Origin of the sequence: Thermomonas beijingensis, from assembly GCF_020034655.1 — a bacterium.
GTDB classification, from domain to species: domain Bacteria; phylum Pseudomonadota; class Gammaproteobacteria; order Xanthomonadales; family Xanthomonadaceae; genus Thermomonas; species Thermomonas beijingensis.
Genome location: NZ_JAIQDJ010000001.1, coordinates 1030234 through 1142325 on the forward strand (window position 1 = coordinate 1030234; position 112092 = coordinate 1142325).

Below are 112092 nucleotides of genomic sequence, written 5' to 3' on the forward strand. Positions count from 1 at the left end.
GTGGCTGAGCGGGTGAGTGCGGCCAATGTTGAACGCATGCTGGAGGGTGTCGATGTAGTGCTGGATGGCGGCGACAATTTTCCGGTGCGCTACCTGCTGAACGATGCCTGCGTGCAGTTGCGCAAGCCGCTGGTGTATGGCGCGGTGCATCGCTTCGAAGGTCAGCTCAGCGTGTTCGATGCTGGCCGCCAACGCGGCCTTGCACCGTGCTACCGCTGTTTGTTTCCAGAGCCACCGCCAGCAGAGGCGGCGCCCAATTGCGCCGAGGCCGGCGTGCTGGGCGTGCTGCCGGGCGTGATTGGCATCCTGCAAGCCACCGAAGTACTCAAACTGCTGCTGGGTCTCGGAGAATCTCTGGCCGGGCGCATCCTGCAATTTGATGCGCTGGGGATGCGGTTTCGCGAATTTATCGTGACCGCTGACCCGCAGTGTCCGGTTTGCGCGCCGGATCGCGCTTTCCTTGGGTATGTGGATGAAGCGGCCGTGTGTGCCGCCGGGGATGCAAGGGGATGATGGCCAAGGCATGGATGCATGCGCTGCTGGGTGCGTGCTTGTTGTTGGTGTCGGGCGGTGTGTTGGCGGCGGATCTTTGTCCGCAGTTGAGCCAACGCCAAGGGGATACCCAGGTGGCTACCCGCATTATTGCGATTGCTTGTGACGAATACTTGCGCTGGAACCGGCCGTTTATTGATAGCGATGGAAAACTGGCCAATCTGCCGGCATACGAGGCAGAGAGTAATGGGCTGAAGGATGGCGGCGCGCCGTGGCGGCGCGTCGCGTTCTACTGGCAATCCAGTGGCCTGTTGCAGGCAATGGCATTCAAAGCCGGGGCCAGCGATTGCACTTATGCCGCGATGAGTTTGAGCTACCAAGGCTTGGGGTGTCGCGGCTTCGTGATCGACAATCCGTGGTCGGCGGCATTCATCAGTTGGGTGATGCAGCGTGCCGGTGTGCCCGGGTTTCATGATTCGCCCAGTCACTTCGACTATGTGCGTGCCGCACGTAAAGATGCCGCCAGCCCGTATCGATTCGTCGCCCCCACCAGCGCCGAAGTACAAGCCGGAGACCTGCTTTGTTTTGTGCGCAGCAAGGCGCTCTATGGTTATGACGGGCTAGTCAAACGCATCGACGCGGGTGATGGCGGCTTGCCAATGCATTGCGACATCATTGTCGCCATCGACGCCGGCAAGGTGTATGCCATTGGCGGCAATGTTCAGCAGGCGGTGACGCTGCGCATTCTGCCCGTGGATGCCCAAGGCCGGTTGAGCGGGCTGTTGATGCGCAGCGCCGATGACAGTCCGTGTGCGCCCGACAGCGCGGCAAGTTGTAATTTCAACCGGCAGGATTGGGCGGTGTTGCTTGCCTTGAAATCGCAGGACGAACTGGCACGCATAGGGTCGGTGCTGCCGCCTGGCAGCCAGTACAACCCGCCAGTGCCGGAGACCTGTTGCGTCAATTGCGTACTGGGATCGGGCGTACCGCGTTGCCCAACACCGGGCCAGCCGCTACTGAAGCCTGCAACTCCGGATGAGCCGTTGCCCGGCGGGGGGTGACGGGGCCTCAGCTTGCCGCAGGTGGCTTGCTGCTGCGCAATCGTGGCTTCGCGCGCGGGTCAATCTGCACGCCCATGATGGTATTGCAGTGGATGCAGCTGTAGCTCAGGCACCTCGCCTTGCTGGTGCCGTCGACCATGCCGACGATGTGTTCCACATTGACGTGCAATACGCGCTTGCCGCATTTCGGGCATTCGCCCTGAAGGATTGCCATGCTGCCCCTCGCCAGATGGTGTGGTGCCCGTGTCCTGATCAACGCCTATGAACCATGAAGCCGGCCAAACCAGAGAGGGTTGCGGTCAACTTCGTCAAGGCGAACATCCCTGTGCTGCATAACCTACACCCGTTCGCGTTCCGCGTCGCCTGCCAGCTAGGCGATAATAGCTGCTTCCTGCCCACCAGATTTCTGCATGACCGCCAAGATTCTCGATGGAAAGCGCATCGCCGACACCCTGCTGTTGACCCTGAAGGCGCAGGTGGATGCACGGCTGGCGGCTGGCAAAACACGGCCCGGTCTTGCGGTGGTATTGGTCGGCAGCGACCCGGCCAGTCAAAGCTATGTGCGCAATAAAAAGCGTGCGGCCGAAAAAGTGGGCATCCGTGCGTTCGATTACGACCTGCCGGCTGGCACCAGCGAGGCCCAGCTGCTGGCGCTGATCGATGAACTCAATGCCAATCCGGACGTACACGGCATCCTGATTCAGCTGCCACTGCCCGGTATCAGTGATGCCAGCGCATTGATCGAACGCATTCACCCAGACAAGGATGTGGACGGTTTCCACCCCGAGAATGTGGGCCATCTGGCGCTGCGCCAGTTTGGTTTGCGCCCGTGCACGCCACGCGGCATCACCACGCTATTGGCATGGACCGACAAGCCGGTGCGCGGCCAAAGCGCGACGATTGTGGGCGTGTCCAACCACGTGGGTCGGCCGATGGGGCAGGAATTGCTGATTGCCGGTTGCACCGTCACCAGCTGCCACAAATTCACCCCGATGGACGTGCTCAAACGCCATGTGGGTGAAGCCGACATTCTGGTGGTTGCCGCCGGCAAGCCGGGCTTGATTCCTGGTGAATGGGTCAAGCAAGGCGCGGTGGTGATTGATGTGGGCATCAACCGCCTAGAGGATGGCCGGCTGGTCGGCGATGTGGGCTTTGACGAAGCGGCCCAACGTGCCAGTTGGATTACCCCGGTGCCTGGCGGAGTGGGGCCGATGACCGTGGCCACGTTGATGCAAAACACGCTGGAAGCGGCGGAATTGGCGGACGGCAGTCTGTAAACGCGCTACAATGGCGCGCTTCCCCACTTCCTAATGGGTCTGCCGATGCTCCGCATCCTGGCTGAAGCACTGACGTACGACGACGTTTCCCTGGTTCCCGCGCATTCCACCATCCTGCCCAAGGATGTCTCTCTGGAAACGCGCCTGACCCGCAACCTGCGCATCCGCCTGCCACTGGCTTCTGCCGCGATGGATACCGTCAGCGAGGCGCGCCTTGCGGTGGCGATGGCACAGCTGGGTGGCATTTCGATCATCCACAAGAACATGACCGCGCAGGCGCAGGCACAGCAAGTGGCGTGGGTCAAGAATTTTGAGGCCGGTGTCATCCGCGACCCGTTCACGGTGGGGCCGGATGCGACCATTGGCGAGGTGCTCAAACTCACCCGCGCACGCAACATTTCCGGTGTGCCGGTGGTGGATGACTCTGGCCACTTGGTGGGCATCGTCACCGGTCGCGACATGCGCTTTGAGAAGAAGCTGGATGATCCGATCCGCCACATCATGACCAAGAAGGAAAAACTGGTCACGGTGAAGGAAGGTGCCAGCGACGACGAAGTGATGGGCCTACTGCACAAGCACCGCATTGAAAAAGTACTGGTGGTCAACGACGAGTTCGCATTGCGCGGGCTGATTACGGTCAAAGACATCCAGAAAAAATCCGACAATCCCAATGCCGCCTATGACCTCAGCGAACGCTTGCTGGTGGGCGCGGCGGTGGGCGTGGGCGGCGACACCGAGCAGCGTGTGGAAGCGTTGGTGGCGGCCGGGGTGGACGTGGTGGTGGTAGATACCGCGCACGGCCATTCGCAGGGCGTGATCGAGCGCGTGGCTTGGGTGAAGAAGACCTTCCCGAACGTGCAGGTGGTGGGCGGCAATATCGTCACCGGTGATGCCGCACTGGCGCTGATGGATGCCGGTGCCGATGCCGTCAAGGTCGGCGTTGGCCCCGGCTCGATCTGCACCACCCGCATCGTGGCCGGCGTGGGCGTGCCGCAAATCACTGCGATTGATATGGTGGCCAATGCGCTGCAGGACCGCATTCCGCTGATTGCGGATGGTGGCATTCGCTATTCGGGTGATATCGGCAAGGCGTTGGTGGCCGGTGCCTCCACGGTGATGATTGGCGGCCTGTTTGCCGGCACCGAAGAAAGCCCGGGCGAGATCGAGTTGTTCCAAGGCCGCAGCTACAAGAGCTATCGCGGCATGGGCAGCTTGGGCGCGATGGAGAAGGGTTCGAAGGACCGCTATTTCCAGGATGCTGCCGATGCCGACAAATTGGTGCCGGAAGGCATCGAAGGGCGCGTCCCCGTGCGTGGCCCGCTGTCCGGCGTGGTGCATCAATTGATGGGCGGCCTACGCGCCACCATGGGCTATGTGGGCTGCGCCACGGTGGAAGACATGCGCACACAGCCGTCCTTCGTGAAGGTGACCGGCGCCGGCCAGCGCGAAAGCCACGTCCACGATGTGCAGATCACCAAAGAGCCGCCGAACTACCGGGCGTCCTGAGCATGACCAATATCCACACCGACAAACTTCTGATTCTCGATTTCGGCGCGCAGTACACCCAGCTGATCGCCCGTCGCATCCGCGAGTTCGGGGTGTATTGCGAAATTTGGGCGTGGGACCACGATCCCGCCGAAATCGCCGCGTTCGGCGCGAAGGGCATCATCTTGTCGGGCGGCCCGGAATCGACCACCGAGGTCGGTTGCCCAACCGCGCCGCAGCAAGTGTTCGACGCAAACGTGCCGATCCTCGGCATTTGCTACGGCATGCAAACGCTGGCCAAGCAGTTGGGTGGCGATACCGAAGCGGGCAATCAACGCGAATTCGGCCATGCCGCGCTGGACATCATCGGCAATGACGCGCTGTTGGCACCGGTGGCCACGACCGACGCACTGCGCAATGTGTGGATGAGTCACGGCGACCATGTCTCCAAAGCGCCGGCAGGATTCACCATCACCGCCAAGACCGACCGACTTGGTATTGCTGCCTTTGCCAATGATGCGAAGAAAATCTATGGCGTGCAGTTCCACCCGGAAGTGACGCACACCGCCGCCGGCGAGGCGCTGCTGCGCCGCTTTGCGGTGGATATCTGCGGCTGCCAAACCTTGTGGACGGCGGCCAATATCATCGACGATCAGATCGCCCGCGTGCGCGCGCAGGTGGGGTTCGATGAAGTGATTTTGGGCCTGTCCGGCGGCGTCGATTCTTCGGTGGTGGCCGCATTGCTGCACAAGGCGATTGGCGAGCAACTCACCTGCGTGTTCGTCGACACCGGTCTGCTGCGTTGGCAGGAGGGCGATGCGGTGATGGCGATGTTCGCCGAGGCTTCCAATAAGGGATGTATGGGCGTCAAGGTCGTGCGCGTCAACGCCGCCGAGCGCTATTTCAAGGCGCTGCAAGGCGTGTCTGATCCGGAAGCCAAGCGCAAGATCATCGGCAATCTGTTCGTCGAGATTTTCGATGAAGAATCCAGCAAACTCCGCAATGCCAAGTGGCTGGCGCAGGGCACCATCTATCCCGACGTGATCGAATCGGCCGGCAGCAAGACCGGCAAGGCCCACGTCATCAAGAGCCACCACAATGTCGGTGGCCTGCCCGAACACATGAAGCTGGGGCTGGTCGAACCGTTACGCGAATTGTTCAAAGACGAAGTGCGCCGGCTGGGCGTGGAGCTCGGCCTGCCACGCGAGATGGTCTATCGCCATCCGTTCCCCGGGCCCGGCCTCGGCGTGCGTATCCTGGGCGAAGTGAAGCCCGAATACGCCGAATTGTTGGCCAAGGCCGATGCGATCTTCATCGATGAACTGCGCAAAGCGGGTCTGTACGACAAAACTTCGCAAGCGTTCGCCGTCTTCCTGCCGGTCAAATCGGTCGGCGTGGTCGGCGACGCCCGCGCCTACGAATGGGTGATCGCGCTGCGTGCGGTGGAAACCATCGACTTCATGACCGCGCACTGGGCGCACCTGCCATACGATTTCCTTGGCACCGTGAGCAACCGCATCATCAATGAACTGCGCGGCGTGTCACGCGTGGTGTACGACATCTCCGGCAAGCCACCAGCGACAATCGAGTGGGAATGATTCCGCGTCTGGCACAGCCAGGCACCTGATGGCATGAAATGCCGCTAAGCCCGCGTAATTGCGGGCTTTTTTTTGTTTGTGTTTGGCACGATCTGGCAACGGGAGGAAGCGCCAAGCACCGTTTGAGCATGGCATTAAAGCTGGTATTATGGTTTGGCGATGCCATGATTGATGCCGATACCATGCTGCGTTCTTTTGTGTGTTCATGGTATTAATATTCTATAAGTTACTGTTTCGTAAGAAAAAATACGATAAATTCGAGATTTTTTCAGCATGGTATCGGAGACGAAGAAGGACAAGGTACATGCTGACCGATACCAAGCTGCGCAATCTCAAGCCCAGGGACAAACTCTACAAAGTGAATGACCGGGAAGGTCTCTATGTGGCAGTGACTCCAGCCGGCTCCATCTCGTTCCGTTACAACTACTCAATCAACGGTCGGCAGGAGACCATCACCTTTGGGCGTTATGGTGTCGGTGGCATCACCCTGGCCGAAGCCCGCGAGCTGTTGGGTGACGCCAAGAAGATGGTTGCGGCGGGCAAGTCGCCGGCCAAGGAGAAAGCCCGAGACAAGGCGCGGGTGAAAGATGCAGAGACGTTCGGTGCCTGGGCGGAGAAGTGGCTGCGTGGCTACCAGATGGCCGACTCCACCCGCGATATGCGCCGCTCGGTTTATGAGCGTGAGCTGAAGCCGAAATTCAGCAATCAGAAGCTGGTGGAGATCACCCACGAAGACTTGCGGGCGCTGGCTGATGCCATTGTTGAGCGAGGCGCACCGGCCACCGCCGTTCATGTGCGTGAAATCGTGTTGCAGGTATTTCGCTGGGCCATCGAGCGTGGGCAGAAGGTCGAAAACCCGGCAGAACTGGTGCGCCCAACAAGCATCGCTCGATTCGAGCCACGTGACCGAGCGTTGACGCCAGAAGAAATTGGGCTGATGTACCAGTACATGGAGCGAGTGGGCACAAGCCCAACAAACCGTGCGGCGGCCAAGCTGTTATTGCTGACGATGGTGCGCAAGAGCGAGCTGACCAATGCGACCTGGAGCGAGATCAATTTCAGCGAAGCGTTGTGGACGATTCCAAAGGAGCGGATGAAACGCCGTAACCCGCACCTGGTATTTCTGTCCCAGCAGGCTCTGGATATTTTCATTGCCATGAAAACCTTTGCCGGTGGTTCCGACTTCGTTTTGCCATCACGGTACGACTCGGATGCGCCGATGAGCGCTGCCACACTTAACCAGGTGCTGACGCTGACTTACAAGGCGGCGCAGAAAGATGGGAAGTCACTTACCAAGTTCGGACCGCATGATTTGCGGCGCACAGCCAGCACGCTGTTGCATGAGGCCGGCTACAACACCGACTGGATCGAGAAGTGCCTGGCGCACGAGCAGAAGGGCGTGAGGGCTGTCTACAACAAGGCTGAGTACCGCGAGCAGCGGGCGGCGATGTTGCAGGATTGGGCCGATATGATTGATGAGTGGACTTCGGGAGGCAGTAAGGGTTGATGTTTTTGCTATCTTTGATAGCATTGAAGTTGATGCCGTGAATTTATAAATAAGGCCGCCATTGGCATCGGGCAGGTCAATTACCGATTAGCTGCTTCGCGCAGCTACTCGATGAATAGCAACTATTCATTTGAGAGGTATTGACCCATGCAAAATATAAAGACCCTCATCAACAGGAAGAAGCTCCTGGAGATGATCCCGCTTTCGACACGAACAATTTATAACCTGGAGCAGCGAGGGGATTTTCCACGCCGTATCGCGTTAACCAGTAGAAATGTCGCCTGGGATTTGTCAGAGGTCGAAGAGTGGATTGAGGCACGTAAATCATCGGGTGATCAAGCTGCGCGACCTGGCCCTATAGAGGGCTAGTTATATGGCTCTTGATCTTATGGCGGCTTTCACGGAATTGCCGCCACCCATTGATTATGTTCTGCCTAATATGGTTGCTGGCACTGTTGGTGCTCTTGTGTCGCCTGGTGGGGCTGGTAAATCCATGTTGGCCCTTCAATTGGCTGCACAGATTGCAGGCGGGCCTGATTTACTTGAAATAGGCGAGTTTCCCACCGGGCAAGTGGTCTATCTGCCTGCTGAAGATCCACCGGCCGCTATTCACCATCGTCTGCACGCCCTTGGGGCACACCTCAGCGCAGCGGAACGGCAAGCCGTGGCTGATGGTTTGCTCATTGAACCCTTGATCGGTAAATGCCCAAACATCATGGCTGCTAGCTGGTTCGATGCTCTCAAACGAGCCGCTGAAGGTCGTCGCTTGATGATCTTGGACACTTTGCGGCGCTTCCACATTGAGGAGGAGAACGCTAGCGGGCCGATGGCGCAGGTTGTTGGGCACATGGAGGCCATAGCCGCTGATACAGGCTGCTCCATTGTGTTTCTGCACCACGCGAGTAAAAGCGCAGCCATGATGGGGTCGGGCGATCAACAGCAGGCCAGTCGTGGATCGTCCGTACTGGTTGATAACATCCGTTGGCAATCGTACCTATCCGGCATGACGCAAGGCGAGGCCGAGATACTGGGGGTCGATGATTGTCAGCGTGGGTATTTTGTCCGCTTTGGCGTCAGCAAGGCCAACTATGGCGCACCTTTTCAAGAACTCTGGTTTAGACGGCACGACGGCGGCGTGTTGAAGCCTGCTGTACTGGAGCGGCAGTGCAAGGTGAAAAGGAGACAGCGTGAAGAAGCCTAAGCATGACCTGACCCACGTCCGACATGATCCCGCGCACTGTTTGGCACCTGGCCTGTTCCGCAGCCTCAAGCGTGGCGATCGCAAACGCTGCAAGCTGGACGTGACCTACACCTTTGGCGAGGACGAATCCATGCGTTTCGTCGGATTCGAACCTCTCGGGGCCGATGATATGCGTCTTTTGCAAGGCATCGTGGCCCTTGGCGGCCCGAACGGCATCTTGCTAACCCCGGAACCGACCAGTGAGACGGGGCGACAGCTACGGCTATTCCTTGAACCCCGTTTCGAAGCCATTGAGCAAGACGGCTTGGTGGTTCGTGAGAGCCTGACCAAACTGCTCTCAGAAACGGGCATGACGGATAGCGGCGACAACATCAAGGCGCTCAAAGCCAGCCTGCTGCGCATGTCGAACGTCACCATCCTTGTGACGAAGGGACGGCGGCAAGCCGCGTTCCACCTGATGAGTCATGCTTTTGACGAGACGGACGGCAGGCTATGGGTTGCCCTGAATCCGCGTATTGCCGAAGCGATCCTGGGGCATCGTCCATATGCCCGTATCGACATGGCGGAAGTGCGGGTGCTACAGACTGATCCGGCACGGCTGATGCACCAACGGCTATGCGGCTGGATCGACCCCGGCAAATCCGGGCGCGTGGAACTGGACACGCTTTGCGGCTATGTCTGGCCAGATGAAGCCAATGCCGAAGCTATGAAAAAACGCCGTCAGACTGCCCGGAAGGCACTGGCCGAACTTGCCGCCGTGGGTTGGGTAGTGAACGAATACGCCAAGGGAAAATGGGAGATCAAGAGGCCTGGCCCCACGGCAACTGCACCCGTTTACCGTCGTAACGTTCCCTTGTTACCGTCGTAACGCTCCCCTTCTGCCGTCGTAACGTTCCCCGTCCCAATTTGGAAAACCCAGACGGTGCGCTGCTTTGCGGGCAGTTTGGGAAATCCATCCAAGATTATCTAAAGATAATCCATCATGCGCGGTGCAGCTCGCGCCTTGAGGGCGCGTTCTGACCTTGCCAATAAAGCCCTGGCGGGCTTTATCAATCGGCCATAGGCCGATGGTTTAACGCCAAGAAGAGAAGGCGGCTTCAGTGGCCGCTGAAACGCCTTGTGAGAGGGGAAAACAACCCGGAGTCCCTTATTCCATGAGCTGAAGCAGAATCTGCGTCTAACGGTGCTGGAGGGCCGCTGTGTGCACTTGTAGTTATCTGTACTGAAACCTTGGCTCGAAACGTGAAATGGCTAAGCAGTGCCCATTCGTTCGGTAAGAATAATAAGAAGATTATTATTCTTATTATTACCAAGCAGGAATGAGCCGTGTGTGTTGGACGCCCATAACCAGTAACCTGCGTGAAGGTGTCAACATCAGGAAAGGTTGCCCCTCAAGTATCAATACGTCGCCTTAGTGGTATGACGGGAGGGGAGGCAAATTTCTTGTGTTCATTGACACTTGAGGGGCGGGTTATGCCCTTCTTTTTTGGCGTCCAACTCGCCCCATCGGGGCGAATGGTTTGTGTCGATTGTTGGCATTTTAGGTTCCGATTTAAAGCCGATTGAGCAGCGATTTTGAAGCGACTATGTCGATTGCAGGCCGATTTGGTGACGATTACGGTTATGTTGCCAAGAATCGGTGTTTGTTTGACGATAAAACGCTTTACGTTCGATATGCGCTAGATTTTCAATAGTGGGTGAAATGCGGGCAGGATGGGTGAAGTTAGCTAACCGGCAAGCCGGTTATCTATCTTCACTGTCCCTTATTCGCGCCGGGGGCACTCAACGGGAATCCTGCCCTGCGGGGCTGATCGGCTACCGCCGGTTGCAAGAGTATAGGTCTTGCTATTTTTAATATCTTTGATAGCATGGTTGTCGGGTACACCAAAAGGGTATTGATATGGCAAATGTGCTTATCAGGAATTTACCCGCCGAGGTGCACCGTGCGTTGAAAGTTCGAGCAGCGCTCAACGATAGGAGCACCGACGCGGAAATACGCGAAATACTGACGGCGGCAGTACAGCCGCTAGAGCTTGAAGAGATTGGCCGGGAAGTTGGCTTGTCCGAAAGCGATAAAAAAACAGAGTAGTTTTACGTTTGTAAGTCCGGGCCTCAGCGCCAAGGGCAATACCGATCAGCTAGTGGCGTAGCTCTTCGATGAAACGTTGCCGAGAACAAGCACAACGCTTGGTCAAGGCAATGCCTTCTTTTCATCGACGGAGTACGACCATGAAGTCCAAAATTTTAGCGGCTAAAAAAACCGCTCTAGCCGTTGCACTCGCAACCGGCTTTATCACCACTACCACCGCCCCTGTGCAAGCTGGTATCCCCGTCATCGACGGCGGCAACCTGGCCCAGAACATCATGACGGCCATCGAGTCGGTGGCGCAGACGCTCAAGCAGATTGAGCAGTACCAGACCCAGTTGCAGCAGTACGAAAATCAGCTCCAGAACACGATGGCCCCAGCCGCGTATATCTGGGATCAGGCGCAGACTACGATCAACCGGCTGATTGCCGCGCAAAACACGCTGGCCTATTACGAGAACCAGCTAGGCAGCCTGGATCGTTACCTGGCCAAGTTTCAGGACGTGGCCTATTACCGCAGCTCGCCATGCTTCAACGGCAGCGGCGGATGCACGCCGGCCGAAAAGGCAGCGATGGAAGAGAACCGCCGCCTGGCGTCAGAGTCGCAAAAGAAGGCCAACGATGCCCTGTTCCAGACCGTTGCCGACCAGCAAAAGGCTTTGAAGGATGACGCCCGTACCCTGGAGCGGCTGCAAGGCGCGGCCCAGGGTGCAACTGGCCAGCTACAGGCCATCGGCTACGCCAACCAGCTCGCCAGCCAGCAGGCCAATCAGCTCTTGCAGATTCGCACCATGTTGACCGCCCAACACAACGCGGAGGCAGCCCGGATTGCAGCAGAACTCGATGCCGAGGCGCGAGGTGATGCCAGGGCCGAGCAAATGCGTACCTGGACGTTTCGCCCGAGTCCGGCAGACAACTACTAGGGAGGCGGTGAGATGAAAAAAATCTTTTTTACTACCGCGGCTACGTTGCTGTTGTTGGCTGGATGTGAACAGGAAAGGATGCCCGAACCAAATGCGGCGACGTGTGCCCCCGATGCGTTCCAGGCAGCACTGAATGAAATGCGCAGCGAAGCGAACCGAGAGGCCTTTACCGAGGAATGCAGAGCATTCCAGAAGGCCAAGCAGATGCGTCAGTGGGAGTTCAAGCCCAGCCCTAAAGATGATTATTGAGGTGGTCGCCATGAGAAAGAAAATTGCTCTAGGTGGCTTGATGATGGTCGCCACAATGGTGCTGGCTGAACCTGCAATGGCGCAGGAGCTAAGTAGCAGCGGTGTTATGAATGATGTGCTCAAGCGTTTTCATGATGCTGCCGCAACATGGGGGCCAGCTATTGAGTCCGCTGCATCGCGTTTGTTCTGGACGCTGGTTGTGATTTCGATGGTCTGGACATTCGGCATGATGGCTTTGCGCAAGGCCGACATTGGCGAGTTCTTCGCGGAGTTCGTTCGCTTCACGATCTTCACCGGCTTTTTCTGGTGGTTGCTGACGAATGCGAACCAGGGCATGAATATCGCCGGTACGATTGTTCAGTCATTGCAAACTCTGGGCGCGCAGGCGGGGGGACTTTCCAATAGCAATCTTGGGCCCTCCAGCATCCTTGATCTTGGTTTCGAGTTATACAACCGCACAGTACAGGCCACCTCGGAGCTGGGATGGCGGCAGATGGCAACTGCTCTGGTCATGGAGCTAATGGCCCTGGCTGTTTTGTTTGTCCTGGCGTTGATTGCGGTCAACCTGTTGCTGTTGCTCGCATCAGCCTGGATTCTGTTGTATGCCGGTGTGTTCTTCCTTGGCTTTGGTGGAAGTCGTTGGACTTCCGACATGGCGATCAATTACTACAAGACCGTGCTGGGCCTGGCCGCACAGCTTATGGCAATGGTGCTTCTGGTTGCGATTGGCAAAGAGTTCATCAATCACTACTACACGCAAATCAGCGAGAACATGGCATCCCAGGAACTGGCCGTGATGTTGGTTATATCGGTCATCTTGCTTTTCTTGGTCAACAAAGTTCCGCCGATGATTTCTGGTCTTGTGTCTGGTGGTGGTATTGGCGCAGCCGGTGGAATTGGAAACTTCGGTGCGGGTGCGGCAGTTGGGGCGGCGGTGACGGCGGCCAGTATGGCAACTGGCGGCGCTGCCCTGGCAGGTAAAGCGGTTATGGGTGCCGCAGCCGGTGCAGCCGGAGGTGCAAGTGCACTCCAAGCGGCTTTTCAGAAAGCATCAGCGAGTATGGAAACCGGCGGTGACATGTCCAGCATGGGGTCAGTTGTCAGCAGTGGCGGAAACGGTGGTGGTGAAGCGGGTACTGCTGGCAGTAGCCCATTCGCCCAAGCGGCTGGCTTTGGTGACAGCGGCAGTAGCTCAAGCGGTGGCGGCTTTGCCAAGGCCGCGAAGCTGGCCACAGGCACGGCCTCCGAGTTAGCCAAGGGTGTCGGCTCTCAAGTGAAGCAGGGATTCCAGGAGCGAGTGAGCGAAACCACAGGCGGAAAACTGGCTGCTTCGATACGCGAAAGCATGGAGCCGAAAGAAGCAAGCCAATCTGGCCAGTTCGAGGGCAATAGCTTGGGCGCCGATTCTGGCCCAGATAGTAACGAAGTCAGGAGTTAGCACGATGACGACATCAACATACATGGCCGCATTGGCGGCCCTGGATGAAGCGCCAAGGGAAGAAGTCAGCCAGGTATTTATTTCGCCGCTGGGTGATCAATCGACCGAGGTCGATGCAGAGACAGAAACAGCCGCTTTTGTATCACGGCCAGACCCTATGAGAGAGAGCGAAACTAAGCCGATAAGTATTGAGGTTAATGGCGGCAGGAATGAGCGGTCAGCATTCGCGGAGGCGGCGGGGCTGTACCTGTAGGCGCACCGGGCTGGCCACAACCAGCCCGGCACTTTCAATCAACACCTACTGGAGAGGTGAATTATGACAACACAACATATTATCGAACCAGGGCAAGCAGTGCATCAAGCAGCGGCTATTCTTTCTTCTTTGGAGTACATCAACCAAGCGGAAGCGCGGAGCCTTGGGCCATTGGCCGAAGCCGTCGCTAATGCTTTTATGGTGGTGTACTACCAAGCTGAAACGGGCCGGGCGACACAGGCTGATTTTCAAGAAGCAATGAACGCCTTGCGCCAAGCGTGCAGCTAATGACGAAAGGGCGGCCACTCGAACTGGCCGCCTTTTTCAATCTTCACTGTTTGGCCATTCCCGACCCACAGACGGCGCATCCATCCATTCGCGTTCCTCCGGCGGCAGCGGGTAAGCCCCGGATGCTTCCGCGTCGGCCAGTAGTTCGGCCAGTGTGTAGCGCACCCGACCAGTGGAAACGGCGCGGGCCGGGTCGGCCTTCTCATGCAGCCTGTTCTCTAGGTTCTTTGGGTCTGTCATCGGGCGACCTCAGCAAGCATGGATACTAGGTGTTCCAGGTCAGTGATCGAATGCGCCAGGAAGCGGCCGGCGCGGCAATCTGCAATCATTTCCTCAGTTTTTTCCTACTCATGTTCAACCTCGTTCGTACCAGCTCTTCGAGCGATTCACCACGCGCACGACCAGCAGCATCACCGGCACTTCGACCAGGACGCCGACCACGGTTGCCAATGCAGCGCCGGAGTGCAGACCGAACAAGCTGATGGCGGCCGCCACGGCCAGCTCGAAGAAGTTGCTGGCACCGATCAGGGCCGAAGGACAGGCGACAGAGTGCTTTTCCCCCGCCCGCTTGTTCAGCCAGTAGGCTAACCCGGAATTGAAGAACACTTGAATCAAGATCGGCACGGCTAGCATGGCGATCACTAACGGCTGCCGGATGATGGCCTCGCCCTGGAAGGCGAACAGTAGAACCAACGTCAGCAGCAGCGCGGCCATCGACCACGGCCCGATCTTCTGCATGGCCCGTTCAAAGGCGGCCTGTCCTTGCTTGAGCAGATGCCGCCGCAAGAGCTGCGCCAGGATCACCGGCACGATGATGTAGAGCACGACCGAAATCAGCAGCGTGTCCCAAGGCACCGAGATCGAGGACATGCCCAGCAGCAGGCCGACGATGGGCGCGAAGGCCACGATCATGATGGCGTCGTTCAGAGCCACTTGCGAGAGCGTGAAAAGCGGGTCGCCGTTGGTAAGGCGGCTCCACACGAACACCATTGCCGTGCAGGGCGCGGCGGCCAGCAAGATCAAGCCCGCGATGTAGCTGTCCAGTTGATCGGCCGGCAGGAACGGAGCGAACACTTGTCGGATGAACAGCCACCCCAGCAGGGCCATCGAGAATGGCTTGACGGCCCAATTCACGAACAGCGTGACGCCGATGCCGCGCCAATGCTCTTTGACCTGGTGCAGCGCCCCGAAGTCGATCTTGACCAGCATCGGGACGATCATTACCCAAATCAGCAGGCCCACCGGCAAATTGACCTGGGCCACTTCCATGCGGCCTATGGCCTGGAACACGTCAGGAAGGCCCTGGCCGAGCGCAACACCGGCGACGATGCACAGGGCCACCCACAGCGTCAGGTAACGCTCGAAGCCGCTCATCGGGGCCTGGCGCGGCTTCGCGGCGATGGCCTGTGCGCCGGCGCTCATGCTTCCTGCTCGGTCTTGCCGATGTTCGCCAGCTCGCGCTTGATGGCCGTCTGGTCAAGCATTTTGAGAGGCAGATTCACGAACAGGCGGACGCGGTTCATCATGTGCCGGAAGGTTTGTTCGAAGGCCCGGCGCTTCTCGGCGTCAGTGCCTTCGACGGCGGCCGGGTCTTCAAATCCCCAATGCGCCGAGATCGGCTGACCAGGCCACACCGGACACATTTCGCCGGCGGCGTTGTCGCAGACGGTGATGATGAAGTCCATCTTCGGTGCGTCGGGCGTGGCGTACTCGTCCCAGCTCTTGCTGCGCAGATTCTCGGTCGGGTAATTCACCGACTCCACCTTTTCGACGGCGAAGGGATTGACCTTGCCGGTTGGGTGACTGCCGGCGCTGTAGGCGCGGAAGCGCCCTTGCCCCATCGTGTTGATGAGAGCTTCGGCCATGATGCTGCGCGCCGAATTGCCGGTGCAGAGGATGAGGACGTTATAGATTCTTTCGGTCATGATGTTTCGCTTTCTGGTAGTGGCTGGGGAGCAATGGCGATGGATGAAAGATCGGTGGCCTCGTCGATGACGTGGCCGGCCGCTTTCCGTTCGGAATAGCGGTCTGTCAGTGCTTCACGGTGCGGCCGTACCAGCGCCGTGAAGCGCACCAGTTCTTCCATCACATCGGCTATTCGGTCGTAGTACGGCGAGGGCTTCATGCGGCCCGCCGCGTCGAACTCTTGGAACGCTTTGGCGATACTCGACTGGTTCGGAATGGTGAACATTCGCATCCAGCGGCCGAGCAGACGCAAGGTGTTCACGGCGTTGAAGCTCTGCGAGCCGCCGGATACCTGCATCACGGCCAGGGTGCGGCCTTGGGTCGGCCGGATGCCGGCCATTTCAAGCGGCAGATGGTCAATCTGCGCCTTCATGACACTGGTAATCTGACCGTGGCGTTCCGGGCTGCACCAGACTTGTCCCTCTGACCACTCGGACAGGGCGCGCAGCTCCTTGACGGCCGGGTGATCGTCGCTTTGCACTTGATCGGGCAACGGCAAATCGGACGGGTCGAAGATGCGTGTTTCTGCGCCAAAGAATTGCAGCAGCCGGGCCGCTTCCTCGACGGCCAGCCGTGAGAACGAGCGGGCGCGCAGCGAGCCATACAGCAGCAGGATACGCACCGGCGGGGCGTCGGGTGCCAGCCCGAGCGCCGGGCGCTCGATGGCAAAGGATTTGTCCAAAGCGGGCAAAGAATCGGGGTCGGAAAGATGGCGAAGTCTCATGCCAACACCTTCCCGGCTTCCGTGGTGCAAGACAGGTTGCACACCTGGCCGCCGCAGCAGTTTTCCGTGAGAAAGGCCACCAGGTTAGTGGCCGTCGAAAAGTTCGCCTCGTAGATCACAAATCGGCCTTCTTGCCGCGACGTGACCATGCCGGCGTGTGCCAGCTCTTTCAGGTGGAAGGATAGCGAAGACGGCGGGATGCCGGCCGCTTCGCTGATTTTTCCGGCGGCCATGCCGGCGGGGCCGGCCTGGACGAGAAGCCGGAACACCGCGAGGCGCGATTCTTGAGCGATGGCCGCCAGGGCGGCTACAGCATTTATCGTTTCCATGTTTCAATAATAGTCGAAATATGGAGTGTGCTCAATAGCTCATTTAAGCTGTAAAAATGAGCTAGGCGCATTTAGATCGATATGTGATAAATTGGCCTGCCAGTTTAAGATGGGTGCATTTGAGTATGCCCAAAGGAGCCCGCAAGTATGCGCAGGACGAAGCCAGTAGCCGCGCCGATGGTGGCGCGGGTCTATCTGCGCGTCAGCACCGACGCGCAGGACTTGGAACGCCAAGAGGCGATCACTACGGCCGCGAAGGCCGCCGGCTACTACGTCGCCGGCATCTACCGTGAGAAGGCATCCGGCGCACGCGCCGACCGGCCTGAGCTGCTGCGCATGATCGGCGACCTACAGCCCGGCGAGGTGGTCATTGCCGAGAAGATCGACCGCATCAGCCGCCTACCTTTGCCCGAGGCCGAGCGCCTGGTGGCCTCGATACAGGCCAAAGGCGCACGCCTGGCCGTCCCTGGCGTGGTCGATCTATCCGACCTGGCGGCCGAGGCCCAGGGCGTCGCCAAGATCGTGCTGGAAGCCGTGCAGATCATGCTTTTTCGCCTGGCCTTGCAGATGGCCCGCGACGACTACGAGGACAGGCGCGAACGCCAGCGCCAAGGCATTGAGTTGGCCCGCCAGGCCGGGCGGTACAAGGGCCGCCGTGCTGATCCGAAGCGCCGCGCCCAAGTTGTCGCGCTGCGCAAGTCCGGCTACAGCATCAACAAGACCGCCGAGCTGGCCGGGTACAGTGCGGCCCAGGTGAAACGGATATGGGCCGAGGTCAGCCAGGCCGAAGCGAAGCAGCACGGCGCGTTCGTGGAGGACGCATTGACGGAAGCCGATGCCCTGGCCGCTGTCGGCCAGGATGAGCGCCAGGAGGAAAGGGCATGAAGAAGCCGAACCAAGACGACGAGCCGTTTTTCATCACCGAGGAGATTGCGGCCGAAATGATCGCCGGCGGCTATGAGTTCGAGCTGCCGCCCATTCCTTGCACCATCCGCCTACGCGACGTGCTGGAGCGCATGACCGATGCTGAGCTAGCATTGCAGCCGGGCGAGATCGCCGACCAGGAGCGTGAACGCTGCCGGCGCAAGCCGTGTTCAACCTCATGATCTGGTCATGGTATTTTTCATGGCACTGAGCCTGATAGTTCTTGCAAATTGTTGTCACTAAAGGGTTTTGTGTGCTTGTTTACAATCGAGTGGGAGTGACGGGCACTGGCTGGCAATGTCTAGCAACGGCAGGCATTTCGGCTGAGGGTAAAAGAACTTTCCGCTAAGCGATAGACTGTATGTAAACACAGTATTGCAAGGACGCGGAACATGCCTCATGTGGCGGCCAGGACGGCCAGCCGGGATCGGGATACTGGTCGTTACCAGAGCCACCGACCCGAGCAAACCCTTCTCTATCAGATCGTTGACGAGTATTACCCGGCATTCGCTGCGCTTATGGCAGAGCAGGGAAAGGAATTGCCGGGCTATGTGCAACGGGAATTTGAAGAATTTCTCCAATGCGGGCGGCTGGAGCATGGCTTTCTACGGGTTCGCTGCGAGTCTTGCCACGCCGAGCACCTGGTCGCTTTCAGCTGTAAGCGTCGCGGTTTCTGCCCGAGCTGTGGGGCGCGGCGGATGGCCGAAAGTGCCGCCTTGCTGGTTGATGAAGTACTGCCTGAACAACCCATGCGTCAGTGGGTGTTGAGCTTCCCGTTTCAGCTGCGTTTCCTGTTTGCCAGCCGGCCCGAGATCATGGGGTGGGTGCTGGGCATCGTTTACCGCGTCATTGCCACGCACCTGGTCAAGAAAGCGGGCCATACCCACCAAGTGGCCAAGACGGGCGCGGTCACCCTGATCCAGCGTTTTGGATCGGCGCTCAATCTGAATGTTCACTTCCACATGCTGTTTCTCGACGGTGTGTATGTCGAGCAATCCCACGGCTCAGCGCGTTTCCGCTGGGTCAAGGCGCCGACCAGCCCAGAGCTCACCCAGCTGACGCACACCATCGCCCACCGGGTGGGTCGCTATCTGGAACGGCAAGGCCTGCTGGAACGGGATGTCGAAAACAGCTATCTGGCCTCGGATGCGGTGGATGACGACCCGATGACACCCCTGCTGGGGCACTCGATCACTTACCGTATCGCTGTCGGTTCACAGGCGGGGCGAAAGGTGTTCACTTTGCAAACTCTGCCGACCAGTGGTGATCCGTTCGGTGACGGGATTGGCAAGGTAGCCGGGTCCAGCCTGCACGCCGGCGTGGCGGCCAGGGCCGATGAACGCAAGAAGCTCGAACGGCTGTGCCGGTACATCAGCCGCCCGGCGGTATCCGAGAAGCGGCTGTCGTTAACACGAGGCGGCAACGTGCGCTACCAGCTCAAGACGCCGTACCGGGACGGCACCACGCACGTCATTTTCGAACCATTGGATTTCATTGCAAGGCTGGCCGCCCTGGTACCGAAGCCCAGAGTCAACCTAACCCGCTTCCACGGGGTGTTCGCACCCAACAGTCGGCACCGGGCGTTGGTCACGCCGGCAAAACGGGGCAGGGGCAACAAGGTCAGGGTGGCTGATGAACCGGCAACACCAGCACAACGGCGAGCGTCGATGACATGGGCGCAACGGCTCAAGCGTGTTTTCAATATCGACATCGAGACCTGCAGCGGCTGCGGCGGCGCCATGAAAGTCATCGCCTGCATTGAAGACCCTATAGTGATCAAGCAGATCCTTGATCACCTGAAGCACAAAGCCGAAACCAGCGGGACCAGGGCGTTACCCGAAAGCCGGGCGCCACCGGCTGAGCTGCTCCTGGGTCTGTTTGACTGACGAGCCTGAAGGCCAACGATACCAATCAAAATGCTGCGTTCACAGCGCCGCGGCAGGGATCCGCCGTGCTGGTTGTCGGAAAAGGAGCCGCTAGTGGGAAAGAGGAGGGTAAATTTTCAGCGTTGCTGGCTCCCCGTCAGCCGGATTGGGTTGCATCGCAGGGGTGTCGAAAGAGTCAACTGCGGTCCAAAGCTGTTGGACTTGGGTGAAAAGGGCGTTTATTCTTCCTATACGTTGTCGGCAGCGGGCCAAAAAGGAATACGTCCATGCCCATCGAGGTGAAACCGGCTGTGAGCGCGGGTTCAAGCATATAGCCCGACAGGCGCGTATCCTTGCCGATCACGACACGATGGCGGTGGTCACCGCGACGAAAGACACGGCCAGCCGCCATGCCGACGCGCAAGGCGGTTTCCGCCGTCATCGCGCCTTCGTTGGCTTTGCCACGAATACCGTCTGTGCCGAAATATTTGCGCACCATAAGGTCGATTATCCTGTCGTCGGGTCGCCCTCAAAGGGGACATGCCTGCTGAACCGCGAATATAGAGAAATATCCCGAATGTGCAGTTAACGAATTCTTGCGGTTTCTTTCAGCGCCGCCAATACCGCCAGCCCGTCGCGCAAGGGGCGCGGCTCGTGTGTGCGGATGAAGTCAGCTCCACCTGCGGCGGCGGCAAGCTCTGCAGCGAGTGTCGCGGCCCCGACATCCCCCGGACCACGGCCTGTGAGCGCGCGCAGAAAGGATTTGCGCGAAACAGACAGAAGCACCGGCAAATCGAAGCGCAGCCGCAATTCATCGAACCGCGCCAGCACCGAGAGCGAGGTTTCGGGAGCAGCCCCCAGAAAAAACCCCATGCCGGGATCAAGGACAAGGCGGTTGCGTTTGATACCGGCACCCGTCAGCGCCGCGATGCGCGCGTCAAAGAACGCCGCAATGTGATCCATGATGTCGCCAGCGGGTGCCTCGCGCCGATCTGCCTGCCCGTCTTGCACCGAATGCATAACGACGAGTTTGGCAGATGATTTCGCCAATTGCGGATAGAACGCAGCGTCTGGAAAACCGCGAATATCATTGAGATAGGCCACACCACGCGACAAGGCATAGGCTTGCGTCGCGGGTTGATAACTGTCGAGCGAGACGGGAATGCCATCTGCCTTGAGCGCGTCCAGCACCGGCGCGATACGCGCGATTTCTGTGTCGGACGAAACAGGCGCGGCGTCGGGATTGCTGGATGCCGGACCGAGGTCGATCACATCTGCCCCCTCGGCCATCAGCTTACGCGCCTGCGCAATGGCTGCGTCTGGCGCCAGATACCGGCCTCCATCGGAGAAACTGTCCGAGGTTATGTTGACGATGCCGAAAATGATGAGCGATTTATTCATGGGGGCTTCTATAATAATAATAATCGAGCATGAGTCTCATACGGATGCTCGGGTCGAAAGGGAATCCCCAGGCGAGTAACCTGTTTGCGGTGATCCATTAGCTGCAGGAGCAGAAGAGCATACATCTGGAAGCAAAGCCAGGAAAGCGGCCTATGGAGCTGTGCGGCAGCGCTCAGTAGGCAATTTTTCAAAATATTGTTAAGCCTTTTCTGAGCATGGTATTTTTCATGGTATTACCAATTAGCAGGAAAATAAGCCATTGAATATAAAAGATAAAAATGTCTTGTTTACAATAGAGTGGGAATGAACGGCCTGCTTGCGAACCATTGGTTCGCAGGCCGTTCATTGCCCCGTCGAATAGACGGGGCCGGGGTCAATCGCTTGCTTGCGAACCATTGGTTCGCAGGCCGTACATTGCCCCGTCGAATAGACGGGGCCGGGGGTTCTTAAGGTCTGCTTGCGAACCATTGGTTCGCAGGCCGTACATTGCCCCGTCGAATAGACGGGGCCGGGGGTTCTTAAGGTCTGCCCACGAACCATTGGTTCGCAGGCCGTTCATTGCCCCGCGAGTAGCCGGGCACGAATCGCATTTCAGACTTTTCCTATCCACTGGTAAGGCATACCCTGCTTGGATTGGGATTAGATGGGCGCTAGCCTGCACGGTATGGCTCGGGGGAGCCCACAGGGGGGGGTATGGCAATCACGGTTTATATCGTTGACGATCATGCGCTGGTACGCATGGGGTTTCGTTTGATTTTGGATGGGCAGGCCGATATTCAGGTCGTTGGGGACGCCGAAAGCGCGGAAGATGCGCTGCCGGACATTCGCCGGCTCAAGCCCGATATCGTGCTGTGCGATTTGCATCTGCCAGGTCTGAGCGGGCTGGAGCTGACCGAGCGTGTAGTGCGAGGCGATTACGGATGCCGGGTGATTGCGGTTTCGGTGCTGGAAGATGGCCCGATGCCGCGCCGCTTGCTGGAGGCCGGAGCCTACGGCTACGTGGGGAAAGCCAGTGATGCAGAAGAATTATTGCGCGCGGTGCGGGAAGTGGCGCGTGGGCGCAAATACTTGGCTACTTCGATTGCACAGGGAATGGCGTTGGCAGGTATCCAAGGCGATACCGGCTCACCTTTCGATAGCCTGACTCCCCGCGAGTTGGAAGTGGCCCTGTTGCTAAATCAGGGGTTACGGCAAGAATCCATCGCCAAGCGATTGAGCCTGAGCGCCAAGACCGTCAATACACATAAAACGCGTTTGTTCGACAAGCTCGGGATTCACGACAACATCGCACTAGCGCGCCTGGCCAGCCAGTACGGTCTGGTGGATCCCGCCAGCGGCTTGCATTGACCCCCCCAGCTGCAGTTGGCCGCGCTGGGGGGCAGTGCCACGCATGCAGCGCAGGTTAGTCGCTGCGGTGATCGTCGGTTGCTGGTTGCGGTGCAGGCGGCGCGGTGACAACGAGTGCCGGCGTTGCAGCTGCATCACTGCGAGCGGTATCAAACAAACCGCGCAGTTGTTCTGCGCGCTGACGGGCCACGGCCTCAGCGTCAAGCACTGGTGCACTCTCGGGTTTGCTTTCCGGAACGACCTCGGCGGCAACGTGCAGTCCGCTCTCGCGCGTGTTTTCCGAGGTCACTTCAGCGGCCACGCGTGGGGCTGGCTCGGCATTCACCACTGCTGCTGCGGCTACTTGGGTAACCGGCTCAATCCCGGCCGACGCCATTGCGGTCACAGCATCGACCGCAGGTAGTACATGCTCTGCCGCGACATCTTGTACCGGCGCAGTGACCGTGCTCACCGGCAACGGCAGCGCGGCATTGGCCAAGGCTTCGTTGATAGCAGACGCGGTAGCCGGCTCGACTGGAGCAGTTGCGGTTGCAGCCACATTGACTGGCGCAGCAGCCTGCACAGTGGCAGCGATCGCAGCTGCCACGACTGGGGTGGCAACCGGTGCCGGAGCGATTGCTGCAGGTGCTGCTGCCTGGGTTGGGCGTTCGATATCGTCGAAATCGAATTCCGGCTGCGCAGCATCGGTGTCGAGCACTTCATCCAGCGCATCTTCGGGCTCGATTCCGTTCTCGTTGCCTTGGCCGGCTTCGCTACCACGCCGACGCCGACGGCCACCACGACGGCCACGGCGACGCTTGCTGTTGCCTTCGCCAGCCCCGCTTTCTTCAGTTGCTTGAGCCGCTGCGTCGATTTGCACGATGTCCTGAGCAGCTGTTGCCTCAATTACTGCTTCAGCCGGGACATGCAAGTTTGTGACTGCAGTCAGCGCCGCTGCAGTTGGTGTAAGGGCATCTGCGGGTGTGGTTGCAGGCGTGCTACTCACCACGGCTAGCGGTGCTGCCACAGGTTCCTGACGTTCCTGCTTGTGTTGCTTGCTTTGCTTTTGCTGTGGCTGTCGTTCTTGCTTGTCAGCCTGGGCTTGCTTGTCCTGACGCGGTTCGTTCCTGGGGGCCTGCTTCTGCTGTTGCTGCTGTTGTTGCAGTGGCTTTTGTTTCTGTGCTTGCTGGCCCTGTGAATTTTTTTGCTGCTGCTCGTTGCGGGCGTCGCGTGGCTTGTTGTCGTCACGACGCTGTTCGTTTTTGTTGCGGCTCTCTTGACGATTGTCGTTGTTGCGACCGTCACGGCGAGCGCCACGTTCATCACGACGCGGGGGATTGCTGTTGCGCCCGGTTGCTGCAGGAGCTGGCGCGCTCGGCGCGGCGGCAGGTGCAGCGAACAAACCACGCAGCCAGCCGATCACGCCGCTTGTGGCGGGCGGGGTGTTGCTTGCGACGGGCGCGGCTGGCGTCACGAGTTGTGCTTCAGGGTCCTGCGGCATCGGCTTGGGATCGCGCAGGGGCGCCGGTTGAACCGGATTGACCCTGGTGACTGCCGGTGGCGGGATGTTCAGTTGTGCCTTGGTCAGCGCGATGGTGTTGAACTTGCGCGGAGTGCCACGTTGGTAGCTGGGCTTGCTGGTCTCCTCACTCATCTCGTTGCTACGAATGCGCGTGACTTCGTAGTGTGGCGAGTGCAGCTGTTCATCGGCGACGATCACAATCGGAGCGTCGTGACGTTGTTCGATCTCGCGTAGCGCACTGCGCTTCTCGTTGAGCAGGAAGTTGGCAATCTCCACCGGCGCTTGCACCAGGACTTGCCCGGTGTTGTCCTTCATCGCGTGTTCTTCAGCCACACGAATGATCGACAACGACAGCGATTCGATACTGCGCATGCGTCCGTGACCCTCGCAGGTCGGGCAGACGATCTGACTGGCTTCACCCAGGCTATTGCGCAAGCGCTGGCGGCTCATTTCCATCAGGCCAAAGCGGCTGATACGGCCCAGCTGCACGCGCGCACGGTCATATTTCAGTGCGTTTTGCAGTTTGTTCTCGACATCGCGCTGGTGTTTGTTGCTGGTCATGTCGATGAAGTCGATCACCACCAGCCCGCCAAGGTCACGCAGGCGCAGCTGGCGGGCCACTTCTTCGGCTGCTTCCAGATTGGTATTGAACGCGGTTTCTTCGATATCACCGCCCTTGGTGGCGCGTGCGGAGTTGACGTCGATGGCGGTCAGCGCCTCGGTCTGGTCGATCACCAGAGCACCGCCGGAGGGCAGCCGCACGGTGCGCTCATACGCACTCTCTATCTGCGATTCGATTTGGAAGCGGTTGAACAGGGGGGTGTCGTCGGTGTAATGCTTGAGCTTGCGCTTGTTGTGCGGCATCACCTGTTCGACGAACTCCAGCGCCTCGGCGTACATCTCCGGGGTGTCCACCAAAATCTCGCCGATGTCGCTGCGCATGTAGTCGCGCAGGGCACGTACGATCAGGCGGCTTTCCTGATAAATCAGGAACGGGGCTGGCTTGCTCAGTGCCGACTCGGCGATCGCACGCCAGATGCTGAGCAGATAGTCCAAGTCCCACTGCAGTTCTTCCGCGTCACGGCCAACGCCTGCGGTACGGATGATCACACCCATATCGTCCGGGATGTTGAGTGCATCCATCGCCTTCTTCAGCTCGGCGCGGTCATCGCCTTCGATCCGACGCGAGACACCGCCGGCGGTGGGCGAGTTCGGCATCAGCACCATGTAGCGGCCGGCCAACGAGATGAACGTGGTCAGGGCTGCACCCTTGTTGCCGCGTTCTTCCTTGTCGACTTGCACCACCACTTCCTGGCCTTCGCGCAGGAGTTCCTTGATCCCAGCCTTGTGGTGATCGACGCCCGCTTGGTAGTAGTCGCGGGAAATTTCCTTCAGCGGCAAAAAGCCGTGACGATCAGCACCATATTCGACGAAGGCCGCTTCCAGCGACGGCTCCAGCCGAGTAATGCGGCCCTTGTAGATATTGGATTTCTTGTTATCGCGGGACGGCTGTTCGATGTCGATGTCGTACAGATTCTGGCCTTCGACAATGGCCACCCGCAGTTCTTCCGCCTGCGTGGCGTTGATAAGCATTCGCTTCATTGTGCATTCCTCGTGCGCTTGCCTGCCCACTCCGATGAAGGGAGGGGCACTGCACGGAACGCCTGGGGCGTTTCGCCTCTGGATACCGCAAGCGCGCGGCAGCGTCTTGCGCATGCCGTGCCGCTGTTGAGTTTTCCAGCGCTGCAACACCACGGCGTACCGCGGGAGCGCTTGTTCCTATTCAAATATGTTGCAGGGCCGGCGACTTTCGCCCAACTTCCGAAGGAGGAGGGCGCGTCGCGCGGGGCGTTGTTTAACGGGCGGAGTCACGGCACAAGGCCGGCGATGGGCAGGTTTGCCGCGCAGCCGTTAACATGTCCACCCCAAGGGTGGTGGCAACGTCACTGCGGCGGGGCTTGCCGGGAAGGCCGGCTTTCGGCCGGTTGGGCGGTAAACAGCCGCCCGGTACTTCCTGCAAAATCAAACCCTTGCATCGCCCCCCGAGTGTATCAGATCAGCCCCCAATGACACAGCCCGATTCCCCTTCTGGTGGCGCCCGCACCGTTCGCATCCCCGATGACCGCGCAGGTCAGCGGTTGGATAACTTCCTGCTCGGGCAGTTGAAAGGTGCGCCGCGCTCACTGGTCTACAAGCTGGTGCGTAGCGGGCAGGTGCGCATCAATGGCGGCCGGGCCAAGGCGGAACGCAAGCTGGAAGTTGGCGATGAGGTCAGAATCCCGCCTGTTCGCATCGAATCGCCGCAAGATGCCGGCCGTTCGCCGCCAAAAGCTATGCTGGCGGCAATGGAGGCGTCCATCGTGTTTGAAGATGCGCGCCTGCTGGCCATCAACAAACCATCGGGTGTGGCCAGCCACGGCGGCAGCGGGATTTCATTTGGCGCCATCGAAACCATGCGGGTGCTGCGGCCACGCGACAACCTGGAGCTGGTGCACCGGCTGGATCGGGATACTTCCGGCTTGCTGGTGCTCGCCAAAAAGCGCTCAGCCTTGACAGAACTTCAGCGATTATTGCGTGAAGATCATGGGTCAGGCATCGAAAAACGCTATTTGGCGCTCTTGGTTGGGCGTATGCCCGATGGTGTGATGAGCGTGGATGTGCCGCTGCATGTGGGGTTGCGCCAAGGTGGCGAGCGGCATGTGCAGGTTAATGCCATCGGCAAGCCGTCAATCAGCCATTTTCGTGCCTTGGAACGCCGTGACGGGCAAAGTTATTGCGAAATCCGCATCGAAACCGGCCGTACCCACCAGATTCGCGTACATGCCCAGCACATTGGCCATCCGGTGGCCGGTGACGACAAATATGGCGATGCAGCCGCCAACAAGCGGCTGCGTGAACAAGTGGGCTTGAAGCGCTTGTTCTTGCATGCCGCCACCTTGGAATTTGCGCTGGATGGCGGCAAAGCTCCCTATCGGCTCAATGCGCCGCTGGTGCCGGAGTTGATTGACGTGCTGGATCGGCTGGGGTGAGTTTCGGCGACCAAGACCAGTGGCGATGTCTCAGCCCGCCAACAACTCCGCCTTCGCCGCACAAATAAAGTCGTTCTCGCTTAACCCGCCCACGTCATGGGTGGAAAAACGCACCAAGCAGCGGTCGTAATGCACGGAGAGGTCGGGGTGGTGGTCTTCGGCATTGGCGACGTGCGCCAGCGCATTCACAAATGACATAGTGCGGTAGTAATCCGCGAAGGTGAAGGTCTTGCTTAGCGCGTGGCCGTTTTCGACCAAGGCCCAGCCTGGCAGCTGCGGCAGGAGTTCGCGAATGCTGGCTTCGCTCAGACGGTGTTCATGGCCGCGGCGCGGAGCGCAATGGGCGTGGGCAAGCGGAATCATGTCATTCATATGGGTTTCGCGCAGTGACGTTGCAGCCCGTTAGAATAGCGGCATGATCCAGATTTCAGAAACCGCACAAACCCACTTTCGTAAATTGATCGAGCGTGAGGACATTCCTGGCTTGGGCGTGCGGCTGTCCGCACAAAACCCCGGCACGCAGCGCGCCGACGTGCGCTTGGAGTTTGCCGAGCCCAGCGAGTTGGCGGGAGATGAATGGGCGATTGACTGCGCCGGCTTCACCTTGTGGCTGGATGCCCCCAGTGTGCCGTTTCTGGATGGCGCGGAGATTGATTACGAGATCAAGGCTACCGGTGGTCAATTGCAGATCCGTGCCCCCAAAATCAAGGGTGTGGTGCCGGGTGAGTCCGCCTCGTTGGTGGAACGCGTGCGCTGGGTGATCGACAATGACATCAATCCGCAATTGGCGATGCACAAAGGCCATGTCACACTGACCGAAATCACTGGCGAAGGCATCGTGGTGTTGAATTTTGGCGGTGGCTGCCACGGTTGCAGCATGGTGGATATCACCTTGAAGCAGGGGGTCGAAAAAACCCTGCTGGAGAAGGTGCCGGGGGTTACCGGCGTGCGTGATTCCACCGATCACGCCACTGGTGATGCGCCATACATGGCGCGTGAGGCCTGACGGACGCATGCGCGCGTGACGACAGCCAATGACGTCATTGCCGCGCTGAATCAGCGGCGCCTGCTCAAGACTGGTCACGAACCGTCACCATCACAGCTGCCTGCTGGCTGGCAAGGCTGGCTGGATGCAATGGTGCAAACCGCGGCCCCCATTCGCCATGCACCACCACAGGATTGGGTCGATAGCTTGGTGCAGCGGCCTGCGCCGACAGTCAGCAACAGTGGTGGCCTGGGTCTGCCATTTTTCCAGCTGCTGCGCTTGGGGCGACCACCGGATCCGCGTGAAGACCGCAAGTTGCGGATCGGCGTGGGGGCGGCGGATGTGTTGTTGCATCTGGTATTGGTGGGATTGCTGCTTTGGCTGATGTACCTGCGGTTTCTAGCGCTGGCACAGCAACAGGAAGACGAGCAGGGCGAAGCCGTGCAAGTGGAGTTCATCGGACGCGGTAATGTGGCCACTGGCGGTGGTGCCTTGGCCAATGCGGGTGTCGAGTCTGCGCCGGCAGCCGCATCGGCGGCACGGCGAGCCTCGCCAACAGCGCCAACCACTCCGGGGCAGGCGGCTGCCCATGCCGCCGATGCCAACCAACCCGTCGCGCTGGAACAAGTTGCGGCATCGCCGCCGCAGACCCTGGCCGCCGATCAAACCGCACCCATACTGACGCAGCCCAAGCCGGTACCCAGCGATGCCACGGCGGCCCAGCAGTTGCAAGTCAGCAATGTCGCGCAGCCGCAGCCGGAAAGCTTTCAACTGTCACCGCCGCGTGAGCGCACGGTCGTGATGCCGGAAATCAAATTGCGTGATGTGCAGCCACAGCAGCAGGTGGAAGCCATTGCCACGCTGAAAGCGCAACCCGTGCAAACCTTGCAAGTCAAGCCACGGGATGTGCAATTGCGCGCCCCTGAATTGAAGACGCAGGTGCAGGCATTGGACGTGTTCATCCCTGACGCGAACCTGCTCACCCGCGAGCGAACGCCGTCGACGAAATCTGCTCAGGCCACCACCGCAAGTGTGCAGGTACCGCAGCTGCACGGCCAGGTGCGCGAGCTTCCTTTGCAGCCAGGCGAGGGTGGCGTGGTGGCGGCCACACCGGGCAATGGGCATGCCAGCGACGGTCAGGCCAGTGCCGCAGGTGCTGGTGGCAACACCGCAAGCGCGGCGGGAACGGGACAAGCCCAAGCCGGTCAAGGCGCAGGCACGCAAGCGGCACAGACGGGAGGACGTGGCGTCAGTACAGTCGGCACCGGCGCTGGGCCAGGGCTGAAAGCGGCACCGGGCGGTTGGCCGGGGGCGGCGAAGAGTGATGATTGGGGGGCATCCAATCGCAATGTGGCGGGCACCGGTGCCGGTAGTGGGAATGACAAAGGCAATGGCCGCAATGGCGACGGCAAAGCCGGATTGTTCAATGCCGATGGCAGTGCGCGCTTGCCCGATGCCTGGTCAAAAAACAGCGGCGTGGATCTGGACCGCGCGGGGACGTGGCTGAAGCGGCCAGGCTTGGAATACCGCGGCACCCGCTTCGATAAATACTGGATCCCCGAAGGCAACCTGCTGCAGGAATGGGTGCGCAAGGGCATCAAGGAATTGTCGATCCCGATTCCTGGCACCAAATTGAAGCTCAAATGCGTGGTCTCGCTCCTGCAATTTGGCGGCGGTTGCATGCCGGAAAACCCGGATGCCAACGAGCAGAATTCGACCGGACGCAAGGCCCCTGAAATCCCGTTTAAGCCAGAATTGCAGGAAGATAACGGCAGTGTGCGGCCGGCCGCCCAATCTGTCGATAAGCCATAGGAGCGCACCGCAGGGGCGCGATCGCCCTTGCCGGGAGGCCGAGGTCATGCCAGAAGCATCGCGCTTTTGAGAGGGCTACCCGCGTGCGCCCAACGTTTGCACCATCAATGCGCGCAAGCTGGCATCATCGCGTGCTTGCGGCGGTGTCACTTCGGCCAGTGAAAACCCGCGCTCCAGCGCATCGCTTTCGTCCAGACCTTCAAACTCCACAAACTCAGCATCCATCAATGCGGCGCGGGCGGTGTCCACACTGTCAAACGGGAGCGTGGCACCATCGGAGTCAAAGACTTCGGCGGTGCCTGCGTCCAGTTCACGCAAGCGCGCCCAGATCAGTGTGCGCCCCAGTGTGGCCAGCCACCAACGGTCGTGTGCGGAGTTGTTCATGCCATTGCCTTGCCGATGACCCACAAAATACCGCCCATCACAATGCCACCTAGAATCACCAGTAGTGAAATGCGGGCCGGTGTGGCCAGCCCCGACAGCGAGCGGTCCGGCGTACTGCGATAACCACCGCGCAGCAGCCACCACAACGCGATGGGTTTGAGGAATGCACCTTCACCCAATTGCGTGGTGATCTGCGGGTGACGATCGCGGATATGCACCAAGGTCAATGGCCAGAAAATCACGAATGCAGTTGCACCAGCGATCGACGTGGCGAATGAGGTCAGCGCAAAAAACAACACCAGATCGGCATCCACGACTTAGAACTCCGCACTGCCCGGCGCACGCGGGTAGGCAATCGCGTCGCGGATATTGGCAAGGCCGCACACGTACACCACCAGCCGCTCGAAACCCAGGCCAAACCCGGCATGCGGCACGCTGCCATAACGGCGGAAGTCGCGGTACCAGCCGTAGTGCGCCGGGTCGATGCCGAACTGCGCCATGCGCGCATCCAGGACATCAAGCCGTTCTTCGCGCTGGCTGCCGCCAATGATTTCACCGATGCCGGGGGCCAGCACATCCATCGCGGCCACGGTTTTGCCGTCGTCGTTCATGCGCATGTAGAACGCCTTGATCTGCTCGGGATAGTTCATCACCACCACCGGACGGCCCACGTGTTCTTCGGTCAGCCAACGCTCGTGTTCGGTCTGCAAATCCAAACCCCATTCGACCGGGAAGTCGAATTTTTTGCCGGACTTTTGCAGCAGGCCAATCGCATCGGTGTAGTCGATGCGTTCAAATGGCGCATTGATGAAGCCGTCCAGCCGGGTGATGGCATCTTTCTGCACGCGTTCGGCGATAAACGCCATGTCATCGCCGCGTTCATTGAGTACGGCTTTGAACAGGTATTTCAGGAATTCTTCGGCCAGGTGGGCATCGTCATTCAAATCCGCGAATGCGATTTCCGGCTCGATCATCCAGAACTCGGCCAAATGCCGTGTGGTGTTCGAATTCTCGGCGCGGAAGGTGGGGCCGAAGGTGTACACCTTGCTCAAGCTCAGGCAGTAGGCCTCGACATTGAGCTGGCCGGACACGGTGAGGAAGGTTTCCTTGCCGAAGAAGTCGCGGCTGAAATCCACGTTGCCCTTACCATCGCGCGGCAGGTTGGCCATGTCCAGCGTGGAGACGCGGAACATCTGGCCGGCGCCTTCGGCATCGGAGGTGGTGATGATGGGCGTGCTGATCCAATAGAACTGGCGTTCGTGGAAGAAGCGGTGCACGGCCTGCGCAAGGCAGTGGCGAATCCGCGTGACGGCGCCGAACAAATTGGTGCGCGGGCGCAGGTGCGCGAACTCGCGCAGGTATTCCAGCGAATGCTGCTTGGGCTGCATCGGGTAGGTCAGTGGATCGTCCACCCAGCCGGCCACCTCGATGGCGGAGGCCTGCACCTCGAAACTCTGGCCCTGGCCCTGCGACTTCACCAGCGTGCCGGTGCAGATCACCGAACAGCCGGTGGTCAGGTGCTTGACCTCGGTTTCGTAATTGCCCAGCGCATCGGTGGCCACCACCTGGATCGGGGCAAAGCAGGAGCCGTCGCTGACATTGACAAACGACAGGCCGGCCTTGGAGTCGCGGCGGGTGCGCACCCAGCCGCGCACGGTCACTTGCCCACCTTCCGGCACATGCCCGGCCAATGCCTGGGCGATGGTAATCGTCGTCATCTTGAAATCCTGCGTTGCAAACACGAAATAGTTTGCAAGTTTACCGGAGCTACAATGCCCACATGAGCATTTCATTGACTGAATCCGCCCGCAGACGTGTGCTGGGGTATCTGGAGCTGGATCCCACCGCGTTGGGCCTGCGTTTTGGGGTGTCCCGCAGCGGTTGTTCCGGCTGGGGCTACAAGGTGGAAGTGGCGCGCAACGTGCTGGACTCGGATGTGGTGTTCGACGATGCCGGCGTGCGCATCTATGTGGACGCCACCAGCTTGTCGCAAGTGGACGGCACCCGCATTGACTATGTGCAGCAGGGCCTGAACGCGCAGTTCGTGTTCGACAACCCCAACGTCACCGGCGGCTGCGGCTGCGGGTCCAGTTTCACGACCGAGGCGGACAAGGCGGGCTGACAGCGGTGTGGCGAAATTCGCGAGGACAGGGTGGCAAGGCCGTATAATGGCAGGTCATTTCCCCTGCAATTACCCCACATGATCGAGCTGAATCCCATCCGAGCCCGCATCGCCGACCTGACCGGTCGGCTGGATGCGCTCCGGGGGTATCTTTGACTACGACGCCAAGCGTGAACGTTTGGAAGAAGTCGAGCGCGAGTTGGAAAACCCTGACATCTGGAACGACCCCGCGTGTGCGCAGGCATTGGGGCGTGAGCGATCGTTGTTGGACAAGACCGTCAATGGCATTCGCAACTTGAAAGACGGGTTGGCCGGCGCCGAAGAGTTGCTGGAATTGGCCGAGATGGAAGACGACGAGGACACCGCGCTGGCGGTGGTGGCCGATGTTGATCGTTTCGAAAAAGGCGTGGAAGCCATCGAATTCCAGCGCATGTTCGCGGGGCAGATGGACAGCTGCAATGCGTTCGTCGATATCCAGGCCGGCGCCGGTGGTACCGAGGCCCAGGATTGGGCGGAAATTCTGCTGCGCATGTACCTGCGCTGGGCCGAATCCCGCGGCTGGAAAGCCGAGCTGATGGAAGTTTCCGGCGGCGATGTGGCGGGCATCAAATCCGCCACCTTCCGCATCGAGGGTGACTACGCTTATGGTTGGCTGAAGACCGAGATTGGCGTGCATCGCCTGGTGCGCAAGTCGCCGTTCGACTCGGACAACCGTCGCCACACCAGTTTCACCAGCGTGTTCGTGTCGCCCGAAGTGGACGACGACATCGACATCGAGATCAACCCCGCCGACCTGAAGACCGACGTGTATCGCTCCTCGGGCGCGGGTGGCCAGCACGTCAACAAGACCGAGTCCGCGGTGCGCATTACCCACGTGCCCACCAATACCGTGGTGGCGTGTCAAACCGAACGCAGCCAGCACGCCAACCGTGACCGTGCGATGAAGATGCTGAAGGCGAAGCTGTACGAACTGGAGGTGCAAAAGCGCAACGCCGAGAAGGATGCGCTGGAAGCCACCAAGTCGGATATTGGTTGGGGCAGCCAGATCCGCAACTACGTGCTGGATCAAAGCCGGATCAAGGATCTGCGCACGGGCATCGAGCGTAGTGATACGCAAAAAGTGCTGGACGGCGATCTGGATGAATTTGTGGAGGCCAGCCTGAAATCCGGGCTGGAAGCGGGCGCCAAACGTTCCGACGCGGCTTGATTTTTGCTCAACCGCAGGCGCGGCCGATGGCCGCAACCCTATCCAACCGGAGCGGTCGCGGCCATGGGTCGCTCCTAAAAAAAACACGGTCATGACATGACAGACACCTCTCCCATCATCGACGAAAACAAGCTCATCGCGGAGCGTCGCGGCAAGCTGCATGCGCTGCGCGACAGCGGTGTGGCATTCCCCAATGACTTTCATCGCGCCGATCTCGCTGGTGACCTGCAAGCCGATTATGCGGATGCTGAGCGCTGGACGAGCGAAGCGCTGGAGGCGAGTGGCCGCACCGTTGCGATTGCCGGGCGCATGCTGGCCAAGCGAGTGATGGGCAAGGCCGCGTTTGCCACCGTGCAGGATATGAGCGGGCGGGTGCAGTTGTTCTTGCAAAGCACAGCGTTGGGTGACACTTACGACGCATTCAAGGGTTGGGACATCGGCGATATCGTGGCCGTCGAAGGCAGCTTGATGCGCACCAAGACCGGTGAGTTGTCGGTCAAGGCCAGCTCACTGCGGCTGCTGGTTAAAGCGTTGCGACCATTGCCAGACAAGTTTCATGGCCTGAGTGACGTGGAGCAGCGCTATCGCCAGCGCTATGTGGATTTGATCGTGAATCCGGAGGCGCGCGATGTGTTTATCGCCCGCTCGCGCATCGTCCGTGCGATGCGCAGTTGGTTGGACGCCAGGCGCTTTCTGGAGGTCGAAACACCGATGATGCATTACATCGCAGGTGGTGCCACGGCGCGTCCCTTCACTACCCATCACAACGCGCTTGATCTCGATCTTTACCTGCGCGTCGCGCCGGAGCTCTACCTCAAACGCTTGACCGTAGGCGGGTTGGAGCGAGTGTACGAAATCAACCGCAACTTCCGTAACGAAGGTGTGTCCACCCGGCACAACCCCGAGTTCACCATGCTCGAGTTGTACGAAGCCTATGCCACCTACATCGAAGTAATGGATTTGACCGAAGCCATGATGCGCGACGTGGCGCGCGAAGCGATGGGGACCACCGCATTCGAGTGGGATGGCCAGGCGATTGATCTTGGTCCTGCGTTCCGTCGTTGGAAATTGGAAGAGGCAGTGCGTGAATTGAACCCGGAAATTTCGGTGGCCGATTGCCGCGATCGCGACGCACTGGCCGCGCATTGCGCGCGTTTGGGTGTGCACGTGAAGCCTGGTTACGGCTGGGGCAAATTGCTGTTGGAAATCTTCGAAAAGACTGTGGAAGGTGGCTTGATCCAGCCGACCTTCATCACCCACTATCCGGTGGAGGTCAGCCCACTGGCGCGTGAGTCCGACAGTGAGCCGGGCATCACCGATCGCTTCGAGCTGTTTGTCGGTGGCAAGGAGTTGGCCAATGGGTTCTCGGAATTGAACGATCCGGAAGACCAGGCCGCGCGCTTTCGTGCGCAAGTCGAGGCGAAGGACAGTGGCGACGATGAAGCCATGCATTTCGATGCCGACTACATCCGGGCGCTGGAAGTGGGGCTGCCGCCTACCGGTGGCCTTGGCGTGGGCATTGATCGCTTTGTGATGCTGTTGACCGGCAGCAACTCGATTCGCGATGTCCTGCTATTCCCATACATGCGCCCACAGGCAGTGGAATAAGCCGCAACTTGCGGTGTGTGATGCCGGCTATCGGTCGGCATCGCAACGCCATCCCAGGACTTAGTGCAGCAATTTGCCGAGGATGCGCGCGCCCGCCATCCATTCGCCGGCAATCGTGCCCAAGTTGGTCAGCATGAACACCAGCACCACGCGCGTCACCTTGTTGCGATACCACCCGCGCAAGGTCTGGGTGTCATCGCGCAGCGCCAGGAAATCCGGATAGGCGGGTTTGCGCAGGCGCACTTCGGCCAATGCACTGAACATGCCCGAAGGCAGGCCGGGGCGGAACGGCTTGAACGGCGCGGCAACGGCACCGGCCAGCAAGCTCAACGGGTTGGCACCGGCCAACAGCGCGCCGATGGCGGTCAGCCCGCAGGTCCACGCCACCCATTGCAGCAGCAAATCACGCCCCAGGTCGCGGCCGCCGTGGTAATAGCCCCACGCAATGCCACCGATGATCAGCGTCATCAAGGTCAGGGTGATCCACGGGATATTGCGTTTTTGTTTGATCTGCACAAGCGCGTCGACGACCGCTTGCGGTGTGCGCTGGTCGTCGGCCAAATAGCGTGACATGCCTTTCAGATGGCCCGCGCCCACCACCGCCAACACCTGTTTTGCACCATCGCTGCGCTCGCGCAATTTTGCCGCCATGTACTGGTCGCGTTCGTCGATCAGGCTGGCAAACAGCGTGGGGGTATCGCGTGCAAAGTCACCAAAACTCGACTCCAGCATGTCGCCTTCTTTCAGGCGCTCGATGTCTGCTTCGGACACTTCATCGCGGGCAAACAAACCGCCGCCCACGCTGCCGATCAATTTGGCGCGGTCCCAGAAGCCCAGCCCTTGCAGGATACGGCGAAAGGTGATGCCCACATCACGGTCGATCAATTGCAACGACAGCCCGCGCGCGCTGGCTTCCGTGGCGGCGGCTTTGAGTTCCGCACCGGGTTCGATCCCCAATTGTTCTGCCAGCCGGCGCTGATAGGCGGCCAGTGCCAGATTGGCGGCAAACGGGGCCACTTTCTTGTCGCGGATGACCTTGACCAGATCCAGTTGCGCCAGCGCATCCGGGTGGGTCAGTGCTTTGTGGCGTTGTTCGTCCAGCTCCACCGCCACTGCATCAAACCGGCCGCTGTCGATGGCCGCATTGACCGCATCAATGCTGGCTTTGGACACATGTGCGGTACCCAGCAGGGTGTAGTGGACGCCATCACGCTGCACCTCGATGACAGGTTGGTTGGCGTATTCGGCGGCGCTGGCCGGCAGGGAGGAGTCAGTCACGGTAACGCTTCGTCAAATCGGAATAGGCGTCGATACGGCGGTCGCGCAGGAACGGCCAGATGCGGCGCACATGTTCGCTGCGCTGCAGGTCAACCTTGGCCAGCAAAAGCGATGCGTCGGTGCCGGCTTCGGCGATGACTTCGCCTTGCGGCCCCAACACGATCGAGTTGCCCCAGAAATCAATGCCGGAAGCGCCCAGCGGTGACGCCTCGTGGCCCACACGGTTGCAGCTCAATACCGGCAAGCCATTGGCCACCGCGTGGCCACGATGCGACAGCACCCACGCATCGCGCTGGCGGGTTTTTTCATCTTGTGCATCGCTGGGGTCCCAGCCAATCGCGGTGGGATACAGCAACAGCTCGGCACCGGCCAGCGCCATCATGCGCGCCGCTTCCGGGTACCACTGGTCCCAGCACACCAATACGCCGAGTTTGCCCACCGAGGTTTGAATGGGGGTAAAACCCAGATCACCGGGGGTGAAATAGAATTTTTCGTAGAAGCCCGGATCGTCCGGGATGTGCATCTTGCGGTACTTGCCGGCCAGCGAGCCGTCGGCGTCAAACACCACGGCGGTGTTGTGGTACAGCCCCGCCGCGCGCTTTTCGAACAAGGAAGAGACCAGCACCACGCCATGCTGCTTGGCCAGCGCCGACAGGCGCGCGGTGCTGGGGCCGGGGATGGGCTCGGCCAGATCGAACTCGTCTACCGATTCGTGCTGGCAAAAATACGCACCGTTGTGCAGCTCTTGCAGCAGTACGAGCTTCGCGCCGGCGCGGGCGGCTTCGGCCACGCGGGTTTCGATGATGGCCAGGTTGGCGGCGGCATCGCCGTGGTTGCGCTCCTGGATCAGCGCAACGGAGAGAAGTTTGGTTGTCATCCGCCCATTGTAGGCGAGCGCCGCCTCGCTTCATCGCCAATGTCGTGCTTTCGGCTATGCTGACGTTGCGCGCGACCGGCGTGCATTCATTCGCCAGGGGATTTCACGATGTTGAAGCGACTCGGGGCCGAATTTATCGGTACGTTCTGGCTGGTCTTGGGCGGCTGCGGTAGCGCCGTGCTGGCCGCCAAGTTTGGCGGCGATGGCAATCCGTTGGGGATCGGATTGCTGGGGGTGGCGCTGGCATTCGGTTTGACCGTGCTGACCGGCGCGTATGCGTTTGGCCACATCTCCGGCGGCCATTTCAACCCGGCGGTGAGCGTTGGCCTGTGGGCAGGGGGGCGGTTTCCGGCGAAGGATTTGTTGCCCTACGGCGTGGCGCAGGTACTCGGTGCGGTGTTTGCCGGCTGGATTCTGTTCCAGATCGCCAGTGGTACGGCCGGGTTTGCCATCGACTCGAACGCGGCGGGCGCATTCGCCACCAATGGCTTTGGCGAGCATTCTCCCGGTGGCTACGCCATTGCTGCGGCATTCCTGTGCGAAGTAGTGATGACCGCGATGTTCCTGATCATCATCATGGGTGCCACCCACAGCCGTGCACCCGCGGGCTTTGCGCCCATTGCGATTGGCTTGGGTCTGACCTTGATCCACCTCATCAGCATCCCGGTCACCAACACCTCGGTAAACCCGGCGCGCTCCACCGGCGTGGCCTTGATCGTGGGGGGTGCGCCGCTGTCGCAGCTGTGGTTGTTTTGGTTGGCGCCGATCCTGGGCGGCCTGCTGGGTGGTGTGATCTACAAGTGGCTGGGGCCGGAGCGGCCGGCAATTACTGGCGACTTGTAAATTTGTATCACCCCAATAAGGCCGCAGGAATGCGGCCTTATTGGGGCAACTGGAATGGCGAGTCAGCCAACTACAGCAACCCTTGCGGCAATTGCATGGTGATGCAGTGCAGGCTGCCGTTTTGCCAGATCAGGGCACGGCAGGGGACTGGCACGACCTCGCGGCCCGGGTAGGCCTGTGCCAGCACCGCAGCGGCGCTGGCATCGTTCGCATCGCCATAGGCCGGCATCAGTACCGCGCCATTGATGATCAAGTAATTGGCATAGCTGGCTGCAAGCCTGCGGCCTGCGTCCCAAACAGGCTTGGCCCACGGCAACGGAAACAGGCGATACGGCTGGCCGTCCTTGCTGCGCAACGCGGCGATATCGTCGGCCATTGCTTTGAGATCGGCATAGTGCGAATCGGCTGCATCGTCGCAGGCCTGGAACACGATGGTATTGCCGGGGGCGAAGCGGGCGAGGGTGTCGATATGCGCATCGGTGTCGTCGCCTTCCAGCGCACCGTGGTCCAGCCAGAGCACGCGGTCTTGCTGCAGCCAGTCGGCCAGTTTGGCGCTCAATTCCGCACGATCAAGGCCAGGGTGGCGCTCGTGCAGGCATTGCCACGTGGTCAGCAGGGTGCCATCGCCATCGGTTTCGATGGCCCCCCCTTCCAAGGCAAATTCGATGCGCTGGCGTGGCGTGTTGCCGAATACGCCTTGCGTGCTGAGAGCCTCCACCAGCCGATCGTCCTGGCCGGCCTCGAACTTGCCGCCCCAGGCGGTGAAGCAGAAGTCGAGCAAGCGGAAATGGTTGCCAGCGCGCAAGGTGATCGGGCCAGAGTCGCGCAGCCACGTATCATCATAGGCAACGGTGACAAAACGCACATGGGTCATATCCACCCGGTTGGAGCGCAGGCGAATCTCGGCGTAGGTTTCAACATCGTCATCTGCCACGCAGATCAGCACCGGCTGAAATCGAGTGATTGCGGCGACCAGTGCAATATAGGTCTCCTCCACGTCTCCCAGGCGTTCGGCCCAGTCGGTGGCGGCATGTGGCCAGGCAATCAGGATCGCCGCCTGAGGCTCCCACTCGGCGGGGAAGCGCAACTTGGTATCGGTCATGGCTGTCTTCGTGGCGGGCGTTCAAGTGCCCGAGTTATTTCATGGGTTGCTTGGGGCCAATTTCGTCCGCAGAGGCTTGGTTGACGACTACGTCAATGACTCGGTCGTGGGCGAAATACACGGTGTAGCTGGGATAGACCCAGCGCGTGATGGTGGGCCATGCACGCTTTTGGCCACCACGCGGCTCCAGTTTGGAGGCGGGCGCGCCGAATTTGGATTGCACTTGCGCGATGGACATGCCGTGCGTGGGTGCATTGGCAGGCACGTCTTTGCTGCGCTCAATCAGTAGGGTATCGCCAGCGCTGGCCATGCCGGACAGGCTGGCAAGGACGACCAACAACAGACTGCGGGATAAGCAATGCATGGCGGTGCTCCTACATGTGGTGGACGAAACCCAAGATTCTATGCTGATACGCAAAAGGCCGCCCGAAGGCGGCCTTGCGGTCGTCCAGACAGCTGATGAATCAGCGCTGGCGAGCTTTGAAGCGCGGGTTGGACTTGCAGATCACGAAGACCTTGCCACGACGGCGAACCACCTTGCAGTCGCGGTGACGGGCCTTCGCCGACTTCAGGGAGGACAGGACCTTCATGATGAAACCTCGGCAAATGGATGGGAATGAAGCGAAGCCGCGCATTCTAACGGGTATTTGGTTGGAAGATCAACGGGTTGTATTGAATCTGTGGAATTGGGCTGGTGTGGCGGCATAATCTTCGTCATGACTGCATCCACACCCGTCCTCACCATTGATGGCCCGTCCGGTTCCGGCAAGGGCACCATCAGTCGCATCGTCGCCCAGCGTTTGGGTTGGCATTATCTGGATTCTGGCGCGCTTTACCGTGCGGTAGGGATTGCGGCGGGATGGTCGGATATCGATCTCTCGGACGCGTCGGCACTGGTGCGCTGCACCTTCGATACGGTGGTGAGGTTTCGTGATGATGCCGGCGGCGAGCCACGGGTGATTGTCAATGATGTGGATGCCACCGATGAGTTGCGTACAGAAACCGCCGGCGCGGCGGCCTCTGCAATTGCTGCCATTCCGGAGGTGCGGGCGGCACTGAAGGATCGCCAGCGTGCGTTTCGGCAGCTGCCGGGGCTGGTGGCCGACGGCCGCGATATGGGCACGGTGATCTTCCCCGATGCCGCACATAAGGTGTTTTTGACTGCCAGCGCCGAAGAACGCGCGGAGAGGCGCTATAAGCAGTTGAAAGACAAAGGGGTTTCCGTCACAATGGATGGTCTGCTACGCGAGATTCTCGCGCGTGACGCCCGCGATGCCAGTCGCACGGTGGCGCCGTTGCGGCCGGCCGATGACGCCGTCCACATCGATACCACCGGGTTGCCCATTGAAGTGGTGGTCGCCCGAGTGCTGGATATTGTGGTTGGTCCCGCACCGTAACCGGTCGCGTTTGTCTCAGTCGTTGCAGATCCGTTCCGTGGGTGCATGCGTGCCTGCGGTTTTTCCTTCATTCACACATGGCCAAGCGCGTTCTGCGCCCATGCCAACCCACCTAGGTGGGCCGCCCCGGTGCTGTGGGTTGCCCGTGTATCCACCCGAGATTTTTCATGAATTCCGTAGCTACCGAATCTTTCGCAGAACTGTTTGAAGCCAGCCAGGCCAATTTGGCCAAGCTCAAGCCCGGCTCCATCGTCAAGGGTATTGTGGTTGCCGTCACCAACGACGTGGTGGTGATCAATGCCGGCCTGAAGTCCGAAGGCATCGTGCCGATCGAACAGTTCCGCAATGACGCCGGCGAAATCGACGTTGGTGTGGGTGACGAGGTCAAGGTTGCCCTCGACTCGCTGGAAAATGGTTTCGGCGAAACCGTGCTGTCCCGCGAAAAGGCCAAGAAGGCCATGGTGTGGGACGAGCTGGAAGAAGCGCTGGAGGCCAATGCCACCATCGTTGGCCGCATCGACGGCAAGGTCAAGGGCGGTTTCACCGTCAACATCAAGGACGTCCGCGCGTTCCTGCCCGGTTCGTTGGTGGACGTGCGTCCGGTGCGTGATCCGGTGTATCTGGAAGGCAAGGAGCTGGAATTCAAGCTCATCAAACTGGATCGCAAGCGCAACAATGTGGTGGTCTCCCGCCGTGCCGTGGTCGAGACCGAGCATTCGGAAGAGCGCGAGCAGCTGATGGAGAAGCTGGTCGAGGGCGCGATCCTGAAGGGTGTGGTCAAGAACCTCACCGACTACGGCGCGTTCGTGGACTTGGGCGGCATCGACGGCCTGCTGCACATCACCGACATGGCATGGAAGCGCGTGCGCCATCCGTCCGAAGTGGTGGAAGTAGGTCAGGAAATGGATGTGCGCGTGCTCAAGTACGACAAAGAGCGCAACCGCGTCAGCTTGGGCCTCAAGCAGATGGGCGAAGATCCGTGGGACAACATTGCTCGCCGTTATCCGTCCAACTGCCGCGTGTTCGGCAAGGTCTCCAACGTCACCGATTACGGCGCATTTGTCGAAATCGAGCCGGGTGTGGAAGGTCTGGTGCACGTCTCCGAAATGGATTGGACCAACAAGAACGTCAACCCGGCCAAGGTGGTGCAGGTGGGGGACGAAGTCGAAGTCATGGTGCTGGACGTGGATGAAGAGCGTCGCCGCATTTCGCTGGGCATCAAGCAAGTCACCAGCAATCCGTGGGAAACCTTCGCGGCGATCCACAAGAAGAACGACAAGGTGTCGGGCCAGATCAAGTCGATCACCGATTTCGGCATCTTCATCGGTCTGGACGGCGGCATCGATGGCTTGATCCACCTGTCCGATATCAGCTGGAACTCCACCGGCGAAGACATTGCCCGCAACTACAAGAAGGGCGACACCCTGGAAGCCGTGGTGTTGGCCGTGGATCCGGAGCGTGAGCGCATTTCGTTGGGCGTCAAGCAGATGGAACAAGACCCGTTGGGTCAGTTCATGGCGGCGCATCCGAAGGGCGGCAAGGTCACCGGTACGGTCAAGGAAGTGGACGCCAAGGGTGCCACCATTGATCTGGGCGACGGCGTGGAAGGCTACGTCTCCGCACGTGACATCAGCAACGACCGCGTGGACGATGCCAGCCTGGTGCTGAAGGTCGGTCAAGAGGTTGAAGCCAAGCTGGTGGGCACCGATCGCAAGGGTCGCAGCCTGCAACTGTCGATCAAGGACAAGGATGCTGCAGAAACCGCGGAAGCGCTGGCCGAGTACAACAAGGCCAATGCAGATGCTGCCAGCGGCACCACCAAGCTGGGCGCGCTGCTGCGTGAGCAGCTGAACAGCAAGGCGGATTGATTTAGTCCGTTCGAGTTGAGCGACGGCCCGGTTTTGGCCGGGCCGTCGTCGTTTTATTGCACATAGTCCAAGAGACATGACCAAGTCCGAACTCATCGAACTGCTTGCACGCCGTCAGCCGCATTTGAAGGCCGACGATGTTGATATGGCAGTAAAGTCCCTGCTGCAGATGATGAGTGGTGCACTCGCCAGTGGTGAACGCATCGAGATTCGCGGCTTCGGCAGCTTTTCCCTGAATTATCGTCCGCCGCGCACCGGTCGTAACCCGAAAACCGGGGATGCGGTGGCGTTGTCCGGCAAATATGTGCCGCACTTCAAGCCCGGTAAAGAACTGCGCGAGCGAGTGACTGGCGTGATGCCGCTGCCTAACCAGGACTGATCCTCAGTGACATTGGGAGCCGCTCGGCGCATCCAGTGAATGCAACGCGGCCAAGTCCGTTAAGCTTGCAGCTCGGACATTGTTAACTGCCGTGGGTATCTGCACGTACAGCCCTTTGACTGGAACCTTTGCATGGCCTGGCTTGACCAATGGATGTGGTTTGTCATTTTCGTGGCGCTCGCCGGATTGGCGGGTTGGGTGATTGGGCGCCGTGGTGGCGAGCAGCACAGTGGATCTCAAGTCAGCAAGCTCTCTACCACCTATTTCCGAGGCCTCAACTATCTGCTGAATGAGCAGCCGGATAAGGCGATTGAGTTGTTCTTGCACGTGGCCGAACTGGACAAGGACACCTTCGAAACCCAAGTGGCCTTGGGCCATCTGTTTCGCCGGCGCGGGGAAGTAGATCGCGCAATCCGCCTGCACCAGGGTTTGGCGCAGCGCGCAGACTTGACGGACATCCAGAAAATCCAGGCACTGGCAGCACTTGGCGAGGATTACATGCGCGCCGGCCTGTTGGACCGCGCCGAAACGGTATTCAATGATCTGTCTGTGCTGGATCAGCGTGCACCGCAGGCACTCAAGCATTTGATCGGAATTTATCAATCCGAACGTGATTGGGAAAAAGCAATTGCAAATGCCGTGCGCTATGAAGAGGTGACTGGCGAATCAATGGGCAAGCTGGTGGCGCAGTTTGAATGCGAGTTGGCCGATCGGCAGCGTGCCAATGGTGATAGTGCCGCTGCGCGTACGGCGATTGTGCGCGCGTATGCTGCCGATCCCCATTCGGTGCGCGCCGGTATCCTCGAAGGCCGTTTGGAGAGTGAGGCTGGCAATCCACAAGCGGCCATTCGCGCCTACGAGCGCGCTGCTCGGCATGATCCGGATTTCTTGCCAGTGATTCTGCCCGCCCTACTCGAATGTTATGCCTTGGTCGGTGAGCGCACTGGCGCACGCGCCTTCCTTGCCGAGATGTGTGAGCACTACCGGGGTATTGCGCCGGTATTGGCGCTGACGCGGATGATTGAGGCAGATGAAAGTGTAACTGCGGCCCGTCACTATCTGGCGCAGCAGCTAAAGGATCGACCCTCGGTACGCGGTGAGGCGGCCTTGATCGACCTCAGTCTTGCGGATGGCAGCGATGCGCAGGCCACGTTGCACGACCTGAAAGGCATCACCGACCAATTGCTGGTGCGCAATCCCAGCTACCGCTGTAATCGCTGTGGCTTTGGTGCGCGCAGTCACCATTGGCAGTGCCCCAGTTGCAAGGAGTGGGGAACGGTCAAACCATTACTGAACTATGCCGTGGTCTGAGTGGCCGCAATGGTTGTGGCCCTGCTGCATCGCATTTGCGGTGTCGGTGTTGGGTACGCGCTGGGCGATCCGTTACGCACATCGACAAGACTTGCTGGATCACCCTGGCGAGCGCCGCAGCCACCACTCCCCGACGCCACGCGGTGGCGGAATTGGCATTGTGCTGGCGACATTGGGCTGCTGCGTTTGGTTGAGCCGGATGGACGCGTTCATTTGGGGTTGGGCTGCAACAGGGCTTGCACTAATCGCCATTACGGGGTGGTGGGATGACCACCGCAACCTGCCGGTCTGGCCACGGCTCGCCATGCATGTCCTGGCAGGGGGGCTGCTGGCGATCGCGCTGTATGCGCACAGTGGGAGCTGGCAAATATCCGCGTTGGCTATTGTACTGGTGCCGGTGTTAGTCAACGTCTGGAACTTCATGGACGGGATCGACGGGCTGGCGGCCAGTCAGGCCGCACTATGCGGATTGGCACTCGCTGGTGCGACATCAGGCAGTGCACAAGGGTTCGCGCTGGTGGTGGCAGCCACATGTTTGGGGTTTCTTCCTTTCAATCTGCCGCAGGCCAATATTTTTTTGGGGGATGTTGGCAGTGGCGCGCTGGGTTATCTGATGGCGTTGCTGGTGCTTGCCTGCCTGCCCGCATACCCGGTTACGCTGTGGCCGTTGCTGCTCATGCCTCTCGGCGCGATGCTGGTGGATGCAGGGATGACCTTGGGTTGCCGCATGTGGCGCGGCGAGCGCTGGTGGCAGCCCCATGTGCAGCATCTGTACCAGCGTTTTGCGCGCCGCGCCGGGCACGGCTGGGTGACTGCCGCATATGCGGGGTGGACGGCGCTGGCAATCGGGATCATGCTAGTCGCGTTGCGGCTGGGGGGAGCCGAGGGCCTAAGTGCTGGCGGGGTGTTTGCTGTCACCTCACTGGGGCTCTGGGTTGTGCTGTATCGGAAGGCTGGCGGGAGCGAAGGAATCAGCTCATGACAACACGGATGGAACGTCTGAAGTACCGTTTGCCGCGGCTTGCGGTGATCGTGCATGACCTCGTGATGGTTTGGCTCTGCTGGCAAGGGCTGCATTATCTGCGTTATGCCATGCAGCCCACGCAACTCGATTTGGTACCGGTTTCCAGTACGGTGCTGATCGTGATGGTGGCGCAGGGGTTGGTGTTTTGGCAGGTAGGCCTGTACCGTGGTTTGTGGCGGTTTGCCAGCGTTCCTGACTTGCTCAACATCTTCAAAGCCAGCGTGCTGGGCTTGTTGGCGGCGGTGGTCGGGCTGTTCTTTTACAGCCGGCTGGATTTGGTGTCGCGTTCGGCGTTATCGCTGTACCCGTTTGCGCTGACCATATTGCTGAGCACGCCACGGTTGCTGTTTCGGGCGTGGAAAGACCACCGCTTGCTGCAGACATCGGTGGGTGCCGAACGCGTCCTGATTCTGGGTGCAGGACAGTCGGGTGAAGCACTGGTGCGTGATTTGCGACGCACCGGGCGCTATGACCCCATCGGCTTTCTGGATGATGCCGCAACCCTGCGCGGTGCGCGTATGCAGGGGTTGCCGGTACTGGGCAAGATTGCCGATGTGGCGCGAATTGGGCGTGAAACCGGTGCGCAGTTGCTGGTGATCGCAATGCCGTCGATCGACGCCTCCGACCGTCGTCGCATTATTGGCCTGTGCGAAGACAGTGGTCTCCCGTTCCGCATGGTGCCCAAACTGGCCGATATCCTGGAAGGCCGATCGCTGCCCGGCGAGTTGAAGGAAGTCGCAATTGAGGATTTGCTGGGGCGCGAGCCACATGCACCGGATTGGAAAGCCATTCGTGGTTGGCTGGGTGCACGTTCGGTGTTGGTGACCGGGGCGGGTGGCTCGATCGGGTCGGAGTTGTGCCGGCAGTGCGCCAAGCATGGTGCGCATCGAATTGCATTGGTGGAAATCAATGAGCTGGCCTTGCTCACCACCGAGACCGAGTTGCGCCGGGATTTTCCCGATATCACCTGCATTCCAGTACTCGGTGATTGCGGTGACCCGGCGGTGATTCGTCATGCCTTGAGGCTGGCCGAACCAGAGGCTGTGTTCCATGCGGCTGCATACAAGCAAGTGCCGCTGTTGCAGCAGCAATTGCGCGAAGCAGTGCGCAACAATGTATTGGCGACCGATGTGGTAGCGCGGGCCTGCCGGGATGCCAACATCGGCACCTTCGTGTTGATTTCCACCGATAAGGCAGTGGATCCAGTCAACGTGTTGGGTGCCAGCAAGCGCTTGGCTGAGATGGCCTGTCAGGCGCTGGTGGACGCGCGCACCACCCGCATGATCACCGTGCGGTTCGGCAATGTGCTGGATTCTGCCGGCAGCGTGGTGCCGTTATTTCGCGAACAAATTCGGCGCGGTGGCCCGGTCACCGTGACCGACCCGGAAGTCACCCGTTATTTCATGACGATTCCGGAGGCCTGCTTGTTGATCTTGCAGGCAGCCTCGATCGGCGCACAGCAGGCGGTGTACACATTGGATATGGGCGACCCGGTGTCGATCCGGATGCTGGCCGACCAGATGATTCGCTTGGCAGGCAAGCAGCCGGGCAAAGACATCGGCATCGAATATATCGGCTTGCGCTCAGGCGAGCGCCTGCATGAAACGCTGTTTCATGCCGATGAACGTTACAGCCAAACCCAGTATCCCGATATTCTGCAGGCCACGCCGCGGGCAGTGCAGCCAGAGCGTATGGACCTGGCGCTCAAGCAATTGCGTGAAGCCACCCAAGCCTATGACTTGGGTGCGCTGGAGCTTGCCCTGCGTGACGCGGTGCCGGAATTCAATCCAGTGGAATCCGCACCGGATCATAAAGCCGTTGTGGTGGTGTTTCCGGGGCGGCGTGCGCATCAGGGCTAAGTGCCAAAATGACATTGCGTGGTTAGAATTGCCGGATGACATCTTCCAGCCCATCACGTCGCGTGCGTACAGCTGTATTTCCGGTTGCCGGCCTCGGTACTCGATTCCTGCCCGCCACCAAGACGGTCCCCAAGGAAATGCTGCCGATCGTGGATCGCCCGTTGATCCAGTACGCGGTGGATGAGGCGATTGCCGCGGGTTGCGACACCTTGGTCTTTGTCACCAATCGCTACAAGCACGCGGTGGCTGATTATTTCGACAAGGCCTATGAGTTGGAGCAAAAGCTGGAGAAATCCGGCAAGCACGAACAGCTGGAGCTGATCCGCAATGTGTTGCCGGAAGGTGTGCGTGCGGTGTTCGTGACGCAAGCCGAAGCTTTGGGGTTGGGGCATGCGGTGTTGTGCGCAAAACCGGTGGTCGGAGATGCACCGTTCGCGGTATTGCTGCCCGACGATCTGATCTGGAGCCGCGGAGATGGCGCGCTTAAGCAGATGGTGGATTATGTGCATGCCAATGGTGGCAGTGCGGTGGCGGTGCAGGATGTTCCGCATGCACAGACTGGCAGCTATGGCATCGTGGCGACGGATGCATTTGATGGGCCGGCTGGGAAGATCCATGCCATCGTGGAAAAGCCGCATCCGGATGTGGCCCCAAGCAACTTGGCGGTGGTGGGGCGCTATGTGCTGGATCCGGCGATCTTTGATTTACTGGAAACCACACCGAAGGGCGCAGGCGGGGAAATCCAGCTGACTGACGCCATCGCTGCATTGTTGGCCAGTCAACGGGTGGATGCATTTCGTTTTCACGGTACGCGCTTTGACTGTGGCACCCATCTGGGCTTGATCGAAGCCACCATTCGTTACGCGCTGGACAACGAAAAACTCAGCGACGCCGCGCGTGAGCTGATGCGCAATGCGCTGTCAGAAATGGGCGTCAAAGAAAGTTGATCGCAGTGTTGCCAGGCACGCGGGTAGCCTGCAATTGCAGCAATGCTGGATCGCAGGAGCGACCGCTGGCCACGACCTGATGGTGGCATGGTGACGCCAGCGCAGCCCCGCCAGCGGTTGCCCCTGCACGCAGCTTCTTGCTGGTGCAGGCAATAAAAAACGCCCCATGCGGAGCGTTTTTTTCAGCCAGCAGCAAAAATGCAAGCACTCAGCGGTGGCGGTAAGTGATCCGGCCCTTGGTCAAATCGTAGGGCGTCATTTCAACCTTGACCTTGTCGCCGGTCAGGATGCGGATGTAGTTCTTGCGCATCCGGCCGGAGATATGGGCGATGATCTCGTGGCCATTCTCCAGCTTGACCCGGAACATGGTGTTCGGGAGGGTTTCGGAGATAGTGCCTTCGAATTCGATGACGTCGTCTTTCGCCATGTGGGTGCCGGAGCAATTCCTGAAGTCTGGTACAAGGGTGAGCCGCGACAAGTCAGGCTCGAAAGTCCAACATCATGACACGTTGCGGTGTTTTTTGCAAAAAACCCGTTAAGCAGAGGGGTGGCTTGGGCTTGGCAGAACATCGGTCGCGTTCCACTCACCGAAACGCTCACGCCAGAGGCCGGGTTGGTCCGGGTGTTCGCGCAAGTTGGCTAATGCTGCCAAATACGTGGCGCGTGACCAGATTTCAACACCCAAGTGGCGGGTATGCGCATTGGGTACTTGGGCATCGATCAGCGGCCAACCCCATGCGTGCAAACGCCACGCCAAGCCTGTCAGGGCCAGCGAAGATGCCCCGGATTCGGCAGAATACATGCTGTCACCACAAAACACATGGCCGAAGGCAAGGCCAAATAAGCCACCGACCAAGCGCTCACCTGCGAATACTTCAATGCTATGCGCGATGCCGAGTTGGTGCAGTTGTGCATAAGCGCGTTGCATGTCTGCGGTAATCCAGGTGCCGCCTTGCTCTTTGCGGGGTGCCGCACAGCCGGCCACCACTTGCATAAACGCGGTGTCCGCACGCAGTGTCCAGCCACTATTGCGCAACCGTCGGCGTAGCTTGCCGGACAGCAATACGCCGTCGGTGCGGAACACGGCACGTTGTGAAGGGCTCCACCACAAGATCGGCTCGCCGTCGGAAAACCACGGAAAAATGCCACTGCGATACGCGTTGAGAAAGCGCGTGGGGGATAGGTCACCACCGACGGCGAGCAGACCATCGGGCTCGACCAATGCCCGTTCCGGCCCGGGAAACGGCGCATCGGGGGCGGTGTCGAGCAAACAAGGCAGACGGTGCATGCAAGTGGGTCAATCGCCCTCCCGTGGATGCGGGAGGGTGATCCGTATCAATGCCCAGCGTCGAGGAATTTCTCGGCATCCAGCGCCGCCATGCAGCCAAAGCCGGCCGAGGTGATGGCTTGGCGATACACCTGATCAGCCACATCACCCGCCGCAAAGACGCCGGGGATACTGGTTTGAGTGGCATTGCCGTCCAGCCCGGTCTGGATTTTCAGGTAGCCGTTTTTCATCTCCAGTTGACCTTCGAACAGTGCGGTGTTGGGCGAATGGCCAATGGCGACGAAGAAGCCGTGCACCGGAATCTCGCGGGTACTGCCGTCCTGCATCGACTTCAGCCGCATGCCGGTGACACCGGCATCATTGCCCAGCACTTCATCCACGGTGTGATGCCAGATCGTTTCGATCTTGCCGGCGGCTACTTTCGCAAACAATTTGTCCTGCATGATCTTTTCGGCGCGCAGGGTGTCGCGGCGATGCACCAGATAGACCTTGCGGGCGATGTTGGACAGGTACAGGGCTTCTTCCACAGCAGTATTGCCGCCGCCGATCACGGCCACATCCTGATCCTTGTAGAAAAACCCGTCACAAGTGGCGCAGGCAGACACGCCACGGCCTTTGAAGGTGTCTTCCGAAGGAATGCCCAGATATTTGGCGGTAGCGCCGGTAGCGATGATGAGTGCATCGCAGGTGTATTCGCCGGAGTCGCCCACCAGCCGGAACGGGCGCTGCGACAAGTCGGCGGTATGGATATGGTCAAACACGGTTTCGGTATCGAAACGCTCGGCGTGCGCTTGCAAGCGTGTCATCAAATCCGGGCCCATCAGGCCGTGCGCATCACCCGGCCAGTTGTCCACTTCGGTGGTGGTCATCAACTGACCACCCATCTGCATGCCAGTGATCACCACGGGCTTGAGATTGGCGCGCGCGGCATACACTGCCGCGGTCCAGCCGGCGGGACCGGAGCCGAGGATGAGCAGGGTGCTGTGTTGTGTAGTCATGGAGGTGGGCAATCCAGTAGGACGAGAATGTACCCGCTAGCTTGGCGGCGGGAATGCGGCAAGGCAAGGCACGATGATTGCAACGCTGTGGCTTGAAATCTGCACATGTTTCGTCGCCAACTGTGACAAATGTCGTAATATCAAGCTGATAGGGGAATTTTATGAGGCAAGGTCACAAGTGGCAAAAGCGGTCACCGATCTGAGCAGGACCAGCCGCAAAGCGGCAGTCAACACAGGCAGTGCCGGTGCAGGTGGGAACCCGCGCCAGCAACGCCTGTGGCGTGACCTTGCGTTGATTGTCATTGCACCGGTGCTGCTGTATTTGCTGGCCTGCCTGTTCACCTATTCACCCGCGGATCCGGGTTGGGATCGGGAATCCAGTCTATTGGCCCCGGTACACAATATCGGCGGGCTGGCGGGTGCGTGGCTGGCAAGTTTCCTGTTGTTTCTGACTGGCTATACCGCATTTCTGCTGCCAATCATTTTGGGCGCGATTGCGTGGATTGCATTGTTCGGCATGGATACCGATGGCGATGGCCACGCGGATTTGGGTCCGGCTTTGCGTTTGGTGGGTATTGTCGGGTTCCTGGTGGCTACCTGCGGCTTGCTGGCGATGCGGGTAGAGGGCAGCAATGCATTTTCAGCGGGTAGTGGTGGGGTGTTGGGACGATTGGCCGCCAATTCGCTGCACACCTTGTTCGGGCCACTCGGCGCGAATTTATTTCTACTCAGTTTGTTCCTGGTCTCGGTCACCTTGGCTACCGGCTTGTCGTGGCTGGCGGTGATGGATCGCTTGGGTGCTTGGGTGCTGGCATTGCCGGGGCTACTGAATCGCGGTGCGCGCCAAGGCGTGAAGCAGGCCAGCGAGTGGAGTGATGCGCGTGCGTTGCGTGAAGAACGTGAGGAAGCACGCAAGACCGATTCGGAAATTCGCCTGCGCCGCGAGAAGGTCAAGATCGAGCCGCCGGCGACGCCGGTGGTGGAAAAAAGCGAGCGCGCCAAGCGCGAACAGCAAATCCCGTTGTTCCATGTCAATGATGGCTCGGGTGTGCCCCCTCTGGCGCTATTGGATGACCCCAAGCCGCAACCCAAGGGCTACGACGCGCAGACGCTGGAAACGCTGTCGCGCCAGATCGAATTCAAGCTCAAGGATTTCCGCATCGACGCCGAAGTGGTGGGCGCTTATCCCGGCCCGGTGATTACCCGCTTCGAAGTACAGCCGGCGGCGGGGGTCAAGGTCAGCCAGATTTCATCGCTGGACAAAGACATCGCGCGTGGCTTGTCGGTTAAATCAGTGCGCGTGGTGGATGTGATCCCGGGCAAGTCGGTGATTGGTCTGGAAACGCCCAACACCAGCCGCGAGATGATTTATCTGTCGGAACTGCTGCGCTCGAAAGAGTACGACAAATCCGCCAGCCCGCTGACCTTGGCGCTGGGCAAGGACATCGCCGGCAAACCCATCGTGGCCGATCTGGCGCGCATGCCGCATTTGCTGGTCGCCGGCACCACCGGGTCGGGCAAGTCGGTGGCGGTCAATGCGATGGTGCTTTCATTGCTGTACAAGGCCTCAGCCAAAGACGTGCGGATGTTGATGATCGACCCGAAGATGTTGGAACTGTCGGTGTATCAGGGCATCCCACACCTGCTGGCGCCGGTCGTGACAGACATGAAGGAAGCCGCCAACGGCCTGCGTTGGTGCGTGGCGGAAATGGAGCGCCGCTACAAGCTGATGAGTGCGGTGGGCGTGCGCAATCTGGCTGGCTTCAACAAGAAAGTGAAGGATGCCATCGACGCCGGCCAGCCGATGGTGGACCCGCTGTTCAAGGCCAATCCAGATCTCAACGAAGCGCCGCCCACATTGGAGCCGCTGCCGTTTATCGTGGTGTTCATCGACGAATTTGCCGACATGATGATGATCGTCGGCAAGAAGGTGGAAGAGCTCATCGCCCGGTTGGCGCAAAAAGCACGTGCGGCCGGCGTGCACTTGATCCTGGCCACCCAGCGCCCGTCGGTGGACGTGATCACCGGCCTGATCAAGGCCAATATCCCCACCCGCATCGCGTTCCAGGTCAGCAGCAAGATTGATTCGCGCACCATCCTGGATCAAAGCGGCGCAGAGACCTTGCTGGGGCATGGTGACATGTTGTATCTGCCGCCCGGCACTGCCATGCCCGAGCGCGTGCATGGTGCCTTTGTGTCCGATGAAGAAGTGCATCGCGTCGTGCATTTCCTGCAGCAGTCGGGTGGGCCGGACTACATCGAGGGCGTGCTGGAAGAGGCGCAAACCCTGTACGACGGCAGCAGCGTGGGGGCCAACGGCTTGCCGGAAGCGGCCGGCAGCGATGACCCGGAAGCCGACCCGTTGTACGACCAGGCCGTACAAATCGTCACCGAAACCCGGCGCGCCTCGATCTCCGGCGTGCAGCGGCGTTTGAAAATTGGCTATAACCGCGCGGCGCGTTTGGTCGAGGCGATGGAAGCCGCCGGCGTGGTCAGCACGCCCGAGCACAATGGCGACCGCACTGTATTGGCGCCACCACCGCCACGCGGCTGATGGTGTCTTGTCGCAAACGACGGGTTCAGCTTGCTTGCGACACACTGCCGCGCAAGCCCTGCAGGAATTTCCGATGAAAATTGTGTCACCCCTCATCGCCGCCGCTTTGTTGCTGGTGGCCAATGGTGCCAATGCCGGTGCGCGTGATGCGCTTGATGCCTTCAGCAAAGGCTTGAAGGGACTGGATGGCCAATTCAGCCAACAAGTCTTTGACGTCCGCGGGAAGCAGAAGGAAAGCAGCAGCGGGCGGGTTGCGTTGTCTGCACCCAACCAATTGCGCTGGGAATACATCAAACCCTATGCGCAACTGGTGGTGGCCGATGGCAACACAGTCTGGGTGTACGAACCCGATCTGAACCAAGCCACCAAACGTGCGCAGGGTGTGGAAGAAGCCAACAGCCCGCTGGCATTGTTGTTGACGCCGGCACGGCTGGTACATGACTTCATGGTCAAGGAAAGCCCGGTGCAAGCCGGGGTGGAGTGGCTGGACATCACCCCGCGCAATGCCGATGCAGGTTTCAAATCCGCACGCCTGGGGTTTGCGCAGGGTCAACTGGTGCACATGGAGTACACCGATGCACTGGGTCAGCGCACGACCATTGCCTTCACCAGCTGGAAGCGCAACCCGGTATTTGCCAAGGGCACGTTTACCTATGTGCCTGCCAAGGGCGTGGATGTGATTGGCGGGTGATGTGGCACCCGGCGGATTGACGCGGCGCGGCGCGCAGCATCGTCGCTTAGAATCTACCCATGTCTGCGCCGCACACACCCTCCCACACTGCTGACCTGCTTGGCGCTGCAGGTGCCGTTGAGGCGCTGCGCCCATTGGCCGAGCGCATGCGCCCGCGCACGCTGGCGCAGATGGTAGGCCAGCGCCGTTTGCTGGCCGAGGGTTCGGCACTGCGCCGTGCGATTGAAGCCGGGCATGTGCATTCGATGATCTTGTGGGGGCCACCTGGTTGCGGCAAGACCACGTTGGCGCTGTTGTTGGCACAGCATGCGCAGGCCGAATTCGTGGCGATCTCGGCGGTACTCTCGGGCCTGCCGCAAGTGCGCGAGGTGTTGGCAGCAGCGCAGGCGCGGTTTGACGCGGGCCAGCGCACCTTGTTGTTTGTCGATGAGGTACACCGCTTCAACAAGGTGCAGCAGGATGCGTTTTTGCCGCATATCGAACGCGGCACGATCGTGTTCGTGGGGGCGACCACCGAGAACCCGTCGTTCGAATTGAACTCGGCCTTGCTCTCTCGCTGCCGCGTGCATGTGCTGGAGGCAGTGTCGGCCGAAGACATCGCCATCGCCCTGCGGCACGCGCTTGGCGATGACACGCAGGGGCTGGGTGGACGCGGATTGGTGATCACCGACGCCGCGCTTGCAGATATTGCCAGCGCCGCCGATGGCGATGTGCGGCGTGCGCTGACCTTGCTGGAAATCGCTGCCGATATCGCACAGGGCGAGCACGGCCAGATTACCGAAGCCAGCCTGCACCAAGTGCTGGCCGACCGTAGCCGTCGTTTCGACAAAGGTGGCGAGCAGTTTTATGACCAGATTTCTGCCCTGCACAAGACCGTGCGCAGCTCCAACCCCGATGCCGCCGTGTATTGGTTGGCGCGGATGCTGGATGGCGGCTGCGACCCGGCTTATCTGGCGCGACGGCTGACACGGATGGCGGTGGAAGACATCGGCCTGGCCGACCCCCGCGCCTTGCAAATGGCGATTGATGCATGGGAGACCTTTGACCGGCTGGGTGCGCCCGAAGGCGAGCTGGCGCTGGCGCAATTGACCATTTATCTGGCCAGTACCGCCAAATCCAATGCGGCGTATAAAGCGTGGAATGCAGCGCGCAAGGATGTGCGCGAGTACGGTACGCAAGAGGTGCCGCTGCATATTCGCAATGCACCCACCAAGCTGATGAAGTCGCTGGATTACGGCAAAGGCTACCAGTACGACCACGATGTGGCCGGCGGTGTGGCGTTGGAGCAAACCGGGTTTCCCGATGCCATGGGCGAGCGCGTGTACTACCAACCGGTGCCACGTGGGTTGGAAATCAAGCTGAAAGAAAAACTGGATACCTTGCGTGCAGCGCGTACGCAAGCACGCAGTGGCCAGCAGGCCGGCAAGAAGGGGCAGGCATGAGTCTTTGGTGGCAGCAATTGGCACTGGTGATGTGCGGGGGTGCATTGGGCGCGGGTGGCCGCTATTGGCTGGGCGGCGTACTGTTGCGGCGGCTGGGCGAGGGCATTCCGTGGGGCACGCTGGCGGCCAACTTGATTGGCTCGTTCGCAATCGGTTTTCTGGCGGTGTGGTTGGAAGGCCGTGGCCCGCAGGCACTGTATTGGCGCGCCTTCCTGATTGTGGGCGTGCTGGGTGGGCTCACCACGTATTCGTCGCTGATGTTGGAAGTGCTTTTGTTGTCGCGTGGGCCGCGCAGCCCCGTGGCGTTGGCGTACCTGGGGACCACGCTGGTGCTGGGGCTGTTGTTGGTGTGGCTGGGTACCCGTGTTGCGGCAGGGATTCGTGCACCGCTTTGAAGCCACAGCGCACAGCGTCCGTGTTGGGGATGTAGGGCACCAGTATTGGTGCGGCAATTCGAACGATGCTCCGCAAGCTGAATGCCAACGAGAAGTGGTAACGCTGCTTGCCAGTTGCACCGAGTTTCTGCATCGTGTCGGCTGACCTTGGGTGGGGTGTGCATGATTTGGTTGGGGCTAGACTTTCGGGCAGGGGTGTTGGCACTGGTGATTACTTCACTGGTGTTGTATCTGTTGCAGCCATTCGCTGCCAAATTGAACCTGCTGGACCACCCCACAGGGCGCAAGGATCATGCCAACCCAACCCCGGTCACCGGTGGGCTGGCTATCCTGATTGGTTGCGCGATTGCTTTTGTATTTATCCAAAGGAGCGGCACATCGCTGCAAGCGTTTCTTGCGGCGGCAGGATTGTTGGTGGCGATGGGGGTGTATGACGACCTGTATGACATGCGCTGGTACACGCGCATACTGATCCAAGCCCTGGCAACCTTGCTGATCATTTTTTGGGGTGGGGTGCGGGTGGAGCAATTGGGGCCAGCGTTTGGGCTGGATTCGCTGGCCTTGGGTTGGCTCTCCGTGCCGTTCACCATTGTGGCGACCATCGGCATCATCAATGCGATGAACATGATTGATGGTGCGGACGGTTTGGCTGGATTGTTGGGGTTGGCGGCGCTGACGATGCTGGCGGCGGCGGCGGTGTATGCCGGCAACGATGTGCTGGCATCGCGCTTATCGGTGCTGTGCGGGGCACTGGCAGGATTTTTGGCTTGGAACATACGGCTGCCATGGCGGCCACGCGCCAAAGTGTTTTTGGGGAATGCGGGAAGTGCACTGTTGGGGCTGGTCATTGCCTGGATCAGCTTTCGCCTAACCCAGAACCCGGGACATCCAGTCAATCCGGTATTGGCCCTGTGGTTGTTGCCCATCCCGGTCATGGATTGTCTGGTGGTGAGCGTGCGCAGATTACGGCAGGGGCGCTCGCCCTTCGCGGCCGGGCGCGACCATATTCACCACATCCTGTTGGATGCCGGGTTCGGGCCGACGCGGGCGGCGGTGTACTTGGCAATGTTCAGCCTTGCGTGTGGATTGGGGGTCGCGTTGTTGATCCGTACCCATTGGCTGCCCTACCCGGTGTTGCTTGCAGGGTTTGTCGCGATGTGTCTGGGCTGGTATACGTTGACTGCCAACCGCGCGCGCGCGGTGGCGCTGTTTCGAGGTTTCCGCCGGCAGCCACCACCGAGCACAGAATCCAAGGCAGCTGGCTTGGACGGCGAGCAGCGCAACACTTGATTGCAGATTGTGGCGCTGCGGGCTATTCCAGCTGGCTTGCCGCCCAAGCAGCATCCAGGGTCTCCATTGCATCCAGCGGCTTGCACTTGCTGGCTTTTTCATAGGCATTGGCGGCGGCGTCTTCGTTGCGAGTCTCATCCAGCAGTAACAGCACATTGCCGTGTTCGATATGGGCAATCGGCGAAGCGGGGGTCAATTTGAGCGCTTCTTTGATGTGTTTGTCTGCTGCCCCAGCTTTGGCGCCATAGGTCAGGCCGCCGATCATCGCGCCGATTTTGTTGATGATTTCGGCGTGATACACCGCCAGCGCGGTATGCGCTTCGGCGTGCTTGGGGGCAAGTTCCAAGGTGGTGTCCAGCGCCGTGCGCACTTTACTGGCGATACCCATTTTCAGTGCTTTGGTGATCGAAAGGCCTTGGCTGTAGCGGCCTAGTGCAAATGCGTAGCGGTAGTGGCTGTTGACTTCGTTGGGTAGGGCTTTGATGGCGGCTTCGGCAAGGCTGGCGGCGTGTTCGTAGCGCTTGAGTTTTTCGTCTTCGTCATCGACCAGATAAGTGGCATGGATGCCCAAGGCTTTGACTGCAACCGACGCACCCACCGGCCCCAACGCTACGCCGGTATCAAAGGCGGTTTTGAAGTCACCGTGATGGAAGGCCCGCCAGGCTTCTTGCAAGGCTTCGGCAAGTGCATCGGCATCAAGCTTGGGGGCAGCCTTGCCCGCTGACTTCAGTAACGTGGCTGCGTGCTTGCTGTCGGGATAGGGTTCGCAGTCACCGGCATGCAGCTTCGGCCAAGCTTTCTTCAGCGCCTCACTGGCGTAGGCGAATGCCTTGGCATCGTGCGGAAAGCCGGCCCATCCGGATGCGGAGTTCTTTTTGCTGGCCATATGGACTGCCTCGATGATGGTGTGTGAGTGGGTAGTAAAGCAGCTGCGTGCAAGGACGATGCAAGGTGCCAGCATCCGTTGCGGCATGGATTCTGGCAAGAGGGGGGGCTCGTGTGCGCGCTAGTGTGATTGCTCAAGCCTAGGCCAGCACACTGGCAATTAAGTATCTCTGAGGTCGTGTAATGACCAAGTCCGGCAAAAAAGCGATCAAGCCTTCATCCAAACTGGCGTTTGATGTCACTGCACGCCATGTCTGGCTGGCTTGCTTGGGCGTTCTGGCGCGGGTGCGGCGCAAGTTGGGTCGCAAACGCGATTGACCCTTGCGGTTTTTCCACACGGCTTCTGGCCGCGACGCAATGGTGACAAGTCGTGCGCAGGGCGCACTCTTTCGCGGCCGCTCCACGGGGGGGCTGCCACCGCAGCCGTGGTACCCGCTGGTTCAGGTGATGTAGGCGCGGGTGAGGGTGTTCAGATGCACGCGTTCGGCGTCGCGCAGGAACGGGGCCACCAACATCATCACTTGTACGATCCCGTCGCGGATCGAGGTGCGTTCGTCCTTGTCGCCGCGGGCTGCTGCGTAGTTCATCCAGAACGTGGCGATCACCAGGATATTGGTGGCGGCGGCGTTCACTTCATCGGCGGAGGCCCGCATCACGCCGGCCTGCACCAAGCCACGCATCACTGTGTGTGCCTGCTCATCGGCGCGTTTGAGGATGCGCGCAAAACGCAGGCGCAGGCGGCGGTTGCGGCTGAGAATGTCGACGAGGTCGCGATACAGGAAGCGGTAGTCCCAGATGCATTCAAACACCAAATGCAATTGCAGCCAGATGTCTTCCAGCCCGGGCAGACGGCCTTCCGGTGCGGCCAACGCGGTATCCATCCGCGCTTCGTAGCCGGCGAACAGCTGCTCGATGATGTCGTCTTTATTGCGGAAGTGGTAATACAGATTGCCCGGGCTGATTTCCAGCTCATCGGCAATATGGTTGGTGGTGACGTTGGGTTCACCCTGCGCGTTGAACATCGCAAGCGATGCGTCGAGGATGCGCTGGCGGGTTTGTCGGGCCATCGTCTTGGTTCGCTCAGGCACCGAGTTTCTTGACCAAATCCACGTATTTCTGCTTGGCTGCTTCTTGCGAGGTGCCCTTGAGTTTGGCCCAAGCTTCGTATTTTGCGGTGCCGACAAAGTCAAAGAACCCCGGTTTGGTCCCGCTGACATCACCTTCGGCACCTTGCTTGTACAGCGCGTACAGGCGCAGCAAGGTGTCGTTATCCGGGCGCTCGGTCAGTGCATGCACATCCTTGGCGGCTTGTTCGAACAGGGCTTGCAGATCGGCCATGTGGGTTCCCCTTGCACGGAAATTTGTGTGGATGCGGTCATCTGAACATGCACATCTGCATGGGTCAATACGCCGGGGAATTGTGGAGTGTGCAAAGCTCTGGCAACGTAGGCGGCAACGGCACGCACGCGGCCGACTTTTGCCTGACAGGGAGACGCGCAATGAGTTATTTCGTCACGGGTGGTACCGGGTTCATTGGCCAGTACCTGATCGACAATTTGCTCAAGCGCAAGGGCACGGTGCATGTGCTGGTGCGTAAGGCGTCGATGAAGAAGTTTGATGCGGTCGTGAAACAGCGCGGCTGGGATCCCAAGCGGGTGGTCGCGGTGGCGGGTGACATGACCACCGCCAACTGCGGGGTCAGTGCAGTACAACTGCGCGCCTTGGCCGGCAAGATTCAGCACTTCTTCCATCTGGCTGCTATTTACGATGTCACTGCGTCTGCAGAGAGCCAGCAAGCAGCCAATGTGGATGGCACCCAACATGCGCTGGACTTGGGCGTTGCACTGAAGGTGAAATGCTTCCATCACACCAGTTCAATTGCAGCCGCAGGTTTGTACCCGGGCGTGTTTCGCGAAGACATGTTCGACGAAGCCGAGGGCCTGGATGACCCCTATCTGCGCACCAAGCATGCGTCAGAAGGCTTGGTGCGCGCCGAAAAGCGTATCAAGTGGCGGATCTATCGCCCGGGCATGGTGGTAGGCCATTCCAAGACCGGCTACATCGACAAGATTGACGGCCCGTATTACTTCTTCACCTTCCTCAAGAAATTGCGCGAGATGCTGCCGCCGTGGATGCCTACGCTGGGCATCGAGGGGGGGCGCATCAATATCGTGCCGGTGGACTATGTGGCTGACGCGATGGATCACATTGCGCACAAGCCCAAGCTCGATGGTCATTGCTTCCATCTCACTGACCCCGACCCGATGCGGGTGGGCGAGGTGCTTAATACCTTTGCGCGTGCCGGTCATGCCCCGGAAATGACCATGCGCATTGATGCGCGGATGTTTGCTTTCCTGCCTGGCAGTGTGCGCATGGCGGTGGGTGGGTTGCCGCCGGTGCGGCGCTTTATCGGCATGTTGCTGCGCGATTTCCGGATCCCCAAAGAGACGTTGAAGTTCATCACCTATCCCACCCGTTTTGACAACCGCGAAACCGAGCGCGCGCTGAAAGGCAGCGGGATTGCGGTGCCGCGCCTGGACGATTACGCATGGCGGCTATGGGATTACTGGGAGCGCCATCTTGACCCCGACTTGTTCATCGACCGCAGCCTGAAGGGCAAGGTCAAGGGCAAGGTGGTGGTGATTACCGGGGGGTCGTCGGGGATTGGCTTGTCCACCGCGCAACGGGTGGCCGAAGCCGGCGCCACCACCATTATCGTGGCGCGCGGCGAGGAAGAATTGTTCAAGGCGCGTGATGCGATGAAAAAGGCCGGCGGCAAGGTGTTTGCTTACACCGCAGATTTGGCCGACTTGGCCAGCTGCGACCGTTTGGTGGCCACTATCCTCAGCGAGCACGGGCATGTGGATGTGCTGGTCAACAATGCCGGGCGTTCGATTCGGCGCTCGATCGAGGCCAGCTACGACCGCTTCCACGATTTTGAACGTACCATGCAGTTGAATTACTTTGGCAGCATCCGTCTGATCATGGGTTTCATGCCGACGTTGGTGGAGCGCCGACGCGGCCACATCATCAATATCAGCTCGATTGGGGTGCTGGCCAACTCGCCACGGTTCTCGGCGTATGTGGCATCCAAGGCGGCGTTGGATGCCTTCAGCCGCTGCGCGCAGGGCGAGTTGTCGGGCAAGGGGATCAGCTTCACCACCATCAATATGCCGCTGGTGAAGACGCCGATGATTGCGCCGACCAAGATGTATGACAGCGTGCCCACCTTGTCGCCGGATGAAGCCGCCGATTTGGTGGTGAAGGGGATCATTGAGCGGCCCAGCCGTATTGCTACCCGGCTGGGTATTTTCAGCGCGCTGATCAATGCGGTGGCTCCAAAAGCCTATGAAGTGGTGATGAATACCGCATTCGAGTTATTCCCGGATTCGGCAGCGGCCAAGGGTGACAAGAAGGCCTTGCGTGAGGAAGCGCCCAGTCACGAACAGATCGCTTTTGCGGCATTGATGCGCGGCGTGCATTGGTGATTGGCCGAGAAGCCACAAGTCAACCCGCTGGGGTTGGCTTGTGGCCGGGTCTGCTGTGGAGAGGGGTTCTGGCAGGGTGTTAGTAGGTTCGACACTGCTTGAAGCGAACCGCCTTGGTACTGCCCTGCGGCGGCTGCAACTGCACGCGCGATGATGCCAGCTCCGGGTAGCGTTCCAGCAGGGGGCACAGCTCATTCACCGGGTCGGATTGCTCGGAGCTGAGATAGACCATCAAGGTGGACTGCGTTGACCACAGGGCACGATCAACACCGAACAGTGTGGAGATGGCATTGGCAGTTTCGCGACGATGCTGTTCGATCACCGCCGGGTCGGAGGGGAAGGTGGCCGCAGGGGGGGCGACTGGCTTGGTGGTAGCCGGTGTGGCAGCAGCGGGCGGCACGGATGCCGGTGGGGCTGCGGTAATTGCAGGCGGTGCCAGTGCAGGGCTGGTGGCTTCGGAATCCGGTTGCAGGCCCTGCACAATGAACCAGACCAGGATGCCTGCAACTGCTGCGCCGCCCCATGCCATCAGGGGGATATTGGATGCGGCGGTGGGGGGCACCGGAGTGGGTTCTTGCGGGCGTGCCACATACGGCCTGACTTCGGGCCACAATTCGCTACCGTCAATCAGCTCGATGTGTTGTGGAACAGCGATCCGCTCGGCTTCGTCATCGAACTTGCCGGGAGTGACGACGATGACGTTTTCGGCCCCGCGCAGACTGGCCGATTTGGAAAGCCCCAGTAGTGATTGCGCGCTCACGATGGAGCCGGTGCCGTATTTGCAAGAGAGCAAGGCGCGTTCGCCACCGCGTTCCAGCAAGATGTCACTGCCATCGGTGGGAATGCCGTCCGCGGGCATGCCGTCTTCGATGACCGGACGGTAGCCGCGGCCTTGCATGGCTTGCAAGACCAGCTTGGCGAAATCACGCCAGCGCAACTGGGACAATTGCTCGGCACCGCGTGTCGCGGCTTCTCCGGGCTGCGAGGAATCCTGTTTCTGGCGCAGCCAGAATGACAGTCCGAACCCGGACAGGGCAAACACACACAATGCAATGAGGGCTGCGATCATGGGGACAGTTAGCGCCGAAAAAGCGAAGGTGGCAACTATACCGGCTGCAACGCATAAAGCGATGAATACCCGGACACCTAGGAAAGTGTCTTGATAATGGCCGTCATGCACAGCCGAATAGCGGTGCATGACGAGCAAAAGCAGGGTTCTTCGGAGGCTCCCTAGCTACGATCAGCTAGCGTCTACGGCGGTTGCTGGCGCGTTGTTATCAGCAGCCGCCTTGGCGGCGGTTTTGCGCGGTGCTTTGACCGCTTTGGTCGGCTTCGCAGGCGCGGGCTTGGCAGCCTTGTCGGGTTTGGCAGGTTTTACCGGCCTCGCCTTGGGGGCTGCCTTTGCAGGTTTGGCTGCTTTGGCCGGTGCCTTGGTGGTCGCAGGCTTGCCGGCGGGGGCTTTACGCAACTCGGCGGTAAGGCGCTCCACGCGCTGGGTCAGGGCATTGAGGTCATCGCGGCCGGGCACGCCCAGCCTGATCAGGGCGCGTTGCACGCGTTCTTCAAAGACTTTTTCCAGTTTGTCCCAGGTGTCGGAAGCACGTTCACGGGCTTGGTCAACGCGGCCTTCCACGGCATCCCGCACCACGCCAGCACGACTGCCGGCAAACTTGCGTGCCGTTTGTTCCAGCGACAGGCCGTCACGCACCAAGGTTTCGAACAATTTGCTACCCTCCGACTGGGCGCGGTTGAAGGCCCCCATGCCGGCCAGCCAAATGTGCTGTGCCGATTCGGTGATCGACTTCGGGCTAAGCGGTGACTGCGATTTGGCAGTACCGGTCTTGCGGCTGGAGGCCTTGCCGGCGGGTTTGCTGGCAGGTTTGGCAGCGGACTTGCGGGCGGACTTTTTCAATTTGGCCATGGCCGGTACTCTCTCCGCGTCAATCGGACGCATCGTGGTGGTTGTGCGCAAGAATCGTGCGCTTGTCTAGAGCATTCACACCATGCGCTGACGTTGCAGACGATGTTCGATTTCATCGAGTGCTCGGCCCAGGCGTGCGGTGGTGTCTGTCAAGCGCGGTGCAGGTGGAAGGTGCGCGATGATCGAACGAGGACGATCGGCGATCACCTCTTCGCGCAAACGGATGCCATGCTTGGCCAGTACCGGTTCAAATTCACTCCGCCGCTGGCGCAAATCGGTCAGCGTATTGCGATAGGCCAGCTGCGAAATGCGCCGCCTTGCCGAGAAACTGAACACGTTGGTGTAGAACAACTCGCGGTCGGCAGCATTGGGTTCAAACACCGCTTGGTCGATATTGGGATATTGCTGCGGATAGCGCGCCAAGCCAACCTGCATGCGCGATTGCAGCATGGTGCGCAAGGTTTGCGAGAGCACGCCGGGCAAGCCGCCTTCGGCAATCCGGCGATCGCTGCAGCGGTGCTGCTTCGCATCTTCGGGGCTGTCATCGCCAGGGTTGAAGGGCACCAATGGGTTGATGCCCAACAACAGATCGACATCGCGATCCAGCACCACCGAGGCGTGCATGGTGCGGCGCAGTGCGCCATCGACGATGTGCCGAACGCGCCCGCTCTTATCCTGCATTTCCACTGGCGGGTACAGGCCGGGCAGGGCGGCACTGGCTTGCACCGCGCGTGAAATCGGGATGCCATCCCAGCCTGCATCCCCGAAACGCACCGCTTCTCCGCTGTCCAAATCCACGCCGATGACGTACAGCGGCCTGTCCAGCTTGCGGAAGTCGTTGCTGCGGCCCTGCCGGGTAAATACATCGCGCAGGAAGCGTTCCACTTCGCGATTGTCGAACAAGCCGGTGGGTACCAAACTGCCGAACCGGTTAAGCAGATCCGACCAGCGCGAATCACTGCGACCGCTCCACAAGTCGCGTAGCAAGCGGGTAGTCAGACGCGGGATTGATGCGGCCCGGCTCAAGTATTCGCCAAATGCCGGGCTTAGGAACGTTTCAGGTTGGAATTGCACATCCTCGCTATCGCCGGTGATGAAGATTCTGCACAGTTCGGCGGTGTCCATGCGGTTGGCAAGACCTGCAGCGAAGAATGCACCGGAGCTGACCCCGACATAGCAATCCATTCGGGTGAGATCCAGTCCATCGCAAGCTTCATCCAGTGCACGCAGTGCACCCAATTCGTACATCGCGCCGACCGGGCCGCCGCCGGCGATAGCCAGCCCGATGCGCGACTGGCGTGCACGTGGTTTGGGTGCGGGAGCGGCATGCAGTGACAGCATATGTAACTCGCAAAAGCGGGGCTAACCGGAGTGTAACGGAGTGGATTGGAGTATTGCGTCCACGCGCCTGCTGCGCCGACACTATCGACCATGAGCATGCGGCCTGACCTGCAAGCACGCCTTGCGCGGCAACTTCAGATCCACCAGCGGTTGTTTGATCCGATCCATGAGCCACGCAATCGGCTGCATTGGCTGAAGCCGTTGCAGCAATGGCAGGCGCAACGTTTGCAACGCAGTTTCGCTAGGTTTTTACATGATCCCAAGCGCCATGCGGCGGCTAATTTCTTCCTGACCGATGTGTACGGTGAGCGTGATTTCAGTCAGCGTGATGCCGATATCGCCAAAGTGATTCCAAAAATGCAGCGCCTGTTGCCGATCGAATTGCTGGTCACCATTGCCGATGGTATTGAGCTTGCGGCCTTGAGTCATGCATTGGATCTGCATATGGCGGCTGCATTGCAGGGAATCGCCACAGTCGGTGCTCCGCTGGATACCAACGACTATTCGCAGGCCTACCGCGCAGTGGGTCATCGACGGCTGCGCGCCCATCAGATTGCGTTGATCAGTGGCGTTGGCCAAGGATTGGCTGCTGCACTGGCCACGCCTGGCGTGGGAATGCTGCTGCGTGTATCAAGCCTGCCTGCGCGTGCGGCGGGATTGGGTGAATTGCAATCGTTTTTGGAGCGCGGGTTTGCTGCATTTGCAGCGCTCGGCGATGCGCGGGCGTTTCTGATGGACATCCAGTACAGTGAAACGCGGGTGATGCAGCAGCTTTTTGCAGGGGCAGGCGATCCCTTCGCGTGAACTTGGTGAAGGCCTGAAGCTGGTTCAGCGGGCACCAAAGACTAGGAGTGCCGACAGGGCGGCGGCCATCAGCAATGCCGCTACCAATAGCCAGGGGACACGTGTTGTCCAGCCACGGTCGTTGGGTGGAGCAGGTGGGGCATCGGCTTGCTGTCGTTGTGACTGCTGCGCGCAGGCAATATCGGTGGCCAGTGTGGTGGAGCCTTCCAGCACGAACCGATGCTGTAGCCCGAACCACAATTGATCGCCAGGCTTCAACACGGCGTGTTGAACCGGCAGGCCGTTGAGCCGCACGCCGGTGGCAGCATCGCGCAGGACGGGTTTGCCATCGGCCATTTCAATGCGGGCAAGATCGGTGCGAATGCCATGACCTTCAATGCGCAGGTCGGTACTGGCCGCGCTGCCAATCCGGCGTGGACGCTCCAAGCTCAGGCTACGGCCATGGTGCGGGCCGCCAACACCGCGCAGCACCAGTCGCAACGTGCCGTTGTCATCGCGGCTAGCGGCGGTAGCAGGTAGCGGTGCGGGGGTTGCGGTGACTAGTTGCAGCTCTTGGCCATCGATATGGACACTGTCACCCGCCCGCAGCATGGCCAGTTGCAACACCGGGCGGCCGTTGACGTGGACTCCGCGCAAGCCTTCGGCCACGGTTAGCCAAATGCCGCGGCGGTCATTGCACAGTTGCAGCAGCCACGGGCCATCCGCTGCCATCGGTGCCAGCCCTGTTGGGCCGCGGCCTAATGCCAGCACGCCGGTATCCAGCGGCAGGTCGGGGCGGGAGGTATCGCAAAAATGCAGGCACAGGTCATTCATCGCCGTGCAATCTAGCATGCGAGGCAAGCTTTTCCGGCAGGATTTTCGGCCGTGCAGCGGCGGCTGTTCGGGGCGGCTGGTACGCGGCAGAATGGCGGCTTGTCCGTCACCTTGCCGCCACCATGTCAAAAATCGATATCCGTCATGCCCATTCCCTACCCATGCCGCAAGCCCGCAAGGCGATCGAGGAGGTGGCCAGGAAGCTGCAAGACCGCTTCCAGGTTGATTATGGCTGGGAAGGGGACACCCTGAACTTCACCCGTTCCGGCATTGATGGACATATCGAATTGCAAGCGCAAGCACTGCATGTGCACGCCAAGCTGGGGTTTCTGGCGGCGATGTTCAAAGACCCGATCGAGTCTGAAATCAAGCGGGTGCTGCAAGAGAAATTCTGATCGCAATACACGTTCTGGCGGAATGCCAAAGCGTCATGGACGGTTTCGCCGGAAACCGCACGCGCAAGCGTGCTGCACTGCGGCATACTTGGGGTTTCCCGCCCTGAGAGCTTCCAATGCCACGCGCCTACAACTTCGCCCCGGGCCCGGCCATGCTGCCCGAATCCGTGTTGCGCCAAGCGCAGGCGGAGCTGCTGGAGTTTGGCACTACCGGCGCGTCGATTCTGGAAATCAGCCATCGCGGCGCGGATTTTATGGCCGTTGCACAGAAGGCCGAGGCCGACCTGCGCACGTTGCTGGCCATCCCCGATGACTATGCGGTGATTTTTACCGCCGGTGGTGCCACCACCGTGCAAGCCTTGTTACCACTGAATTTTGCCGCGCCCGGCCAAGCTGCCGACTACGTGGTCAGCGGCCACTGGGGCAAGACCGCGATCAAGCAGGCCGCGCATTGCATCGATGCACGCACTGCGGCCAGTAGCGAGGCGGGCGGGTTTCGGGATGTGCCGGCGCGTAGCACCTGGCAGCTATCCAAGGATGCCGCGTATGTGCACGTCACCGCCAACGAAACCATCCACGGGGTGGAGTGGCGCGAAATCCCCGAGGTGGATAACGCGCCGCTGGTGGCCGATTTCAGTTCGTCGATTGCCTCTGAACCGCTGGATATTTCGCGCTTTGGCATCGTGTATGCCGGCGCGCAGAAGAATCTGGGGCCGGTGGGCATCACGGTTGTCATCGTGCGACGTGATTTGTTGGCGCGTGCCGGCCAGCCGCGAGCGCCAATTTTCGACTACGCCGCGCAGGCCAAGGCAGAGTCGATGCTCAACACCCCGCCCAGTTGGAATTGGTATGTGCTGGGCCTGACGGTGCAGTGGATGTTGGACGAAGGTGGCGTGGCCGAATTTGCCCGCCGCAATACCCGCAAGGCGGCGCTGCTGTATGCCGCGATTGATGGCTCTGGCGGCTTTTATCGCAATGAAGTGGCCACCGCTGCGCGTTCGCGCATGAATGTGCCGTTTTTTTTGCACGATGCCGCGCTGGACAAGGTGTTTCTCGAGCATGCCAGGCAAGCCGGCTTGGTGGCATTGAAGGGCCACCGTGTACTCGGCGGGATGCGTGCATCACTGTACAACGCCATGCCCGAAGCCGGTGTGCAGGCATTGGTCAATTTCATGCAGGAGTTCCAGAGCGCTCATGGCTAAGAAATCTTCAAGCAAGCCCGGCACCCCCAAGACGTCCCCCGTGGTCGAGGCCAAGCCTGATTTGTCACAGGTGCGCGCCCAGATCGACGGCATCGACCAGCAGATTCAAGCGCTGATTGCCGAGCGCGCCAATTGGGCGCACCAAGTGGGCAAGGCCAAGGGCAAGCTGGCCGCTGCGGTGGATTACTACCGTCCCGAGCGCGAGGCACAGGTATTGCGGCGGGTGGTGGACCGCAATGACGGCCCGCTGTCGGACGATGTGCTGGTGCGCTTGTTCCGCGAAGTGATGTCGGCCTGCCTGGCCCAGCAAGAGCCGCTGAAGATTGGCTATCTGGGGCCGGAAGGCACCTTCAGCCAGCAGGCGGTTTACAAGCATTTTGGTCACTCGGCGCACGGCTTGCCGCTGGGCAGCATTGAAGAAGTGTTCCAGGAAGTGGCCGCCGGCAATGCCGATTTTGGCGTGGTGCCGGTGGAGAACTCCGGGCAGGGCACCATCCAGGTGACGTTGGATTTGTTCCTCACCTCGCCGCTGCGCATTTGTGGTGAAGTGGAACTGCGCGTGCACCAATACTTGCTGTCACGCAGTGGCCGCATGGAGGATGTCGAGCGCATTTTTGGTCACCCGCAAGCGTTGGCACAGACGGGCGGCTGGACGCGTACACATCTGCCAGGGGTCGAAAAAATCCCGGTGTCCAGCAATGCCGAAGGCGCGCGCCGCGCACGCAGTGCCGACGATGCCGCCGCCATTGCCGGCGAAACCGCCGCGATTGTGTATGGCCTGAAAAAAATCGCTGGCCCGATTGAAGACCGCAGTGATAACACCACGCGATTCCTTGTCATCGGCCGGCAGGCGTTCCCGCCATCGGGCAATGACCGCACTTCTCTGCTGGTGTTCATCCGCGACCGCCCCGGTGCGTTGTATGGCGTGCTGGAGCCGCTGGCACGGCGCGGTATCAGCATGAACCGGATCGAATCGCGGCCCGAGCACGGGCATAAATGGCAGTACGCATTTTTCATCGATGTCGCCGGCCATTGTGACGAATCGCCACTGAAAGACGCGCTGGATGAAATTGGCCAACACGGCGATGAAGTGCGCGTATTGGGCTCGTACCCGGTGGCAATCACATGATTGATTTCAACGCGCTGGCGCAGGCCGGCATCCGCAGCCTGCGTGCGTATGACCCCGGTCACGATCTGGTGGCACTGCGCCGGCAAGCCGCGCAGCCCTTGCTGGAATTGGGTTCCAATGAAAACCCGTATGGTGCCAGCCGGCTGGCCAAACAGGCGATCATTGCGGCGCTGGATGGCGCGCATGTCTATCCCGATCCACTGGGTGGGGATTTGAAGCGTGCATTGGCGGCCACGCATGGCGTGGCGGCCGCAAATATCGTGCTGGGCAATGGCAGCCACGAATTGCTGATGCAGTTTGCGCAAGTGTTTGCGGGCGCGGGCGACGAAGTGGTGGCCGCGCAGTATGGCTTTGCGGTGTATGCGCTGGCGGCGCAGGCCGCAGGTGCGGCACTGCGGCTTGCACCGGCTTTGCCCAACAATCACGCGATGCCGCGCGGGCATGATCTGGACGCGCTGCTTGCCGCCATCACTGCGCAGACCAAGCTGGTGTATCTGGCCAATCCCAATAACCCTACCGGCACGTGGTATTCGCAGGCGGCATTCGCTGCATTTTTGGCCAAGGTGCCACCCACGGTATTGGTGGTGGTGGATGAGGCCTATGCCGAATTCGTGGATGCCCCCGACTACGCCAGCGCGTTGCTGTTGTTGGCGCAGCATCCCAACCTGATTGTCACCCGCACCTTCAGCAAGGCGTATGCGCTGGCGGGGCTGCGCGTGGGGTTTGCGATTGCGCACCCCGATTGCATTGCAGTCATGGAGCGCGTGCGCGAGAGTTTCAACGTCAATGCATTGGGGTTGGCGGCAGCGGAAGCGGCGTTGGCCGATAATGAGCATCTGGCGGCATCGGTGGCGGGCAATCGCGTGCAGCGCGATGCGCTGGCAGCGGCGCTGCGCCAGCGCGGCCTTACCGTGGCACCTTCGCAAACCAATTTTTTGTTGGTGGCATTAGGTGAAGCTGCTTCGCGGATCGAGGCTGCATTGGTTGCACGTGGCGTGATTTTGCGGCCAATGGGCGGCTATGGCTTGGGTGAGTGCCTGCGCATCACGGTGGGCACGGCGCAGGCCAATGCACGCCTGCTGGCGGCGCTGGATGAGGTGATGGCGTGAGTGGCATGCACTGGACGGCGCATGCAGGCACGCCATTGCAAGGCGTGTTGGGCATCCCCGGTGACAAATCGGTCTCGCACCGGTCGGTGATGTTTGCCGCATTGGCCGATGGCATCTCCACCATCGATGGGTTTTTGGAAGGCGAAGACACCCGCGCCACCGCAGCCATCTTCGAATGCTTGGGCGTGCGTATCGAAACTCCATCGCCGTCGCGGCGCGTGGTGCACGGTGTGGGTATCGACGGTTTGCAGCCTGGCGCTGCGCCACTGGACTGCGGCAATGCCGGCACCGGGATGCGTTTGCTTGCAGGCTTGTTGGCAGCGCAACGGTTTGATTCCGTATTGATTGGCGATGCTTCGCTCAGCAAACGGCCGATGCGGCGCGTCACCGTGCCGCTGGCGAAGATGGGCGCGCGCATCGACACGGAGGAGGGCGGCACGCCGCCGCTGCGCATCCATGGCGGCCAGCCGCTGGTCGGCATCGACCACACGCTGGAAGTAGCCAGCGCGCAGGTGAAGTCGGCCCTGCTGCTGGCTGGGTTGTATGCGCACGGTGAGACCGTGGTGCGCGAGCCGCACCCGACCCGCGATTACACCGAACGCATGCTGTCGGCGTTCGGCGTGGAGATTGAATTCTCGCCCGGGTTTGCGCGGCTGCGCGGCGGCCAGCGCCTGCGCGCCACCGATGTGGCGGTACCGGCAGACTTCTCCTCGGCGGCGTTCTTCCTGGTCGCGGCCAGTATTGTTCCAGGCTCCGAGCTACGCCTGCGGCAAGTGGGCCTGAACCCGCGGCGCACCGGCTTGCTCACCGCGCTGCGGATGATGGGTGCCGACATCACCGAAGAACGCAGCGGCATGCACGGCGGCGAGCCAGTGGCCGATTTGCGGGTGCGCTACGCGCCGCTGCACGGGATCGAAGTGCCGGAAGCGCTGGTGCCCGACATGATCGACGAATTCCCGGCGCTGTTCATTGCCGCCGCTTGCGCCGAAGGCCCCACCGTGGTGCGTGGCGCGGCCGAGTTGCGGGTGAAGGAATCCGACCGCTTGGGCGTAATGGCGGCTGGCTTGCGCACACTCGGGCTGCAAGTGGATGAAACCCCCGATGGCGCCACCATTCACCCCGGCGCGATGCATGGTGGTCAGATCGCCAGCCAGCACGACCACCGCATTGCAATGGCATTTGCGGTCGCCGCGCAGCGCGCGACTGGCGAGCTGCTGATTCGCGATGTGGAGACCGTGGCAACGTCATTCCCGGGCTTTGCGGAGCTGGCGCGTGCGGCAGGGTTCGGGTTGGTTTGAAACCGGTTACAGCGGCGATAGCTGCGTCATGATAGCGGCATCCAATGTGCCCCAATCCACGCTATCCAGGCTGTGCAAACCGCACGTGGCATTGGCCAGCAGCTTGCGTTGCACATCGCTACGGTGCAGCGCCACGGCGTAGGGAACGCGCATGAACGTCACCATCGTGTAGTGCGGCACAAAGCGGCCTGGATGGCGCGCTTGCAGCAGCAATTCCAATTGCCGCTGCAGCAGGAAATCGGCATCGTCGACTTTGTCGCGCATTTCAATGTAGTTTTCCAATGCCATTTGCTGGATTGCCTCGGCATTGGGCTTGCGCTCGGCTTCGAATGCGGTGAACGCTTCGGCCAGGGATGCGGTAACGGTCAGATGTTCGGCCAGCGCCACGCAATCTTCGAACGCACAATTCATGCCTTGCCCGTGGAACGGCACCATGGCGTGTGCGGCGTCACCCAGCAGCACCGCTTGCCCGCCCAGGTGCCAATGGTCCAGATACAAGGTGGCCAACGTGCCCACCGGGTTGGCCTCAAAGTCATGTTGCAACCTGGGAATCAGTGGCAACGTATCGGGGAAGTCGCGTGCAAACAATGCCTGCGCCTGCTCACCGGTTTGTACCTGCGCAAAACTGGGATAACTGCCCGCGTGCGGCATGAACAAGGTCACCGTGAAGGTGCGTTCGTCATTGGGTAACGCAATGCACATGTAGTGGCCACGTGGCCAGATATGCAGGGCATTGGGCTCGATGCGAAAGCCACCGTCGGCGGCGGGCGGGATTTCCAGTTCCTTGTAGCCGTGGTCCAGCCACTCGGTGCGTTCGCCCAGCGGTTGCACTTTCGCGATCTCGGTGCGCAGGGTAGAGCCGGCGCCGTCCGCGCCGACCAGCGCGCGGAACGCGCGGGTCACGGAATCGGTGTGGTGGCGGAAGGTGGCGACATGGTCGACGAAGTCCACCTGCTCCAGCGCGTGGTCGAAATGCAGGCGCGCACCGTGCGATTCGGCGATGTCGAGCAGCACGATATTGAGCTCGCCACGACTGATCGAGTAAATCACTTCGGAATCATCGCGCCCGTAGCGTTGCAAACCCGGCGTGCCGTGCAGCGGGTGCACATAACGGCCGCGCATCATCACCGCCTGCTGCAGCACGGCCTCGTCGGCGCCGGCCTGGCGCAGCGCGTGCAGGCCGCGCTCGGCCAGTGCCAGGTTGATTGAACGCCCGCCGGCATAGCCATCAATGCGCGGGTCGCCGCGCCGTTCGAACACATCCACCGACCAACCGCGCCGGGCCAGCAGGATGGCGAGCAGGGCGCCGGCCAGGCCGCCGCCGATGAGGGTGATGCCGCGCTCAGCGTCCATCGCGCCACTCCTTCACGGTGCGGGCAAAGCGCAGCACGTCGGCGAAACGGTTGTACAGCGGCACCGGCGCGATGCGGATCACGTCCGGCTCGCGCCAGTCGCCCTGCACGCCGCGTGAGGCGAGGAAGTCGAACAGCTCACGGCCGCGTTCACGGCCGCGTTCACGGCCGCCGATGACGCGCAGGGAGAGTTGGCAGCCGCGTCGCGCCGGTTCGCGTGGCGTCAGCACCTGCAGCACGTCGCGCAGCTCGGCATCGATCAGCGCTTCGAGATAGCCGGTGAGCGCTTCCGATTTCGTCCGCAGCGCCGGCAGCGTGGCGCGATCGAACTGCTCCAGCGAAGCGCGCAGCGGGGCTAGGCCGAGGATCGGCGGGTTGGACAGCTGCCAGCCGTCGGCGCCCGGCGTGGCCGAGAACTGCGGGCCCATCCTGAAGCGCACCGACGCATCGTTGCCCCACCAGCCGGCGAAGCGCGGGCGCTCGGTGCGCGCGTGGCGCTCGTGGACGAAGCAGCCGGCGACCGCGCCCGGCCCGGCGTTCATGTACTTGTAGTGGCACCAGACCGCGAAGTCGGCGTCGGCGTCGTGCAACCGCAGCGGCAGGTTGCCGACCGCGTGGGCCAGGTCGAAGCCGACCACGGCGCCCGCGGCATGCCCCAGTCGCGCGATCTCCTTCAGGTCGAACGCCTGCCCGGTGCGGTACTGCACGCCCGGCCACACGATGGTGGCCAGCCGCGGGCCATGCTCGGCGATGGCGCGCTCGATGGCGGCCATCGAGAAGGTGCCATCGGCGTTGTCCGGCGCCACCTCGACCAGCGCCTCGGCCGGATCGAAGCCATGGAAACGCACCTGCGATTCCAGCGCGTAGCGGTCGGAGGGGAAGGCGCCTGCCTCCATCAGCAGCACCGGGCGCTCGCGGGTCGGCCGGTAGAAGCTGACCAGCATGAAGTGCAGGTTGGCGGTCAGCGAGTTCATCGCCACCACTTCCTGCGGCTGCGCGCCGACCACGCGCGCCAGCGGGTCGCGCACCAGTTCGTGGTAGGGCATCCACTGCGCGTTGCCGGTGAAGTGGCCTTCCACCGCCTCGCGCGCCCACTTGTCCAGCACTTCCTCGACGTGCGCCCGCGCGCCCTTCGGTTGCAGGCCCAGCGAGTTGCCGACGAAATAGGCCTGCGGCGCACCGTCATGCAGCGGCAGGTGGAACTCGTCGCGGAAATGGCGCAGCGGGTCGGCTGCATCGAGCGCGGACGCGTGGTGGTCGTTGAACAGTTCGGTCATGCAAACCTCGATGCGGACAGGCCCAGCCATTCCAGCGCGGTGCCGTGGTAAAGCCGTGCGCGCTGCGCGTCGGCCAGGTCGAGCCGCTCGATGCCTTCGCCCGGTACCTGTTCGCCCAGCGGGAACGGATAATCGGTGCCCAGCATCACCCGCTCGCTGCCGCAGGCTTCGAGCAGGTAGCGCAGCGCGGCGTCGTCCGCCACCCAGGAGTCGAAATAGAGGCGCTTCAGGTACTCGCGCGGATTGCGGAAGTTGTCGGTGGCCACCAGGTCCGGACGCATGTTGAACCCGTGTTCGATCCGCCCGATGGTGTAGGGGAAGCTGCCGCCGCCGTGGGCCAGCGCGATGCGCAGCTTCGGCAGCCGTTCCAGCACGCCGCCGAACACCAGGCAGCAGGCGGCGCGCGACTGCTCCGCCGGCATCCCGACCAGCCACGGCAGCCAGTATTTCGGCATCGACTCGGCGCCCATCATGTCCCACGGATGCACCAGGATCGCCGCGCCCAGCTCGCTGGCGGCTTCGAAGAACTCGAACAGCTCCGGTGCGTCGAGGTTCCAGTCGCCGATATGCGAACCGATCTGCACGCCCTGCAGGCCCAGTTCGTCCATGCAGCGTTCCAGCTCGCGCACGGCGAGCTGCGGCGACTGCAACGGCACCGTGCCGATGCCGGCGTAGTGGCGCGGGAAGTCGCGGCAGGTCTGCGCCATGTGGTCGTTGAGCGATATGTGCAGTTCCAGTGCCTGGTGCGCCTTGGCCCAGTAGCTGAACATCACCGGCACGGTGGACAGCACCTGCACCTGCACGCCGAAGCCGGCGTAGTCGTCGATGCGGATCTGCGGGTCCCAGGTCTTCGGCCAGATCTCGCGGAAGAACTTGCCGTCCTTGTAGATCCGGTGACGTCCGTCATCCCCGTGGTGGATCACCGGGAAGCGGGCGTCGCCGTATTTCGTGGCAAGGTCCGGCCAGTCGCGCGGCAGGTAGTGGGCGTGGGTGTCGATTTTGAGCATGACGCGATTCTAGGCCCTAGTGCGGGATATGGCGTCAGCAACTCGCCGCTAGCCCTGTTCCAGCAACCGCTTCGCCGCCGCACGCGCCTCATCACTGACATCCGCACCGCCCAGCATGCGGGCGATTTCCTCGATGCGGCCAGCACTGTCCAGGGCGAGCACCGCCGATTGGGTGATGCCATCTTGCGCGGCTTTGCTGACGCGATATTGGGTGTGGCCGGCTGCCGCCACTTGCGGTTGGTGGGTGACACACAGCACTTGTTTGGATGCGCCAAGCTGCCGCAGCTTGGCGCCCACGGCAGCGGCCACGGCGCCACCGATGCCGGCATCGACTTCATCGAAGATCATGCAGGGCACGGCGTCCTGGCCTTGGGTGGCCACTTCGATCGCCAGCGAAATGCGCGAAAGTTCGCCACCCGAGGCCACTTTGCGCAGTGGGCGCGGCGGTTGGCCGGGGTTGGCGGCGACCAGGAATTCGGCGCGTTCGCTGCCGTTTGGATCCGGTATTGGATGGGCGTTGGCTTCGAGTTGGACGTCAAAATGACCCCCGGCCATGCCCAGTTCGGCAATCAGCAGCGTCACGGCGGTAGCCAGGGTGCTGCCGCAATCGCGGCGCGAGGCGCGCAGTGCATCGGCGGCGTGTTGCCAATCGCTTTGCGCGCTGGCGATAGCGCGATCCAGCCGTTGCAGGGTGGCATCGGCATCGGCCAGTGCATCCAGTTCGATGGCGAGCGCGTCACGATGGGCAGCAAGTTGGTCGGCAGGCACGCGGTGTTTGCGCGCCAAATCCTGCACGCGGGTGAGCTGGCGTTCGATCTCGGCCAGCGCATCGGGGTCCAGCTCCAAATCGCCACGGATGCGTTCCAGCAGGGCGAGTGCTTCATCCAGTTGGATGACTGCCGAGTCCAGCAGTGCATCCACATCACGCAAACGTGGCTCGTGGGCGACTTCACGTTGCAACCCGCTGCGCAGGTGCTGCACGCGGCTGGCCAGTGCGTCATCACCATTCAATGCAGTCAGCCCCGCTTCGCAAGCAGCAATGAGCGACGCCGCATGCGCGTGGCGGCGGTGGTTGGCGTCAAGTTCGGCCAGCACGGCAGGCTCCAGTGGCTGCGCCTGCAATTCGTGCAATTGGTGTTGCAGCCACTGTTGGCGGTCGGCCACATCGCCACGGGCGAGCAGGCTGGCGCGTTCTTCGGACAGTTGCTTCCAGCGTGTGGCGGTGTTGCGCACCGCGTCGAGCAGTGTGGCGTGGCGGGCAGCGGCATCGAGCAAATCCGTTTGCTGGCCGCGCACCAACAAGGCTTGTTGGGCGTGTTGGCCGTGAATTTCTACCAGTAATCGCGCAAGTTCAGTCAATTGCACGATGGTGGCAGCACGGCCATTGATCCATGCCTTGCTGCCACCGTCTGCGCGCAGCGTGCGGCGTAGCTGGCAGGTGTCGCCCTCATCCAGTTCCGCGTCGGTCAGCCAAGCGCGGGCAAGCGGCGCATCGGCAAGATCAAACTCGGCTTCCAGCTCGGCGCGCTGTGCGCCATGGCGCACCACACCGGCATCGGCGCGGGCACCGGACAAGAAGCCCAGCGCATCCACCAGCAAGGATTTGCCAGCGCCGGTTTCACCGGAAATCACGGTCATACCCGCGCCAAACTCCAATGCGGCATGGGCAACAACGGCAAAATCCCGGATGGAAAGTCGAGTCAACATGGCTGCGCATTGTGCCTGCGCCCGCTTGCATGCGGTAGCGGTTGCGGCATACAACATGAGGATGGCTCGAAAAACTGCCCACGACATTGCCCAAGACCCGCGTGCCCGGCAACTGCTGCGCACCTTGGTGGCGCGGCATATCCGCTCTGGCGAGCCGGTGGGCTCGCAGACCTTGGCCAAGCACGCGGGGCTGGATGTCAGCCCGGCCACCATCCGCAATATTCTGGCCACGCTGGAAGATGCCGGCCTGCTGGCCGCGCCGCATAGCAGTGCCGGCCGTGTGCCCACCGCACAGGGCTATCGCTTGTTTGTGGATACCCTGTTGCAGGTCAAGCCCTTGGCCGAGAGCGAAACCCGGAACTTGCGCAGCAGCTTGCAGGTGGGCGCGGGTACCCGCGCATTGCTGGACAGCACGTCGGAATTGCTGTCCACCATGACCCATTTTGCCGGTATGGTGAGTGTGCCCAAGCGTGAAAGTTTTGCGTTCCGGCAAATTGATTTTGTGGCACTGGACCCGCAGCGGGTGTTGGCCATCGTGGTGTTTGCCGATGGCGAGGTGCAAAACCGCGTGGTGCAACTGCGGCGCGTGGTGACGCCGTCAGAACTGGAACAGGCAGCCAACTATCTGAACACGCATTTTGCCGGGCAACCGCTGGGCTTGATTCGTGCAGGGTTGTTGGGCGAACTGCGCGCAGCACGCAGCGAGATGGAACGGCTGTTGGCCAGCTCGCTGGAATTGGCCGAGCAAGCCTTTGCCCCCGCCAATGAGGACGACATGCTGGTGGCCGGGCAGACCCGCTTGCTGGGCCTGCAGGATATGGCCGACATGGAGCAGCTGCGCGCGCTGTTCGAAGCCTTCGCCGAAAAGCGCGAGCTGCTGCAATTGCTGGAACGCACCGCCAAAGCGCCGGGGATGCGCGTATTTATTGGCGAAGAGGCTGGCCTTGCATCATTGGAAGGGATGTCACTGGTGGCTGCGCCGTACGGCCGCGATGGCCGCGTGCTGGGGGTGTTGGGCGTGATTGGCCCCAGCCGCATGGCCTATGAACGGGTGATCCCGGTGGTGGATGCGGCAGCGGCGCTGTTGGGGGCCGCCTTGAATCCGGAGAGCTGAGCCCCCATCCCCGGTGGCAGTGCGGCATTGGGCCGCGAATTCAAGCCGTGGACATGAGCATGGACCCGACGCAGGACACTAACGACGCCACCAACGAGGTGGATTCGCACGACCCCATCGAAGCACTGCACGCCGAAATCGAGCAGCTCAAGGCGCAATCCTTGGTCGAGCGCGCTGATCTGGACAACCAGCGCAAACGCTTGGCCCGCGACATCGAAATGGCGCGCAAGTTTGCCAACGAGCGTTTGCTGAGCGATTTGCTTCCGGTCTTCGATAGCCTGGATGCCGGTTTGAATGCGGCAAGTGGTGATACCGGCGCACTGCGCGACGGGATGGAATTGACCTACAAGCAGCTATTGAAAGTGGCGGCCGATAACGGCATGGAAGTACTGGACCCCACCGGCCAGCCGTTCAATCCCGAGCATCACCAGGCCATCAGCCAGGGCGAGTCCGAGGGCGTTGCGCCCGGGCATGTGATCACCGTGTTCCAGAAAGGCTATGTGCTGAACGGACGGCTGTTGCGTCCGGCATTGGTCATCGTGGCGAAGCACGATTGACCGCAATTGATTGTTGCCAGGCCTTGAAGCCGGCTTCGGCATCCCCAAATAACGACCATCGGCGCAGTGCGCCATTGCATACCAAACTCAAGAGGACACTGTCATGGGCAAGATCATCGGCATCGACCTGGGGACCACCAACTCCTGCGTTTCCATCATGGAAGGCGGCAAAGCCCGCGTCATCGAAAACAGCGAGGGTGACCGCACCACCCCGTCCATCGTGGCATGGACCAAAGACGGCGAAGTGCTGACCGGCGCATCCGCCAAGCGGCAAACCGTCACCAACCCGAAGAACACCTTCTACGCGGTGAAGCGCCTGATTGGCCGCAAGTTCACCGACGCCGAAGTGCAAAAGGATTTGGGTCTGGTGCCGTACACCATCACCCAGCACGACAATGGCGATGCGTGGGTGGCATTGGCCGATGGCAAGAAGCTGGCGCCGCAGGAAGTCTCCGCCAAAGTGCTGGAGAAAATGAAGAAGACCGCCGAAGCCTTCCTGGGCGAAACCGTCACCGAGGCGGTCATCACCGTGCCGGCTTACTTCAATGACAGTCAGCGCCAAGCCACCAAGGATGCCGGTCGCATTGCCGGCCTTGATGTGAAGCGCATCATCAACGAGCCGACCGCGGCCGCGCTGGCCTATGGCCTCGACAAGGGCGACAGCAAGGATCGCAAGATCGTGGTGTATGACCTCGGTGGCGGTACCTTCGACGTGTCGATCATTGAAATCGCCAACATCGACGGTGAAAAGCAATTTGAAGTGCTGGCCACCAATGGCGATACCTTCCTGGGTGGCGAAGACTTCGACAATCGGGTCATCGACTACTTGGTGGAAGAATTCCAAAAGACCGATGGTGTGGATCTGCGCAAGGATCCGCTGGCCCTGCAACGCCTGAAGGATGCGGCCGAGCGTGCCAAGATCGAGCTTTCCAGCAACCAGCAGACCGACGTCAACCTGCCGTACGTGACGGCCGACGCCACCGGTCCCAAGCATCTGAACATCAAGCTGACCCGCGCCAAGCTGGAAGCTTTGGTCGACGATCTGGTGAAGAAGACCATCGAGCCGTGCCGCGTGGCATTGAACGATGCCGGCCTGCGTGCGTCCGACATCAATGACGTGATTTTGGTCGGCGGCCAGACCCGCATGCCGAAGGTGCAGGCCGCCGTGGCCGAGTTCTTCGGCAAGGAGCCGCGCAAGGACGTCAACCCCGACGAGGCCGTGGCTATTGGTGCTGCGGTGCAGGGTGGCGTGTTGGCCGGCGACGTGAAAGACGTGCTGCTACTCGATGTCACTCCGCTGAGCCTGGGTATCGAAACCTTGGGCGGCGTGTTCACCAAGATCATCGAGAAGAACACCACCATCCCGACCAAGGCTTCGCAAACCTTCAGCACCGCCGAAGACAACCAGAGCGCGGTGACGGTGCATGTGCTGCAAGGCGAGCGCGAACAGGCCCGCTACAACAAGTCGCTGGCCAAGTTCGACCTCACCGGCATTGATGCTGCCCCGCGCGGCATGCCGCAGGTGGAAGTGAGCTTTGACATCGACGCCAACGGCATCGTGCACGTCACCGCCAAGGACAAGAAGACCGGCAAGGAACAGAAGGTCGAAATCAAGGCGGGCTCGGGTTTGAATGACGATGAAATCCAACGCATGGTGCAGGACGCCGAAGCCAATCGTGAAGAAGACAAGCGCTTCCACGAGCTGGTGACGGCACGCAATCAGGCCGATGGTTTGATCCATGCCACCCGCAGTACCATCAAGGACAACGGCGACAAACTGCCGGGTGAGGCGATCGGTCGCGCTGAAGGTGCCATCGCCGAGCTTGAAACCGCGATGAAGGGTGACGACAAGGGCCAGATCGAAGCCAAGGCCAAAGCGTTGGAAGAGGCCGGTCAAGCCCTGTTCGCCGCTGCTGCCGCTGCGGGTCAACAGCAAGGCGCATCGGCGGATGCCGGCAAGCCGGCCGATGATGTGGTGGATGCCGAGTTCACCGAGGTCAAGGACGACAAGAAGGATTGACCGGGGTTTAGCATCGTCAACGCCCAAACGCCCGATATCGGGCGTTTGGTGCATCAGGGGGAAAGATGGGCAAAGGGCGGATGGAAGCATTCAGTGATGGGGTGATCGCGGTGATCATCACCATCATGGTGTTGGAACTGAAAACTCCGCACGCCGCCACTTGGCAGGCATTGCTGGCCAATACACCTGCATTTTTAAGCTATGTGCTGAGCTTTGTGTATGTCGGTCTGTACTGGAATAACCATCACCACTTGCTGCATGCTGCAGAGCGGGTCGATGGCCGGGTGTTATGGGCCAACTTGTTCTTTCTGTTCTGGCTGTCGCTGTTCCCCTTTGTCACCTCATGGGTCAATGAAGCCGAGCCCATGCCGGCGTCAATCCCCACGGCCATGTATGGTGTGGTGCTGTTGATGGCGGCGGTGGCGTGGATGCCGCTTTCCTACACGTTGATGCGCTGCAACGGTGGCAACAATGGCGTGCTGGGGCGTGCACTCGGCGGCCAACGCGGTGACTGGAAAGCCAAATTGTCGCTTGCAATCTATGCCGCCGGGATTGCGTTGGCCCTTTTAGCCCCAATCTTCTCTTGCATCTTGTACGCGTTGGTCGCGGTGCTGTGGATCGTGCCGGACCGACGCATTGAACACCAGTTGAAACAACACCCATGAACAAACGCGACTACTACGAAGTGCTGGGCGTGGCCCGCAATGCCAGCGATGATGAGCTGAAGAAGGCCTATCGGCGCAGCGCGATGAAGCATCACCCCGACCGCAACCCCGGTGACAAGGCGGCGGAAGCGGCGTTCAAGGAGTGCAAGGAAGCCTATGAGGTGCTGAGTGACGGCGGCAAGCGCCGCATGTACGACCAGCATGGTCACGCCGCATTTGAACATGGCATGGGGGGCGGCAACGCCGGGCCAGGTTTTGGCGGTGCCGACATGGGCGATATTTTCGGCGACATCTTCGGCAATATTTTTGGCGGTGGCCGCCAACAGCGCCCCCGGCGTGGCGCCGATGTGGGTTACATGATGGAGCTGGATCTGGAAGAGGCCGTGGCCGGCATCGACAAGCAGATCCACATCCCCACCTTGGCCAATTGCGAGCCGTGCAAGGGCAGTGGCTCGGCCGATGGCAAAGTGGATACCTGCACCACCTGCAAGGGCCGCGGCCAAGTGCATATGCAGCGCGGTCCGTTCACCATGCAGGCGCCGTGTCCGCATTGCGAAGGCAGTGGCAAGTCCATTGCCAACCCCTGCAAATCCTGCAATGGCAATGGCAGGGTGGAAGAAGAGAAAACCCTGTCGGTGAAAATCCCGGCGGGTGTGGACAATGGCGACCGCATCCGCCTGGCAGGCGAAGGTGAAGCTGGCCCTGCCGGCGCGCCGCCGGGTGATTTGTATGTGGAAGTGCGGGTGCGCGAACACGCCATCTTCCAGCGTGATGGCGATGACCTGCATTGCGAAGTGCCCATCCGCATTTCACAGGCGGCATTGGGCGATAGTGTGCGCGTACCCACCTTGGGCGGTGAAGTGGAGCTGCGTATTCCGGCCGAAACCCAGACCGGCAAAGTGTTCCGGTTGCGCGATCGCGGGGTGAAGTCGGTGCGCAGTCGCGCGCCTGGCGATCTGTATTGCAAGGTGGTGGTGGAAACCCCGGTCAATCTGACTGCCGAGCAGCGCAGCTTGCTGGAGCAGTTTGAAAGCACCTTCGGTGGCGAAGGCGCACGTCGGCATTCGCCCAAAGCCAGCACCTTTTTGGATGGGGTGAAGGGCTTCTGGGATCGAATGGTTTCCTGAGCCACCAATCGCCCGCAGCGGTGTTTGCAACCGTAGAATTCGGGCTCCCCTGCAGAGCCCGTTTTCGTTGAACACATCCCCACTCATTGGCATCGTCGGTAGCGCCGGTGCATATGGCCGTTGGTTGCGCAGGTTTTTTGAGGCGCAGATGGGCTTGACCGTCATCGGCCATGACCCGGCTGATGCCACATCGCACAGTGAGGAAGATCTGCTCACGCACGCCGATGTGCTGCTGTTTTCCGCGCCGATCCGGCACACGCCTGCGTTGATCGAACGCTACATCGCGCAATCCGCCGGCCGCGAGTCAGGTAAATTGTGGCTGGATATCACCTCGGTGAAAGTGGCCCCGGTGGCGGCGATGCTGCATTCGCAAGCCGAGGTGGTGGGCCTGCACCCAATGACCGCACCGCCCAAATCACCCACCTTGCGCGGGCGCGTGCTGGTGGTCTGCGCGGCACGCATAGCACGCTGGAAACCGTGGCTGTCCGCATTGCTGGCGGCGTTGGAGGCCGAATGTGTTGTCGCCACACCAGAGCAACATGACCGCGCAATGGCATTGGTGCAGGCGCTGGTGCATGCGGGGCACTTGGCGCAGGCGAGTGTGTTGAATGATCCTGCGGCGCGACCGGGAGCGCTTGAGACCTTGCTGCCGTTTCGGTCAGCATCGTTTGAAATGGATGCAGCTATCGCCGCCCGCATCTTGTCGCTGAATCCTTCGATCTATGAAGACATCCAATTCGGCAATCCGTATGTGCCGGATGTACTGCGCAGGGCGGCCGAACGTCTGCATCGCATCGCCACGCTGGTGGGACAGGGCAGTGACGCCGCACGCAATGCCTTTCGCCAGGAGTTCTTGCTGCACAACCAGCAAGGCTTCGGTGATGTGGTATTGGCCGAGGGCAATTACACCTTCGAGCGGCTGGGCTATCTGTTGGCCGACCTGCATGACGAGCACAGCATGAGCATCCATTTGCCGGAAGATCGCCCCGGCTCCCTGCGTGACCTGCTGCAGATCTTCGAGCGGCATGGCGTCAATATCGCCTCGTTGCATTCCTCGCGGACACCTGCGGGCGAGGTGCATTTCCGGTTTGGGTTTAGTCGCGATACGCGGCCAACGCAGCTTTCTGAGGTTGCGCAAACTTTGCAGGGAAGTGGAATTGGACGGGTCTTGCCCGATTGAACGGTCACATTCTGGAGGTGAACGGTGGCGGAATAGTGTGAACCATGACGTTTATCAATAAACAGAGTGCATAAATTGGCTATTGTTGGCACCTGTACAAACAGGTATCGCCTGTCATGACATTCCGTTCCCCCGCGGGATCCTCCTCTGAGTTCCAGCACCCTTACGGGTCATTGCTTGACGCCTTGCAAAAGCGCGTTCTAGATAGCGTAGTGCCTGCGTTGGACAGCAGCCTGTCCGAATTGGACGACTATCTATTCGACCGCAGCCAAAGTGGCGAACAAGCGCTGGGCATGTTGGCTCTGCGTGAAATGCGCCGGGTGCGCGCAGACATGTCCAAAACCTTTCGCCAAAGCGTTGCCGATCGTTTTCGCGAGCTACGTAAACGGCGTGCTCCGGAAGATGGCGAAGCCGTTGGGCTTGGCCTGAGCTTGTTGTCCGATCAGGATTTAGAGCAGCAATTGGCAGTGGATCAATTGGCGCAGTCGGTGTTGCGTAATGCCTTGCCGGCGTTCGAAGTCGCCACGCAGCGCTTATGCGTCGTCGTGGGCCAGCCGCAATTGGAGTCCAATGCCAATCCGTTGGGCCCGGCATTCTTGGCCGCTGCCTTAGGGAAAGCGATGGGGCAGCTCGAAATCGAAGCCGAGCTGCGCATCGTGGTCTTCAAGTTCTTCGAGCGCGCTCTGGGTGAAGTGTTGGCCGAGTTGTACGATCGTTGCAATGGGCTGATGGCCAGTGCCGGCGTGCTGCCCGAGCTTCGTGCCAGTGGTAAAACCCAGCATGCCGCGGGGAAGCACCATCCCAAGCGGCCAGAATCGCACGCCGAAGAGGCTGCCCAGGTAGCAGCACAGGCCGCAATGCAGGCGGCCTATCAGGACAACCAAGTCGCCCGACGCATGCCGGCACAAGCGGGATGGGACACCGCGCAAGTGCAGATCAATGCCGCCGATCAAGCCCTGTTTGCCAGCATGCTGGGGCAACTGCAAGGCTGGCGCAACGTCAATAACGTGGCACCGCAGCATGATTCGGCAGGCCCTGCCACCACGCTGTCCACGCATGACTTGTTGTCCATCCTGTCTTTGATGCAGCGCGAGGCTGACCCTGTGCCCATGCCGTCCACGCAGGGCGGCAAGCCGCAATCGTTTGCTGGCCAATTGCGCCAGCAGATGGCGCAGAGCGCACGCAAGCTGGGGGTCGCTAGCGACAACGTGACGCTGGATGGGCTTGATGGCGATGCCGTCGACCTGGTCGCTCTGCTTTTTGATGTACTGCTGGATGGGCCGCAATACAATTCCAATATCCGCCAAAAAATCGGCCGTATGCTGGTTCCGTTCGTCAAGGTCGCGGTTAAGGATCGCCGCATGTTCCTGTACAAGGAACACCCGGCACGGCGCTTGCTCAATACCGTGGCCGAAGCCTGCGAAGGCAATCGTGGTGAGGCGCCGCAAGAGCAGGAGCTGCTCGACCACGTTGACCACACCATTGACAGGTTAGTGTCCGAGTTCAATGAAGATGTCGCGATTTTCGAGGCACTTGAGCAAGACCTGCGCATGTACATGGCGCAGCATCGCAAGCGCTTTGAATTGGCCGAAAAGCGCACTACCGAAGCTCATCGCGGCCGCGAGCGGCTGGAGCAGGCCCGCACCGAAGTCAGCACTGACCTCGAGCAGCATCGTGGCGGGCGTGAACTGCCGTCGGTGATTGATGAGTTCCTATCCACCCATGGTCAGCACCATCTGACCCAGATTGTGCTGCGTGATGGGCGCGATTCAGCGCGTTATCAAGACGCACTGCAAGGTATCGACGCGCTCTTGATGGCGGTTGACGGGGCGATGCATGGCTTGGTAGTGCCTTTGCCGGAGGCCGAGTTATTGGCGATTCTGGCCAGTGCCGGCTGCGTCGGTGAAGACGGGCAAGCTGCACTGGAGGCCTTGGCTGACATTATCTCCAGGTTGTCTGTGGGGCAAGCCACAATCGCCAGCGACGAACGCATTCCGGCTCCGATCGTGCTGGCAGAGCCTCCCCCGCCGCCCACGCCGCAACTGGAAGTTGTTGGCGGTACTGAAGCGGTGGTCTGTGATGACAATCTGTTGACGCGCGTCAGCAAACTGAAAGTCGGCGACTGGTTGCAATTGCAAAGCGCAGACGGACAATTTGCACCGGCGAAAGTGTCGTGGATCAGTCCGATTTCCGCACGGTTGTTGCTGGTCAATCGGCGCGGGATTCGAGTACTGGTCGCATCCGTCCGTGAACTTGCGGTGATGGCCGCGCTAGGCAAGATCACCTTGCGTGATGGCGAAGCCGCATTCGATGATGCCATGCATCAGATGGCGGGGCGTTTGCGCGGAGCTGCCGCAAACGCCTGACGTCATGGGCCTGGCTGCGCACGTGCAAATGCGCGTGCGCAATGCTTGCTGCTGCAGCCTGCAGCCGCTAGCCTGCAGGCATGAATACACCGATTCGCATTCTGATCCACGGCAGCAGTGGCCGCATGGGGCAAGCCCTGCAGCGTTTGGGCAAACAACCTGCCAGCGGTTGCCAGGTTGTCGCTGCAGTGGCACGCCGCGTTGATCTGCGCGTTGTCGATGGCATCCCGCAATTTGCAGCCAGCGAGCTTTCCGGCGTGCCTGATTTCGATGTCGCCATCGACTTCAGTCTGCCGCAAGGATTTGATGCCATCTTGCAGCTGTGCCTTGCGCGCAAGGCTGCACTCGTCTCCGGCACGACCGGCTTGAGTGAAGCTCAGCAAGCTGCATTGGCGGCCGCCAGTGAGCGCATTCCGCTGATTTGGGCCAGCAATTTCAGTCTCGGTGTGGCGGTGTTGCATGATTTGGTCGAGCGCGCCGCAAGCATGTTGCAAGGCTGGGACTGCGACATCGTGGAAGCCCACCACACACGCAAGCAGGATGCCCCCTCAGGCACTGCATTGACCCTTGGCAGATCTGCCGAAGCCGGCGGTGCGCATCCGCATTACGCCAGCATCCGTGCCGGCGATATCGTCGGCGAGCATCTGGTGCAATTCACCTCCGCCGGCGAGCGTATCGAGTTGGTGCACCGCGCCCACAACCGCGACATCTTCGCGAGTGGGGCATTACATGTTGCACAGCGCCTGCATACCCGTCCGCCCGGGCAGTATCAGGTGAGTGAGTTGCTGAAGTGAATGCAGTCAGATTCTTGGGGGGGTGACTGAATAACGCGATATCGAACCTTGTACCGTGTTTTTGATGCTCAAAGCCATCACGGTCCGATTGTCGGTCTTTGGCCAGTTGTCGGTCTTTGCCCAGTTGCAGGATTTCCCGGCCCACGGGGTAGCCAATGCGCTGGGTGAGTCAGATCGGTCAGATGTGATATCACGCTAGGCCATAGCAAGGCAAAGGCCGCCTTGCGGTGGCCTTTGCCTTGCTATGGCGCTCCCTACGGGATTCGAACCCGTGTTTTAGCCTTGAGAGGGCCACGTCCTAGGCCTCTAGACGAAGGGAGCAATGAGGGGTGCCGATTGGACAATCGGCTCGGCGCTGGGGATTCCGGCGCTGAGCTTGTTAGTATAAGTGGCTGCGCAAGCCACTGGCAATGCGCCTTTCACTTCCTTTGACGCTGCGGTCTGGCCGCCACGCATGACTGAATCCCAATCCATTTCCACCGCTGTTGTCCCCAGCTTGCACGTGATTCCACGTGAAGCGCACAACATTTCCCGCAAACAGATGAGCCAAGGCACACTGCGTGTGCTGTACTGCCTGCGCGAGGCCGGCTTTGCGGCCTATCTGGTGGGGGGGGCGGTGCGCGACTTGCTGGTGGGCGGTGAGCCCAAGGATTTTGACGTGGCTACCGATGCCACTCCCGAGCAGGTCAAGGCGCTGTTTCGCAATTGCCGCTTGATTGGGCGCAGGTTTCGCTTGGCGCATGTGGTGTATGGCCGTGAAATCATCGAAGTGGCCACCTTTCGCGCCAATGGCGGTGATGACGAAGGCGACCGCCTGACCGACGATGGCGGCCGGCTGCTGCGCGATAACGTGTACGGCAGTATCGAGCACGATGCGGTACGCCGCGACTTCACCGCCAACGCGCTGTATTACGCGATTGAAGATTTTTCGGTGCGCGATTACGTGGGGGGGTTTGCAGATGTGCAGGCACGGGTGCTGCGCCTGATTGGTGAGCCGGAAGCGCGCTATCGCGAAGACCCGGTGCGGATGCTGCGGGCGGCGCGGTTGGCGGCCAAGTTGGGATTCACGATTGCGCCGGCCACCGCCGAACCGATTGCACGGTTGGCCCCGTTGCTGGCCGATGCGTCGCCGGCGCGTTTGTTCGAAGAAACCCTGAAGATGTTCCTGTCGGGTCATGCAGTGGCCAGTTTTGAATTGCTGGAAGCGCATGGATTGTTGCCGGTGTTGTTGCCGGAAACGGCGCAAGCCTTGCAGTCCAACAAGTCGGGTGCGTTGCGGCGGATGCTGGTGCAGGGCTTGCGCAACACCGATGCGCGGGTGCATGCCGATCAGGCGGTGTCGCCGGCGTTCTTGTATGCGGTGTTGCTGTGGCCAGCGTATTGCCGTGCTTTGGCGCTGCTGCAAGCACAGGGCGTGCATGCGGCCGAAGCGCAGCGGCGTGCGGCCGATCGCGTCACCTTGCACCAAGTGGCGCGGATTGCGTTGCCGCGGCGGTTTTCGCAACCGATGCAGGAAATCTGGCTGTTGCAACCGCGCTTCACCTTGCGTCTGCGCAAGCGGGTGTTCCGCCTGCTGTCGCATCCGCGGTTTCGGGCCGCGTTCGATTTCCTCGAACTGCGCTTGGCGGCTTCGGACTCGCATGCTGACGACGTGGCGTTCTGGCGCGAGGCGCAGTTGCACCCCAGCGATGCCACTGCCGACAGCGCGCAAGATCGTCTGACCCCCGACGAGATTGGCAATGATGCCATTGCCGAGGCGGGCGACGCCCCGCGCAAACGTCGGCGCCGGCGTCGGCGTCCCACCGACACCCGTCCCGCCGCCGAATGAGGGCGCCGGTACACGCGGCAGTGGGTCTGGGCGCCAATCTGGGCGATTCCACCCACGCAGTGACCAGCGCCATCCATGCGCTGGCTCAGCTGCCGGAGACCGAATTGCTGAGCGCATCGCGCCTCTATCGCACGCCGGCGTGGGGGCGGGTGGATCAGCCGGATTTCATCAATGCAGCGGTGCTGTTGAACACCACATTGACCGCCCCGGCCTTGCTGGCGCAGTTGCTGGAAATCGAACGCAATGCAGGCCGGCAGCGCGGCGGCGATACCGCGGCACTGCGCTGGGGGCCACGGGTGCTGGATCTGGACCTGCTGCTGTATGGCGATGCCGTGATCAACGTCCCCGGCTTGCGGGTGCCGCATCCGTATCTGCACGAGCGTGCGTTTGCACTGGTGCCGTTGGCCGAGATCGCAGCAGAGATGGTCTTTCCCGGATATGGCAGTGTGGGTGAGGCGCTGCGGCAGGTGGATGCGCAGGGCGTGGAAGCGATTGCCGTTCAGGCTGCTTCATCTGCGCGATAATGCGCGATTGCCCTGTTGGAAGCCCGCAATGAGCGTGCATGCCGAATCGAAGTCCTGGAGCGTGCCGCAGCTTGCGCAGGCGCGTGCCGCCGGCCGCAAATTGGTGATGTTGACCTGCTATGACGCCAGTTTTGCGCGGGTGCTGGATGCTGCGGGTATTGATCTGATCTTGATCGGCGATTCGTTGGGGATGGTGGTGCAGGGCCACGAATCGACCTTGCCGGTACAGGTGGATGACATCGTGTACCACACCGCAGCGGTCGCGCGGGCGGCCAAACATCCGCTGAAAATTGCGGACTTTCCGTTTGGCAGTGACGGTAGCCCGGCGCAAGCATTTGCCGCGGCGGTGCGGTTTATTCAAGCCGGCGCGGCGATGGTCAAGTTGGAAGGTGCGGGCCACAAACTCGGCACCATTCGCTATTTGGTGGAACGCGAAATCCCGGTGTGCGCGCATCTGGGCCTGACCCCGCAGTCGGTGCTCACGATGGGTGGCTTCAAGGTACAAGGGCGCGAGCAATCTGCCGCCGAGCGTTTGCAGGCGGAAGCCTTGGCCGTGGCAGAAGCCGGTGCGGCTTTGCTGGTGTTGGAGGGCGTGCCGGCCACGTTGGCTGCGCAAATTACCCAGGCCAGCCCGATTCCCACCATCGGGATTGGGGCAGGTGCCGGCTGTGATGGGCAAGTGTTGGTGTTGCATGACTTGTTGGGTATCGACACTGGGCATCGCAAACCCAAATTCGTCAAGGATTTCCTGGCCGAAGGCGGCTCGATTGCCGGCGCGGTGCATGCCTATGCCGAGGCGGTGCGCGCAGGCACGTTTCCGACCATGGAGCACAGCTACGCATGATTGAAACCATCACCCAGCTTGCGGCATTGCGCGAGCGTATTCGCCAGTGGCGGCGCGACGGCCAGACGGTGGGTTTCGTGCCGACCATGGGTAACCTGCATGCCGGCCATTACTCACTGGTTGCACTGGCGCGGCAGCATGTGGACAAAGTGGTGTCCAGCGTGTTCGTCAATCCCACCCAGTTTGGCCCCAACGAAGATTTTACCCGCTATCCACGCACGCCCGACGCCGATACCAGCGGCCTGCATGCGGCTGGCTGCGATATATTGTGGTTGCCGGAAGTGGAAGCGATGTACCCGTTCGGTGTGCCGTTGGCCTCGAATGTGCATGTCCCCGGAATCAGCAGCGTGCTGGAAGGTGCGTGCCGCCCCGGCCATTTCGATGGTGTGTGCACGGTAGTGACGCGCCTGTTCAATCAGGTGCAGGCGGATGTGGCGGCGTTCGGCAAAAAAGACTTCCAGCAGTTGGCGGTGATCCGGCAAATGGTGGTGGATTTGCACATGCCCACCGCCATTCTCGCCGGCGCGATCGTGCGTGAAACCGACGGCCTGGCGATGAGTTCGCGCAACCAGTATTTGTCGCAGGCCGAGCGCGCCACCGCGCCGGGCATTCATCGTTGCTTGTTGGCGATGCGCGATGCCGCGCAGGCCGGCCAGCCGCGTGCACAAGTGGAAGCCGATGCCGACGCACAACTGCGTTCGGCAGGCTTCGTACCGGACTACGCGGTGCTGCGTTGCCCCGATTTCAGCGAGCCGCAGGATGGGCAGGCGGGCGCAAGGGTTGCGCTGATCGCGGCACGTCTGGGGCGGACGCGGTTGATCGACAATCTGGAATTTGAATTGCCCGGATAAATTGCGGTTTTTGGAATGTTGCAGTGCGGCATTTGCGTCTTATACTGCAGCCTCAATGCGGCCAACGCCGTCATGCACCATCGGAGTCAAGCCATGCAACTGACCCTCCTCAAGGGCAAGATCCACCGCGCCACCGTCACCCATGCCGAGCTGCATTACGAAGGCTCCTGCGCAATTGACGGGCGTTTGCTGGATATTGCCGGTATCCGCGAATACGAGCAGATCCACATCTACGACGTCACCAGTGGCGAGCGCTATTCCACGTATGCCATTCGTGGCGAAGAAGGCAGTGGGGTGATTTCGGTCAACGGCGCGGCCGCACACAAATCACGGGTGGGTGATCTGGTCATCATCTGCGCCTATGTGCAGTGCGATGCCGAAGAAGCCAAGGCCTACAAGCCCACCTGCGTGTATGTGGACCGCAATAATCATCTGACCCACACCAATCATTCGATGCCCCAACAGGCGGCCTGACCATGACAAGCCTGCTGGACGGTCTGGATGCACATGCACAGCGACTGGCCAGCAGCACGCTGGTCAATTTGATTGCAAACGATCCGGCGCGCGCGCAGGAATTTGCCCTGCGTTGCGGCCCGTTGTACGCCAATTTTGCGCGTCAGCGTTATGACCGCACGGCGCTTGATGCGTTGTTTGATCTTGCCAAGCGCGCTGATCTTGCAGGCGCCATGCAACAGCTGTTGGGTGGTGAAACCGTCAACGGCACTGAAGGCCGTGCGGCTTTGCATAGTGCATTGCGCGGCGGCGTGGCAACGTCGGCTTTTGCGCTGGCGGCGCGTGCGCAAGCGCTGTCTGCGCAGCTAAGGATGCGCGAGTTGATCGACGCGCTGGCAGCCAGTGATGTGACCGACATCGTATCCGTTGGCATTGGTGGTTCTGATCTTGGGCCGCGTTTGATTGTGGATGCATTGGCGCGGCCGGGTGCGCGTTTCCGCGTGCACTTCATTTCCAATGTCGATGGCAATGCGGCGCGCCGCGTGCTGGCAGGGCTAGATCCGGCCAAGACCGCCGGAGTGGTGATTTCCAAAACTTTCGGCACCCAGGAGACCCTGCTCAATGGCGGCATTGTGCGGGAGTGGTTGGGCAACAATGACCGCTTGTACGCGGTCAGCACGAATGCGCAACGGGTAGCCGATTTTGGCATCCCGCCGGAACGCACCCTACCAATGTGGGACTGGGTGGGCGGGCGTTATTCGCTGTGGTCGGCGGTGGGTTTTCCGATTGCCTTGGCGCTGGGCATGGATCGCTTCGAGCAATTGCTGGAAGGCGCAGCCGCGATGGATACGCACGCGCTGCACGCGCCGTTGCATGGCAATATCACGGTCTGGCACGCGCTCACTGCGGTGTGGAACCGCAACGGCCTGCACGCCGCCACCCAAGCCGTGCTGCCGTATGACGACCGCCTGAAGTTGTTGCCCAATTACTTGCAGCAGCTGGTGATGGAAAGCCTGGGCAAATCGGTGCGCGTGGATGGCAGCGACATCGCTGCTGACACCGTGCCGGTGTGGTGGGGTGGGGCGGGCACCGATACCCAGCACAGTTTCTTCCAAGCCCTGCATCAAGGCACCCAGATCGTGCCGGCCGATTTCATCGGCGTGGTCAAGGCCGACCACCCGCACGCGGCCAACCATGCCGCACTGCTTGCTAACCTGTTGGCACAAACCGAGGCATTGGCCAACGGCCAGGACAGCGACGACCCGCATCGCCGCTATCCCGGCAATCGCCCCAGCACGCTGTTGCTGCTGGATGCACTGACCCCGCAATCCTTGGGCATGCTGATTGCGTTGTATGAGCACAGCGTGTATTTGCAATCGGTGTTGTGGGGGATCAACGCCTTCGATCAATTCGGTGTCGAGCTGGGCAAGCAAGTGGCCAGTCGCTTGCTGCCAGCGCTGCGTGGTGAAAGCCAAGCCCATGACGCGGTGACGCGGGCGCTGTTGGCGGTGATTCATGGGTAGGGAATTACGTTCGCAGTGAAGATAGTGGTTGCATGTTTCTTGCACACTGCCTACAATGCGCGACTCTGCTGCGGGGTGGAGCAGTCTGGCAGCTCGTCGGGCTCATAACCCGAAGGTCGCAGGTTCAAATCCTGCCCCCGCTACCAAGTTTCAGTGTCGATTCAACGGCATCGGGCTCGGGCTCGCGAAAGTATCTCCAGGCTTTCGCAATCCAGTGTCATCGGAAAAGGGCCCAATGGGTCCTTTTTCGTTTTCAGATATCGGAATTTCACACATCCGTTTTTGCGATAGGCGCACCGTGACAGACAAGGCTGACGAAATTGCTGCGTTGCTGGCTCCAACCATTGCATCGATGGGCTTGGAGTTGCTGGGTATTGAATATTTGCCGGCATCGGGCAGTGCGTTGTTGCGTCTGTATATCGATGTGCCCCCAGCAGAGGCTGCTACGCGCAATGTGGGCATCGAAGAATGCGAGGCGGTGAGCCGTGAAATTTCCGCACAACTGGATGTAGCCGACCCCATTAGCGCGAACTACACCTTGGAAGTGTCTTCACCGGGGATTGATCGCCCGCTGTTTGGTGTGGCGCAGTTTGCGCGCTTTATTGGTGCGACTGCAAAGGTCACACTGAAGCTGCCGCAGGATGGGCGTCGTCGCTTGCAAGGGGAGATTTTGCGAGTGGAAGGCCAACAGATCCTGTTCGCTGTGGACGCTCAAGAGCTGGCCGTGGATGCCGCTAACGTGGACAAGGCCAAACTTGTCCCTGACTGGGTAGCGCTCGGTCTGGCGCCAGCACAAGACAAGTCCGGACGCGATGCGCGGCCAGGCAAGCAAAAAGCGTCGGCGGGCAAAAAGCCCACGGCAAAGAAAAACCCAACCAACAAGACGGCGGCCGCTGGGTCGCCAGATGCGGAGTAAGCGGGCATGAGCAAAGAACTATTGCTGGTCGTCGATGCGGTGGCTGCCGAAAAAGGTGTGCCGGAATCGGTCATCTTGGAAGCCATCGAGGCGGCATTGGCTTCAGCGGCAAAGAAGCGCTATATCGACCAAGACGTGCTGGTGCGTGTACAGATCGACGCCAAAGACGGCAGCTACGAAACTTTCCGCCGCTGGGAAGTGGTGGCCGATGACGTAGTGATGGAGTCACCGGATCGTCAGGTGCGCCTGATGGATGCGCTGGACGAAAGCGATGAAGTGGAAGTGGGTGATTACATCGAAGAACAAATCGAAAATCCCGACTTCGGCCGGATTGCTGCGCAAGCCGCCAAGCAGGTTATCGTGCAGCGCGTACGCGAAGCCGAGCGCCAGCAAGTGGTGGATGCGTGGAAAGATCGCGTGGGCGAATTGATCACCGGTGTGGTCAAGCGTGTGGAACGCGGCAATATCTATGTCGATCTGGGCGGCAACGCCGAGGCCATCATCGCCAAGGACAAGGGCATTCCGCGCGACGTGTTGCGTACCGGCGACCGCGTGCGTGGTTATTTGTTCGACGTGCGCAGCGAGTCGCGTGGCCCGCAGCTGTTCATCAGCCGCGCAGCCCCGGAATTCATGATGGAGCTGTTCAAGCTGGAAGTGCCGGAAGTCGGTCAAGGTTTGGTATCGATCATGGCGTGCTCGCGTGATCCGGGTGACCGCGCCAAGATCGCGGTGTTGGCGCATGACAACCGTACCGATCCGATTGGTGCCTGCATCGGGATGCGCGGTTCGCGTGTACAAGCGGTCACCAATGAGCTCAACGGCGAGCGCGTGGATATCGTGTTGTGGAGCGACAACCCGGCGCAATTCGTGATCAATGCAATGGCACCGGCGGAAGTGCAGTCGATCATTGTCGATGAAGACAAGCACTCGATGGATATCGCGGTGGCTGAAGAAAACTTGGCCAAGGCGATTGGTCGTGGTGGTCAGAATGTGCGCCTGGCCAGTCGATTGACCGGTTGGCAGCTCAATGTAATGACCGCCGATCAAGTGCAGGCCAAGACCGAATCCGAGCAAGCGGCGGCGCGTCAGTTGTTTGTAGACAAGTTGGAAGTGGACGAGGAAATCGCCGGCATCCTGGTGGGTGAAGGCTTCAACACAGTCGAAGAAATTGCCTATGTGCCGGTGGCCGAGTTGCTGGCGGTGGAAGGCTTTGACGAGGATATCGTCGAAGAGTTGCGTTCGCGCGCGCGCGATGCGTTACTGAACGAGGCACTGGCCGCCGAAGAAGGCTTGGAAGAGCATCAGCCGGCTGCAGATCTGCTAGGTCTTGCCGGAATGGACGAAGCCACGGCCTATGCCCTGGCCGAGCGTGGCGTGCGTACCCGCGAAGATCTGGCCGAAGCAGCTACCGATGAGATTGCCGATATTGAGGGCATGGGGGATGCGCGCGCCGCAACCTTGATCATGGAAGCGCGCAAGCACTGGTTCGAATGATGTATGGCACGGTGCGGGCCTGGGCCTGCATCGCTTGATTGGCCGGCGGGCAGAGATTTGTCATCGCGTCCGTCCTACAATCCACAGATTCGGTCACCTGCGAGGTGGCCAAAGACACCGGAAACCGAATGTCGCAGCAAACCACCATCCGCAAGCTCGCTGAACTGGTGAATACGCCGGTCGATAAACTGCTGGAACAACTGACCGAGGCCGGTATGAAGTTCAGCGGTCCCGATCAGGTCATCACCAGTGCCGAGAAACTGAAACTGCACGGCTTTTTGCGTCGAGCCCACGGCAAGGATGAAAAGCCTGCCGAAGAGGCGATCGCATCGGGCAAGATCACCCTTAACCGCAGCCGCAAACAGGAGATTTCCGTTGGCAACGGCGGCAAGGCTGGGCGTGCAGCAGGCACCATTGAGGTCGTCACCCGCAAGAAAATCACCCTGAAGCCGGGTGAAGGGCGTGCGCAAACGGCAAACGAAAAGCTGGACGCCGAGCGCACCGATGCGCTGCGCAAGCTGGAAGAATCGCGCGCGCGCAACCTTGCCGAGCAACGAGCACTGGCCGAGAAAGACCGCCAGCGTGCAGAAGTGGTTGCGGAACAGAAGCGCGTGGAGCAAGAGCAACTCGAGCGTGTCGCGGCGGAGGCCGCTGCCGCCGCTGAAGCCGCGTTGGAGGATGCAGGCAAAACCAAAGGTCACGGCCATGGTCACGGTCATGGCCATGGCGCGGCGCATCCCAAACCCGCAGCACCAGCGCGTGAGGCCGACAAGGCTGCCGTTGCTGCCAAGGGCAAGCCGCAAGTGCAGCGCGGGTCACATGTGATGGTGGCAGGGGTGGAAGATGATGACCGCACCGAGCGTTTCGCCGGGCAGTTGCATCTGTCAGCCTCCGATCGTGCCCGCCGTAGCAGCAATACGCGTGGCAAGGGCAAGCCCGCAGGGGGCAGCAAGCGCGCTTCGGATCAATCGCGCACCGGTACCGGGTTCAACAAGCCCACCGCGCCGGTGGTGCGTGAAGTGGCGATTGGGGATGCCATCACTGTGGCTGATCTTGCCCAGAAATTGGCGATGAAGGGCGGCGATGTGGTGAAGGCGCTGTTCAAGATGGGCGTGATGGCCACCATCACCCAATCCATTGACCACGACACAGCCGTGTTGATCACCGAGGAGCTGGGTCACAAGGCGGTTGCTGCCGGTGCCAACGATGCCGAGTCCGAATTGCTGGCGCACGCCGAGGAGGTGCAGGGCGAGAAGCAGCAGCGGCCGCCAGTGGTCACCATCATGGGCCACGTCGATCATGGCAAGACCTCGTTGCTCGACTACATTCGCCGCACCAAGGTGGCCACCGGGGAAGCCGGTGGCATTACCCAGCACATTGGTGCGTACCACGTTGAAACACCGAAGGGCGTGATCAGCTTCCTGGATACACCCGGCCATGCAGCATTTACCCAAATGCGTCAGCGCGGCGCCAAGCTCACCGATATCGTGGTGTTGGTGGTGGCGGCCGATGACGGGGTGATGCCGCAGACCGCGGAAGCGATCCAGCATGCCAAGGCGGCCAAAGTGCCGCTGATCGTGGCAATCAACAAGATCGACAAATCTGACGCTGATCCGTCGCGGGTCAAGAGCGATTTGTTGACTTATGAAGTGGTGGCCGAAGAATTCGGCGGCGATATTCAGATGGTGGAGCTGTCGGCCAAGACCGGGCAGGGTGTGGATGACTTGCTCGACGCCATTTTGCTGCAGTCGGAAGTATTGGATCTGCAAGCTGTATTCGAAGGCCGTGCCACGGGTGTGGTGATTGAATCTGCGTTGGACAAGGGGCGTGGCCCGGTGGCTACGGTGTTGGTGCAGCAGGGGCAATTGTCGAAGGGCGATTATCTGGTGTGCGGCATTCAATATGGCCGTGTGCGTGCCTTGTTTGATGAAAATGGCACGCAGGTGCAAGTCGCTGGCCCGTCGATTCCGGTGCAAATTCTGGGCCTGTCCGGCGTACCGGAAGCGGGTGATGATTTTGTGGTGGTGGCCGATGAGCGTCTGGCCAAGGATGTGGCCCAGCAGCGCGACACCAAGCGCCGCGAGTTGCGTTTGGTCGCCTCGGCGGGCAACCGCATGGAAGACATCCTGGCGCAGATGGGCGAAGGCAGCAGCCAGCAGCTGGCGCTCAACCTGGTGGTCAAGGCCGATGTGCACGGCACCATGCAGGCGCTACGCGAAGCCTTGACCGGGCTGTCCAACGACCAGATCAAGATCAATGTGATTGGCTCGGGCGTGGGCGGGATTACCGAGTCCGATGCGCAGTTGGCAGCCACCTCCAAGGCTGCCGTGATCGGCTTCAACGTGCGTGCCGATGCCTCGGCGCGCAAGGTGATTGATAACAACGGCATCGACCTGCGTTATTTCTCGATCATCTATGACGTGATCGATCAGGTGAAGCAGATTGCCTCCGGCGTACTGGGCAAGGAAGTGCGCGAAGAAATCATCGGTACCGCATCGGTGCAGCAGGTGTTCCGGCATTCCAAGTTCGGCTCGATCGCCGGCTCGGTGGTGGTGGAAGGTGTCATTCGCAAGGGCAAGCCGATCCGTGTGCTGCGCGACGATACCGTCATCTTCTCGGGCGAATTGGATTCGCTGCGTCGCTTCCAGGAGAACGTGGACGAAGTACGCAACGGTACCGAATGCGGTATCGGCGTGAAGGGTTACGACCAGGTCAAGCCGGGCGACAAGATCGAATGCTTCGAACGCATCGAGGTACAGCGCACGCTGTAAGGCGCGCGCTTGGTCATGGCACAAAAATCATTCCATCGCACCGACCGCGTATCGGCCCAGTTGCGTCGTGAATTGGGCACGCTGGTACATGCCTTCGTGCGCGAGCACGGGCTGGCATCGTCCAGTGTGTCCGATGTCGAGGTCACTCGCGACATGGCACACGCCAAAGTGTTTGTGACGGTACTGCAGCCAGAACGTGCGTTGGACACCGTGAAAGCATTGAAGACACTGGCCCCCGAAATCCGCTATCAGCTGGCGCATGCCATGCGCCTGCGGCACGTGCCAGAGCTGCATTTTCACTATGATGAATCGGTGGATCGCGGCGAACGCATCGACAACCTTCTGCGCGACTTGCGCCCCAGTGGCTGCGCCGAATAACCCGCGCGAGCGCCGCCTGCGCACCGTGTTCCGCCGTCTGGATGGCATCTTGCTGCTGGACAAACCGCAGGGCTTGTCTTCGAATCAAGCCTTGCAGCGCGTACGGCATTTGTTTCGCGCCGAGAAGGGTGGGCATACCGGTAGTTTGGATCCGCTCGCTACCGGCTTGTTGCCGGTGTGTTTTGGCGAGGCCACCAAAATCGCCGGCGGCCTATTGGGCGCACGCAAGGCGTATGAAACCGTAGCACGGCTCGGGATTGTTACCGATACCGACGATGCCGAAGGCCAGCCACTGCGTGAGCGCCCGGTACCGGCGCTGACGCTGGATGTCATTGATGCTGCGCTCAAGCAATTGACTGGTCGCATCCTGCAACGCCCACCGATCTATTCGGCACTCAAGCGTGGTGGCGAGCCGTTGTACGTTAAGGCACGGCGCGGCGAGGTCATCGAGATCGAAGCACGTGAGATTGATGTCCACGCGTTTGAACTGCTCAATGCTGCCGATTTGCTGGATGCCGGCACGCCGCATTTGCGCCTGCATGTGGAATGCGGCTCCGGCACCTATGTGCGCAGTCTGGTGCGTGATCTGGGTGAACTGTTGGGCTGTGGCGCGCACGTGGCGCAGTTGCGCCGGCTTTGGGTGGATCCGTTCCGCGAACCGCGTATGTGGACGCTGGATGCTTTGCAAGGCCTGTTGGAGCAGGTGGGAGAGCGCGTGCTGGATGCCTGCCTGTTGCCCATCGAGGCGGGCATGGCGTCGTGGCCGCAGGTGCGCGTCAATCAGCCGCAGGCACATTATCTGGGCTTTGGGCGCAGCCTGCACGGGCCTTATCAGCACACTGGGCAGGTGGCGATTCTTGACGAGCAAGGGCGTGGGCTGGGCCTGGGTGAAGTGGACGCCGATGGCAGCCTGCGTCCATCCCGCTTGTTTCGCTGGGCGCTGAGCCAGCCGGCCGTGGCTGATGCCGTCGGCTGAGCCAGATTGCGTGCCAGCGCATATCGGATGTCTTATGTTGCATTGCCGCATGGCTGCTGGCGGGCTATAATCCCGCTGCTCACTGGAGCATATCCGGTTTTGGAGTCCCCGATTCTGGATTTCCTTACCTTCACCATCACGGCGAGCCGTGCGGTGCCGGCGAATCCCTCGCCTGTTCCTGCCGGTCACGCGACTACGAGGCAACCATGTCCATCGATTCCCAGAAAGTCATCAACGAACACAAGCGCGGCGACAACGATACCGGCTCGCCGGAAGTGCAAGTCGCCCTGCTGACCGCACGCATCGAACTGCTTACCGAGCACTTCAAGGCACACAAGCAAGATCATCACAGCCGTCGTGGCTTGCTGATGATGGTCAATCGTCGCCGCAGCCTGCTCGACTACTTGCACCGCAAGGATGGCGAGCGTTACAAGGCGCTGATCGGCAAACTCGGCCTGCGTCGCTGATTGAATACCCACCGCGGCGCAGAAATGCGCCGCGGTTCGTTTTTGCAGTACGAAACATTTATCGCGGCCATGCCGCATCCCCGCATCGCAACACGCGATGCAGCGCAGCAAGCGGGGCTTGCCTGCGTTGACGAATCAAGACAAATCAAGGATTCCCAAAGTGGCGAAAATCACCAAGTCATTCCAGTTCGGCAAGCAGCAGGTGACGCTGGAAACCGGCGAAATTGCACGTCAGGCAGGCGGCGCGGTCATGGTCTCTTGCGACGGCACCGTGGTGCTGTGCACCGCTGTGGCGGCCAAAACCCAGCGCGAAGGGCAGGACTTCTTCCCGCTCACCGTGGACTACCAGGAGAAGTTCTACGCCGGTGGCCGCATCCCCGGTGGCTTCTTCAAGCGCGAAGGCCGCGCCACTGAAAAAGAAACGCTGACCAGCCGCTTGATCGACCGTCCGCTGCGTCCGCTGTTCCCGGAAGAATTCAAGAACGAAGTGCAGGTCATCGCTACGGTGATGTCGCTGAACCCGGAAGTGGACGGCGACATCCTGGCGCTGATCGGCTGCTCCGCTGCCGTCGCCCTGACCGGTGCACCGTTCCAAGGCCCGATCGGCGCCGCCAAGGTTGGCTACAAGGATGGTCAGTATCTGCTGAATCCGTCCGTTAGCGAGCTGAAAGAATCGCAGTTGGAGCTGGTGGTTGCCGGTACCCAAGACGCCGTGCTGATGGTGGAATCCGAAGCCGCCGAGCTGTCCGAAGATGTGATGCTGGGCGCGGTGATGTTTGGTCACCAGCAGATGCAGATCGCCATCGATACCATCAATGCGTTGGTGGCCGAAGCCGGCAAGCCGAAGTGGGATTGGCAGGCGCCGGCCAAGAACGACGCCCTGATCGCCGCGCTGAAGGCCGCCATTGGCGACAAGCTGGCGGCCGCCTTCCAGGTGCGCGACAAGCTGGAGCGCAAGGATGCCATCTCCGCGCTGAAGAAGGCGGTGCTGGCCGAGATCGCTCCGCAGATCGAAGCCAACGGTTGGAGTGCCGGTGAAGCCTCCAAGGAATTCGGCGAGCTGGAATACCAGACCATGCGCGGCTCGGTGCTGGCCACCAAGGTCCGCATCGACGGCCGCGCGCTCGACACCGTGCGGCCGATCAGCTCCAAGGTCGGCGTGCTGCCGCGCGTGCACGGCTCCTCGCTGTTCACCCGTGGCGAAACCCAGGCGATTGTTGCCGTGACCCTCGGCACCGCGCGTGACGGTCAGGTCATCGACGCCGTCGCCGGCGAGTACAAGGAACACTTCCTGTTCCATTACAACTTCCCCCCCTACTCGGTGGGTGAGGCTGGCCGCATGATGGGCCCGAAGCGCCGCGAGATCGGTCACGGCCGCCTCGCCAAGCGCGGCGTGTTGGCGGTGATGCCGACCATGGAAGCCTTCCCGTACACCATCCGCGTGGTCTCCGAGATCACCGAGTCGAACGGCTCTTCCTCGATGGCGTCGGTCTGCGGCAGCTCGCTGGCGCTGATGGATGCCGGCGTGCCGGTCAAGGCACCGGTCGCGGGTATTGCCATGGGTTTGGTCAAGGAAGGCGACAACTTCGTGGTGCTGTCCGACATCCTCGGCGACGAGGATCATCTCGGCGACATGGACTTCAAGGTGGCCGGTACCAGCAACGGCGTCTCCGCGCTGCAGATGGACATCAAGATCCAGGGCATCACCGAGGAAATCATGAAGGTGGCGCTGGCGCAGGCCAAGGCCGGCCGCCTGCACATCCTGGGCGAGATGGCCAATGCGCTGACCGCGCCGCGCGGCGAGCTGTCCGAGTTCGCGCCGCGCCTGCTGACCATCAAGATCCACCCGGACAAGATCCGCGAAGTGATCGGCAAGGGCGGTTCGGTGATCCAGGCGATCACCAAGGAAACCGGCACCCAGATCGACATCCAGGACGACGGCACCATCACCATCGCCTCGGTCAACGCCGCCGCCGGCCAGGCCGCCAAGTCGCGCATCGAGCAGATCACCTCCGACGTCGAGCCGGGCCGGATCTACGAAGGCAAGGTCGCCAAGATCATGGACTTCGGTGCATTCGTCACCATTGCCCCGGGCAAGGACGGCCTGGTGCACGTCTCGCAGATTTCCGGCGAACGCGTGGAGAAGGTGTCCGACGTGCTCAAGGAAGGCGATCTGGTCAAGGTCAAGGTGCTGGAAGTGGACAAGCAGGGCCGCATCCGCCTGTCGATCAAGGCTGTCACCGAGGGCGAGGGCGCGTAAGCATTTGACTTGCCATCAGGGATAAAAAAACGGGCCGCAAGGCCCGTTTTTTTTTGAATGGATTTGCGCTCGCCAGGATGGGGGAACAGGGGCTTGCGCATCACTCTGCCGGCTGTTCGTACCGCCCAGGTCTTGGGTTGAGTGTGCCGCAGTGCGTGCAGGTGCGTAGCTGGTCGCCACGATAAAAATGGTCGAACACGCGGAAGAAGTCCTGCTCGATATCGACCAAGTGAAAGTGCTCGGCGTACAACTTGTGATTGCAGTGCACGCAGAACCACATCAGTGCATCGTCCTCGTGCGGCAGGCGCTTGCGCTCGATCACCAGCCCGACTGAATTCACCATCCGCTGCGGCGAATGCGGCACCCGCGGCGGCAGGTAGAACACCTCGCCGGCGCGGATCGGGATGTCGCGCAGCGTGCCGCGCTCGCCGTCGAAGTCCTCCTGCACCCGCAGGACCATTTCGCCTTCCAGCTGGTAGAACCACTCTGGCCCTTCCTCGAAGTGGTAGTCGGTGCGGGCGTTCGGCCCGCCGACCACCATCACGATGAAGTCCTCCTGCACGATGCACTTGTTGCCGACCGGCGGCTGCAGCAAGTGGCGGTGTTCCTCGATCCAGGCGTGCAGGTTGAAGGCGGCGGGCAGCATGGGCTCAGTCCTCGATCCGGGCGATGCATTTGAGTTCAATGGCGATCGGCGTGGGCAGCGCGGTGATGCCCAGGGTGGTGCGGCAGGGTGCGCTGGCGGCATCCGGGAAATGCTCGGCCCACACGGCGTTGTACGCCTTGAAGTCGCGCGCCATGTCGGTGAGGTAGACGGTGACGTCCACCAAGTCCTCCCAGCGCGCGCCGCTGGCGGCCAGTACTGCGCGGACATTGCTGAAGACAGCCCGCACCTGCGCCTCGATGTCGTACTTGCGCAAGCGCCCGTCGGCGAAATACTCGTTGCCGGGAATCGAATTGTCGGCCGGGTTGCGTGGGCCAATGCCGGACAAATACAGGGTGTTGCCAAAACGGCGTGCATGCGGGTAATGGCCCACGGCGGTCGGTGCGCCACTTGCGTGGATGCCACTCATGCCTGCGGGCCGCGACGCTCAGCCACGCCTGCGACCGCCCACGCATAGTTGGCTTCCAGTACTTCCGGCGAATCCACGTCCATCCCCAGTTCGCGCACACGGCCATCGGCCAAGCTGTACACCCAACCGTGGACCGCGAGTTGTTGCCCACGCGCCCATGCATCGGCAACCACCGTGGTTAGGCACACGTTTTCCGCCTGCTCGATGGCGTTGAGTTCGCACAGCGCATCATGGCGCTCGCTTGCGGCAAGCTTGTCCAGCAACGCTGCATGCTTTTGCGCCACATCGCCCACGTGGCGGATCCAATTGTCGACCAACCCCAACCGCGTGCCGTGCAATGCCGCACCCACGCCACCGCAGCCGTAGTGGCCGACGACCAGGATATGTCGTACCTTCAGCACATCCACCGCAAATTGAATGGTGGACATGCAGTTGAGATCGGTGTGCACCATGACATTGGCGATATTGCGATGTACAAACACTTCACCCGGTGCCAACCCCATGATCTGGTTGGCCGGCACGCGTGAATCGGAGCAGCCGATCCACAAGTATTCGGGGGTTTGCAATTTTGAAAGGCGCTCGAAGAATGTGGGGTCTTCGCGGGTCACCTTGTCTGCCCAGTCCCGGTTGTTGCGCAGCAGGATTTCGAGTTCTTTTTTCATGGCGTGTCGTGTGCTGAGGGAGAGGGTAGGGCGATGCCGACGTTGCGTGGATCGGTAAAGAAGCGCATCGCTTCCAGTCCACCCTCGCGGCCCAGCCCGGATGCACCGGTGCCGCCAAATGGGGTACGCAAGTCGCGCATCAACCACGTATTGACCCAGACGATGCCCACCCGCAGTTGCGCGGCGAACCGATGTGCGCGGGTGAGGTTGCACGTCCACACGCTGGCGGACAGGCCATAGTCGGAGGCGTTGGCCAGTGCCAGGGCTTCGTCATCGTTGTCGAACACTTGCAGGGTGACGACCGGGCCGAAGATTTCCTCACGGTTGGTCGCGCAGCCCGGGCCGAGGCCTTCGATCACGGTGGGTGCGATGAACCAGCCTGGGCGGTCCAGCGCCGCGCCACCGCAGAGCACGCGGCCGCCTTCGGCGCGCGCGCGTTCGATGGCGGCCATCACCTTGTCGAAATGCGCCTGCGAGACCATCGGACCGAGTTGCGTGCCAGCTTCGAGCGGTGCGCCGAGGCGCAATGCGCGCGCGCGCGCGACGAAGGCATCGCGGAATTCATCATAAATAGTGCGATCGATCAAAAGGCGCGAGCCACACAAACAAATCTGCCCGCTGTTCTGGAATGCGCTGCGTACCAACGTATCCAGATTCGCGCGCCAGTCGCTGTCGGCGAATATCAGCGTGGCGTTCTTGCCGCCCAATTCCAGCGAGATTTTTTTCAGCAGAGGTCCGGTCAACCCGGCTATGCGCCGACCCACCGCTGTGCTGCCGGTGAACGAGACCGCTTTGACCTGCGCATGCGTTACCAGCGGCTCGCCCACCGCCGGCCCCAAGCCATGGACGATATTCAGCACACCCGGCGGTAGGCCCACCTTCAGCGCAAGTTCGCCCAACATGGTCGCGGTGGCGGGGGTGATTTCAGAGGGTTTGGCTACCACCGCATTGCCGGCAGCCAACGCTGGCGCGATCTTCCAGGTGAACAGGTACAGCGGCAGGTTCCACGGGCTGATGCAGCCAACCACCCCCAGCGGCAGGCGCAGGGTGTAATTCAGGCCGGCCTCGCCGTGGTGGGACTCGCTGGCGAACTGGGTGGCGGCGTGCGCGAAGAAGCGTAAATTGGAGACGGCGCGCGGGATCTCGATGTCGCGCGCCAGCGCAAGCGGTTTGCCGGCGTCGATGGCTTCGGCGTGGGCGAATGCGTCGAGCTGTGCTTCCAGCGCATCGGCCAGGTGGTTCAGGTGGCGCGCGCGTTGGCTGCTGGAAAGCGCCGCCCAGCCCGCTGCGGCCGCGCTGGCGACGGCCACCGCGGCTTCGACAGTGCTGGCATCGCCATCGGCAACCTCGGCATACGGCTGCGCTTGGGCGGGGTCGAACACGGGTCGCCAGTGCGAGTTGGTGGTTGCGCCGCAGGTCGCGCCGATGACATGTCCAAAGCGTTGCATGGGTACAGCTTACCCGTCACGCCGGCCTTGCGGCAGTACTGGCAGTACCGGCATTGGGCGCAAGTCGTTGAATTTGCGATTGTCATGCAGATTGCGCATAATGGCCGGCTCCCGTTCATCGGGAGCTCGCCCGAACGCGTCTGCCGCACACCGCGCCAGATGGCCGAGGGCTAATCGGCCGGCATCCCGCCGGCGACATCCACGAGGAAATCACTATGCGTCATTACGAAATCGTGTTCCTGGTCCATCCGGATCAGAGCGAACAGGTCCCGGCGATGATCGAGCGCTACAAGAGTGCGATCGAAGCAGGCAATGGCAAGATCCACCGTCTGGAAGATTGGGGCCGTCGCCAACTGGCTTACCCGATCCAGAATTTGGTCAAGGCCCATTACGTGCTGCTCAATATCGAAGTCGAGCAAGCCGTGCTGGATGAAATGGTGGACGGCTTCCGCTTCAACGATGCCATCTTGCGCCATCTGGTGATGCGCCGTGATGACGCTGTGACCGAGCAGTCCTTGATCATGAAAAACAAGGACGAAAAGGGTGACAAGCCCGAGCGTGGCGAGCGCCGCCGCCGTGATGATGAGAGCGACAGTGCCATTGGTACTGGCGATTCCGAATCCGCCGAAGCCGCCTAAGCCCGCCCCCCAGGAGCACACCCATGTCCAAGTTCTTCCGTCGCCGCAAGTTTTGCAAGTTCACCGCCGAAGGCGTGACCGAGATTGACTACAAGGATCTCAACACACTGCGTCAGTACCTGACCGAAACCGGCAAGATTGTCCCCAGCCGCATCACTGGCACCAAGTCGCGTTATCAGCGTCAGCTGCAGGCCGCCGTCAAGCGCGCCCGCTTCCTGGCCCTGATCCCGTACACGGATAACCACAACGTCTGATGTTGCACGTGCCCGGTGTGGCGTGGCTTGGTTGACCGTACGCATCCTCATTGACGGCAGTCAATTGCGGTGCGCACGACATCCCGCTCCCGGCCATACCTTCGCAGCCTGTGCGTCACTGGATAACACTGAACTCTACACCCGTCCATTCGGACAGCAACCGTTGCGGTGCGATCAGCGTCGCTAACGAATACGGAGCAATTCCATGCAACTGATTCTTCTGCAAAAAGTCACCAATCTCGGCAACCTCGGCGACAAGGTCGATGTGAAGCCGGGCTACGGCCGCAACTTCCTCGTCCCGCAGGGCAAGGCTGTACCGGCCACCGCTGCCAATATTGCCGAATTCGAAGCCAAGCGCGCTGACTACGAGGCCAAGGCTGCTGCCAACTTGGGCGCCGCCAATGCGCGTCTGGCCAAGCTGGCCGATGCCAGCGTCACAGTGGCTGCCAATGCGTCGACCGAAGGCAAGCTGTACGGCTCGGTGGGCCCGCGTGAAATCGCTGAAGCCCTGACCAAGCAGCTGGGGATTGAAGTGAACAAGTCCGAAGTGGTGATGGGCGAAGGCCCGCTGCGCCACACCGGCGAGTTCGAGGTGCATGTGCATCTGCATGCCGACGTCAACACCACCGTCAAGGTGGTGGTGGTGCCGGAAGCCGCTTAAGCGTGCAACGCTGTACGTGGTTTGCAACAGGCGCCGCAAGGCGCCTGTTGTGTTTTCGGGATGGCGTGTCGCAGGAAATGAGATGCCCACCGGTTATCCACAAACTTATCTGCAACATTTGCTTGCAGGGACGGCTAGGATGACGGCTTGCATCGAACACTCACGATCGACCCGCACTGACGGGTCACTCATCGCTTGGCAAAGGACGTGTTACCGCCAATGAGCGTAAAGCAGGGTTTCCGCCCCGACTCCAGTTTCCAGACCCGCAATGAGCAGCGGATCGAGCAGCTGCGCGTGCCGCCACAATCAGTGGATGCCGAGCAGGCGGTGCTGGGGGGGTTGATGCTCGATCCTTCTGCATTCGACCGCGTGGCTGATCTACTCAATGCCGAAGATTTTTATCGACGTGATCATCAGCTGATCTATCGCGCCATACGTGAATTGGTGGAAAAAAATCAACCCTGCGATGCGGTGACGGTGGGCGATTGGTTTGAGTCGCAAGGTGTTGCCGAGCAAGTGGCAGGAGGCGCTTATTTGATCGAACTGGCCGCCACCACACCCAGCGCCGCCAACATCAAAGCGTATGCCGACATCGTGCGCGACAAGGCGGTACAACGCAAATTGATTGATGTGGGCACTGCGATCGTCAACGATGGCTTTCAGCCTGAGGGGCGTGGTTCCAGCGAGTTGCTGGCGAAAGCCGAAAGCGAAGTGTTCGCAATTGCCGAAGGCCATTCGCGCGGGCGGCAGGATTTTGTGCCGATCAAACGTGCCTTGAATGAAGCATTTGATGTGCTGCAAAAACGCGCCGAAAGCGGCAGTGGCGTGACCGGGTTACCGACCGGCTATGTGGAGTTTGACGAGATGACGGCGGGCCTGCAGCCCACCGATTTGGTCATCCTGGCGGCACGCCCGGCAATGGGTAAAACCACATTGGCATTGAATATCGCGGAGTATGGCGCGATCAAATCGAAGAAAGCGGTGGCGGTGTTTTCGATGGAAATGTCATCCTCGCAATTGGCGCTGCGCTTGATTTCCTCGCTGGGCCGGGTCAATGCCACGCGCCTGAAGACCGGTGATCTGGAGGATGAAGACTGGAGCCGTGTCACCGGTGCCATTGCGCAAATGAGTGGCATCAAGATTTTCATCGACGACACCCCCGGGCTGTCACCCGAAGTGCTGCGTGCCAAGTCGCGTCGGCTCAAGCGCGAACATGATTTGGGCTTGATCGTGATCGACTATTTGCAGCTGATGGCGGTCCCCGGCAACAGTGAAAACCGCGCCACCGAAATCTCTGAAATCAGTCGCTCACTGAAGGGCTTGGCGAAAGAATTGAATGTGCCGGTGATTGCCCTGTCACAGCTCAACCGCTCGTTGGAAACCCGCACCGACAAGCGTCCAGTGATGGCCGACTTGCGTGAATCTGGTGCGATCGAGCAAGACGCCGACATGATCGTGTTCATCTATCGCGATGAGTACTACAACAAGGACAGTTCGCCGGACAAAGGCTTGGCCGAAATCATTATCGGCAAACACCGAAACGGCCCCACCGGCAGCTTCAAGCTGAAATTCTTTGGTGAATACACACGCTTTGATAATTTGGCGCACGATACCGTTGGCAGTTACGAATAAGCGACGCCGGTCATGAGCGAAACCATGAGCCAACGCCCCACCCGCATCGTGGTGGACCTGGATGCACTCAGTCACAACTTGCAAGTGATCCATGCGCATGTGCAGGTACCGGTGATGGCGATTGTCAAAGCCAATGCCTACGGGCATGGCTTGGTGCGGGTGGCGCATCATTTGCAGGCACAGGGTGTCACCCAATTTGGGGTGGCGTTTGCCGAGGAGGCACTGACCTTGCGGCGTGCCGGCATCAGCTTGCCAATTTTGGTGCTGGGCGGGATCCTGGGCCGGCAAGTGGGGCAATTGATCCAGCACGATCTGGAAATTACGGTGTCGTCACTGGACAAGCTGCGCAAAGTCGAGGCCGCCGCAGAGCGCTTGCAACGCAAAGCGGTGATCCATCTGAAGATCGACACCGGGATGGAGCGCATTGGCGTGCACAGCTACTCCTGCGCGGCATTCATTGAGGCGGCGGTGGCGTCCACGTGGTGTGTACTGAAAGGCGTGTACTCGCATCTGGCTTGCGCCGATGATCCGCACTCACCGAAAACAGCCCAGCAGTTGGAGCGATTCTTGCAGGCTTGCGCGCACTTCGAGCGTATTGGTGCGCCGATGCCGATCCGTCATTTGGCCAATTCCGGCGGCGTGTTGCACTTCCCGGAAACGTGGCTGGATATGGTGCGCCCCGGCATCATGTTGTATGGCGTGCTGCCCGATCCGGCGGCATATCGCAGCGTGGATATTCGTCCTGCGTTATCACTGCTCTCGCAGGTGGTGTACTTCAAAGTGGTCAAGGCCGGCAGCAGCGTCAGTTACGGTGCAACCTGGGCACCCGCGCAGGATACCCATGTGGTCACCGTGCCGATTGGCTATGGCGATGGCTACCCGCGGGCGCTATCCAACCGTGGCCAAGTGTTGATTCGGGGTCAGCTTCACCCCATCGTTGGCCGCTTGTGCATGGATCAATTCATGGTGGACCTTGGGCCGCACGGCAGCGCGTATGTCGAGGACGATGTGGTGCTGATTGGTCCGCAAGGTGAGCAAATCCTCACCGTCGAGGATGTCGCGGCGTGGGCCGACACCATTGGTTATGAAATTCTGACCCGCTTCAACGAGCGCATTCCGCGTGAATATGTGGGTGGGCCAAACATCCGTTGACCCTGCGCAAAGCGCGTGATTCACTCGCCAATATGCAAGGGGAGAAATCGGATGGCCGCAGCACCCGCAGCACCCGTAACACCAGCATCAGAATCGGTATCGGCACCGAAGCAGGCATCGCGGCCGGCAGCAAAACCGCGGCTGAAGCGTAGTGCCGATGCCGCAACCGGTGTACGGCCGAAGCGTGAGCCGATGTCTAAGGTGGATACCGCGTGGTTGCGCATGGAACGGCCCACCAACCCGATGATGATCACCGGTGTGTTGATGTTCGCCGAGCCGCTGCAGTTGGCACAGTTGAAAAAGATTATCCAGCAGCGCTTTCTTTCGTATGCGCGATTTCGGCAAAAGCCGGTTGAAAATGCCACCGGCGCACAGTGGGTGGACGACGAGCACTTCGACTTGGATTGGCATGTGCGCTTATCTGGCCTGCCAGGACGGCCGGGGAAGTCTTCGGAAAAGCGCGCCCTGGAGCGCTTCGTCAGCAATTTGGCATCCAGTCCGTTGGACCCCACCAAGCCGCTGTGGCAATTTCATTTGGTCGAGCGTTATCAGGGCGGGTCAGCATTGGTGGCGCGTATTCATCATTGCTATGCCGATGGCATTGCCTTGGTGCAGGTCTTGTTGTCATTGACCGATACCAGCCGTGAGCCCAAACCCAGTGCCCGCCTCGACAAGGCTTGGCTGAAGCACGAAGCTGCTCCGGTGGCGCGTCGCGTGGGCGCGATGCAGCGCTACATGAAGCTGGGCGGCAAGGCACTGGAGCAGGGCATGGCGATGATGCAAGACCCCTCGCTGGCCACGTTGCTGGCCAAAGAGGGGGGCGATATTGCCAAGGAATTGGTGCATGCCTTGGCGCTGCCGGATGACCCACCCTCGATGCTGCGCGGCAAGCTGGGTGTAAGCAAGCGCGTGGCGTGGGCCGAACCGCTGGATCTGGAAGAGGTCAAAGCGGTGGGTCGTGCCTGCGGCAGCACCGTCAACGATGTGTTGATGGCGGCCGCTGCCGGGGCCTTGCGCAGCTACATGCTGGAGCGCGGTGAGCCTTTGGACGGCATGACGTTGCGCGCCACCGTGCCGGTGAATCTGCGGCCGCTGGAGCATGCCAAGAAACTGGGCAACCACTTCGGGTTGGTGTTCCTTGAGTTGCCGGTCGGCGAGGGTAACCCGATACGGCGTTTGCAGCGGGTAGCCGACTGCATGAACCAGCTCAAAAACTCACGTCAGGCCATCGTTGCGTTTGGCCTGCTGGCCGCACTAGGCATGGCTCCGCATCCGGTGCCGGAATTGGCATTGGAAATGTTCAGCCGAAAAGCCAGTGCCGTGGCCACCAATGTGCCCGGCCCGCAACAGCCGCTGTACATGGCCGGCAGCGAGTTGCGCGACATCATGTTTTGGGTGCCGCAAACCGGCTCGATCGGGCTGGGCCTGTCCATCCTCAGCTATCGTGGGCAAGTGCATTTTGGCTTGATTGCCGATGCCCGCCTGATCCCGGACCCGGATGCAGTGGTGCGGCGTTTTGGTGAGGAATTCGAGCGCTTGCTATACCTGACCATGATGGGCAGCTGGGAGTTGCCCTTGGATGCAGATGCCGCGTTTGCGCTGCTGCAGGAGACGGCATCGACTTGAACGGCGGCTTTGGTTGGGCGCGTTATCTGCTCAACCGCTGCAACACGTCATGCCAATAGGTCAGCATCCACGGGATGTTGGACGCCAGCATTTTTTCGTTGAGACCGTGCGCAAAGGTGTCGTTGGCTTTGGCAAAATCGGGCGACACGCCATAGCTGGGCACACCAGCCGCACGAAAATGCATGCTGTCGGTCGCCCCTGACGACATATCCGGCACGATGCTCAGCCCCGGGTAGCGCGCATGCACGCTGGCGCTCACCGCAGCCATCACATCCTTGCGCAACGGTGATGCCGGGCTTGCTACCGGCGGCGGGGGTTGCAAAGCGATGTGCACGGTTGGATCGGCAATGACCTGTTGCAAGGTGGATTGCACTGCAGCCACCGGTGTGCCCGGGAAAATGCGGCAGTTGATATTGGCACTGGCGCGTTGCGGTAGCGCATTCAAGGCATGCCCACCCGACAAGGTGGTTGCCACGCAGGTGGTGCGCAGTTGGCCGACATAACCGGGATTGGCCGAAATAATCGCGGCGGCTTCACTGTCATTGGGGTTGGCGGCAAATCGACGCATCGCCTCAGCCAATGGCCCTTGGTCATGCTCGCCAGCGGCGTTTAACGATGCCAAGGTGATGGTGTTGTACTGCACCGGGAATTGATAAGCCGCCACGTGGTCCAGCGCCGTGGCCAACCGATAAATCGCGTTATCGGGCGTGGGTGCACTGGAGTGGCCGCCCGGTGATGTCACCACCAATTCGAAATCGGCATAGGTTTTTTCCGCCGCTTGTACTTCAAACACGATGGGTTTGAGGGCGGCATCAAACGTGCCGCCGCCGGCATCGGCATTGAGCAGGAATTCGGCATCGTGATAGCGTCTGGCCAGTTCACGGGTGGAGGCCATTTCGGTCTCTTCATCGCCAGAAAACACCAAAATCATGCCGCGCCTGGGTTTGAAGCCTTCGCGCTTGAAGCGCATGAAGGTGTTCACCACCGTCACGATCCCGGCCTTCATGTCGGCCACGCCGCGCCCATACAGATAGCCGTTTTCTTCGACCAGGGTGAACGGGTCGCGGCTCCAGTCCGCAGGGTTGGCGGCGACTACATCCATATGCCCGGAGATCAGAATCGGCTTCAGGCGCGCATCACTTCCTGCATAGCGCACCACCAGCGCAGCGGTGTGCTCCACCGGAATAATGTCGATATCGGTGTTGGCAAAGCCCGCTGCCTCCAGCTTGTCGGCCAGATAGCGCGCAAACGCCGGGACTTGCGCTTTACCCGCCACGGTCTGGAATGCAATCGCATGGCGCAGCATCTCCATCGTCTCGGGCTGTGCTTGCAAGGAGGTGGCAAGGGGAGCCGTGCTGGCGGCGGGATTGCCGGCAAAGGCCACGAGCATTCCGGCAAACAGACAGGTGCGCATCAACATGAGGGGTGGCCACGAGGTGATCAGGATGCTGCCAGCGTAGCAGCCGCGACGCGTGTTCAGTAGCGGCTCATTCTCGGAGCGGCCAT

Annotated in this window: 111 protein-coding genes and 2 tRNA genes (1 of these 113 only partly in view); 75 read left to right on the top strand and 38 right to left on the bottom strand. The window is 60.7% G+C overall.

Annotation, left to right across the window (positions count from 1 at the left end):
• Both moeB and K7B09_RS04770 read left to right on the top strand, forming a co-directional pair.
• Nucleotides 1-513, top strand: the end of a protein-coding gene (gene moeB, locus K7B09_RS04765) for a molybdopterin-synthase adenylyltransferase MoeB (RefSeq protein ID WP_223627313.1). Its footprint begins 627 nt before the window's first position; the window shows 513 of its 1140 coding nt (coding positions 628-1140); the start codon falls outside the window, past its left edge; the stop codon is at nt 511-513.
• Nucleotides 513-1553, top strand: coding sequence for a DUF2272 domain-containing protein (locus tag K7B09_RS04770; RefSeq protein ID WP_223627316.1), 1041 nt, complete (start codon nt 513-515; stop codon nt 1551-1553). The genes moeB and K7B09_RS04770 overlap by 1 nt, the downstream gene beginning before the upstream one ends.
• Before the next feature lie 7 nt (nt 1554-1560).
• Here K7B09_RS04770 and K7B09_RS04775 read toward each other — a convergent pair whose 3' ends face one another.
• Nucleotides 1561-1767 (bottom strand): hypothetical protein, encoded by a 207-nt coding sequence (locus tag K7B09_RS04775; RefSeq protein WP_223627318.1) that lies wholly within the window; start codon nt 1765-1767, stop codon nt 1561-1563.
• Between the two features lie 196 nt (nt 1768-1963).
• Between K7B09_RS04775 and folD the strand changes: the two genes are divergently transcribed.
• The 13 genes from folD to K7B09_RS04840 all read left to right on the top strand — a co-directional run bounded on the left by folD (nt 1964) and on the right by K7B09_RS04840 (nt 13858).
• A complete protein-coding gene (gene folD, locus K7B09_RS04780; RefSeq protein ID WP_223627320.1) occupies nt 1964-2830 on the top strand; it encodes a bifunctional methylenetetrahydrofolate dehydrogenase/methenyltetrahydrofolate cyclohydrolase FolD in 867 nt (288 codons plus the stop codon).
• Between the two features lie 45 nt (nt 2831-2875).
• Nucleotides 2876-4336: an IMP dehydrogenase gene (guaB, locus tag K7B09_RS04785; protein WP_223627322.1), complete on the top strand. Its 1461-nt coding sequence runs from the start codon at nt 2876-2878 to the stop codon at nt 4334-4336.
• A 2-nt stretch (nt 4337-4338) separates the two neighbouring features.
• Nucleotides 4339-5913 carry a glutamine-hydrolyzing GMP synthase gene (gene guaA / locus K7B09_RS04790; protein WP_223627324.1) on the top strand — a complete coding sequence of 525 codons (1575 nt, stop codon included), beginning with the start codon at nt 4339-4341 and terminating at the stop codon, nt 5911-5913.
• 304 nt (nt 5914-6217) lie between these two features.
• The gene (locus K7B09_RS04795; RefSeq protein WP_000954590.1) at nt 6218-7420 is read left to right on the top strand and encodes a tyrosine-type recombinase/integrase; all 1203 of its coding nucleotides are present in this window, start codon (nt 6218-6220) and stop codon (nt 7418-7420) included.
• A 147-nt stretch (nt 7421-7567) separates the two neighbouring features.
• Nucleotides 7568-7789 (top strand): helix-turn-helix transcriptional regulator, encoded by a 222-nt coding sequence (locus K7B09_RS04800; RefSeq protein WP_001179606.1) that lies wholly within the window; start codon nt 7568-7570, stop codon nt 7787-7789.
• 4 nt (nt 7790-7793) lie between these two features.
• The gene (locus K7B09_RS04805) at nt 7794-8621 is read left to right on the top strand and encodes a helicase RepA family protein (RefSeq protein WP_001162384.1); all 828 of its coding nucleotides are present in this window, start codon (nt 7794-7796) and stop codon (nt 8619-8621) included.
• Nucleotides 8608-9489 (top strand): replication protein C, IncQ-type, encoded by an 882-nt coding sequence (repC, locus tag K7B09_RS04810; RefSeq protein WP_000743064.1) that lies wholly within the window; start codon nt 8608-8610, stop codon nt 9487-9489. Before K7B09_RS04805 ends, repC begins: the two co-directional genes overlap by 14 nt.
• 1032 nt (nt 9490-10521) lie before the next feature.
• Nucleotides 10522-10710: a FitA-like ribbon-helix-helix domain-containing protein gene (locus K7B09_RS04815; RefSeq protein ID WP_000024442.1), complete on the top strand. Its 189-nt coding sequence runs from the start codon at nt 10522-10524 to the stop codon at nt 10708-10710.
• A 140-nt stretch (nt 10711-10850) separates the two neighbouring features.
• Nucleotides 10851-11630 carry a P-type conjugative transfer protein TrbJ gene (gene trbJ / locus K7B09_RS04820; protein WP_000836966.1) on the top strand — a complete coding sequence of 260 codons (780 nt, stop codon included), beginning with the start codon at nt 10851-10853 and terminating at the stop codon, nt 11628-11630.
• Between the two features lie 12 nt (nt 11631-11642).
• Nucleotides 11643-11879, top strand: a complete 237-nt coding sequence (trbK, locus tag K7B09_RS04825; RefSeq protein ID WP_000718002.1) for an entry exclusion lipoprotein TrbK — start codon at nt 11643-11645, stop codon at nt 11877-11879.
• A gap of 10 nt (nt 11880-11889) precedes the next feature.
• Nucleotides 11890-13317, top strand: a complete 1428-nt coding sequence (trbL, locus tag K7B09_RS04830) for a P-type conjugative transfer protein TrbL (RefSeq protein WP_001405816.1) — start codon at nt 11890-11892, stop codon at nt 13315-13317.
• 4 nt (nt 13318-13321) lie between these two features.
• Nucleotides 13322-13570, top strand: coding sequence for a hypothetical protein (locus K7B09_RS04835; RefSeq protein ID WP_000213809.1), 249 nt, complete (start codon nt 13322-13324; stop codon nt 13568-13570).
• A 63-nt stretch (nt 13571-13633) separates the two neighbouring features.
• On the top strand, nt 13634-13858 hold the full coding sequence (locus K7B09_RS04840; protein WP_000211355.1) for a type I toxin-antitoxin system ptaRNA1 family toxin: 225 nt from the start codon (nt 13634-13636) through the stop codon (nt 13856-13858).
• Nucleotides 13859-13894: 36 nt separating this feature from the next.
• On the opposite strand, the gene K7B09_RS04845 is transcribed toward K7B09_RS04840, so the two are convergent.
• From K7B09_RS04845 to K7B09_RS04865, 5 genes are all read right to left on the bottom strand, one after another.
• Nucleotides 13895-14098: a hypothetical protein gene (locus K7B09_RS04845; protein WP_000131871.1), complete on the bottom strand. Its 204-nt coding sequence runs from the start codon at nt 14096-14098 to the stop codon at nt 13895-13897.
• Between the two features lie 114 nt (nt 14099-14212).
• Entirely contained in the window at nt 14213-15232 is a 1020-nt protein-coding gene (arsB, locus tag K7B09_RS04850; RefSeq protein ID WP_005015323.1) for an ACR3 family arsenite efflux transporter, read from the bottom strand.
• Between the two features lie 44 nt (nt 15233-15276).
• Complete coding sequence (locus K7B09_RS04855) at nt 15277-15783, bottom strand: arsenate reductase ArsC (RefSeq protein WP_000140066.1); 507 nt, start codon at nt 15781-15783, stop codon at nt 15277-15279.
• Nucleotides 15780-16547 carry an arsenical resistance protein ArsH gene (gene arsH, locus K7B09_RS04860; protein ID WP_001239389.1) on the bottom strand — a complete coding sequence of 256 codons (768 nt, stop codon included), beginning with the start codon at nt 16545-16547 and terminating at the stop codon, nt 15780-15782. Before arsH ends, K7B09_RS04855 begins: the two co-directional genes overlap by 4 nt.
• Nucleotides 16544-16876, bottom strand: a complete 333-nt coding sequence (locus K7B09_RS04865; protein ID WP_000447876.1) for an ArsR/SmtB family transcription factor — start codon at nt 16874-16876, stop codon at nt 16544-16546. The genes arsH and K7B09_RS04865 overlap by 4 nt, the downstream gene beginning before the upstream one ends.
• A 147-nt stretch (nt 16877-17023) precedes the next feature.
• Here K7B09_RS04865 and K7B09_RS04870 point away from each other — a divergent pair, with 147 nt between their 5' ends.
• The 3 genes from K7B09_RS04870 (at nt 17024) to K7B09_RS04880 (ending at nt 19686) form a co-directional block, all read left to right on the top strand.
• Nucleotides 17024-17761, top strand: coding sequence for a recombinase family protein (locus tag K7B09_RS04870; RefSeq protein ID WP_001366550.1), 738 nt, complete (start codon nt 17024-17026; stop codon nt 17759-17761).
• Nucleotides 17758-17982 (top strand): hypothetical protein, encoded by a 225-nt coding sequence (locus tag K7B09_RS04875; protein ID WP_000743213.1) that lies wholly within the window; start codon nt 17758-17760, stop codon nt 17980-17982. The genes K7B09_RS04870 and K7B09_RS04875 overlap by 4 nt, the downstream gene beginning before the upstream one ends.
• Before the next feature lie 210 nt (nt 17983-18192).
• Nucleotides 18193-19686, top strand: a complete 1494-nt coding sequence (locus tag K7B09_RS04880) for an IS91-like element ISCR2 family transposase (protein WP_001120888.1) — start codon at nt 18193-18195, stop codon at nt 19684-19686.
• 175 nt (nt 19687-19861) lie between these two features.
• On the opposite strand, the gene K7B09_RS04885 is transcribed toward K7B09_RS04880, so the two are convergent.
• On the bottom strand, nt 19862-20164 hold the full coding sequence (locus K7B09_RS04885) for a phosphoglucosamine mutase (RefSeq protein WP_000251875.1): 303 nt from the start codon (nt 20162-20164) through the stop codon (nt 19862-19864).
• An 86-nt stretch (nt 20165-20250) separates the two neighbouring features.
• Entirely contained in the window at nt 20251-21066 is an 816-nt protein-coding gene (sul2, locus tag K7B09_RS04890) for a sulfonamide-resistant dihydropteroate synthase Sul2 (RefSeq protein WP_001043260.1), read from the bottom strand.
• 693 nt (nt 21067-21759) lie between these two features.
• Here sul2 and K7B09_RS04895 point away from each other — a divergent pair.
• A complete protein-coding gene (locus K7B09_RS04895) occupies nt 21760-22413 on the top strand; it encodes a response regulator (RefSeq protein WP_223627326.1) in 654 nt (217 codons plus the stop codon).
• Nucleotides 22414-22468: 55 nt separating this feature from the next.
• On the opposite strand, the gene K7B09_RS04900 is transcribed toward K7B09_RS04895, so the two are convergent.
• Entirely contained in the window at nt 22469-25516 is a 3048-nt protein-coding gene (locus K7B09_RS04900) for an Rne/Rng family ribonuclease (RefSeq protein ID WP_223627328.1), read from the bottom strand.
• 464 nt (nt 25517-25980) lie between these two features.
• Here K7B09_RS04900 and K7B09_RS04905 point away from each other — a divergent pair, with 464 nt between their 5' ends.
• Nucleotides 25981-26943 carry an RluA family pseudouridine synthase gene (locus tag K7B09_RS04905; RefSeq protein ID WP_223627331.1) on the top strand — a complete coding sequence of 321 codons (963 nt, stop codon included), beginning with the start codon at nt 25981-25983 and terminating at the stop codon, nt 26941-26943.
• Nucleotides 26944-26973: 30 nt separating this feature from the next.
• On the opposite strand, the gene K7B09_RS04910 is transcribed toward K7B09_RS04905, so the two are convergent.
• A complete protein-coding gene (locus tag K7B09_RS04910) occupies nt 26974-27315 on the bottom strand; it encodes a 4a-hydroxytetrahydrobiopterin dehydratase (protein ID WP_223627333.1) in 342 nt (113 codons plus the stop codon).
• Between the two features lie 43 nt (nt 27316-27358).
• Here K7B09_RS04910 and K7B09_RS04915 point away from each other — a divergent pair, with 43 nt between their 5' ends.
• Together K7B09_RS04915 and K7B09_RS04920 are read left to right on the top strand one after the other, a co-directional pair.
• Nucleotides 27359-27949 (top strand): NfuA family Fe-S biogenesis protein, encoded by a 591-nt coding sequence (locus K7B09_RS04915; protein ID WP_223627335.1) that lies wholly within the window; start codon nt 27359-27361, stop codon nt 27947-27949.
• Between the two features lie 15 nt (nt 27950-27964).
• Complete coding sequence (locus tag K7B09_RS04920) at nt 27965-29740, top strand: hypothetical protein (protein ID WP_223627338.1); 1776 nt, start codon at nt 27965-27967, stop codon at nt 29738-29740.
• 75 nt (nt 29741-29815) lie between these two features.
• Here the strand turns inward: K7B09_RS04920 and K7B09_RS04925 are convergent, their stop codons facing one another.
• From K7B09_RS04925 to asnS, 3 genes are read right to left on the bottom strand one after another with little or no spacing between them, the layout of a single operon-like run.
• Nucleotides 29816-30124 carry a hypothetical protein gene (locus K7B09_RS04925; RefSeq protein ID WP_223627340.1) on the bottom strand — a complete coding sequence of 103 codons (309 nt, stop codon included), beginning with the start codon at nt 30122-30124 and terminating at the stop codon, nt 29816-29818.
• On the bottom strand, nt 30121-30426 hold the full coding sequence (locus K7B09_RS04930; protein WP_223627744.1) for a hypothetical protein: 306 nt from the start codon (nt 30424-30426) through the stop codon (nt 30121-30123). The genes K7B09_RS04925 and K7B09_RS04930 overlap by 4 nt, the downstream gene beginning before the upstream one ends.
• A 15-nt stretch (nt 30427-30441) precedes the next feature.
• Complete coding sequence (asnS, locus tag K7B09_RS04935) at nt 30442-31842, bottom strand: asparagine--tRNA ligase (RefSeq protein WP_223627342.1); 1401 nt, start codon at nt 31840-31842, stop codon at nt 30442-30444.
• 62 nt (nt 31843-31904) lie between these two features.
• Here asnS and K7B09_RS04940 point away from each other — a divergent pair, with 62 nt between their 5' ends.
• The 3 genes from K7B09_RS04940 to lysS all read left to right on the top strand — a co-directional run bounded on the left by K7B09_RS04940 (nt 31905) and on the right by lysS (nt 35061).
• Entirely contained in the window at nt 31905-32246 is a 342-nt protein-coding gene (locus K7B09_RS04940) for a HesB/IscA family protein (protein ID WP_223627344.1), read from the top strand.
• Nucleotides 32247-32324: 78 nt separating this feature from the next.
• Nucleotides 32325-33453 (top strand): peptide chain release factor 2 gene (gene prfB, locus K7B09_RS04945; RefSeq protein ID WP_223627346.1). Its coding sequence is split into 2 segments (ribosomal slippage): nt 32325-32399 and nt 32401-33453, totalling 1128 coding nucleotides; the frame shifts between segments, so codons are not numbered across the junction.
• Between the two features lie 96 nt (nt 33454-33549).
• On the top strand, nt 33550-35061 hold the full coding sequence (gene lysS / locus K7B09_RS04950) for a lysine--tRNA ligase (RefSeq protein ID WP_223627348.1): 1512 nt from the start codon (nt 33550-33552) through the stop codon (nt 35059-35061).
• 60 nt (nt 35062-35121) lie between these two features.
• On the opposite strand, the gene K7B09_RS04955 is transcribed toward lysS, so the two are convergent.
• Together K7B09_RS04955 and K7B09_RS04960 are read right to left on the bottom strand one after the other, a co-directional pair.
• Entirely contained in the window at nt 35122-36339 is a 1218-nt protein-coding gene (locus K7B09_RS04955) for a TraB/GumN family protein (RefSeq protein WP_223627350.1), read from the bottom strand.
• Nucleotides 36332-37216: a carbon-nitrogen hydrolase gene (locus K7B09_RS04960; protein ID WP_223627352.1), complete on the bottom strand. Its 885-nt coding sequence runs from the start codon at nt 37214-37216 to the stop codon at nt 36332-36334. The genes K7B09_RS04955 and K7B09_RS04960 overlap by 8 nt, the downstream gene beginning before the upstream one ends.
• A gap of 108 nt (nt 37217-37324) precedes the next feature.
• On the opposite strand from K7B09_RS04960, the gene aqpZ reads away from it, so the two are divergent.
• Complete coding sequence (gene aqpZ / locus K7B09_RS04965; protein ID WP_223627354.1) at nt 37325-38059, top strand: aquaporin Z; 735 nt, start codon at nt 37325-37327, stop codon at nt 38057-38059.
• A gap of 70 nt (nt 38060-38129) precedes the next feature.
• On the opposite strand, the gene K7B09_RS04970 is transcribed toward aqpZ, so the two are convergent.
• The 3 genes from K7B09_RS04970 to ykgO form a co-directional block, all read right to left on the bottom strand.
• On the bottom strand, nt 38130-39161 hold the full coding sequence (locus tag K7B09_RS04970) for an agmatine deiminase family protein (protein WP_223627357.1): 1032 nt from the start codon (nt 39159-39161) through the stop codon (nt 38130-38132).
• Between the two features lie 34 nt (nt 39162-39195).
• The gene (locus K7B09_RS04975) at nt 39196-39525 is read right to left on the bottom strand and encodes a hypothetical protein (protein WP_223627359.1); all 330 of its coding nucleotides are present in this window, start codon (nt 39523-39525) and stop codon (nt 39196-39198) included.
• A gap of 100 nt (nt 39526-39625) precedes the next feature.
• Nucleotides 39626-39751, bottom strand: coding sequence for a type B 50S ribosomal protein L36 (gene ykgO, locus K7B09_RS04980; RefSeq protein ID WP_010342887.1), 126 nt, complete (start codon nt 39749-39751; stop codon nt 39626-39628).
• A 126-nt stretch (nt 39752-39877) separates the two neighbouring features.
• Here ykgO and cmk point away from each other — a divergent pair, with 126 nt between their 5' ends.
• The 7 genes from cmk (at nt 39878) to galU (ending at nt 47946) form a co-directional block, all read left to right on the top strand.
• Nucleotides 39878-40558 (top strand): (d)CMP kinase, encoded by a 681-nt coding sequence (gene cmk, locus K7B09_RS04985; protein ID WP_223627361.1) that lies wholly within the window; start codon nt 39878-39880, stop codon nt 40556-40558.
• 167 nt (nt 40559-40725) lie between these two features.
• Nucleotides 40726-42426: a 30S ribosomal protein S1 gene (gene rpsA / locus K7B09_RS04990; protein ID WP_223627363.1), complete on the top strand. Its 1701-nt coding sequence runs from the start codon at nt 40726-40728 to the stop codon at nt 42424-42426.
• 76 nt (nt 42427-42502) lie between these two features.
• A complete protein-coding gene (locus K7B09_RS04995; RefSeq protein WP_223627365.1) occupies nt 42503-42805 on the top strand; it encodes an integration host factor subunit beta in 303 nt (100 codons plus the stop codon).
• A 132-nt stretch (nt 42806-42937) separates the two neighbouring features.
• Entirely contained in the window at nt 42938-44116 is a 1179-nt protein-coding gene (lapB, locus tag K7B09_RS05000; protein WP_223627368.1) for a lipopolysaccharide assembly protein LapB, read from the top strand.
• Nucleotides 44103-45098 (top strand): glycosyltransferase family 4 protein, encoded by a 996-nt coding sequence (locus K7B09_RS05005; protein ID WP_223627370.1) that lies wholly within the window; start codon nt 44103-44105, stop codon nt 45096-45098. The genes lapB and K7B09_RS05005 overlap by 14 nt, the downstream gene beginning before the upstream one ends.
• Complete coding sequence (locus K7B09_RS05010; protein ID WP_223627372.1) at nt 45095-46999, top strand: polysaccharide biosynthesis protein; 1905 nt, start codon at nt 45095-45097, stop codon at nt 46997-46999. The genes K7B09_RS05005 and K7B09_RS05010 overlap by 4 nt, the downstream gene beginning before the upstream one ends.
• A gap of 35 nt (nt 47000-47034) precedes the next feature.
• Complete coding sequence (gene galU / locus K7B09_RS05015; protein ID WP_223627374.1) at nt 47035-47946, top strand: UTP--glucose-1-phosphate uridylyltransferase GalU; 912 nt, start codon at nt 47035-47037, stop codon at nt 47944-47946.
• Nucleotides 47947-48154: 208 nt separating this feature from the next.
• Here galU and infA read toward each other — a convergent pair whose 3' ends face one another.
• The 3 genes from infA to trxB all read right to left on the bottom strand — a co-directional run bounded on the left by infA (nt 48155) and on the right by trxB (nt 50232).
• A complete protein-coding gene (infA, locus tag K7B09_RS05020; protein ID WP_143878402.1) occupies nt 48155-48373 on the bottom strand; it encodes a translation initiation factor IF-1 in 219 nt (72 codons plus the stop codon).
• Nucleotides 48374-48481: 108 nt separating this feature from the next.
• Nucleotides 48482-49234 (bottom strand): leucyl/phenylalanyl-tRNA--protein transferase, encoded by a 753-nt coding sequence (aat, locus tag K7B09_RS05025; protein WP_223627376.1) that lies wholly within the window; start codon nt 49232-49234, stop codon nt 48482-48484.
• A gap of 47 nt (nt 49235-49281) precedes the next feature.
• On the bottom strand, nt 49282-50232 hold the full coding sequence (gene trxB, locus K7B09_RS05030; protein WP_223627378.1) for a thioredoxin-disulfide reductase: 951 nt from the start codon (nt 50230-50232) through the stop codon (nt 49282-49284).
• Nucleotides 50233-50431: 199 nt separating this feature from the next.
• Between trxB and K7B09_RS05035 the strand changes: the two genes are divergently transcribed.
• The 5 genes from K7B09_RS05035 (at nt 50432) to K7B09_RS05055 (ending at nt 56604) form a co-directional block, all read left to right on the top strand.
• Entirely contained in the window at nt 50432-52786 is a 2355-nt protein-coding gene (locus tag K7B09_RS05035) for a DNA translocase FtsK (RefSeq protein ID WP_223627746.1), read from the top strand.
• Between the two features lie 73 nt (nt 52787-52859).
• Nucleotides 52860-53477, top strand: coding sequence for an outer membrane lipoprotein periplasmic chaperone LolA (lolA, locus tag K7B09_RS05040; RefSeq protein ID WP_223627380.1), 618 nt, complete (start codon nt 52860-52862; stop codon nt 53475-53477).
• Between the two features lie 59 nt (nt 53478-53536).
• Nucleotides 53537-54919, top strand: coding sequence for a replication-associated recombination protein A (locus K7B09_RS05045; RefSeq protein WP_374348413.1), 1383 nt, complete (start codon nt 53537-53539; stop codon nt 54917-54919).
• Nucleotides 54916-55314, top strand: a complete 399-nt coding sequence (gene crcB, locus K7B09_RS05050) for a fluoride efflux transporter CrcB (protein WP_223627382.1) — start codon at nt 54916-54918, stop codon at nt 55312-55314. The genes K7B09_RS05045 and crcB overlap by 4 nt, the downstream gene beginning before the upstream one ends.
• 162 nt (nt 55315-55476) lie before the next feature.
• The gene (locus tag K7B09_RS05055) at nt 55477-56604 is read left to right on the top strand and encodes an MraY family glycosyltransferase (protein WP_223627384.1); all 1128 of its coding nucleotides are present in this window, start codon (nt 55477-55479) and stop codon (nt 56602-56604) included.
• A gap of 22 nt (nt 56605-56626) precedes the next feature.
• Here K7B09_RS05055 and K7B09_RS05060 read toward each other — a convergent pair whose 3' ends face one another.
• Nucleotides 56627-57490, bottom strand: a complete 864-nt coding sequence (locus tag K7B09_RS05060; protein WP_223627387.1) for a tetratricopeptide repeat protein — start codon at nt 57488-57490, stop codon at nt 56627-56629.
• A 182-nt stretch (nt 57491-57672) separates the two neighbouring features.
• Here K7B09_RS05060 and K7B09_RS13170 point away from each other — a divergent pair, with 182 nt between their 5' ends.
• Complete coding sequence (locus tag K7B09_RS13170; protein WP_263296624.1) at nt 57673-57807, top strand: hypothetical protein; 135 nt, start codon at nt 57673-57675, stop codon at nt 57805-57807.
• A 122-nt stretch (nt 57808-57929) separates the two neighbouring features.
• Here the strand turns inward: K7B09_RS13170 and K7B09_RS05065 are convergent, their stop codons facing one another.
• Together K7B09_RS05065 and K7B09_RS05070 are read right to left on the bottom strand one after the other, a co-directional pair.
• Nucleotides 57930-58556: a TetR/AcrR family transcriptional regulator gene (locus tag K7B09_RS05065; protein ID WP_223627389.1), complete on the bottom strand. Its 627-nt coding sequence runs from the start codon at nt 58554-58556 to the stop codon at nt 57930-57932.
• A 13-nt stretch (nt 58557-58569) separates the two neighbouring features.
• Nucleotides 58570-58827, bottom strand: coding sequence for an acyl-CoA-binding protein (locus tag K7B09_RS05070; RefSeq protein ID WP_223627391.1), 258 nt, complete (start codon nt 58825-58827; stop codon nt 58570-58572).
• Between the two features lie 161 nt (nt 58828-58988).
• Between K7B09_RS05070 and K7B09_RS05075 the strand changes: the two genes are divergently transcribed.
• Nucleotides 58989-60977 carry an SDR family oxidoreductase gene (locus K7B09_RS05075; RefSeq protein WP_223627393.1) on the top strand — a complete coding sequence of 663 codons (1989 nt, stop codon included), beginning with the start codon at nt 58989-58991 and terminating at the stop codon, nt 60975-60977.
• Between the two features lie 79 nt (nt 60978-61056).
• On the opposite strand, the gene K7B09_RS05080 is transcribed toward K7B09_RS05075, so the two are convergent.
• The 3 genes from K7B09_RS05080 to K7B09_RS05090 all read right to left on the bottom strand — a co-directional run bounded on the left by K7B09_RS05080 (nt 61057) and on the right by K7B09_RS05090 (nt 64239).
• Nucleotides 61057-62046: a restriction endonuclease gene (locus K7B09_RS05080; protein ID WP_223627395.1), complete on the bottom strand. Its 990-nt coding sequence runs from the start codon at nt 62044-62046 to the stop codon at nt 61057-61059.
• Between the two features lie 171 nt (nt 62047-62217).
• Complete coding sequence (locus K7B09_RS05085) at nt 62218-62898, bottom strand: phasin family protein (protein WP_223627397.1); 681 nt, start codon at nt 62896-62898, stop codon at nt 62218-62220.
• A 75-nt stretch (nt 62899-62973) separates the two neighbouring features.
• On the bottom strand, nt 62974-64239 hold the full coding sequence (locus K7B09_RS05090; protein WP_223627399.1) for a patatin-like phospholipase family protein: 1266 nt from the start codon (nt 64237-64239) through the stop codon (nt 62974-62976).
• Between the two features lie 90 nt (nt 64240-64329).
• Between K7B09_RS05090 and K7B09_RS05095 the strand changes: the two genes are divergently transcribed.
• Complete coding sequence (locus K7B09_RS05095) at nt 64330-65043, top strand: DUF8198 family protein (protein ID WP_223627401.1); 714 nt, start codon at nt 64330-64332, stop codon at nt 65041-65043.
• A gap of 24 nt (nt 65044-65067) precedes the next feature.
• Here K7B09_RS05095 and K7B09_RS05100 read toward each other — a convergent pair whose 3' ends face one another.
• The gene (locus K7B09_RS05100) at nt 65068-65856 is read right to left on the bottom strand and encodes an FHA domain-containing protein (protein ID WP_223627404.1); all 789 of its coding nucleotides are present in this window, start codon (nt 65854-65856) and stop codon (nt 65068-65070) included.
• A 122-nt stretch (nt 65857-65978) separates the two neighbouring features.
• Here K7B09_RS05100 and K7B09_RS05105 point away from each other — a divergent pair, with 122 nt between their 5' ends.
• From K7B09_RS05105 to aroA, 5 genes are all read left to right on the top strand, one after another.
• Nucleotides 65979-66251 (top strand): polyhydroxyalkanoic acid system family protein, encoded by a 273-nt coding sequence (locus K7B09_RS05105; protein WP_223627406.1) that lies wholly within the window; start codon nt 65979-65981, stop codon nt 66249-66251.
• A gap of 116 nt (nt 66252-66367) precedes the next feature.
• Nucleotides 66368-67453, top strand: coding sequence for a 3-phosphoserine/phosphohydroxythreonine transaminase (serC, locus tag K7B09_RS05110; RefSeq protein WP_223627408.1), 1086 nt, complete (start codon nt 66368-66370; stop codon nt 67451-67453).
• Entirely contained in the window at nt 67446-68582 is a 1137-nt protein-coding gene (gene pheA / locus K7B09_RS05115; RefSeq protein ID WP_223627411.1) for a prephenate dehydratase, read from the top strand. Before serC ends, pheA begins: the two co-directional genes overlap by 8 nt.
• Nucleotides 68579-69691, top strand: a complete 1113-nt coding sequence (hisC, locus tag K7B09_RS05120; RefSeq protein WP_223627413.1) for a histidinol-phosphate transaminase — start codon at nt 68579-68581, stop codon at nt 69689-69691. Before pheA ends, hisC begins: the two co-directional genes overlap by 4 nt.
• A 5-nt stretch (nt 69692-69696) precedes the next feature.
• Nucleotides 69697-70989, top strand: coding sequence for a 3-phosphoshikimate 1-carboxyvinyltransferase (aroA, locus tag K7B09_RS05125; RefSeq protein WP_223627750.1), 1293 nt, complete (start codon nt 69697-69699; stop codon nt 70987-70989).
• 6 nt (nt 70990-70995) lie between these two features.
• On the opposite strand, the gene K7B09_RS05130 is transcribed toward aroA, so the two are convergent.
• The 4 genes from K7B09_RS05130 to recN are packed head-to-tail and all read right to left on the bottom strand — an operon-like array spanning nt 70996 to nt 76332.
• Entirely contained in the window at nt 70996-72342 is a 1347-nt protein-coding gene (locus K7B09_RS05130) for an FAD-dependent oxidoreductase (protein ID WP_223627415.1), read from the bottom strand.
• Entirely contained in the window at nt 72332-73618 is a 1287-nt protein-coding gene (gene kynU / locus K7B09_RS05135) for a kynureninase (RefSeq protein ID WP_223627417.1), read from the bottom strand. Before kynU ends, K7B09_RS05130 begins: the two co-directional genes overlap by 11 nt.
• Nucleotides 73615-74625: an amidohydrolase family protein gene (locus tag K7B09_RS05140; RefSeq protein ID WP_223627419.1), complete on the bottom strand. Its 1011-nt coding sequence runs from the start codon at nt 74623-74625 to the stop codon at nt 73615-73617. Before K7B09_RS05140 ends, kynU begins: the two co-directional genes overlap by 4 nt.
• Before the next feature lie 48 nt (nt 74626-74673).
• A complete protein-coding gene (gene recN / locus K7B09_RS05145) occupies nt 74674-76332 on the bottom strand; it encodes a DNA repair protein RecN (protein WP_223627421.1) in 1659 nt (552 codons plus the stop codon).
• A 61-nt stretch (nt 76333-76393) separates the two neighbouring features.
• On the opposite strand from recN, the gene hrcA reads away from it, so the two are divergent.
• The 8 genes from hrcA (at nt 76394) to dapB (ending at nt 86155) form a co-directional block, all read left to right on the top strand.
• The gene (gene hrcA / locus K7B09_RS05150) at nt 76394-77446 is read left to right on the top strand and encodes a heat-inducible transcriptional repressor HrcA (protein ID WP_223627423.1); all 1053 of its coding nucleotides are present in this window, start codon (nt 76394-76396) and stop codon (nt 77444-77446) included.
• Nucleotides 77447-77499: 53 nt separating this feature from the next.
• Nucleotides 77500-78003 carry a nucleotide exchange factor GrpE gene (gene grpE / locus K7B09_RS05155; protein ID WP_223627424.1) on the top strand — a complete coding sequence of 168 codons (504 nt, stop codon included), beginning with the start codon at nt 77500-77502 and terminating at the stop codon, nt 78001-78003.
• Between the two features lie 103 nt (nt 78004-78106).
• The gene (gene dnaK / locus K7B09_RS05160; RefSeq protein ID WP_223627427.1) at nt 78107-80023 is read left to right on the top strand and encodes a molecular chaperone DnaK; all 1917 of its coding nucleotides are present in this window, start codon (nt 78107-78109) and stop codon (nt 80021-80023) included.
• Between the two features lie 80 nt (nt 80024-80103).
• Nucleotides 80104-80688, top strand: a complete 585-nt coding sequence (locus K7B09_RS05165; protein ID WP_223627429.1) for a TMEM175 family protein — start codon at nt 80104-80106, stop codon at nt 80686-80688.
• Nucleotides 80685-81815, top strand: coding sequence for a molecular chaperone DnaJ (dnaJ, locus tag K7B09_RS05170; RefSeq protein ID WP_223627432.1), 1131 nt, complete (start codon nt 80685-80687; stop codon nt 81813-81815). Before K7B09_RS05165 ends, dnaJ begins: the two co-directional genes overlap by 4 nt.
• 67 nt (nt 81816-81882) lie before the next feature.
• A complete protein-coding gene (locus K7B09_RS05175; protein ID WP_223627434.1) occupies nt 81883-82995 on the top strand; it encodes a prephenate dehydrogenase in 1113 nt (370 codons plus the stop codon).
• 116 nt (nt 82996-83111) lie between these two features.
• Complete coding sequence (locus K7B09_RS05180) at nt 83112-85361, top strand: DUF1631 family protein (RefSeq protein ID WP_223627437.1); 2250 nt, start codon at nt 83112-83114, stop codon at nt 85359-85361.
• Nucleotides 85362-85441: 80 nt separating this feature from the next.
• Nucleotides 85442-86155, top strand: a complete 714-nt coding sequence (gene dapB, locus K7B09_RS05185; RefSeq protein ID WP_223627439.1) for a 4-hydroxy-tetrahydrodipicolinate reductase — start codon at nt 85442-85444, stop codon at nt 86153-86155.
• 245 nt (nt 86156-86400) lie between these two features.
• Here the strand turns inward: dapB and K7B09_RS05190 are convergent.
• Nucleotides 86401-86476, bottom strand: a tRNA-Glu gene (locus K7B09_RS05190).
• A gap of 133 nt (nt 86477-86609) precedes the next feature.
• Between K7B09_RS05190 and pcnB the strand changes: the two genes are divergently transcribed.
• The 14 genes from pcnB to pnp all read left to right on the top strand — a co-directional run bounded on the left by pcnB (nt 86610) and on the right by pnp (nt 101440).
• Nucleotides 86610-87983 carry a polynucleotide adenylyltransferase PcnB gene (pcnB, locus tag K7B09_RS05195; protein WP_223627441.1) on the top strand — a complete coding sequence of 458 codons (1374 nt, stop codon included), beginning with the start codon at nt 86610-86612 and terminating at the stop codon, nt 87981-87983.
• Entirely contained in the window at nt 87980-88507 is a 528-nt protein-coding gene (gene folK, locus K7B09_RS05200) for a 2-amino-4-hydroxy-6-hydroxymethyldihydropteridine diphosphokinase (protein WP_223627443.1), read from the top strand. Before pcnB ends, folK begins: the two co-directional genes overlap by 4 nt.
• 28 nt (nt 88508-88535) lie before the next feature.
• Nucleotides 88536-89351, top strand: coding sequence for a 3-methyl-2-oxobutanoate hydroxymethyltransferase (gene panB / locus K7B09_RS05205; protein WP_223627445.1), 816 nt, complete (start codon nt 88536-88538; stop codon nt 89349-89351).
• The gene (gene panC, locus K7B09_RS05210) at nt 89348-90202 is read left to right on the top strand and encodes a pantoate--beta-alanine ligase (RefSeq protein WP_223627447.1); all 855 of its coding nucleotides are present in this window, start codon (nt 89348-89350) and stop codon (nt 90200-90202) included. Before panB ends, panC begins: the two co-directional genes overlap by 4 nt.
• 93 nt (nt 90203-90295) lie before the next feature.
• Nucleotides 90296-90676 carry an aspartate 1-decarboxylase gene (gene panD, locus K7B09_RS05215; protein ID WP_223627449.1) on the top strand — a complete coding sequence of 127 codons (381 nt, stop codon included), beginning with the start codon at nt 90296-90298 and terminating at the stop codon, nt 90674-90676.
• Nucleotides 90673-92178 (top strand): glucose-6-phosphate isomerase, encoded by a 1506-nt coding sequence (gene pgi / locus K7B09_RS05220; protein ID WP_223627752.1) that lies wholly within the window; start codon nt 90673-90675, stop codon nt 92176-92178. The genes panD and pgi overlap by 4 nt, the downstream gene beginning before the upstream one ends.
• A 69-nt stretch (nt 92179-92247) precedes the next feature.
• A tRNA-Met gene (locus tag K7B09_RS05225) sits at nt 92248-92324 on the top strand.
• Between the two features lie 152 nt (nt 92325-92476).
• Nucleotides 92477-93094 (top strand): ribosome maturation factor RimP, encoded by a 618-nt coding sequence (locus K7B09_RS05230; protein ID WP_223627451.1) that lies wholly within the window; start codon nt 92477-92479, stop codon nt 93092-93094.
• Nucleotides 93095-93100: 6 nt separating this feature from the next.
• Nucleotides 93101-94588, top strand: coding sequence for a transcription termination factor NusA (nusA, locus tag K7B09_RS05235; RefSeq protein WP_223627453.1), 1488 nt, complete (start codon nt 93101-93103; stop codon nt 94586-94588).
• A gap of 128 nt (nt 94589-94716) precedes the next feature.
• Nucleotides 94717-97359: a translation initiation factor IF-2 gene (infB, locus tag K7B09_RS05240; protein WP_223627455.1), complete on the top strand. Its 2643-nt coding sequence runs from the start codon at nt 94717-94719 to the stop codon at nt 97357-97359.
• 15 nt (nt 97360-97374) lie between these two features.
• The gene (rbfA, locus tag K7B09_RS05245; protein ID WP_223627457.1) at nt 97375-97737 is read left to right on the top strand and encodes a 30S ribosome-binding factor RbfA; all 363 of its coding nucleotides are present in this window, start codon (nt 97375-97377) and stop codon (nt 97735-97737) included.
• Nucleotides 97721-98713, top strand: a complete 993-nt coding sequence (gene truB, locus K7B09_RS05250) for a tRNA pseudouridine(55) synthase TruB (RefSeq protein ID WP_223627459.1) — start codon at nt 97721-97723, stop codon at nt 98711-98713. Before rbfA ends, truB begins: the two co-directional genes overlap by 17 nt.
• Before the next feature lie 206 nt (nt 98714-98919).
• The gene (gene rpsO, locus K7B09_RS05255) at nt 98920-99180 is read left to right on the top strand and encodes a 30S ribosomal protein S15 (protein WP_223627461.1); all 261 of its coding nucleotides are present in this window, start codon (nt 98920-98922) and stop codon (nt 99178-99180) included.
• Between the two features lie 160 nt (nt 99181-99340).
• Complete coding sequence (gene pnp / locus K7B09_RS05260) at nt 99341-101440, top strand: polyribonucleotide nucleotidyltransferase (RefSeq protein WP_223627463.1); 2100 nt, start codon at nt 99341-99343, stop codon at nt 101438-101440.
• A gap of 100 nt (nt 101441-101540) precedes the next feature.
• On the opposite strand, the gene K7B09_RS05265 is transcribed toward pnp, so the two are convergent.
• Genes K7B09_RS05265 through K7B09_RS05280 form a run of 4 tightly spaced genes read right to left on the bottom strand, consistent with a single transcriptional unit; the run spans nt 101541 to nt 104623 of the window.
• A complete protein-coding gene (locus K7B09_RS05265) occupies nt 101541-102086 on the bottom strand; it encodes a 3-hydroxyanthranilate 3,4-dioxygenase (protein ID WP_223627466.1) in 546 nt (181 codons plus the stop codon).
• 4 nt (nt 102087-102090) lie between these two features.
• On the bottom strand, nt 102091-102513 hold the full coding sequence (locus K7B09_RS05270) for a RidA family protein (RefSeq protein WP_223627469.1): 423 nt from the start codon (nt 102511-102513) through the stop codon (nt 102091-102093).
• The gene (can, locus tag K7B09_RS05275) at nt 102510-103175 is read right to left on the bottom strand and encodes a carbonate dehydratase (RefSeq protein ID WP_223627471.1); all 666 of its coding nucleotides are present in this window, start codon (nt 103173-103175) and stop codon (nt 102510-102512) included. Before can ends, K7B09_RS05270 begins: the two co-directional genes overlap by 4 nt.
• Nucleotides 103172-104623, bottom strand: a complete 1452-nt coding sequence (locus K7B09_RS05280) for an aldehyde dehydrogenase (RefSeq protein ID WP_223627473.1) — start codon at nt 104621-104623, stop codon at nt 103172-103174. The genes can and K7B09_RS05280 overlap by 4 nt, the downstream gene beginning before the upstream one ends.
• A gap of 215 nt (nt 104624-104838) precedes the next feature.
• Here K7B09_RS05280 and rpsF point away from each other — a divergent pair, with 215 nt between their 5' ends.
• The 7 genes from rpsF (at nt 104839) to K7B09_RS05315 (ending at nt 110586) form a co-directional block, all read left to right on the top strand.
• Entirely contained in the window at nt 104839-105261 is a 423-nt protein-coding gene (gene rpsF / locus K7B09_RS05285) for a 30S ribosomal protein S6 (RefSeq protein ID WP_223627475.1), read from the top strand.
• A 23-nt stretch (nt 105262-105284) separates the two neighbouring features.
• Nucleotides 105285-105515: a 30S ribosomal protein S18 gene (gene rpsR / locus K7B09_RS05290; RefSeq protein WP_223627477.1), complete on the top strand. Its 231-nt coding sequence runs from the start codon at nt 105285-105287 to the stop codon at nt 105513-105515.
• A gap of 205 nt (nt 105516-105720) precedes the next feature.
• Nucleotides 105721-106176: a 50S ribosomal protein L9 gene (gene rplI / locus K7B09_RS05295; RefSeq protein WP_223627479.1), complete on the top strand. Its 456-nt coding sequence runs from the start codon at nt 105721-105723 to the stop codon at nt 106174-106176.
• A gap of 219 nt (nt 106177-106395) precedes the next feature.
• Entirely contained in the window at nt 106396-107808 is a 1413-nt protein-coding gene (locus K7B09_RS05300) for a replicative DNA helicase (protein WP_223627481.1), read from the top strand.
• Nucleotides 107809-107832: 24 nt separating this feature from the next.
• Nucleotides 107833-108960: an alanine racemase gene (gene alr, locus K7B09_RS05305; protein WP_223627483.1), complete on the top strand. Its 1128-nt coding sequence runs from the start codon at nt 107833-107835 to the stop codon at nt 108958-108960.
• Complete coding sequence (locus K7B09_RS05310; RefSeq protein WP_223627485.1) at nt 108957-109112, top strand: hypothetical protein; 156 nt, start codon at nt 108957-108959, stop codon at nt 109110-109112. Before alr ends, K7B09_RS05310 begins: the two co-directional genes overlap by 4 nt.
• Nucleotides 109113-109152: 40 nt before the next feature.
• On the top strand, nt 109153-110586 hold the full coding sequence (locus tag K7B09_RS05315) for a WS/DGAT/MGAT family O-acyltransferase (RefSeq protein WP_223627487.1): 1434 nt from the start codon (nt 109153-109155) through the stop codon (nt 110584-110586).
• Between the two features lie 22 nt (nt 110587-110608).
• Here the strand turns inward: K7B09_RS05315 and K7B09_RS05320 are convergent, their stop codons facing one another.
• Nucleotides 110609-112000, bottom strand: coding sequence for a M20/M25/M40 family metallo-hydrolase (locus tag K7B09_RS05320; RefSeq protein WP_223627489.1), 1392 nt, complete (start codon nt 111998-112000; stop codon nt 110609-110611).
• Between the last annotated feature and the right edge of the window lie 92 nt (nt 112001-112092).

Excerpts from the sequence above, each read along its gene's own strand:
- K7B09_RS05060 (WP_223627387.1), bottom strand. The coding sequence starts at position 57,490 with ATGGCCAGCAAAAAGAACTCCGCATCCGGATGGGCCGGCTTTCCGCAC.
- K7B09_RS04870 (WP_001366550.1), top strand. The coding sequence starts at position 17,024 with ATGCGCAGGACGAAGCCAGTAGCCGCGCCGATGGTGGCGCGGGTCTAT.
- dapB (WP_223627439.1), top strand. The coding sequence starts at position 85,442 with ATGAATACACCGATTCGCATTCTGATCCACGGCAGCAGTGGCCGCATG.
- trbL (WP_001405816.1), top strand. The coding sequence starts at position 11,890 with ATGAGAAAGAAAATTGCTCTAGGTGGCTTGATGATGGTCGCCACAATG.
- infA (WP_143878402.1), bottom strand. The coding sequence starts at position 48,373 with ATGGCGAAAGACGACGTCATCGAATTCGAAGGCACTATCTCCGAAACC.
- K7B09_RS04970 (WP_223627357.1), bottom strand. The coding sequence starts at position 39,161 with ATGACCGATACCAAGTTGCGCTTCCCCGCCGAGTGGGAGCCTCAGGCG.
- K7B09_RS04975 (WP_223627359.1), bottom strand. The coding sequence starts at position 39,525 with ATGCATTGCTTATCCCGCAGTCTGTTGTTGGTCGTCCTTGCCAGCCTG.
- K7B09_RS05320 (WP_223627489.1), bottom strand. The coding sequence starts at position 112,000 with ATGCGCACCTGTCTGTTTGCCGGAATGCTCGTGGCCTTTGCCGGCAAT.
- K7B09_RS05075 (WP_223627393.1), top strand. The coding sequence starts at position 58,989 with ATGAGTTATTTCGTCACGGGTGGTACCGGGTTCATTGGCCAGTACCTG.
- K7B09_RS04900 (WP_223627328.1), bottom strand. The coding sequence starts at position 25,516 with ATGAAGCGAATGCTTATCAACGCCACGCAGGCGGAAGAACTGCGGGTG.
- lysS (WP_223627348.1), top strand. The coding sequence starts at position 33,550 with ATGACAGACACCTCTCCCATCATCGACGAAAACAAGCTCATCGCGGAG.
- guaA (WP_223627324.1), top strand. The coding sequence starts at position 4,339 with ATGACCAATATCCACACCGACAAACTTCTGATTCTCGATTTCGGCGCG.
- hrcA (WP_223627423.1), top strand. The coding sequence starts at position 76,394 with ATGGCTCGAAAAACTGCCCACGACATTGCCCAAGACCCGCGTGCCCGG.
- asnS (WP_223627342.1), bottom strand. The coding sequence starts at position 31,842 with ATGACGACGATTACCATCGCCCAGGCATTGGCCGGGCATGTGCCGGAA.
- K7B09_RS05105 (WP_223627406.1), top strand. The coding sequence starts at position 65,979 with ATGTCAAAAATCGATATCCGTCATGCCCATTCCCTACCCATGCCGCAA.
- crcB (WP_223627382.1), top strand. The coding sequence starts at position 54,916 with ATGAGTCTTTGGTGGCAGCAATTGGCACTGGTGATGTGCGGGGGTGCA.
- grpE (WP_223627424.1), top strand. The coding sequence starts at position 77,500 with ATGAGCATGGACCCGACGCAGGACACTAACGACGCCACCAACGAGGTG.
- K7B09_RS05165 (WP_223627429.1), top strand. The coding sequence starts at position 80,104 with ATGGAAGCATTCAGTGATGGGGTGATCGCGGTGATCATCACCATCATG.
- K7B09_RS05065 (WP_223627389.1), bottom strand. The coding sequence starts at position 58,556 with ATGGCCCGACAAACCCGCCAGCGCATCCTCGACGCATCGCTTGCGATG.
- trbK (WP_000718002.1), top strand. The coding sequence starts at position 11,643 with ATGAAAAAAATCTTTTTTACTACCGCGGCTACGTTGCTGTTGTTGGCT.
- K7B09_RS04895 (WP_223627326.1), top strand. The coding sequence starts at position 21,760 with ATGGCAATCACGGTTTATATCGTTGACGATCATGCGCTGGTACGCATG.
- K7B09_RS05080 (WP_223627395.1), bottom strand. The coding sequence starts at position 62,046 with ATGATCGCAGCCCTCATTGCATTGTGTGTGTTTGCCCTGTCCGGGTTC.
- K7B09_RS04805 (WP_001162384.1), top strand. The coding sequence starts at position 7,794 with ATGGCTCTTGATCTTATGGCGGCTTTCACGGAATTGCCGCCACCCATT.
- rbfA (WP_223627457.1), top strand. The coding sequence starts at position 97,375 with ATGGCACAAAAATCATTCCATCGCACCGACCGCGTATCGGCCCAGTTG.
- K7B09_RS05070 (WP_223627391.1), bottom strand. The coding sequence starts at position 58,827 with ATGGCCGATCTGCAAGCCCTGTTCGAACAAGCCGCCAAGGATGTGCAT.
- trbJ (WP_000836966.1), top strand. The coding sequence starts at position 10,851 with ATGAAGTCCAAAATTTTAGCGGCTAAAAAAACCGCTCTAGCCGTTGCA.
- K7B09_RS05045 (WP_374348413.1), top strand. The coding sequence starts at position 53,537 with ATGTCTGCGCCGCACACACCCTCCCACACTGCTGACCTGCTTGGCGCT.
- rpsF (WP_223627475.1), top strand. The coding sequence starts at position 104,839 with ATGCGTCATTACGAAATCGTGTTCCTGGTCCATCCGGATCAGAGCGAA.
- serC (WP_223627408.1), top strand. The coding sequence starts at position 66,368 with ATGCCACGCGCCTACAACTTCGCCCCGGGCCCGGCCATGCTGCCCGAA.
- K7B09_RS04865 (WP_000447876.1), bottom strand. The coding sequence starts at position 16,876 with ATGGAAACGATAAATGCTGTAGCCGCCCTGGCGGCCATCGCTCAAGAA.
- K7B09_RS04770 (WP_223627316.1), top strand. The coding sequence starts at position 513 with ATGGCCAAGGCATGGATGCATGCGCTGCTGGGTGCGTGCTTGTTGTTG.
- panB (WP_223627445.1), top strand. The coding sequence starts at position 88,536 with ATGAGCGTGCATGCCGAATCGAAGTCCTGGAGCGTGCCGCAGCTTGCG.
- trxB (WP_223627378.1), bottom strand. The coding sequence starts at position 50,232 with ATGACTACACAACACAGCACCCTGCTCATCCTCGGCTCCGGTCCCGCC.
- aroA (WP_223627750.1), top strand. The coding sequence starts at position 69,697 with ATGCACTGGACGGCGCATGCAGGCACGCCATTGCAAGGCGTGTTGGGC.
- ykgO (WP_010342887.1), bottom strand. The coding sequence starts at position 39,751 with ATGAAGGTCCTGTCCTCCCTGAAGTCGGCGAAGGCCCGTCACCGCGAC.
- pcnB (WP_223627441.1), top strand. The coding sequence starts at position 86,610 with ATGACTGAATCCCAATCCATTTCCACCGCTGTTGTCCCCAGCTTGCAC.
- K7B09_RS04940 (WP_223627344.1), top strand. The coding sequence starts at position 31,905 with ATGAGCATTTCATTGACTGAATCCGCCCGCAGACGTGTGCTGGGGTAT.
- lolA (WP_223627380.1), top strand. The coding sequence starts at position 52,860 with ATGAAAATTGTGTCACCCCTCATCGCCGCCGCTTTGTTGCTGGTGGCC.
- K7B09_RS05090 (WP_223627399.1), bottom strand. The coding sequence starts at position 64,239 with ATGCTGTCACTGCATGCCGCTCCCGCACCCAAACCACGTGCACGCCAG.
- K7B09_RS05055 (WP_223627384.1), top strand. The coding sequence starts at position 55,477 with ATGATTTGGTTGGGGCTAGACTTTCGGGCAGGGGTGTTGGCACTGGTG.
- K7B09_RS05005 (WP_223627370.1), top strand. The coding sequence starts at position 44,103 with ATGCCGTGGTCTGAGTGGCCGCAATGGTTGTGGCCCTGCTGCATCGCA.
- pheA (WP_223627411.1), top strand. The coding sequence starts at position 67,446 with ATGGCTAAGAAATCTTCAAGCAAGCCCGGCACCCCCAAGACGTCCCCC.
- K7B09_RS04800 (WP_001179606.1), top strand. The coding sequence starts at position 7,568 with ATGCAAAATATAAAGACCCTCATCAACAGGAAGAAGCTCCTGGAGATG.
- can (WP_223627471.1), bottom strand. The coding sequence starts at position 103,175 with ATGAAAAAAGAACTCGAAATCCTGCTGCGCAACAACCGGGACTGGGCA.
- lapB (WP_223627368.1), top strand. The coding sequence starts at position 42,938 with ATGGCCTGGCTTGACCAATGGATGTGGTTTGTCATTTTCGTGGCGCTC.
- K7B09_RS05180 (WP_223627437.1), top strand. The coding sequence starts at position 83,112 with ATGACATTCCGTTCCCCCGCGGGATCCTCCTCTGAGTTCCAGCACCCT.
- K7B09_RS04960 (WP_223627352.1), bottom strand. The coding sequence starts at position 37,216 with ATGACAACCAAACTTCTCTCCGTTGCGCTGATCCAGGAGCGCAACCAC.
- K7B09_RS04840 (WP_000211355.1), top strand. The coding sequence starts at position 13,634 with ATGACAACACAACATATTATCGAACCAGGGCAAGCAGTGCATCAAGCA.
- K7B09_RS05095 (WP_223627401.1), top strand. The coding sequence starts at position 64,330 with ATGAGCATGCGGCCTGACCTGCAAGCACGCCTTGCGCGGCAACTTCAG.
- folK (WP_223627443.1), top strand. The coding sequence starts at position 87,980 with ATGAGGGCGCCGGTACACGCGGCAGTGGGTCTGGGCGCCAATCTGGGC.
- aat (WP_223627376.1), bottom strand. The coding sequence starts at position 49,234 with ATGCACCGTCTGCCTTGTTTGCTCGACACCGCCCCCGATGCGCCGTTT.
- K7B09_RS04925 (WP_223627340.1), bottom strand. The coding sequence starts at position 30,124 with ATGAACAACTCCGCACACGACCGTTGGTGGCTGGCCACACTGGGGCGC.
- kynU (WP_223627417.1), bottom strand. The coding sequence starts at position 73,618 with ATGACCGAACTGTTCAACGACCACCACGCGTCCGCGCTCGATGCAGCC.
- K7B09_RS04880 (WP_001120888.1), top strand. The coding sequence starts at position 18,193 with ATGCCTCATGTGGCGGCCAGGACGGCCAGCCGGGATCGGGATACTGGT.
- K7B09_RS04875 (WP_000743213.1), top strand. The coding sequence starts at position 17,758 with ATGAAGAAGCCGAACCAAGACGACGAGCCGTTTTTCATCACCGAGGAG.
- K7B09_RS05130 (WP_223627415.1), bottom strand. The coding sequence starts at position 72,342 with ATGGACGCTGAGCGCGGCATCACCCTCATCGGCGGCGGCCTGGCCGGC.
- rpsO (WP_223627461.1), top strand. The coding sequence starts at position 98,920 with ATGTCCATCGATTCCCAGAAAGTCATCAACGAACACAAGCGCGGCGAC.
- K7B09_RS04915 (WP_223627335.1), top strand. The coding sequence starts at position 27,359 with ATGATCCAGATTTCAGAAACCGCACAAACCCACTTTCGTAAATTGATC.
- dnaK (WP_223627427.1), top strand. The coding sequence starts at position 78,107 with ATGGGCAAGATCATCGGCATCGACCTGGGGACCACCAACTCCTGCGTT.
- K7B09_RS05100 (WP_223627404.1), bottom strand. The coding sequence starts at position 65,856 with ATGAATGACCTGTGCCTGCATTTTTGCGATACCTCCCGCCCCGACCTG.
- K7B09_RS05300 (WP_223627481.1), top strand. The coding sequence starts at position 106,396 with ATGAGCGTAAAGCAGGGTTTCCGCCCCGACTCCAGTTTCCAGACCCGC.
- sul2 (WP_001043260.1), bottom strand. The coding sequence starts at position 21,066 with ATGAATAAATCGCTCATCATTTTCGGCATCGTCAACATAACCTCGGAC.
- K7B09_RS05265 (WP_223627466.1), bottom strand. The coding sequence starts at position 102,086 with ATGCTGCCCGCCGCCTTCAACCTGCACGCCTGGATCGAGGAACACCGC.
- cmk (WP_223627361.1), top strand. The coding sequence starts at position 39,878 with ATGACTGCATCCACACCCGTCCTCACCATTGATGGCCCGTCCGGTTCC.
- K7B09_RS05085 (WP_223627397.1), bottom strand. The coding sequence starts at position 62,898 with ATGGCCAAATTGAAAAAGTCCGCCCGCAAGTCCGCTGCCAAACCTGCC.
- K7B09_RS13170 (WP_263296624.1), top strand. The coding sequence starts at position 57,673 with ATGACCAAGTCCGGCAAAAAAGCGATCAAGCCTTCATCCAAACTGGCG.
- K7B09_RS04885 (WP_000251875.1), bottom strand. The coding sequence starts at position 20,164 with ATGGTGCGCAAATATTTCGGCACAGACGGTATTCGTGGCAAAGCCAAC.
- rpsA (WP_223627363.1), top strand. The coding sequence starts at position 40,726 with ATGAATTCCGTAGCTACCGAATCTTTCGCAGAACTGTTTGAAGCCAGC.
- K7B09_RS04835 (WP_000213809.1), top strand. The coding sequence starts at position 13,322 with ATGACGACATCAACATACATGGCCGCATTGGCGGCCCTGGATGAAGCG.
- recN (WP_223627421.1), bottom strand. The coding sequence starts at position 76,332 with ATGTTGACTCGACTTTCCATCCGGGATTTTGCCGTTGTTGCCCATGCC.
- K7B09_RS04905 (WP_223627331.1), top strand. The coding sequence starts at position 25,981 with ATGACACAGCCCGATTCCCCTTCTGGTGGCGCCCGCACCGTTCGCATC.
- arsB (WP_005015323.1), bottom strand. The coding sequence starts at position 15,232 with ATGAGCGGCTTCGAGCGTTACCTGACGCTGTGGGTGGCCCTGTGCATC.
- K7B09_RS05270 (WP_223627469.1), bottom strand. The coding sequence starts at position 102,513 with ATGAGTGGCATCCACGCAAGTGGCGCACCGACCGCCGTGGGCCATTAC.
- infB (WP_223627455.1), top strand. The coding sequence starts at position 94,717 with ATGTCGCAGCAAACCACCATCCGCAAGCTCGCTGAACTGGTGAATACG.
- folD (WP_223627320.1), top strand. The coding sequence starts at position 1,964 with ATGACCGCCAAGATTCTCGATGGAAAGCGCATCGCCGACACCCTGCTG.
- guaB (WP_223627322.1), top strand. The coding sequence starts at position 2,876 with ATGCTCCGCATCCTGGCTGAAGCACTGACGTACGACGACGTTTCCCTG.
- nusA (WP_223627453.1), top strand. The coding sequence starts at position 93,101 with ATGAGCAAAGAACTATTGCTGGTCGTCGATGCGGTGGCTGCCGAAAAA.
- galU (WP_223627374.1), top strand. The coding sequence starts at position 47,035 with ATGACATCTTCCAGCCCATCACGTCGCGTGCGTACAGCTGTATTTCCG.
- arsH (WP_001239389.1), bottom strand. The coding sequence starts at position 16,547 with ATGAGACTTCGCCATCTTTCCGACCCCGATTCTTTGCCCGCTTTGGAC.
- K7B09_RS04855 (WP_000140066.1), bottom strand. The coding sequence starts at position 15,783 with ATGACCGAAAGAATCTATAACGTCCTCATCCTCTGCACCGGCAATTCG.
- K7B09_RS05280 (WP_223627473.1), bottom strand. The coding sequence starts at position 104,623 with ATGCAACGCTTTGGACATGTCATCGGCGCGACCTGCGGCGCAACCACC.
- K7B09_RS04795 (WP_000954590.1), top strand. The coding sequence starts at position 6,218 with ATGCTGACCGATACCAAGCTGCGCAATCTCAAGCCCAGGGACAAACTC.
- dnaJ (WP_223627432.1), top strand. The coding sequence starts at position 80,685 with ATGAACAAACGCGACTACTACGAAGTGCTGGGCGTGGCCCGCAATGCC.
- K7B09_RS04775 (WP_223627318.1), bottom strand. The coding sequence starts at position 1,767 with ATGGCAATCCTTCAGGGCGAATGCCCGAAATGCGGCAAGCGCGTATTG.
- K7B09_RS04815 (WP_000024442.1), top strand. The coding sequence starts at position 10,522 with ATGGCAAATGTGCTTATCAGGAATTTACCCGCCGAGGTGCACCGTGCG.
- panD (WP_223627449.1), top strand. The coding sequence starts at position 90,296 with ATGCAACTGACCCTCCTCAAGGGCAAGATCCACCGCGCCACCGTCACC.
- K7B09_RS05315 (WP_223627487.1), top strand. The coding sequence starts at position 109,153 with ATGTCTAAGGTGGATACCGCGTGGTTGCGCATGGAACGGCCCACCAAC.
- K7B09_RS05010 (WP_223627372.1), top strand. The coding sequence starts at position 45,095 with ATGACAACACGGATGGAACGTCTGAAGTACCGTTTGCCGCGGCTTGCG.
- K7B09_RS04910 (WP_223627333.1), bottom strand. The coding sequence starts at position 27,315 with ATGAATGACATGATTCCGCTTGCCCACGCCCATTGCGCTCCGCGCCGC.
- rpsR (WP_223627477.1), top strand. The coding sequence starts at position 105,285 with ATGTCCAAGTTCTTCCGTCGCCGCAAGTTTTGCAAGTTCACCGCCGAA.
- panC (WP_223627447.1), top strand. The coding sequence starts at position 89,348 with ATGATTGAAACCATCACCCAGCTTGCGGCATTGCGCGAGCGTATTCGC.
- K7B09_RS04995 (WP_223627365.1), top strand. The coding sequence starts at position 42,503 with ATGACCAAGTCCGAACTCATCGAACTGCTTGCACGCCGTCAGCCGCAT.
- rplI (WP_223627479.1), top strand. The coding sequence starts at position 105,721 with ATGCAACTGATTCTTCTGCAAAAAGTCACCAATCTCGGCAACCTCGGC.
- K7B09_RS04845 (WP_000131871.1), bottom strand. The coding sequence starts at position 14,098 with ATGACAGACCCAAAGAACCTAGAGAACAGGCTGCATGAGAAGGCCGAC.
- aqpZ (WP_223627354.1), top strand. The coding sequence starts at position 37,325 with ATGTTGAAGCGACTCGGGGCCGAATTTATCGGTACGTTCTGGCTGGTC.
- hisC (WP_223627413.1), top strand. The coding sequence starts at position 68,579 with ATGATTGATTTCAACGCGCTGGCGCAGGCCGGCATCCGCAGCCTGCGT.
- alr (WP_223627483.1), top strand. The coding sequence starts at position 107,833 with ATGAGCCAACGCCCCACCCGCATCGTGGTGGACCTGGATGCACTCAGT.
- K7B09_RS05140 (WP_223627419.1), bottom strand. The coding sequence starts at position 74,625 with ATGCTCAAAATCGACACCCACGCCCACTACCTGCCGCGCGACTGGCCG.